This window comes from Rhodococcus sp. IEGM 1241 (assembly GCF_033142365.1).
Taxonomy (GTDB): domain Bacteria; phylum Actinomycetota; class Actinomycetes; order Mycobacteriales; family Mycobacteriaceae; genus Rhodococcus_F; species Rhodococcus_F erythropolis.
Window position 1 is genome coordinate 339,276 of record NZ_JAWLSE010000005.1, and the last position, 115,343, is coordinate 454,618.

Here is a 115,343-nt window from a genome sequence, read left to right on the forward strand (position 1 = left end):
AATGTAAATCCCCTTCGGCTCCTTACTAAGGGGTTTGTATTGACTCCCAAGTGTGAAATTGTCGGCTTGTTACCCCGGGGCGGGCATGCGCCTGACGGCGATCCCCGGCCCGGTGTGAAATCAGATCCGTGAAATCAGATCAGAGCTGCGAGGCAGCGTCCGTATCGAGGAACCAACGCGTCGCCACCAAACCGGTGGCCCCGGCGGACGGCCAGTCCTCGGACGAAGCACCTCCGACAGCTTTGGCAACGGCCTCGGCCTTTGCAGCACCCGAGACGAGCAGCCAGACCTCTTTGGCACGCCGAACAGCAGGCAACGTCAGGGTGATCCGTACCGGTGGCGGCTTGGGGGAGTCCGTCACCGCGACAACGAAACGAGCTTCCTCGCGAACGGCGTCGGTGTGCGGGAACAACGAGTTGACGTGTCCTTCTCCACCCATGCCGAGCAGGTGCACGTCGAACGTCGGAACCTGATTGCCGTGTGCTTGAGCGCCCAGCAGTTGTTCGTACGCCGTCGCCGCCCCGTGCGGATCACCGTCGTAGATACCGTCGGAGGCGGCCATCGCATGCACCCTGTCGGGATCGACCGGCACGTGATCGAGAAGCGCCTCACGAGCCTGGACTTCGTTCCGCTCGGGATCGCCGGACGGCAGGAACCGCTCGTCGCCCCAGTACAGATCGATCTGCGACCAGTCGATGTCGCCGGGAGCGTCACGCAACTTCTCGAGAAGTGCGATCCCGGTTCCGCCACCCGTCAGCACGATGGATGCGAACCCGCGAGCCTTCTGGGCATCAACGATTGTCGTGACCAGGCGTGCGGCAGCGGCATCGACCAGTTGGCCGGCGTCGGAAAACTTCTCTACGACAACATCACTCATAGGTCACCTTCTCCAATCCAACCAGCGCTTCTTCGTAGATCTCGTCCGGATCGAGCCGACGCAATTCCTCGGCGAGGCAATCGCGCGTCTCTCGACGACCGAGCGAGACCAGCGAGTCGGGCTGACCGGTGCGGATCAGGGTTGCGGTCGTACCCTCCTGTGGGCGGCTGATGGAGATGCTGCGAGTCTCCAGCTTCAGCTCGACGGTGAGCTCACCCGTACGTCGGATGACCGGACCGTCGATCTTGGCTGCCAACCAACCGGCGAGAATATCTAGTGCCGGTTCGGTTTTGAGACCGGAGACCACCGCTGAGGTGATCTTCTCGTGCGGCGGCTGATCGAGAGCCGACGCGAGCAGTGCGCGCCAGTAGGTGACGCGACTCCAGGCGAGATCGGTGTCACCGGCGGTGTACGACGCGAGTCGTCCCTTGATGGTGGCAGTCGGATCCGGGGCACCGGTGGCGTCGGTGATGCGACGGATCGCAAGCTTTCCGACGGGGTCCTTCGCCGGAATCTCAGGTGCCTCGAGGGGCCACCACGCGACTACCGGTGTGTCGGGGAGCAGGAACGGGATGACGACGCTGCTCTCGTGGTCCGCCAGGGGACCGTAGAGGCGCAGCACCACGACCTCAGAGGCGCCGGCATCCCCACCGACGCGGATCTGAGCATCGAGCCGAGGCTCGCTCTGCTCGTCGCCACGCAGAAGCACGATGACGCGGCAGGGGTGCTCACGGCTTGCTTCGTTGGCGGCCTCGATTGCGGCCTCGGCGTTCCCGGTGTCCCTGGTGCAGACGACAAGCGTGAGCACACGTCCCAAGGTGACAGCGCCGCCGGTCTTACGTACCTCGACCAGTTTCTTGCTGACCTGGACCGTGGTGGTGGAGGGCAAATCGAGAATCACTAGGGTCGCCTCCATTCGCGTCCGGTGCGTTGCATCATTTCGTCCGCAGACGGTGGTCCCCACGTTCCAGCCTCGTAGGGTTCCGGCTTGCCGCCGGCTGCCCAGTGTTCGAGGACGGGATCGAGGATTTCCCAAGACAATTCGACTTCGGCATTGACGGGGAAGAGAGACGGCTCGCCGAGCAACACGTCGAGGATGAGTCGCTCGTACGCCTCCGGTGACGACTCGGTGAAAGCCTGACCGTACGAGAAGTCCATGTTGACGTCACGGACTTCCATGCTCGATCCGGGAACCTTCGAGCCGAACCGCATGGTGACGCCCTCGTCAGGCTGCACGCGGATCACGAGTGCGTTCTGGCCGAGATCTTCGGTCATGGTCTTGTCGAACGGCAGGTGTGGTGCGCGCTTGAAGACCACCGCGATCTCGGTGACGCGGCGGCCGAGACGCTTGCCCGTGCGCAGGTAGAACGGCACGCCCGCCCAGCGACGGGTGTCGACCTCGAGGGTGATGGCGGCAAAGGTCTCCGTCGTGGAGTCCGCTGCGAAGCCCTCTTCTTCGAGGAGTCCGACCACCGGCAACCCGCCCTGCCAACCACCTTCGTATTGTCCGCGGGCAGTGGTCTCGTCGAGTGGTTCGGCCAGACGCGTTGCCGAAAGAACCTTGATCTTCTCCGCCTGCAGATTGAGCGGTTCGAAGCTGATGGGTTCTTCCATCGCCGTGAACGCGAGCAATTGGAGCAGGTGGTTCTGGATCACGTCACGGGCCGCGCCGATGCCGTCGTAGTACCCGGCACGCCCACCGAGGCCGATGTCCTCGGCCATCGTGATCTGGACGTGGTCGACGTAGTGCGCGTTCCAGATCGGATCGAACAACTGGTTCGCGAAGCGCAGAGCCAGGATGTTCTGGACCGTTTCCTTGCCGAGGTAGTGGTCGATACGGAAGACCGTGTCCTCGGGGAACACCTTGTTGACGACGGCGTTCAGTTCGCGAGCGCTCTCGAGGTCGTGACCGAACGGCTTCTCGATGACAACTCGTCGCCACTGACCGTCCTCGGCCTGCGCGAGGCCCGACGCCGACAGTTGCTCGAGCACCTGAGGAAACGCGTTGGGCGGAATCGCAAGGTAGAACCCGTGATTGCCGCCGATACCACGTTCGTTGTCGAGGGTGGCCAACGTCTCGGACAGGTTCTGGAAGGCCTCGGCCTCGTCGAAACTGCCCTCCACGAACCGGATACCTTCGGCGAGCCTCTCCCAGACGTCCTGACGGAACTTCGTGCGAGCACCGTCCTTGACTGCTTCGAGGACGACGTTCGCGAAGTCCTCGTCCGTCCATTCACGCCGGGCGAACCCGACCAGAGCGAATCCGGGCGGCAACAGTCCACGGTTGGCGAGGTCGTAGATGGCTGGCATGAGCTTGCGCCTGGCGAGGTCGCCGGTAACACCGAAGATCACCAGGGCACAGGGCCCCGCAATGTGCGGAAGCCGTTTGTCGGTGCTGTCCCGAAGGGGATTCACCCAATCTGATGCCGCCGCGGAATCGCTCACAGGCTCAGCTCTTCTGGGTTGCTGCGCGAAGCTGCTCGGCAGTTGCGTCGAGCAACTCGTTCCAGGACACCTCGAACTTGTCGACGCCCTCGGTCTCGAGGACCTTGAACACGTCCGCAAGATCGATGCCGACAGCTGCGAGCTGATCGAAGACGACCTGCGAGTCCTGAGCGGTGCCCGAAATCGTGTCGCCCGTGATCTCACCGTGGTCGGCGAGAGCGTCGAGCGTCTTCTCCGGCATGGTGTTGACCGTGTTGGGCGCAACCAGCTCGGTGACGTAGAGCGTGTCCGGGTAATCCGGGTTCTTCACGCCGGTCGACGCCCACAGCGGGCGCTGAGCCTTGGCGCCATCGGCCAGGAGAGCCTGGAAGCGCGGCTGCACCTCGAAGATCTGCTGGTACGCGTTGTACGCCAGACGAGCGTTTGCGAGTGCAGCCTTGCCACGAAGCTCGAGAGCTTCCGGCGTGCCGATCGCCGTGAGGCGGTTGTCGATCTCGGAATCCACACGGGAGACGAAGAACGAGGCGACCGACTCGATGGACGAGATGTCGCGGCCGGCAGCCTTGGCGGTGTCCAGACCGTCGAGGTACGCGCCCATGACAGCTTCGTAGCGCTCGACCGAGAAGATCAAAGTGACGTTGACGCTGATGCCTTCACCGATCACCTTGGCGATGGCGGGGATACCGGCCAGCGTCGCGGGGATCTTGATGAGGACGTTCGGGCGGTCGACGATCTTGTGCAGCTCGATCGCCTGCGCGACAGTCGCGTCGGTGTCGTGCGCCAGACGAGGATCGACCTCGATGGACACGCGGCCGTCGACGCCGTTCGATGCCTCGAACTGCGGGGTTAGGATGTCGCACGCAGCGCGCACGTCGTCGGTGGTGACGGCCGTGATGGTGGCGTCGACATCGGCGCCGCGCTCGGCCAACTCGCGAACCTGAGCGTCGTAGTCGGAGCCCTTGGACAGTGCCGCCTGGAAGATCGACGGGTTGGTCGTGACACCCACGATCGACTTCGTGTCGATGAGGTTTTGCAGGTTGCCGGACTGGATGCGATCTCGCGAGAGGTCGTCAAGCCAGATGGAAACGCCTGCAGCGGAGAGCTTTTCGGTATTCACGTTCTGTGTCATCGAGATCATCCCTTCACAGATGCGAGGGAGCGCTGCGCGGCTTCGACAGTCGCGTCGGCGGTGATGCCGAACTCCCGGTACAAGGTCTTGTAATCGGCGGAAGCGCCGTAATGCTCGAGCGAGACGGCCTGGCCGGCGTCGCCGAGGATGCGCCACCACGGCATTGCGATACCGGCTTCGACGGACACGCGTGCGCGGACGGCGGGCGGAATGACCTCGTCGCGGTACGCCTGATCCTGCTCGAGGAACCAGTCGAGGCACGGCACGGAAACGACGCGGGTTGCGACGCCCTGAGCTTCGAGGGTCTCGCGAGCCTCGGTGGCCAGATGCAGTTCGGAACCGGTCGCAAGCAAGATGACCTCGGGCGAACCGTTGGCAGCGTCGACGAGGACGTAAGCGCCGCGCTTGACGCCTTCGGCAGCCTTCTCCTTGGTGCCTTCGAGAACCGGGATGTCCTGGCGGGTGAGCGCCAGAGCCGTCGGGCCCGTCTTGTTCTCGAGTGCTGCCTGCCATGCGAACGAGGTCTCGTTGGCGTCACCCGGGCGGACGACGGCGAGGTTCGGGATCGCACGAAGAGCAGCGAGGTGCTCGACCGGCTGGTGAGTCGGGCCGTCTTCGCCGAGACCGATCGAGTCGTGGGTCCAGACGTAGGTGACGGCAGTCTTCATCAGTGCAGCCAGGCGAACCGCCGGACGCATGTAGTCGGAGAAGACCATGAAGGTTCCGCCGTACGGGCGGGTCGGGCCGTGCAGCGCGATGCCATTGAGGATCGAGCCCATCGCGTGCTCACGGATACCGAAGTGAAGCGTGCGGCCGTAAGGCTGCGCAGTCCAGTCGCTCGTGGAGATGGAGAAGGGGCCGAACGAATCTGCGCCCTTGATGGTGGTGTTGTTGCTGCCGGCGAGGTCGGCGGAACCGCCCCACAGCTCGGGCAGGATCGGTCCGAGCGCGTTGAGAGCCGAACCGGAGGCCTTGCGAGTCGCAACGCCCTTGGCGTCGGCCTCGTAGGTCGGGAGAGCGTCGGCCCAGCCGGCAGGGAACTCACCGGCGAACAGGCGGTCGAAGAGTTCCTTGCGCTCGGACTCACGTGCGGCCCACGCGTCGAACTCGACCTGCCATGCCTTGTGTGCGTCGGCTCCGCGCGAGACGACCTCACGGGCGTGAGCCAGAGCGTCGGCGTCGACGTCGAAGGACTTGCTCGGATCGAACCCGAGGGCTTCCTTGACCGCGGCGACCTCGTCGGCACCGAGTGCGGAGCCGTGAACGTCGCCGGTGTTCATCTTCTTCGGCGCCGGGAAACCGATGATGGTGCGGAGCAAGATGATGGACGGACGATCGACGACGGCCTTGGCAGCGGCAACCGCGTCGAGGATGCCGGAGACGTTCTCGCCACCCTCGACGTGCTGAACGTGCCAGCCGTATGCCTCGTAGCGCTTTCCGACATCTTCGCCGAGAGCGATGGCGGTGTCGTGCTCGATGGAGATCTTGTTGTCGTCGTAGAAGACGATCAGGTTGCCCAGTTCCTGGACACCGGCGAGAGACGACGCCTCGGAGGTGACGCCTTCCTCGATGTCACCGTCGGACGCGATCACGTAGATGTGATGGTCGAAGGGAGAGGAGCCGACCGGGGTCTCCGGATCGAACAGCCCGCGCTCACGACGCGCAGCCATGGCCATGCCGACTGCGGACGCAAGGCCCTGGCCGAGCGGACCGGTGGTCATCTCGACGCCGACGGTGTGGCCGACCTCGGGGTGACCGGGGGTCAGTGCGCCCCATGTGCGGAGAGCTTCGAGGTCAGCAAGCTCGAGACCGTAGCCCGACAGGTAGAGCTGGGTGTACAGCGTCAAGGACGAATGGCCACAGGAAAGAACGAAGCGGTCACGGCCGACCCATTCTGCATCCGAAGGATCGTGGCGCATGATGCGCTGAAAGAGGGTGTATGCCAACGGCGCCAAGCTCATTGCAGTTCCGGGATGGCCGTTGCCGACCTTCTGAACCGCGTCGGCGGCGAGCACGCGGGCGGTATCGACAGCCTTGGTGTCCAGGTCGGTCCAGTCCGAGGGGTGGACGGGTTGCGTGAGGACGTGGATCTCGTCTGTGATCGACACTGGCAGATGTCTCCTGACATGGTGTACGTGGATTGCGAGGGTGGGGTGTCCCTCCACTGCGTAACCCAGCCTAATGGTCCTGGCTGTCCGGGTCGATTCGGTTCCTCAATGGCTGCGGTCTACCATCGTTCGTAGTAGAGGACAGTGTCAGCAGTGTGTCGTGAACAGTTAGTGCGGTAACGCGTGGTGCAAGGAGAGAACGTGCGGACAGGGCAACAGCCGAGCGGACATGGCTTCGGCAGCCCAGGTGCCGCCCCGCGGGCGACCAATACCGATACGGTGTGGGGTCGCGCAACGGGCAAGGTTCTGGCTTATATCGCGCTCACGAAGCCGCGAGTTATCGAATTGTTGTTGGTGGCAACCATTCCGGCAATGCTGCTGGCCGATCGCGGAACGGTCGACATCGTTCTGATCCTCAGCACCCTCTTCGGTGGCTGGATGGGCGCAGCGAGTGCGAACTCGCTCAACTGCGTCGTCGACGCCGACATCGACAAGGTCATGAAGCGCACCGCGAAGCGTCCGTTGGCCCGCGAGGCGGTGCCGACCCGTAACGCACTCGTCTTCGGACTTCTTCTCGGACTCGCGTCGTTCCTGTGGCTGTGGTGGCGAGCCAACCTCCTGGCCGGCATCCTCGTCGTGATCACGATCGCGTTCTACGTCCTCATCTACACGATGGTTCTCAAGCGTCGTACCTGGCAGAACGTCATCTGGGGTGGCGCAGCCGGATGTATGCCCGTCCTCGTAGGCTGGGCCGCTGTCACCGGGTCGCTGAGCTGGCAGCCCGTCGTGCTGTTCCTGATCATCTTCTTCTGGACGCCGCCGCACACCTGGGCGCTCGCGATGCGATACAAAGAGGATTACAAGGCGGCAGGTGTTCCCATGCTTCCGGTGATCGCCACCGAGGAGCACGTGACCAAGCAGATCCTGTTCTACAGCTGGGCGATGGTCGTCACGACGCTTGTCCTCGTCCCCGCGTCGGGCGTCATCTACGCCGCAATCACCATCGTCGCCGGTGCGTGGTTCCTGCTCATGGCTCATCAGCTGTACCGCAGCGTTCGCGGTGGTGCTCAGGTCAAGCCGCTGCGCCTGTTCCTGCAGTCGAACAACTATCTTGCGATCGTTTTCGTCGGCCTCGCTGTCGACTCGGTTCTCGGACTCCAGACGATCAGCGACATGCTCAGCTGATTCTGCTGTGCGCCTTTATTAACCGCGGGCGGTTAATAAAGGCGCACAGCACTTTGCTAGGGGATCAGAACGATCGACCCGGTCGTTGCTCTACCTTCCAGATCCCGATGGGCTGTTGCCGCATCGGCGAGGGGATACTCGGCGCCGACGCGAATATCGAGCTTCCCGGCCGCAATGGCGTCGAAGACATCGCCCGCCCGCCAGGTCAGTTCCTCACGAGTGCGAATGTGATGCGCGAGCGTCGGACGCGTCAGGAACAGCGAACCCGATGAATTGAGCCGCTGCGGATCGACGGGCGGAACCGGGCCACTGGCCGCACCGAACAATGCGACAGTGCCGCCAATACGGACGGAAGCCAGGCTCGAATCAAAAGTTGTCGCGCCGACGCCGTCGTATGCCGCCGCTACTCCTTCGCCGCCGGTCAACTCCCGGACTCGCGCTGCTATGTCCTCGTCGTACCGCAGGACCTCCGAGGCACCGGCGCCGCGCGAGAGTTCTTCCTTCGCATCCGACGACACAGTCGTGATGACCTTCGCCCCGAGGCTGACGGCCATCTGCGTCAGGATCAACCCGACGCCGCCCGCGCCTGCGTGCACGAGCACGGTGTCGCCGCTCTGGATCGGATACGTCGACTTCGCGAGGTAGTGCGCCGTCATCCCCTGCAGGAGCGCCGACGCTGCGGCCGATGCCGGGACACCGTCGGGCACCTTCACCGCGACTGCGGCGGGAACAGCCACCTTCTCGGCGTAGCTGCCCGTGGCGGCCGCCCACGCGACACGGTCACCAACGGCGAATTCGGTGACGTCGGAACCGACAGCTTCGACGACGCCGCTGCCTTCGTCGCCGGGAATATAGGGGAGCAGGCGCTTGTACTGGCCCATTCGGAAATACGTGTCGATGAAATTGATGCCGATCGCTTCGGTTCTGACGAGTAGATCGCCTGGGCCGGGTGTCGCTTCGGGTTGTTCGGTCAGAGTCAGAACCTCTGGTCCGCCGGTCTCGGTCACGTAGATGGCTCGCATGGTTTCTGTTCTACACCCGGGACGGCCGACGCTCAGTCCATGCCTGGTGTCGCTTCCGGGCTACCGACCAGTATTGTCGAGTCATGAGCACCGATACCGAGAAGTCGGACGCCACCCCGTCCGCGCCGGAACTGCCGAAGTCCACGGTGAACGCCATCACCAAGTTCGTCGCCGAGCACGGCGGCACCGCCAGCGCCGTCATTCAGCCGGTCGGCCTGGCCGGCGTTCGCATCACTCTCGTGGGTGCCGACGGCATCCTCGGTGATCAGGTCGTCGAGGACCTCGCCACGGCCAATGCCGTCGTTGCGTCCTTCGACACCGTCACCGTTGCCGAGTGGGAGCGTGAGCTGACGAGCATCGTCACCCCCCAGGAAGGCCACTTCAAGAAGATGGCCGGTTGGGTCGCCAACCAGACTCGGTTCCCGAAAGCACGCAACGAAGCCTGAAATGACGTGTGGGGCGTAGGAACACTTCTTGGTGTTCCTACGCCCCACACGTGTCTTGAAGCGTCAGAGGGCCGGTATCGGCGAATCGGTCGGCGTGTACTGGCGGGTCTTACCCGCAGCCCAAACTGCTGCGGTCGCAGCCGTGCACAGTCCCGCACCGGCGACGTGCATGATCACCAGAACTTCCGGCACATCGGTGAAGTACTGCACGACCCCGATGAGCGCTTGGGCGAGGATCAGTCCGAGCAGGACTTTCAGACGGATCTTCACGGCCGCAGATGTCCCGACCGCATATAGACCGAATGTCAGACCCACGACCAGCGCGAGATATCCGACCAGCAGCTGTGAGTGCAGATGAACAAGCGTCACGATCTCGACCTCCAGGCGCGGAACCGTGCGGTCCAGGCCCTTGTCGCCCGCGTGGGGACCCGCACCCGTCACGAGAGTTCCGGCGACCAATACGCCGGCGAGCGCGACACCTGACAGCGCGGTAAGCCAGCGCAGCGGCTTTGGCATCACGACCAGAGTTGTTGCCTCGTCGGGTTCCGCGATCTTCGCGTACATCACCGTGGCAACCCAGACCATCAGCATCGACGCAACCAAGTGAATGGCGACCGTCCACCACAGGAGACCTGTGAGGACGGTGATACCGCCGATCACTGCCTGAACGACAGTGCCGAGCGGCATCATCCAGGCGTAGACAAGCACCTCTTTGCGGCGGCGAGCGCGAGTCACCGCGAGCACGATTGCGGCAGCGACGATGACGACCAGGAACGTGAGTAGGCGGTTGCCGAACTCGACGGCTTGGTGAATCACCGCGACCTGTCCGTGGCCGACCGGGACGAAGCTACCGGGGAAGCACTGCGGCCACGTCGGGCAACCGAGTCCCGAGTCCGTCACGCGAACCACCGCGCCGGTGACAGCGATGCCGCCCTGCGTCAGGATCACGATGAACGCGATGATTTTCTGCGTTTTCAGCGAGGGGAGAGGTAGTCGATCCACCAAGCGTAAAAATCCGGCATACACACGATTCACCACGCCAACGATCGTAGTTCCCCATCAACTACACAGTGTCGTTGGGGCCAGCTCGCTCCGCGCCTGCCCCGCGTCGTTGGGGGCAGGCGTTGAAGCAGGCGCGAAGCGAGCTGCCCCGCGTCGTCGGGACCAGCTCGCGTCAGTTCGCGCGAACGCGCACGATTCCTGAGATCGTTCCCTGGAAGTACTCGCCCGACTCGGTGATGAGTGCCGACATCTGCAGGGTGTCGTTGAGGATCGTCGACGGCAGGGGAGTCGAACCGATCTGTGACCCGTCCTTCGAGTCGATCACCGCGAACGAGTACCCGTCGAGCGGAGAGGTGCTCGGATTACCGTCCCGCGTGACGGTGTAGATCGAGCCGTCCGCCGTCGAGAGGTGCGGTACCGCGGAGCTACGAATCGTGTTGTCCCACACGACATGGCAGCCGACCGGATCGATGTCGACCCGGGTCATTCCGCCGTTGAAGGGTGCCGTGGCGGGGACCGCTGGACCGGCACCTTCAGGAGTCGTGGGGTACGGGTATCCGTAAGTGCCGGCCACGTAGACCGAATGACCGATGCCGACGGGGGAGTTCTCGCTGCCACTCGGTGAGCCGTCCTTGCTGGCCGCGGACAACACCGGCTGCGTGCACACCTCGGCGCCCGTGTCAGCGCGATAGACGTGCAAGCTCACTGTCGGGTGGGCGTTGTCGACGATGGTCAAGAAATCGCTGCCCGTCGACGGGCCGAAGTATGTCGGAGTCGATCCGGTTCCCCAGCTGAGCTGACCCGGATTGCGGGCCGGCCCTCGGTCGTACGGCTGACGCCAGTCGATGACGACTTCGTCGCCACTTCGCTTCAGTTGGTAGAGCGCGTGGGTCGTTGCGACGGCAGTGCCCGTCGGGGAGGTGGAGATGCTGTTCTGCACCTGCTCACCCTCGGGGAGCGCAATGCTGTGCGCGATTCGATCCGTGCCGACGTACCCGACGGTGCCGTGCCCGGTGGCGAACCAGACATTGCCGTCCCAATCCGGGGCGAGGCCGGTGACGTTGTCGTCGGCGGCAACCGCACCACTGAGATCGATGACATCCGCGAGTTCCAGCCGCCAACTGCCGTCCGGATTCTGCGCATGGGAAATGCGGACCAGTTGACGGTTTCCGTCGACGGCTACGAGACGGTTCTCGTTGTCGAGGTAGGCGTAGACGCCGCCGAGGAGGCTGCCCTTCGCGAGCGGCAGTTGCGCGACCGACCGTCCCAAGGGTGTGGCGTCGGCCTTCGGATCGATCAAATGGATGGTCGGGATCTGGCCGATCATCGTCGTGCAGAGCGAGACGATCATGCCGTCGGAACCCTGGAGGACCGTCGGGCAGGCGGCCATCATCGGGAAAGCTGTCACCTCGTGTGGGCCGGTTCCTGGACCAGGCAGCGGCGTGACGTCGGACGAGCCCGCGTCACCGTGCATGGTGGAAGTACCGACGGGACCGAGGTGCGGATTTGCAGGTGCGAGTGGACCGGACACCGAAGGGGTCGCCGTTGCGGGTCCGGCACACAACATCACTGTTGCGGCCACACAGCCGACGATCTGAGCTGTCCGTCGTGTACTCACGTGAACTTGAACCACCTTGCTGCGCAGACTCCGGCCACTGCGGCCCAGACGAGAAGTACGAGAATCGAGAACCAGTCCATCGAGGTGTCGAGGGCCGCTTCGAGTGCGTGTGCCAGGGCGCCGGACGGAACAATGCGCACCAGCGTGTGAACAGCGGTCGGGAGTTCACCGCTGGCGAAGACCACACTGCCGATGCCCACCATGATGAACCACAGGACGTTGGCGAGCGCGAGAACGATTTCTGCTCGCAATGTACCGCCGAGCAGGAGGCCAAGCGCTGCAAATGTGACAGTACCGATGGCAATGACCACTGCGCCGAGTACAAGTTCGACGAACGACGGACGCCACCCCAACGCCAAACCGATAGCGCCGAGCAACAGCGACTGCAGCGCCACGACGATGATGACGGCAGCGCTCTTGCCTGCGATGATTCCCCACCGCGGTAGAGGCGTTGCACCGAGTCGTTTGAGCGCGCCGTATCGGCGATCGAATCCGACGGCGATGGCCTGTCCGGTGAACGCCGTCGACATCACGGCAACCATCATGACACCAGGGAGCACGGTATCCACCCGAGAATCGCCCAAATCGCCGATCGGAAGTAGACACAGTCCGATGAGCAGGGTGATCGGGATGAACATGGTGAGCAGCAATTGCTCACCGTTGCGGAGCAGAAGAGTCAGCTCCAGTTTGGTCTGCGCCGCCAGCATCTTGGCCGCCGAATTGGGGCGGGGATCCGGCGAGAAGGTGCCTGGCTCGAAGCGGTTCTCGGCGAGCCGTCGGTCTCTGGCCACGCTGATGGGACTGCTCTGGCCGTTCGACGCTGTTTCGTTCATGACTTTGATCTCCGTCATCCCCTCAGTTCCCGGCCCGTCAATTCGAGGAAGACGTCTTCCAGACTCCGTTGATCGACGCGAATGTCGTTGATCAGCACGTCCTGATCGGCACACCACGTCGCAACTGTTGCCACGGTTGCCGGATCGATTGCACCTTCGACGACGTAGGTGCCTGGGTTGGATTCCTCGATGCGGAACCCGGCGAGTGAACCGGCCAGCGAATCGAGGCTCAAACCGGGAACCGTCGTCAGACGGAGTTGTCCTTCGGCGCCCTTGCTGGTGACCTCGGCCGGCGTTCCCGATGCGACGATCTTGCCGTGGTCGATGATGACCAGTTCGTCGGCGAGTGCTTCGGCCTCGTCCATGAGGTGTGTGGTGAGCAGGACGCTCACGCCGTCGCGTCGCAGAGCGTCGATGAGTTCCCACACGAGCAGGCGCGCCTGAGCGTCGAGCCCAGCGGTGGGTTCGTCCAGAAATACCAATTCGGGGCGGCCGACCAGCGCGCACGCCAGGGACAGTCGTTGCTGCTGGCCTCCGGAGAGACGTCGGTACGGGGTCTTGCGCGCATCGGTGAGGCCCAGTTTGGAAAGGAGCCAGGCGGGATCGAGCGGGTCGGCCGAGTATGCGGCCACGAGGTCGAGCATTTCTCCGGCCTTGGACCCGGGGTACGCGCCGCCGCCCTGCAGCATGACGCCGATTCGTGAGCGGACTTCACCGGAGTCGGCGATGGGATCGAGACCGAGCACTCGAACCGTGCCGGCATCGGGGGTGACAAACCCTTCGCACATCTCGACGGTGGTTGTCTTACCGGCTCCGTTGGGGCCGAGCAGGGCAACGACCTGGGCCGTCTCGACAGTGAGATCGATACCGTCGACGGCTCGAACACCGTCGAAGGACTTGACGACACCCTGGATCTGTACCGCCGGCGTCGACGATCTGGAGGCTCTCGAGGTCACGGGGAATCAGCGTAAGCCCCCGCCGAGTTGTCTTCGTCTACCGGTCCGCCTTTCGTGATCTCCGCTACTGGCTTGTCGCTACGCCAGGGGAGTGAATTGCGGGTGAAGACGATGAGCGTTCCGGCGGTGAGGATGGTCGCGATGACGGCCTGCACGATCATGAACGGAAGGTATTCGGCGCCGTTGGACATCAACATGACGCTGACGATCGAGGTGAAGACGACGGCAGGGATGCGGAAAATCGGTGCGGTCGCCCACGCGGCCAACGGAAGGATCGCCCACAGCAGGTACCACGGCTGAACGACGGGGAACAGGAGAACGATCGCTCCGAGTGCGATGCCGAGTCCACCGACCGGGTGTATGCGGCCCATGTACACCGAGATCATCATCCGTGCGGTGATGAGAATGGCAACCAGGTACGCGATGGGCCGGGTGATCGTGAGGATCGCCGTCGTGTGATCGCCGAGTCCGAGTAGTACACCGGCCAATCCCGTGCCGACGCCCAGAAGCGTCGGGATGGACATCCAACTCCGGACCGCCGTGGCGGTGTCGAGGGTGTTGATCCAACCCATACCGAGCCCACTGGCCACGCTGATGACAAACGTGACGACAGCGGCAACGACGCCCAGGAGAATCGCGGCTCCCGCCAGGGCTTTCCAGGTTCCACCCCAACGCCGAGCCAAGGCCATGCCGACGAATCCCAGCGCAAGCAAGGACGGAATCTTGACCGTCGACGACAACGCGATCAATCCAGATCCCGCAACGAGATAGAACAGCGCTCGCCCACGGATCGGCCCGGACCCTTCGACTGCGCGGAGGGCGATCTCGATTCCGGCGAGCATCAACCCGAGCATGAGCGCTTCGTTGTGGATGCCGGCCACCAAGTGGAAGAGCAACAGCGGGTTCGCGGCACCGAGCCAGAGCGAACTGACGGCAGAGACACCGCATCGCTTTGCCAGTCGAGGTATCGCCCACACGATGAGCGCGACGCCGGCCAATGCGAGCAAGCGGTGCAAGAAGATTCCGGCCACGATGTTGTCGCCGGTCAGTGAGCTGATCCCGCGTCCCAGCCACAGGAAGAACGGTCCGTACGGAGCCGGGGTGTCGCGCCAGATCGTCGGAACCGTGCGGGTGAGAACGTGGTCGACGCCCAGTGCCGCCTTGGGGCCGATGGCGTACGGATCGAGTCCACGGGCCGCGATTTCGCTTTGTGCCAGATACGAGTAGACGTCGCGGCTGAACATCGGCGGTGCGACCGAGAGCGGCAGGATCCACAGCAGGAGTGTGCGGTCCAACTGGGAACGGGTCATGCGCCGCGGTGCGCCGGAACGGCTGCGTATGTCCCCGACTGCAAATCGGCCCATCATCAGCCAGGCGAGAACGACGAGCACGGTTCCGGTCATCGTCATGGTGAGTGAGACCGTCGGCATACGTCCGGGAAGGCTGAGGACTCGAAGTCCTGCGGTCGGATTCTGCAGGACGGGTTGTGCGCCGGCGCCGAGCGCTCCGACTGCCATCAAGACCGCGCCGGTCGCGCCGAATCGGCGGATCCCTCGCAGTTGTGCGGTTTCCTTCGCGTTCAGGCCCGGGCGCTCGTCCTCGTCGCCGTGCAGCACCGCGGCCATACTCTGCCGGGGAGCGGATCCGAAAGGTCGAACGCCGATTGTGGAAAGCGCGAGTGCCTTGGGTTTTTCCAGCAGGATCGCGCGCGCCGATCGCGCGGTCGTCGTCTTCTCGGGGGTCTGCGGCACACCAGGCAGCGTAGCGGCTCCATCCAGCCGGACAGACAAGCACAAACAACGTACGTTGTCCGGATATTCCCGAATGTAATGCAGGTTGCCCTTAGTAGACCTGCGAAAAGAATTCCGTCACACTTGTGTTGTGAAAAGAAATGCGTCAGACCCACGAAGCAAGGAAGTTGCAGGTCAGCCCACTGTAGCGACCTCGCCGAGTGCTGCCGCAAATCCGGTTACGGTGAGCGTCGAAGGTCAGACGCGGGCGGCAGTGGTCAAGCTGCTACTCGAAGAAGGCCCCATTACCGCCTCCGAAATCGGCACACGCCTCGGTTTGAGTGCCGCAGGTGTCCGACGTCACTTGGATGCGTTGATCGAGTCGGGCGAAGCCCGTACCGCTTCGGCGTCGTCGCTGCGTCAGCGTGGACGAGGTCGTCCCGCCAAGCAGTTCCAGATCACCGCGACCGGTCGCGGCCGCCTCGGCCACACCTACGACGATCTGGCGGGAGCCGCGATGCGGCAACTCCGTGAAATCGGCGGAGACGCGGCAATCGAGGAGTTCGCCAAGCGTCGGGTCCAGGCGATCGTCGGAGACGTCGAACCGGCTGATCCGACAGATGTCGACAACGTCGAGGCGACAGCGGACGCAATCGCCGAAGCCTTCAACGCGGTGGGGTTCGCAGCGTCGACCCGGCCGGTCGGCAACGGCGTGCAGATCTGCCAACACCATTGCCCGGTTTCCCATGTGGCAGAAGAGTTTCCGGAACTGTGCGAGGCAGAGCAGCAAGCATTCCGGCAATTGCTCGGGACTCATGTTCAGCGTCTGGCGACCATCGCCAACGGTGACTGCGCCTGCACGACGCACGTGCCCCTCGTGTCCACCGGGAGTAGATGACCGGACCACAGTGTTCTACAGAGCGTTGCCACCGTGCAGCGTTCGAATAGAGATTTTTCAGCTAGTTCTTCAAAGTCAGAACTGCTCGACCACAGCGACCAGCCCTCGCTGAACCCGAGCAGCCGTCAAGAAACAAGACTCCGGAAGGAGCTCGCATGACCGTCACATCAGACCAGGCGACTACCACTGCGGCAGCAGGCACCGAGCCGCTCACGCAGGAAGAGACCATCGCGTCCCTCGGTCATTACGGCTACGGCTGGTCCGATTCCGACGAAGCCGGAGCCAGCGCGCAGCGCGGGTTGTCCGAGGCTGTCGTGCGGGACATCTCCGCCAAGAAGAGCGAGCCCGAGTGGATGCTCGACATCCGCCTCAAGGCGCTGCGCACCTTCGACAAGAAGCCGATGCCGAACTGGGGCAGCGACCTCGAAGGTATTCACTTCGACAACATCAAGTACTTCGTCCGGTCCAGCGAGAAGCAGGCCGAGTCGTGGGAAGACCTGCCCGAGGACATCAAGAACACGTACGACAAGCTCGGCATCCCCGAGGCGGAGAAGCAGCGCCTCGTTGCCGGCGTCGCAGCTCAGTACGAGTCCGAGGTCGTCTACCACTCGATCCGTGAGGACCTCGAGGAGCAGGGCGTCATCTTCCTCGACACGGACACCGGTCTCAAGCAGCACCCGGAGCTGTTCAAGGAGTACTTCGGATCGGTCATCCCGGCCGGCGACAACAAGTTCTCCGCGCTGAACACCGCCGTGTGGTCCGGTGGCTCGTTCATCTACGTTCCGCCGGGAGTCCACGTGGACATCCCGTTGCAGGCGTACTTCCGCATCAACACCGAGAACATGGGTCAGTTCGAGCGCACCCTGATCATCGTCGACGAAGATGCCTCCGTGCACTACGTCGAGGGTTGCACCGCGCCGATCTACAAGTCCGATTCACTGCACTCAGCCGTCGTCGAGATCATCGTGAAGAAGGGCGGCCACTGCCGCTACACGACCATCCAGAACTGGTCCAACAACGTCTACAACCTGGTGACCAAGCGCACCAAGGTCGAGGCAGGCGGATCCATGGAGTGGGTCGACGGCAACATCGGCTCCAAGGTCACCATGAAGTACCCGGCCGTGTGGCTGATGGGCGAGTACGCCCGCGGTGAGGTTCTCTCCGTTGCGTTCTCCGGCGAGGGCCAGCACCAGGACACCGGCGCCAAGATGCTCCACCTCGCGCCGCACACGTCCTCGACCATCATCAGCAAGTCTGTCGCCCGTGGTGGTGGACGTGCGTCGTACCGCGGTCTGGTGCAGGTCAACAAGGGTGCCCACGGCTCCAAGTCGACCGTCAAGTGTGACGCTCTGCTGGTCGACCAGATCAGCCGAAGCGACACCTACCCGTACGTCGACATCCGCGAGGACGACGTCACCATGGGTCACGAGGCCACCGTCTCCAAGGTCAGTGACGATCAGCTCTTCTACCTGATGAGCCGCGGACTGACCGAGGACGAGGCGATGGCCACCATCGTGCGTGGATTCGTCGAGCCCATCGCGAAGGAACTCCCGATGGAGTACGCGCTCGAGCTCAACCGCCTTATCGAACTTCAGATGGAAGGGGCTGTGGGTTAGTGACCACGCCAGAGACCGGAGTCATCGGAGCTGTTGCCGGGGAGAACCCGACCGCTCCTGTAAAGGGTGCAGCCACAGGCTCACCTATCACGAACAAGGGCGAGCAGTTCTCCTCGTTCGACGTCAATGCATTCGAGGTTCCCGGCGGACGTGACGAGATCTGGCGGTTCACCCCGCTGCGTCGTCTCCGGGGACTGCATGACGGCAGCGCCGTCGCCAACGGACAGGTCACCGTCGAGGTCGACGGGGGAAGCGACATCACCGTCGAGACCGTCGGCCGTGACGACGCGCGTCTGGGCAAAGCCGGCGTTCCCGCTGATCGCATTGCAGCGCAGGCGTATTCGAGCTTCGAGACTGCAACGGTCATCTCGGTGGGCGCCGAGGTCGAGGTCGAGAAGCCAGTCGTGGTCACCATGACCGGCCCCGGAGTCGACAACGTCGCCTACGGACACACCCAGATTCACCTGGCACAGTTCGCCAAGGCGACGTTCGTGATCGACCAGCGCGGCAGCGGAACCTTCGCGGAGAACATCGAATTCGTTCTCGGTGACAGTTCGCAGCTGACCGTGGTGGCCATCCAGGACTGGGCGGACGACGCAGTTCACGTGACGTCACACCACGCTCGCCTGAACCGCGACGCAGTGCTTCGATACACCTCGATCAGCCTGGGCGGCGACCTGGTTCGCCTGTCCGCCACCGTCAAGTACGACGGACCGGGCGGCGACGCCGAACTGCTCGGCCTGTACTTCGCCGACGCCGGCCAGCATCTGGAACAGCGTCTGCTGGTCGATCATTCGCAGCCCAACTGCAAGTCCAACGTGGTCTACAAGGGTGCGCTTCAGGGCGATCCCGGATCCGGCAAGCCCGACGCGCACACCGTGTGGATCGGCGACGTTCTCATCCGCGCCGCAGCGGAGGGCACCGACACGTTCGAGCTCAACCGCAACCTGGTGCTGACCGACGGCGCCCGCGCCGACTCGGTTCCGAACCTCGAAATCGAGACCGGTGAGATCGTCGGAGCCGGCCACGCAAGTGCAACGGGACGTTTCGACGACGAGCAGCTGTTCTACCTGCGTGCTCGTGGTATCCCGGAGGATCAGGCTCGTCGTCTGGTCGTACGTGGGTTCTTCCACGAAATCATCAACAAGATCGCTGTTCCCGAGGTGCGCGATCGCCTCGAAGCCGCAGTCGAAGCCGAACTCGCAGCCGTCGGCTCCTGACCGCCCCGCCTGCGACACCACCCCGTCGCTACGCTCGCCCGCCTCATCTTGAAGGAATTTCATGTCTACCAGTGACAACACCACCACCTCGGTCCTCGAGGTTCGTGACCTGCACGTCGAGGTCGCCAACTCCGATGCCAACGCCGAGCCCATCCAGATCCTCAAGGGCGTCGACCTGACGGTCCGCTCGGGGGAGACCCACGCGATCATGGGCCCCAACGGCTCCGGCAAGTCGACTCTGTCATACGCCATCGCCGGTCACCCCAAGTACCAGGTCACGTCCGGCTCCATCACCCTCAACGGTGAAGACGTCCTCGCAATGAGCGTCGACGAGCGTGCACGTGCCGGGCTCTTCCTGGCAATGCAGTACCCCGTCGAGGTTCCCGGCGTTTCCATGTCCAACTTCCTGCGCACCGCCGCCACGGCCGTGCGAGGCGAGGCTCCCAAGCTGCGCCACTGGGTCAAGGAAGTCAAGGAAGCCCTCAGCGAGCTCGAGATCGATCCCTCGTTCATCGAGCGCTCGGTCAACGAAGGCTTCTCCGGTGGCGAGAAGAAGCGCCACGAGATCCTGCAGTTGGGCATGCTCAAGCCGAAGATCGCGATCCTCGACGAGACCGACTCCGGCCTCGACGTCGACGCTCTGCGCACCGTCTCCGAAGGCGTCAACCGCTACAAGGAGCGCGAGAACGGCGGCGTTCTGCTGATCACGCACTACACGCGCATTCTGCGCTACATCAACCCCGACTTCGTTCACGTGTTCGTCGGTGGCCGCATCGTCGAGTCGGGTGGACCGGAGCTGGCCGACGAGCTCGAGACCAACGGCTACGTTCGTTTCACCGCGGACACCGCAGCTACCCAGGGAGCGTAATCACGATGACCACCTCGGTGCGCGAGCTCGACGTCACAGCGGTTCGGGCCGACTTCCCGATCCTGGCGCGAACCGTGCGCGACGGAAAACCTTTGGTGTACTTGGATTCCGGCGCTACCTCGCAGCGTCCGGTCCAGGTTCTCGATGCCGAACGGGACTTCCTGACCACGTGTAACGCGGCAGTACACCGGGGTGCTCATCAGCTCGCAGAAGAGGCGACAGACGCGTACGAGAATGCTCGCGCCACCATCGCTTCTTTCGTGGGCGCGGATTCGGACGAGTTGGTGTTCACCAAGAACGCCACCGAGGCTCTCAATCTGGTGACCTACGTTCTCGGTGACGATCGCTTCGACCGCCACGTCGGTCCTGGCGACGAAATCGTCATCACCGAACTCGAACACCACGCCAACCTCGTTCCCTGGCAGGAACTTGCGCGCCGCACCGGTGCGACGCTCAAGTGGTACGGCGTCACCGACGACGGCCGGATCGATCTCGATTCGCTGGAGCTGACAGACGCGGTGAAGGTCGTTTCGTTCACCCACCAGTCCAACGTGACCGGCGCGATCGCGCCCGTCGAGGAATTGGTGCGACGAGCACGCGCCGTCGGTGCACTCGTCGTGCTCGACGCGTGCCAGTCGGTGCCTCACATGGCCGTCGACTTCCACGAACTGGGAGTGGACTACGCGGCGTTCTCGGGCCACAAGATGCTCGGCCCTTCGGGGGTCGGAGTTCTCTACGGCCGTCGTGAACTGCTGGCAGCGATGCCTCCGTTCATCACCGGCGGGTCGATGATCGAGACGGTCACCATGGAGGTCAGCACCTACGCGCCGCCGCCTCAGCGTTTCGAAGCCGGCGTACCGATGACCTCACAGGTGGTCGGACTGGGCGCTGCCGTGGATTACCTGAACACCTTCGGGATGGACGCCGTCGCCGCGCACGAGCACGTGTTGGTGGAGGCTGCTCTCGAAAAGTTGTCGGCGATCGAAGGTCTGCGCATCATCGGACCGCAGACGTCCGAGAACCGCGGCGGAGCGATTTCCTTTGTCGTGGACGGTATTCACGCCCACGACCTCGGACAGATCCTCGACGACGAGGGCGTCGCGATCCGCGTCGGACACCATTGCGCGTGGCCGCTGCATCGTAAGTTCGGTGTCGCTGCGACGGCCCGTGCGTCGTTTGCGCTCTACAACACCACCGCGGAAATCGATGTTCTCGTTGCAGCGATCAAGCGTGCGCAGGAATTTTTCGGTGTCGCAGGGGAGTTGAACTGAATCATGCGCATGGAGCAGATGTATCAGGAAGTGATCCTCGATCACTACAAACATCCGCACGGCCGCGGACTCCGTGAGCCGTTCGGCGCCGAGGTGCACCACGTCAACCCGACGTGTGGCGACGAGGTGACGTTGCGCGTCCAGATCTCCGAGGACGGAACGGTCTCCGACGTCTCGTACGACGGGCAGGGTTGTTCGATCAGCCAGGCGTCGACGTCGGTGCTGAACGACCTCGTCATCGGGATGCAGGTCACCGACGCATTGAAGACGGTGACGGCGTTCAACGAGATGGTGAGCAGTCGGGGCACCGTCGAGGGGGACGAGGACGTTCTCGGCGACGGCATCGCGTTCGTCGGTGTCTCGAAGTATCCGGCACGCGTGAAGTGCGCCTTGCTCGGATGGATGGCATTCAAGGATGCTGTAGTCCAGATTGTCGACGGCAGTGCTGTGACGACGGCGGACAGCAGCAGTGAATTGGTCGACACGACTGAAGGACAGGGATCATGACCGAGACACAACCAGTGCAGGACGCCGAGGTCGGCGCTCCGGTGAATCCGAATCCCGATTCCACTGCGGAATTCGGTGGCGCACAGGGCAGTGGCACTGTCCCGTCGCCTGAGCGACTCGACGAACTCGAAGAAGCGATGCGCGACGTCGTCGACCCCGAACTGGGAATCAACGTCGTCGATCTCGGCTTGGTCTACGGACTCTTCGAAGACGACGGTGTCGTCACGATCGACATGACTTTGACGTCGGCGGCGTGCCCGTTGACCGACGTGATCGAGGACCAGGCGCGCGGCGCACTTGTGCGTAGCGATCTGTGTACCGACATGAAGATCAACTGGGTGTGGTTGCCGCCGTGGGGACCGGACAAGATCACCGAAGACGGACGCGAGCAACTGCGCGCACTCGGCTTCACGGTCTGACAAGCAGCCTCGCTGCACGATCAACTGAATACATTTCACCGGAGCGTCGGTGCCCGTTCGTCGGGTACCGGCGCTTCGGTTTGTTATATAGGGCCGTTTTAGCCATGATATTCAGGACAATAGTCCCAAATGGTTGTTTGATGAATATTTGCTGGAAGCTGACTGATCGGTAACATCGCAGCTGATTGTCACGATGTGATCTCCGGCGGGCGATTTGCCAGTTTCCACCCGAGCTTTCCAATGTATTCGTCTCATTTCGAAGTGCCCCGATCAGTTCGAAGCGTCCAGCGGACGCATATACCTGTTTGCATCATGATCAAGTTGTAAGAGGGAGATTCGTGTGGATGGCAGTCCCGACCGAGGAATCGTTTCCGCAGCTCGTCCGGACGACGAACTCACCTTCCCTCTTTCTGCCGCGCAACTTTCCCTGCTTGTCGCACAACAGCTTCGACCCGAGATTCCCGTCAGCATCGCTCAGTACGTCGACGTGGACGGCCCGCTCGACATCGAGCTGCTGACCGCTGCCAGTAAACAGACCGGCCGTGAGATCGGCTCCGGATACCTGCGCCTGGTCGAGGTGGACGGGGTTGCGCGTCAGTGGCTCGATCTCGACATGGACGACTCCCTCGACGTGGTCGACCTGCGCGCCGAATCCGATCCGGAATCGGCGGCGCGAGAATGGATGCGCAAAGAGCACACTGCTGCCATCGATCCGTTCACCGATCGCCTGGTCAGGCTGGCAGTCCTGGTGCTTCGCGACGACCATTACTACTGGTACAGCCGTATTCATCATGTGGCGCTCGACGGTTTCGGCGCGATGTCGATGATGAACCGCACAGCCGAGATCTACACCGCCGCGGTGCGGGATCTGCCAGTTCCCCCAGCGGTAACTGCCCCCCTCCAATCGTTGGTGAAGGCAGAGGCCGACTATCTGGGCTCTTCCCGGTGGGAACGCGATCGCGACTACTGGAACACCAAGATGGCCGACAAGCCGGGCGGAACCTCGCTCGCGTCCTCGACTGCTCCGTCGCAGGCGTGGTCACGCCTACGGTCGGCGACGGTACCTACGGAACTGCGAAGCTCCCTCGAACGGCTTGCCGTCGCTCACGACGTGACTACGTCGTCAGTGGTGATCGGTGCACTGGCGGCTTACCTCGCCCGGGCCACCGGGACCCGCGACGTGGTCCTCAGCCTGCCGGTCTCGGGGCGGACGACAAAAGCTGCTCGCAGGTCCGGCGGAATGATGTCGAACGTCGTCCCGATACGTGCGAGTGTCGATCCGCACTTCGCGGTGGGAGACTTGCTGCACGAGGTGAAGATCGAACTCACCGGCGCACTGCGTCATCAGAAGTACCGCCACGAGGACCTACGACGCGACCTCAACGCCGGTGATCACAGCATCGCCGACGGACGCGGCTTCCACGGGCCGTTGATCAACCTCATGCTGTTCCACTCGGGAATCACTCTCGGGGACGCGCACGGCGAACTGAACGTGATCTCGACCGGGCCGATCGAAGACCTCTCGGTCAACGTCTATCAGACTTCCGCAGCCGAAGAGATCCAGATCGACTTCGCCGCGAACCCAGACCTCTACACCAACGAGGACATCACGCGTCACCACCGACGTTTCCTCGAATTCCTCGAATTGTTCTGCGCTGCGGAATCGGGAACTCGATTGATGGACATCGACCCGGACGCCGCGGGGAAGTGGATCGCCGAAGTTCAACACGCCCGCAACGTCGAGTACTGGTCTTCGACATTGTCGAACCCCGCCGAGGATCTGGGTTTGCCGGTCGTCGCCGGATCCGGTCGGACGTCCACGCCCCTCGAGATCGAGGCAGACCTCTGCCGCCGCCTCGAGACGATGGCGACGACGATGAACACGAGTCTGTTCGTGCTTTTCCAGTCTGCGATGGCCGGACTGCTGCGCCGCGTCGGTTCGGCTGACGAGGTGTCGATCGGCGTCTCGGTCCGCGGGTACGGCGCCTCGAACCCGGACGATTTCGTCTCGATGTTCGCCAACCAGTTGGTGCTTCGCTCGACGGTGTCGAACACCATGACGCTCAACGACCTGGTCGGTGCGGTGGACACCGTCGCAATCGAAGCTTTCGAACACGCAGACATTCTTCTGTCTTCGGTGACCGCCGCACTCGGTGACGGCCGCTGGGTGGAGACGGGCCCGTTGTTCCGGGCGATGGTCTGCTTCGAGGAGCCGCTGGATGCTCACCCGAGATTTCCGGGGCTCATGGTCGGTGCGCCTATCGGATCGGATCTGGCCACCGTGCCGGAACTGTTTGTCTCCCTGGCGATTCCGACTGGTGAGCATGCCGATTTCGATCAGCCGATCTCCGGTGTTCTGGATTGGCTCGGCACGAAGGAGCAAGCCGAGGACCTCGCCGACCGTTATCTACGAATCTTGACCGCGATGGTCGGTGCTCCGCACTCGGCGCTCGGCTCAGTGGATCTGCTCCGCCCGGACGCGCGCCAGGCGCTGGTGCCGCCCGTTCTCCCGATTACCCCGGTCCGAACGCTCTCCGACATCCTTTCCGATCGCATTCGGGCGACCCCGGAAGCGATCGCCGTTGTCGCAGGTAGCGAGCGCGTGTCGTACCGCGAACTCGATCGACGATCGAATCAGTTGGCGCGCAAGCTCGTCGAGCATGGCGTGCAATCCGAGTCGTTGGTCGGAATCATGCTGCCGAAATCCGTGGACATGATCGTTGCCGCTGTCGCGGTAGTGAAGGCCGGCGGCGGATACCTCCCACTCGATCGTGCGCACCCCGCCGAGCGTTTGGCATACGTGGTCGAGGATGCGCAACCGGTGTGCGTCATCTCCGATTCCACTTTCCCGAACTCCGCCTTCCCGAATTCTGACGTGGTGGTCGTCGGGGTCGACTCCGACGAGTACTCCGGTGAGGGTCTGGAAACCGATGAGTGCCCGCGCGGGCACGGAGTCGACAATCTGGCATACGTGATCTACACCTCGGGGTCGACGGGCCGACCCAAGGGCGTCTCGGTTACTCACGCCACCGTGGTGCGATTGTTCGAGAACACGCAGGTCGAATTCGGATTCGACGGCAACGACGTGTGGACGATGTTCCACTCGTTCGCCTTCGACTTCTCGGTGTGGGAAATGTGGGGCGCGCTGCTCCACGGTGGAACGCTGGTTCTGGTCGATCACGAAGTCTCACGCGACCCCGATGCCTTCCGCGCGCTCGTCGCTGCAGAAGGCGTCACCGTGCTCAATCAGACGCCCTCGGCCTTCTACCAGTACATCGAAGCCGACCTTCGGGCCGATTCGGCGACCCGGCTCCGGTACGTGATCTTCGGTGGCGAAGCCTTGGATCTTCGTCGCCTCGGGCGCTGGTATGACAATCACGCGGGCTACGACGATCGCACGGAATCCGGGCCCGCACTCGTCAACATGTACGGCATCACCGAGACGACGGTGCATGTCACCCATCTCGAAATCGACCGGGCGAGCGCGAGTGCGGTTACCGGCAGCCGGATCGGTGACGCGATCGACGGACTTCGTGTGTACCTGCTCGACGAGCATCTCTCCCCGGTCCCGGTGGGGATTGCGGGGGAGATCTATGTCGCCGGCGGTCAACTCGCCCGTGGCTATCTGGGCCGACCAGACCTCACCGCGGGCCGGTTCGTTGCCGATCCGTTCAATGCCGGCGGACGACGGTTGTACCGGTCCGGTGACCGCGCACGATGGATTGCGCCTGGACAACTCGAGTACCTCGGACGCGGCGACGCGCAGGTCAAGATCCGCGGATTCCGGATCGAACTCGGCGAAATCGACTCCGTCATCCTCGGCGCGCCGGGAATCGACGACGCCGTGACCGTCGTGGCTCCGACGCCGGCTGGCGGCGCTCTCGTGACCTATGTGACCGCTTCGGACGCCGTGGACGCCGAAGCCCTTCGCGCGCACGCCGCCGAAGCCCTCCCGACCTACATGGTTCCCGATGCCTTCATGGTCATCGATTCGATTCCGTTGACCACCAACGGAAAACTCGACCGGCGTGCGCTGCCGTCGCCGATCCTCGCCTCCACCAAGGTCTTCCGGCCCCCGACGACCACGACCGAGGGCAAGGTAGCCGCGGTTCTGGCTGACATCCTGGGTAGTGGACCGCTCGGGCTCGACGATAATTTCTTTCATTTGGGCGGAAACTCGCTGGTAGCGACGACGGCTGTGGCGCGCTTGACCGAAGCCACCGGAGTTCGTATGCCGCTGCGTGCGCTCTTCGACCATCCCACGGTGTCCGGGATCGCGGCGACGATCGAGCGTGCCGCCCAGACCCCGGACGCCGACGGTATCCAGGTCGTGGCCCGGCCGGCGGTACTGCCTCTTGCTCCCGCGCAGCAGCGACTGTGGTTCCTGAACCGCGTCGCACCGGAATCAGGTGCATACAACATTCCGTTGGCGGTGTCGTTGCGCGGCGACGTCGATCCCGACGCACTGAGCGCCGCGATTGTGGACGTCGTGACACGTCACGAATCACTACGCACCGTGTTTCCTCAAATCGGGGACAACGCAACGCAGAAGGTTCTGGGCCTGGGCGAGGGTATCGCGGGGCTCGAGTCGATCGAAGTGGAACGCGAGAATCTCGAAAGAGTGATCTTCGAATTCTCCTCGGCGGGTTTCGATCTGGTCCGCGAACGCCCGGTCCGATACCTGCTGATCACTGTCGCCGACGATGAGGAAGGCGATGACAAGGACGGCGATGACGAGCAAGCAGTTCTCGTCGTAGTTCTGCACCACATGGTGGCCGACGGCTGGTCGCTCGCGCCGTTGGCTGCTGATCTCACCGGCGCTTACGCCGCCCGCGTCGGCGGCAACAGCCCGCAGTGGGCACCCCTTCCGGTGCAGTACGCCGACTACACGCTCTGGCACCGAGAACACCTAGGCGACGTGGCATCCACCGATTCGCTTGCCCACTCACAGATCGCGTTCTGGAAGCAGCAGCTGGCGGGAGCGCCCGAGCAACTCCACCTGCCGACGGACCGTCCGCGCCCACTCGACCCGACCATGCGCGGGGCCGGAGTCGACATCAGAATTGGCGCTTCCACTCATCAGAAGCTCGTTGTACTTGCCGGCGATCACGACGCCACGCCGTTCATCGCCCTGCACGCGTGCTTCGCCCTGCTTCTGGCCAGGTACAGCGGCACGGACGACATCGTCATCGGAACACCGGTGGCAGGACGAGGGGACAGATCTCTCGATCTGCTCGTCGGCATGTTCGTCAACACTCTGGCCTTGCGGACCGTCGTCGATCGGGACGCGACGTTCGCCGCACACCTGTCGCAGGTCAGGGCCGTCGACGTGGATGCCTTCGACAATGCGGACGTGCCTTTCGACGTCGTCGTGGACGCGCTCGAACTCGACCGCTCGCCTGCGCACCATCCGGTCTTTCAAGCTGCCATCACCTCTCGGATAACCACCGCTCACACAGCCGAACTGGCCGGGGTGTCGATGACGGCGCGGGCAGTCGAGACGGGGCTGACCAAGTTCGACCTCGAGCTCACCGTCACCGAACGTCACGAGTCCGGGACCGCAGCTGGAATCGATGCCACGTTCACCTATTCCACCGACCTGTTCGACAACGCGACCGTCGAAGCCTTGGCGCGAAACTTCGTGACCCTCGTGGAATCGGCAGTGTCGGAACCGACTGCACCGGTTGGTGACCTTCGTGTACTCGGATCCCGGGAGAGTGCCGCGATATTGCCGCGGCGCGGCGTGGCTTCGGTGGGCGAATCGACGCTGGCGCAGATCCTCGGGGCTACCGCGAGGACGTATCCCGACGCGATCGCCCTCGAAGACTCCGAGCGCTCACTCTCGTACGGGGAGCTGGAGCGTCGATCGAATCGGATCGCTCGATACCTCATGGACCTGGGCGTCGGCCCCGAGACACCGGTCGCACTGGCCGTCGCCCGATCGGTCGACTCCGTGCTCGCAGTCTGGTCGGTCACAAAAGCCGGCGGCGTTTTCGTCCCGGTCGATCCCCGTTATCCCGCAGATCGAGTTGCGCACATGCTCGAGGATTCGGGTGTGCGGATCGGAATTCGGTCCGCCGAGGTTGCGGCCGGTCCGGCAACCGGCGGGAACGTCGCAGTCTGGATCGACCTCGGCGACGCGGACACGGTTGCAGAATGTGCCGCCTACTCCGACGCTGCCATCGACGACGCTGCCATCGACGACGCTGCCATCGGCGACGCGGACAGAACAGCGTCGATCACTGCGGCGTCGGCTGCGTACGTCATCTACACCTCCGGCTCGACCGGAGTGCCGAAGGGCACCGTCGTCACTCACGCAGGTTTGGCCAATCTTGCTCGCGAACAACAGGATCGGTACCGGATCACCGCCGGGTCGCGGACTCTGCATTTTGCGTCACCGAGCTTCGACGGCGCCGTACTCGAGCTACTGCTCGCCGGTTCGACCGGCGCGACGATGGTGATCGCCCCTCCCGACATCTACGGAGGGGAGGCGTTGAGCGAGTTCCTCCGAAGCCGCGAGGTCACTCATGCCTTCATCACTCCGGCTGCTCTGGCGACCGTCGATCCGGCGGGCGTGACGGCGCTGGAATGCGTAGTCGTCGGCGGCGACGTGTGCACCCCGGAATTGGTCTCGAGCTGGGGCAACGGGCGCAGACTGCACAACGGATACGGTCCGACCGAAACCACTGTCATGGTTGCCATCAGTGACCCACTCTCACCGGGCGATCCGATCACCATCGGCGGTCCCATCCGCGGAATCGACGCCGTGGTGCTCGACGCTCGGCTGCAACCGGTCCCGATCGGCGGCGTCGGCGAGCTGTACATCGGTGGGCCAGGGCTTGCACGTGGTTACCACCTTCGTCCCGCGCTGACGTCGGATCGTTTTGTCGCGCATCCGTACTCGACGTCCGGTGCCCGGATGTACCGAACCGGTGACCTGGTCCGCTGGACCAAGGACCTGACCCTTCGCTACGTGGGCCGCAGCGATCATCAGCTCAAGATCCGCGGGTTCCGCATCGAACTCGGCGAGATCGACGCTGCTCTGATGGATTCCCCTCTCGTTCACTTCGCCACGACGATTCCCGTCGAATCCGCCGCAGGCACCACTCTGGCGTCGTACGTGTTGCTCAGCGGCGACGCTGATATCGAGTCGCTCTTTGCGGCACTCGCCGACACGCTGCCGCGGTACATGATTCCGTCGTCGATCACCCCGATCGACGCGATTCCGTTGACTCCGGTCGGCAAACTCGATCGGAGAGCATTGCCGACGCCGATACCGCGCGAAGTCCTCGGTACGGGTCGTGAACCCGAGGCCGGGCTCGAACGCACCGTCGCCGACGTGTTCGCTTCACTGCTCGACGTACCCGAGGTCCGGGCCGGAGACAGTTTCTTCGATCTCGGGGGCAACTCGCTCGTCGCGACGCAGGTGTCCGCGCGGTTGAGCGCAGCGACGGGACTCGCTGTGGACGTGCGCTCGATCTTCGAAGCGCCGACCGTCGAAGCGCTCGCTGCACGTCTGGCGGCGAGCGCCGAAGAATCAGACGATCGACCTGCTCTGAGCGCCGGTGCTCGCCCGGACCGACTACCGCTCTCCGCTGCGCAACAGCGGCTGTGGTTCGTCAATCGCTTCGACCCGCAGTCCGCGGTCTACAACATTCCGTTCGCGATCCGGATCACCGGAGACATCCACGGCGATGCACTCGAGGAGGCGCTTGCGGACGTCATTGCACGCCATGAGGTGCTTCGAACGATCTACGTCGACAGCGCCGACGGCCCGAGCCAGGTCATCCGAGCAATTTCCGACGTGCAGTTCTCCGTCGAGCGCTATTGCGGATCCGAAGGTATCGAATCCGCGACGACGGAGTTCGCGGCGCGTGGGTTCGATCTCGGTTCGGATCTGCCGATTCGGGCCATGCTGGTGCGCGAGGACACTTTCGCTCACGTACTGGTCGTCGTCATCCATCACATCGCCTTCGACGGCTGGTCCCTGACTCCCTTCGCGACAGATTTCGTCGCGGCGTACTCCGCACGCGTCGTCGGAGACGCCCCGGTTTTCATACCGCTCGACGTGCAGTACGCCGACTACGCGGTGTGGCAGCAAGACTCGCTCTGGCAGATCGACGACCAGAAGTCTCTGGTTGCCCGCGAGCTGACCTTCTGGACCGCTGCCATGGCTGGTGCCCCGGACGAGGTACTGCTACCGGTGGATCGCCCACGCGGATCTGTCACCACGACCGCCGTCGGATCGGTGCCGATCGTCATCGACGCGGCGACCGGGGAGCGGCTCGCCGCCTTGGCAAGGCGCAGTGGCACGACGCAATTCATGGTCGTACACGCGATCTTGACGGTTGTTTTGGCGCGTCTCGGTGCTACCGACGACGTGGTGGTCGGTACTCCGGTGGCAGGCCGCGGCCGACCCGAACTGGATTCCCTGATCGGGATGTTCGTCAATTCGCTACCGCTTCGCACACCGGTCGATCACCGAGCGTCGTTCACCTCCCTGCTCGAGGTCGTCCGTGAACGCGACCTTGCCGCCTTCGCGCACCCCGAGTTGCCATTCGAGGTGCTGGTCGACGCCCTCGATCTCGACCGGTCAACTACGCGACACCCGCTGTTTCAGGTCATGCTGTCGTACCACCAGAATGTGGTCTCGCCGCAGGTAACCGTCCACGACGCCCATCTCGAGGCGCAAGCGCTCGAACCGTCCGTCGCTAAGTTCGACCTCGAGTTCACCCTGCTGGCAGGCGATTCCGAGAACGCGGAGATCACCGGGTCGCTCAGGTTTGCCGAGGCGCTCTTCGACATTTCCACCGCGGAAACGATCGCCGCACGTGTGCAGTCGGTGGCCCGCGCCGTCGCCGCAGACCCGGACACCGCGATCGACGACATGAAATTCCTCAGCACCCTCGAGCGTGCGTCGCTGATGCCGGTACGAGGTCCGGCGTGGACCAGTTCGCGCACCTTGGCCGAAATATTGACGCGGACCGCCAACCGTTCAGGCGATTCGGTGGCCCTTCGATCTGGTGGCACCACCGTGCTCTACCGAGATCTCTTCGCCCGTGCATCGGCGCTTGCCCGCCGTTTGACCACGGAAGGTATCGGCGCCGAAGACATTGTGGCGATAGCGATTCCGCGTTCGATCGACTCGATCGTCGCGTTGTGGGGCGTTTCCTTGACCGGCGCCGCGTTCGTTCCGGTCGATCCGCGATACCCAGCCGATCGCATTCTGCACATGCTCACCGACTCCGGAGCCACTCGCGGAGTGACAACGGAAGCGGTGATCGAATCACTGCCCCGTCCGGTTCCGTGGATGACGATGGACGACATCCACGGCGACGGTGTCTGGCAGCCGGTTCCTGCCGCGCCGATCCGAATCGACAACCTCGCCTACATCATCTACACCTCCGGATCGACGGGAAAGCCCAAGGGTGTCAGCGTCACTCACCGTGGCCTGAGCGCATTGGCCGCCGAGCAGACGGCGCGCTACGGCATCTCGGCGCAGTCGAGGACGCTGCACTTCTCCTCACCGAGCTTCGACGCATCCATCCTCGAACTGCTGCTCGCCGTCGGTGAGGGCGCGACGATGGTGATCGCATCTCCCGATGTGTACGGCGGCGAGGACCTCGCAAAACTGATCACCGATCACCAGGTGAGCCACGCGTTCATCACGCCGGCAGCGCTGGCCTCGGTCGATCCCACCGGGCTGGACGTCTTGCAGTCGATCGTTGTCGGCGGCGAGGCCTGTTCACCCGAACTGGTCCGCAAGTGGGCACCGGGTCGCCGGTTGTTCAACGGTTACGGGCCGACGGAAACCACGGTCATGGTGTGCATCAGCGATGCCCTGACGGTGGGGGAGACCGTGACCATCGGTGGGCCCGTCCGGGGCGTGTCCGCGGTAATTCTCGACGGCTCGGCTCAGCCGGTACCCGTCGGGGTCACCGGTGAGCTCTACATCGCCGGCCTCGGACTTGCCCGCGGCTACCTCGACCAACCCGCGTTGACGGCGACGCGATTCGTGGCAGCGCCGTTCGGCCCGGCCGGCGCCCGCATGTACCGGACCGGCGACCTGGTTCGGTGGACGCCGCTCGAGACGATCGAATACGTCGGACGCTCTGATCACCAAGTGAAAGTACGCGGATTCCGCATCGAACTGGGCGAGATCGACTCCGTCCTCAGCGATTACCCCGGCGTCGAGTTCGCGGTCACCGTGGGCATCGACGCAGCTTCCGGTGAGACGATGTTGGCGTCGTACGTCGTGCTCGGCTCCGATGCGGTCGAGATGGACGAATTGCTGATCCATGCGCGCCGCTCACTGCCCGCCTTCATGGTGCCGTCGGCGATCACCCCGATCGAGCACGTTCCGCTGACCCCCGTCGGGAAACTCGACCGATCGGCGCTGCCGGCGCCGACGCTGCGTTCGTCCGAGCGGAGTGTCGAGCCGCTGACCACCGCGACCGAACTCCAGGTTGCCGGCGTCGTGGCGGAACTGCTGGGTATCGAACAGATCAGTGCGTCGGACAGTTTCTTCGAACTCGGTGGCAACTCACTGCTCGCCACCAGACTTGCCCAGCGACTGGGCGAATCGTTGGGCAGGCAGGTACCTGTCCGAATGCTGTTCGAGCACCCCGAAATTCGGGAACTTGCCACCGTGCTCGACACATCCGCCGGGGCGAAGGCGCTACCACCGATCACCGCCGTCGACCGCCCCGAGCAAATTCCGCTGTCCTACGCGCAGGCCCGCATCTGGTTCCTCAACCAGATGGATCCCGGCTCACCCGCGTACAACGTCCCTGCCGCGATCTCCCTCGACGGTGCACTCGACGTCCCAGCCCTCGAAGCTGCGGTCCTCGACGTGATCGAAAGGCACGAAATCCTGCGCACGGTGTTCCCCGACTCCGACACCGGCCCACACCAGGTGATCCAGGATGCATTCACCTCGCTGGAGTACGCAAATGCGGACACCCGTGAACCGGCAGAGCTCGCCAGGGAATTCGCGTCGCGTGGATTCGACATCACGACCCAATCTCCCGTTCGCGCGCTCCTGCTCGAGTCGACGCCGCAGCACCACACACTTGTCATCGTGATCCACCACATCGCGGCGGACGGATGGTCGATCGCGCCGTTGATGAAGGACGTGCTCACCGCCTACGTCGCGAGAAGTTCGGGACGCGCTCCCGAGTTCACCCCGCTCGAGGTGCACTACGCGGACTTCGCCATCTGGCAGCGGGAAGCGCTGGGCTCTGTGAACGAATCCGAGAGCGTGCTCGGGGCACAGGCGTCGTACTGGCGGGAGACGTTGCGGGGAGCACCTGAGCTGATCGACCTTCCGAGCGATCGAGCGCGCCCGCTCACCCAGTCGTTGAGCGGCGGCCACACCGCGGTCTCGCTTCCGGCGCACACCCGGATCGCGGTCGAGGCGGTCGCCGGCTCGAATGCGGCGACGCCGTTCATGGTGTTGCACGCTGCCTATGCCGTGCTGCTGTCCAGGCTGAGTCGAAGCACGGACATCGTGATCGGATCTCCGGTCGCCGGGCGAGGACACCGAGTTCTCGACGACCTCGTGGGAATGTTCGTGGGCACGGTCGGACTGCGCACGACGGTCGATCCCGGGTCGACGTTCGTCGACGTTCTGCGTACTGTCCGCTCCGTCGATCTCGACGCCTTCGCCCACGCGGACATTCCGTTCGAGCAGGTCGTGGACGTTGTGGCGCCGACCCGGACCACCGACCGTCATCCGGTGTTCCAGACGATGATCTCGTTCCACGGCGCCCACCCAACGACGTGGGACCTGCCTGGACTTGCCGTTCGTGCCCACGAGATCACACCGGACATCGCCAAGTACGACCTGCAGTTCACCGTTGTCGAACAGACCGCGGAGGAAGGCGGCGGCTACGAGGCCTCCCTCACCTACGCGAAGGACCTCTTCGACACCGATACGGTGGAGTCGTTTGCGGTGATGCTGGAAACGATCGTCGAGACACTGTCTGCCCAGCCCTCCGCCGTCGTCGGTGACGTGGATCTTGCGGGACGTGGCCTGCGTGCGTTGCCCGGACGTCCGGCCGGCGATGCTTTGACCTTGCCGGAGTTGCTGCTTCGCGGCGCGGCCGATCCGCACGCTCCGGCAATCGTCGACGTCGCCGCTTCCGTCACGCTCACGTACGGCGAACTCGACCGACGCTCCGACGCAATGGCGTTTGCGTTGATCGCTCGCGGAATAGCGCCGGAAATGATTGTGGCACTGGCGCTTCCAAGGTCGGCCGACTATGTGATCGCGCTCTGGGCTGTAGCGAAAGCCGGCGGAGTGTTTCTTCCCGTGGACCCGGCGTACCCCGCCGAGCGGATCGAGCACATGCTCACCGACAGTGGGGCGGTACTCGGTATCACCAGGGGCGAGTATGCGGCCGGCCTTCCGGGCGTCACGTCGTGGATCGAGTTGGATGCGATCGAATTCACCACCGAAATCGAGGCAGTCCATTCCGAGACACTGCCGGACGCGCCACTCGAGTTCGACAACCCGGCCTACTTGATCTACACCTCGGGCTCGACAGGAAAACCCAAGGGCGTGTTGGTCACTCACGCGGGACTGGCAGCGTTTGCCGACGAACAGCGGGAGCGTTTCGGCGTCACCGCGCACTCTCGCGCTCTGAGCTTCGCCTCGACGAGCTTCGACGCGTCGGTTCTCGAGCTCCTTCTGGCTTTCTGCGCCGGCGCAACGATGGTGATAGCGCCTCCGACAGTTCTCGGCGGTGTCGAATTGCACGAACTGCTCGACGAGCAGACGATCACCCATGCTTTCGTGACTCCAGCCGCCTTGGCGACTGTCGATCCCGCCGGGCTCGACCATCTCGAAGCCGTCGTCGTCGGCGGCGACGCCTGTTCCGCCGACCTCGTATCTCGGTGGGCACCGGGGCGCCGAATGTTCAACGCGTACGGCCCGACCGAGGCCACCGTCGCAGTCACCATCAGTGATTCGCTGGTCGCGGGGGAGCCCGTGACGATCGGCGGCCCGATCCGCGGCGTGGACGCGATGATTCTCGATTCCCGACTGCACTCGGTTCCCGGCCAGGTCGTCGGTGAGCTCTACGTCAGCGGCGACGGTCTCGCCCGCGGGTACCTCGGCAACCCCGCACTCACAGCCGCGCGCTTCGTCGCCGACCCGCATGGACCCGAAGGCGCTCGGATGTACCGCACCGGGGATCTTGTGCGCGAAGATCGCTCAGGGGCACTGATCTACCTCGGACGCGCAGACCACCAGGTCAAGATCCGAGGGTTCCGAATCGAACTCGGAGAAATCGACGCGGTGCTGGCAGCGGAAGCGTCCGTGCATTCGGCTGTCAGCGTCGTCGTCGGGGAGGGCGTCGACGCTCGGATCGTCGCGTACGTCGTCCCTGCACATGCGGACTTCGACGCCGCCGCGCTACGCCGTCACACAGGCACCTCCCTACCGGCGCACATGATCCCGTCCGCTGTTGTCGTGATCGACGCAGTCCCGACCACACCGGCGGGCAAGCTCGATCGCAGCGCTCTGCCTGCTCCCAACTGGGAGTCGCCGAGTGGACGCAGTCCGGAAGGCGGCGACGAGATCGCGATCTGCGCTGCTTTCGCGGAGGTACTCGATCTGGCCGACGTAGACACGTACGCCGATTCGAGTTTCTTCGAACTCGGCGGCAACTCACTCATGGCAACGCGTTTGGTCGCTGCCATCAAAGAACGCACCAGCATGACCGTCCCCGTCGCGTGGATATTCTCCGACCCGACTCCGGAGGCATTGGCGCGCAGACTCTTCGAACTCGAGGCAACAGTTGTGACAAGTGACGCGGATACCTCCGCACTTGCGGTAGTCCTGCCACTACGTCCGGAAGGCCGCGCCGAGCCACTGTTCTGCATCCATCCGGCCATCGGATTGGCCTGGTGCTACGGAGCGCTCGATCGCTACGTCGATTCCAGCCGGCCGCTCTACGGCCTGCAGTCGCCGGTCCTGACGGACTCCGAATTTCGGGCGGAGCTGATCGAGGACTTCGCGGCGCGGTACGTCGAGGAAATTCGCGGAGTTCAGCCGCACGGTCCGTATCACCTGCTGGGGTGGTCGATCGGCGGATTGATCGCTCACGCGGCGGCGGTGCAGTTGCAAGCCGCGGGTGAGAGCGTCGCCGACCTGATTCTGCTCGACAGCTTCGTTCTCGAAGACCCGACGATGGCGGGCGCGCAGCCTTCTCTCGCCGAAGTGATCGGCGGGTTGGGGATCTCGGTCCCGGACACCGGCGAGCGTGATCTGACACCCGAGGACGCCGAAGCACTCTTGCGCGAAGCCATCGGCGATCACCCCTTGGTCTCGAGCGATCGGATCGAGCGACTGTTCGAGGAATACTCCGCAGGCGCCGAACTGGCTCACCGATACCGCCCGGGCAAGTTCGTGGGCGATCTGCTGTTCTTCTCGGCACACGCCGACACCTTCGACCCGCTGCGAACCGCGTCGGCGTGGCGACCGTTCGTGTCCGGGGTCATCATCGACCGTCCGGTGCCCACGTCACACGCCGAAATGTTCACCGAGGCAGGTCTGGAGGCGATCGGGCCCGTGATCAACCTGGCGGTCGGAACGGGTCGTCACGCGGCCCCGGACGTCGACGCCGAGTTGGACGCTCTGATCGAGATCCAAGACGTGCGCGGCTGACTTCAGGCTCGTTTCTTCCTCGGCGTCGTCGACTTCGACGAGCCGGCCTTGGAGGCGTTCGACTTCGCTTCGTCCACACTGCGCTGCAGTGCGGCAACGAGGTCGACCACCTCTGCATCGGTGCCCTCTTGGTCGACCTCGGCGGCGGGGATGACCTTCTTGCCGCCGTTCTCGATCATCTCGTCGAGCAACTGCCGCAGTTGGAGCTGGTAGTCGTCGGTGAACTCGGTCGGATCGAAATCGCCCGCCATGCTCTCGACGAGCGTCTGCGCCATCTTCAGTTCCTTGGCCTTCGGCTTCTCCACGTCGTCGAGTGAAGGGAACTCTGCTGCGCGAACTTCGTCGGGCCACAGCAACGTCTGGATCACGAGGACGCCGTCGCGAGCGCGCATCGCGGCCAGGCGCGTCTTCTGTCGCAGAGTGAAATGCACCAGTGCCGTTCGATCACTCTCGGTGAGCACAGTCGAAAGCAGGACGTACGCCTTCGGCGACGCCGAATCGGGTTCGAGGAAGTAACTCTTCTCGAACAAGATCGGATCGATCTGATCGTTCGGCACGAATTCCAGCACCGGAATCTCGTGCTTCTCCGCGGCCGGGAGTTTGTTGAAGTCCTCGTCGCTCAAGATGACGCGCGATCCGTCTTCCGAGTCGTACGCCTTGTCGATGTCCGCGAACTGAACCGTGTTTCCGCACTCGGAACACACACGGTTGTACTTGATGCGGCCACCGTCTTTTGCATGGACCTGGTGAAATCGGATGTCGTGGTCCTCGGTCGCCGAGTACACCTTGACCGGAACGTTGACCAGACCGAAGGCTATCGAGCCTTTCCAAATCGAGCGCATGCCTCCCATGATGGTCGCCCCCAGCCGATTGCGCGAGGCAAACGCTCACGGTTGATCCCGAACCGTTGCGTCCGGGTGGGCCGGTTCGAGGCGCGGCGAGCGGGTATCCGCTCCGAGAATCCGACTCGCACACCTGGGGGCATACTCCGATGAGTATCCGAACCTACCGTCGACGCGTAGCAGCAGCGCTGGCAATTTCACTGGTTCCACTGCTGTTTGCGCCTTGGCCCGCGAACGCAGATCCGGCACGCACCGTAACTATCAGCGTCCACTCCGATGCGATGGGCCGCGACATTCCACTCGAGGTGATCCTCCCCGCCGACACGAGCGCCCCACGGCCCACGTTGTATCTGCTCAACGGCGCCGGTGGTGGCGAGGACAGTGCAACGTGGGAAGGACGGACCGATGTCCTGGACTTCTTCGCCGACAAGAACGTCAACGTCGTGACGCCGCTGGAAGGAGCGTTCAGCTACTACACCGACTGGCAGAAGGACGATCCCGTACTCGGACGCAACAAGTGGCAGACGTTCCTCACTCGCGAACTGCCGCCAGTCATCGATGCGCAGTTCGGTACCAACGGGGTCAACTCCATCGCGGCGATCTCGATGACCGCGACCTCGGTACTCAATCTCGCGATCGCAGCCCCAGGGCTGTATCGGAGTGTCGGGGCCTACAGCGGGTGCGCGGAGACTTCCACCCAGCCGGGTCAGGACTACGTGCGACTGGTGGTCGGTGCGCGGGGTGGCGCTGATCCGACAAACATGTGGGGACCGTTCGACGGTCCGGGATGGCGCGAGAACGATCCCGTCGTGAACGCGGAGAAGTTGCGGGGGACCGAACTGTACGTCTCCACCGGATCCGGGCTGCCAGGTCCGCACGACAACCTTCAGGCGCCCGATGTGAACGGAAACCCCGGAGCACTCCTGAATCAGATCATCGTCGGCGGCATCATCGAATCCGCGGTCAACGGGTGCACACACGGATTGGCGGACCGACTGAACGCACTGGGCATCCCCGCGACCTTCGACTTCAAGCCGAGCGGAACCCACTCGTGGGGTTACTGGCAGGACGACCTCCACAATTCGTGGCCGATGATCGCCAGCTCGATGGCAGCGCAGTAGTCGGTGCGGATCTAGTCACCGGAGAAACGGCGCGCGCATCAACGTCTTTCTCACGTGCCACGGTGACGATCGGAACAGTGTTGCCATCACTTTCGCCGTCGCGGCCGCGTCCCGCCGATCGGAAAGGTATGACCGCTGAGCCTCGACCGGTAGATCGAAGAACTTGTCGAAGAATGTGGTGACTTCGCCCGAGTCGAGGGTGAGAAGTGCGTTCAGACCAACGCGGCGGAGAGCGGATACCGCCTTGGCCGAGCGAGGCCAGAGTGCCGCGTTCGGATCCTCACCGTCGGCGATTGCTTTCGCGACAGTGTCGGCCTCGGCGAGTGAGGAGGCAACGCTGTATCCGGTTCCCGGATGCATCAGACCGCCTCGCCCGCCGAACCGGAGGACACCGTCCGGGGACGAGTCTTTCGGGCCTTCGACCGCAAAACGGACTCGCTCGACCGGCGCGTCGTCGGGGACTTCGCAGCCCCGATTGTGAAGTCGGGTACGCAGACGTGTTTCGAGTTCGCGCAACCCCAACGCCGGCCGGCCGACGAGGCAGGTCTCCTCGAGGAGGACTCGCTCGTCGTCGAGCGGGACCGCGTAGAGAAACGAGGGAGTGTCGGCGTCGGAGGTGCCGTTGTCTGTTCGCCAGTCCATGAACCAGGCCTCGCTGCCGCCCAGAATCGGATCGGCCAGAGCTCGGTCCACGATCATTCCGAAGGCCGTCTGCTGCGCGGTTGTCACTGCCAGATCGGTGCCTCGGGCGTCGACGACGACGGATCCCGTCAGCTGCGATCCGTCCACGCACACGACGGTGGTGGTGGACAGTGTTTGAGCGCGTAAGCCTCTGAACTGTATGGATGTGTCGGAGAGAAATGATTGCAGTAAAGATGTATTCAATACGCAATAGATGCGATCAAGCGTTTTCTGCCCGCTGGTCCACACGCTCGGGCGTTCGATCCGGCTCGCGATCACCTCGCCCGGCAGCCACGACGGCAACTCGTCTGCCCACGCCGAGTACGTCGGCGTCCACACCCGATGAGGATGCGGATCGACAACGACAACAGTGAGTTGCCGGGCGATACAGCGCGTCGCGAGTGCCCGCCCCGCCGGCCCTCCGCCCACGATCACCACGTCGGCGGAGGAGTCGAGTGTGCTCATGATCGGCGCACTACATCGATCCCGTTGCGAGCAGACCGCCGTCGACCCGGACCGTTTCGCCGGTGATCCATGCCGCCGCGTCGGAGACGAGGAAGCCGACCAAGCCGGCAACGTCCTCGGGGGTGCCGAGCCGCTTCATCGGGTAGCCCGCCGACGCCTTGTCCTCGCCGGCAGCGACCAGTGCTGCCGCGAACTGCGTCTTGACGATCCCGGGAGCTACGGCATTGACACGAATCTTCGGTCCCAGTTGCCAGGCCAGTTCTTCCGTCAACCGGATGAGCGCAGCCTTCGACGCGCCGTACGCCGCGATGACGCCCGTCGACCGGATCCCGGCCACACTTGCCAGGTTCACGACGGCTCCACCGTGTTCGCCCATCCACGCCCGATGTGCTTGTTGGACGTAACCGAGGGCGGCAACCACGTTCACGTCGAAGATCTTGCGCACGGCGTCGAGGTCCGCCTCCATGAGCGACCCGAAGACGGGATTGATTCCGGTGTTGTTGACCAGAATGTCGAGCGAACCGAACTCGGCGACGGCGCGGTCGACGGCACCGGAGCGGGCCTCGGCATCGGCAGCGTTGCCCGCGAATGCGACGACCTTGCGGCCGTGCCCCAGATCGGACAGTTCGGATGCAGCGGCCTCGAGGGGCTCCGGCTTGCGGGCTGTGATCAAGACGTCGGCGCCGCGAGCGAGGAGTTCGGCGGCGACAGCTTTGCCGATTCCGCGACTTGCGCCGGTGACGATGGCGGCGCGGCCTTCGAGGTCGCGAGGACGGGTGCTGTTTTCGCTAGTCATGTCCCGAACGTTAGCGGACTCACACGCTCCTGGTCGGAACGACCGTCAGGTCACGGTAAAATCGATAGTTCTTGTGTCTGTAGTCAGGCATTGTTTACCCGTATTCGTCGTTTTTCCTGAGGAGTTTGCTTGATTACCGCCACTGACCTCGAAGTTCGTGCCGGTGTCCGCACCCTTCTCACAGCTCCCGGGCCTTCGCTGCGCATCCAGCCGGGCGACCGGATCGGACTCGTCGGACGTAACGGTGCCGGAAAGACGACCACTCTGCGCATCCTCGCCGGTGAAGGTGAGGCATATGCGGGAAGCGTCGTACGCACCGGTGAACTCGGATACCTCCCGCAGGACCCCAAAGAGGGCGACCTGAGCATCCTCGCCAAGGACCGGGTTCTCTCTGCCCGCGGCCTCGACACGATGCTCCGCGAGATGGAGAAGCAGCAGATCCTGATGGGCGAGGTGCTCGATCAGGAATCTCAGGACCGCGCGGTCAAGAAGTACGGCCAGCTCGAGGATCGATTCTCGGCCCTCGGCGGCTACGAAGCCGAGAGCGAAGCCGCACGTATCACCAGCAGCCTCGGCCTCGAAGACCGTATTCTCGGGCAGCCGCTCAGCACGCTGTCCGGCGGTCAGCGTCGTCGTGTCGAATTGGCGCGAATCCTCTTTGCCGCCTCCGACGGCAGCGGTGCCCGCTCGGACACCACTCTGCTGCTCGACGAGCCCACCAACCACCTCGACGCCGACTCCATCACCTGGCTGCGTGGATTCCTCCAGAACCACGAGGGCGGACTGGTGGTCATCAGTCACGACGTCGACCTGCTCAACGACGTCGTCAACCGAGTGTGGTTCCTCGATGCCGTCCGCGGTGAGGCCGACGTCTACAACATGAACTGGAAGAAGTACCTCGACGCTCGTGCCACTGACGAGCAGCGTCGTCGCCGCGAGCGCGCGAACGCCGAGAAGAAGGCCGGTGCGCTGCGGATTCAGGCTGCGAAGATGGGTGCCAAGGCAACCAAGGCCGTCGCGGCTCAGAACATGGCCAAGCGAGCCGACAAGTTGATGGCGAACCTCGATGCAGAACGTGTCTCGGACAAGGTTGCGCGGATTCGTTTCCCCGAGCCCGCCGCTTGTGGCAAGACTCCGCTGATGGGCAAGAACCTCACCAAGGTGTACGGCTCGCTCGAGATCTTCACCGGTGTCGATCTCGCGATCGATCGTGGGTCTCGTGTGGTTATCCTCGGACTCAACGGTGCAGGTAAGACCACACTGCTCCGCATCCTCGCGGGCGCGGAGAAGGCGGACGCGGGTGAGCTGATCGCCGGTCACGGACTCAAGGTCGGCTACTTCGCTCAGGAGCACGACACCCTCGACGACGACGCGTCCGTGTGGGAGAACATCCGCCACGCTGCGCCGGATACAGGGGAGCAGGAACTGCGTTCTCTGCTCGGTGCCTTCATGTTCACCGGCCCACAGCTCGAACAGCCGGCCGGAACGCTCTCGGGTGGTGAAAAGACGCGTCTGGCTCTGGCCGGTCTGGTGTCGTCCGCTGCCAACGTTCTGCTTCTCGACGAGCCCACCAACAACCTGGACCCGATCTCACGCGAGCAGGTGCTCGACGCGCTCCGCAGCTACACCGGTGCCGTCGTCCTGGTCACCCACGATCCGGGCGCTGCCGAGGCACTCAACCCCGAGCGAGTCATCCTCCTGCCCGACGGCAACGAGGACCACTGGTCGCAGGAATACCTCGAGCTGATCCAGCTCGCCTAACCCCCTGTGAGTGGTTAGGGAGTCCCCGCACTCCTCAACCACTCACAGGGGCGAAGCCCCTCAATCTCGCCGCCGCACCGATTCCTCGACCAGATCGAGAACCGCTGACAGGTTGTCGACGCCGTGGCCGGAGGCGATTCTCGCGACCAGGCCGTCCATCACCAGATCCAGATACCCGATCAGAATCTCGGTGGGAACATCGTCACGGAGCCGCCCGGCCGATTTCTGCCTGGCGAGGCGCGCACTGGTCGCTTCCGTCAGTTCTACGGAGCGCTGTGACCACTTCTCGCGGAAGTCGGCGTCGTTGCGCAGTCGACGCGCTATCTCCAGTCGCGTTCCCAGCCAATCGAATTGATCGGGCTGCGCGAGCATGTCCCGCATGACCTGGACAAGGCCCTCTTCGGCGACGACATCTGCCATCCGGCTCGCATCCTCGCTTGCGAGAGCGAGGAACAGGCCGTCCTTGTCCTTGAAGTGATGAAAGATCGCTCCTCGGGACAAACCGGTGACTTCTTCGAGACGGCGAACTGTGGCGCCGTCGTAGCCGTATTCCGCAAAGCAGCGGCGGGCGCCGTCAAGGATCTGACTGCGCCGTGCCGCGAGATGGTCTTCACTGACCTTGGGCACGTTGTTGTCCTCGTCTCGCGCTTTCTTTGTGCTCTGAACGCACGTGGCGGACTCAGCACCTCGCTGAGTCCGCCACGTGGGTTAGAGCAGGGCTCGGTTGACTAGCCCCGGATCATGTTGCGAAGCACGTACTGCAGGATGCCACCGTTGCGGTAGTAATCCGCTTCGCCGGGGGTATCGATGCGTACGACTGCGTCGAACACGACCTTCTCGCCGTTCTCGCGCGTCGCCGTGACCTTCATGGTCTTCGGGGTGACGCCCTCGTTGAGCTTCTCGACGCCTTCGATGTCGAAGGTCTCGGTGCCGTCGAGCTTGAGCGAACCTGCGGACTCGCCGACCGGGAACTGCAGCGGGACAACGCCCATGCCGATGAGGTTGGAGCGGTGGATGCGCTCGAACGACTCGGTGATGACGGCCTTGACGCCGAGCAGGCTGGTGCCCTTGGCTGCCCAGTCACGCGAGGATCCGGAGCCGTACTCCTTGCCGCCCAGGACGACCAGCGGGATGCCGGCTGCCTGGTAGTTCTGCGACGCGTCGTAGATGAATGCCTGCGGTGCGCCTTCCTGCGTGAAGTCGCGGGTGTAACCACCGGAGACGTCGTCGAGGAGCTGGTTGCGCAGACGGATGTTCGCGAACGTTCCGCGAATCATGACCTCGTGGTTACCGCGACGCGAGCCGAGCGAGTTGTAATCCGCACGCTCGACGCCGTGGGAGTCGAGGTACTGCGCAGCGGGGGTACCGACCTTGATCGGACCTGCCGGGCTGATGTGGTCGGTGGTGACCGAGTCGCCGAGCAGTGCGAGGACGCGAGCGCCCTTGATGTCCTTGACCGGAGCCGGATCCATCGTCATGCCGTCGAAGTAAGGTGGCTTCCGCACGTAGGTGGAGTTCACGTCCCACTCGAAGGTGTCACCCTTCGGGGTTTCGAGGTTCTGCCAGCGGCTGTCGCCCGCAAAGATGGTTGCGTACGACTTGCGGAACATGTCCTGGTCGATCGAGGACTTGATCGTCTCTTCGATTTCCTGCGTGGACGGCCAGATGTCCTTGAGGTAGACGGGGTTTCCGTCGGTGTCGTTACCGAGCGAATCGGTCTCGAAGTCGAAGTCCATGGTTCCGGCGAGGCCGTATGCAATCACGAGCGGCGGGGAAGCCAGGTAGTTCATCTTGACGTCGGGGGAGATACGTCCCTCGAAGTTACGGTTACCCGAGAGCACCGCGGTGACCGAGAGGTCGTTGTCGTTGATGGCCTTCGAGACTGCCTCGGGCAGGGGTCCGGTGTTACCGATGCACGTGGTGCAGCCGTAACCGCCGAGGTAGTAACCGAGCTTCTCGAGGTACGGCCACAGGCCGGCCTTCTCGTAGTAATCGGTGACGACCTGCGAACCGGGAGCCATGTTGGTCTTGACCCACGGCTTGGTGGCGAGGCCCTTTTCGACGGCGTTGCGTGCGAGCAGTGCAGCACCGAGCATGACCGACGGGTTGGACGTGTTGGTGCAGGAGGTGATACCTGCAACAACGACGGCGCCGTGGTCGAGAACGAACTCACCGGCGTCGGACTTGACGACGACCGGCTTGCTCGGACGGCCTTCTGCACCGTTGGCAGCAGAGAGAACGTCGACCGCTCCGTCGTCGGCAAACGACAGAACCGCGGGATCGGAAGCCGGGAAGGACTCTTCGACGGCCTCGTCGAGCTGGGTGTGCTCGGTCGGGTAGTTCTCTTCCACGTAGTTGTGGATGTCCTTGCGGAACGCAGTCTTGGACTCCGACAACAGGATTCGGTCCTGCGGGCGCTTCGGGCCGGCGATCGAGGGAACAACGGTTCCCAGATCCAGCTCGATGTACTCCGAGAAGACGGGTTCCTTGTCAGGGTTGTGCCACAGGCCCTGTTCCTTGGCGTACGCCTCGACGAGAGCGAGCTGCTCGTCGCTGCGGCCGGTGAGGCGCAGGTACTCGATGGTCTCGGCGTCGATCGGGAAGATCGCTGCGGTGGAACCGAATTCGGGGCTCATGTTGCCCAGCGTTGCGCGGTTCGCGAGCGGAACCTCGGCAACACCGTTGCCGTAGAACTCGACGAACTTGCCGACGACGCCGTGCTTACGGAGCATCTCGGTGGCGGTGAGCACGACGTCGGTTGCGGTGACGCCGGGCTTGATCTCACCGGAGAGCTTGAAGCCGACAACGCGGGGGATCAGCATGGAGACGGGCTGGCCGAGCATTGCTGCCTCGGCCTCGATGCCGCCGACGCCCCAGCCGAGCACGCCGAGGCCGTTGACCATCGTGGTGTGCGAGTCGGTGCCGACACAGGTGTCGGGGTATGCCTGTCCGTTACGGGACATGACGGTGGGCGCCAGGTATTCGATGTTGACCTGGTGAACGATGCCCATTCCCGGGGGGACGACCTTGAAGTCGTCGAATGCGCCCTGGCCCCAACGGAGGAACTGGTAACGCTCGCCGTTGCGCTCGTATTCGAGGTCGACGTTGCGCTCGAGTGCGTCGGCCTGGCCGAAGACGTCGAGGATGACCGAGTGGTCGATGACCATGTCGGCGGGGGAGAGCGGGTTGACCTTGTTCGGGTCGCCGCCGAGGGTGGTGACGGCCTCACGCATGGTGGCGAGGTCGACGATGCAAGGAACGCCGGTGAAGTCCTGCATGATCACGCGGGCAGGCGTGAACTGGATTTCGATGCTCGGCTCGGCTGAGGGATCCCAGCTCGCGATTGCGCGGATGTGATCCGCGGTGATGTTGGCACCGTCTTCGGTGCGGAGAAGGTTCTCGGCGAGAACCTTCAAGGAATAGGGCAATTTCTCGGTGCCGGGGACGGCCGAGAGGCGGAAGATCTCGTAAGAGTTCTCACCGACCTCGAGGGTTCCCTTGGCTCCGAATGAATCGATACTGGTGCTCACGTCTGCTCCACTCGTCTATGAGGGTCGCTACCGACGGGGCTGTGTCGGCAGCTGAAGCGAGGTACTTCGGCCGGGAAGACCCTCCGTAGCTCACGCCAATCGCACAGTTCGCGTGAGAACTGTCCGAACATCGGAGCTGCAGTAGAACCTGTCCTGACCGGTGGTACCTCTTGGTCCAAGTCTAACAGTACGCTTGTCCTGTGAGAATTCAGGGCAAGTTGACCGAAACAATCTTCATGCAGACTGCGGGCCTGCGCAACGCAGGCTTGGCTGGGTGACCACACCCACAGTTACCGCTCGGGCGGCACGCGCGGCGGTTGCGTGTGACGCCTGGTGGCAGTCGACCTGAAGTAGGCTGCATGCAGGCCCGTCGCGGGTCGGCCGCCGAAAAACGACCTCGGAAGAACTCCCCGCATCTCAGCGGTGGACGGAATCCGAACAGCACCCGGATGAGAGATGTCTGCTCCTACCAATCACGCTTTTGCGCCTGTGCACGTGAAGTCCCCGTTGCACGTCGCTGTTCCGTCGGATGTCGATCTCGACGACGTGCTCGCGGACCTTTCGACGGACGGCGTCTCCGCCCCGGAGTCCGATGTTGTGGGGCTGACTGCGGTGGTGACCGACGCCCGTGAACGTGGTGTCGACTTGAGCGTCGTGGTGGTCGACGCAAATCCGGGCCGGCCGTCCGATCTTCGCGACCTGGCCACGACGGTCGGCAAAACCGAAGGCGGCACGGTTCTCGTTCTGAGCCCAGACTGGATGGGTAGCTACAGCGACTCGATCAGTCGCGTGCAGCTCGAAACCGCGCAGGACCGATCTTTCGGAGAAAGCGCGAGCGTGACCGCGGACCGCTTCTCGCACGAGATCGTGGCGCCGGGTCCGCCGTGGACGCTTTACACGGTCCTTGTCATCGCACTGGTTGCGGTTATTGCCGGAATTACCTTTGCCGTCAAGTGGCGGCGAGAGCCGGAAAACGCGCAAACCAGACATGTCGCCTCGACTTCAGAAACGGCGACATCTTCCGACCACCGGGCCGATTCCGTCTGACCTTGGTCCTTTTGCGAGATTTTCAGTAACTCGTCGAAAACAGGTACTCACCGTTGTTTGCGGTGAGTACCTGCCCTTTTTGGTACCTGCATGCCATTCGACCAGCTCAAATACCGTTTGTGTTATTTGTGGCTAAAGTTTCCAAAGAACGCTTGAGTGTCGTACGGTACAACTGGCACTTTTTGGGGAAGAAGTGTCGCAGACAGGCTGATGTTGTTCGACGCGTACTTGTCGGTTGCCTTGTTCTCGAGGTGTCGACGGTGGCGTTCGTACGGCACGTCCAGGTCGACGAGCAGCTCTCGGGCTGTGGGCGACCGGTGCTTGGTCTGCGCATTCCCTCCCCGCACGGATCGGCGACCCAGCGGGCCGTGGCGTTACACGCGAGGGAGAGTTATTTGTGAGGCAAGTAACACGTGGCGGCGAGTCCCGTCGTGGTCCTTCCCGTAAGTCGATGCGCCTGGCGCAACTGGTCATCGGATTCGGCGTTGTCGGGTCCCTGATCGTCGGTACGCCCGCCATGTCCTCGGCCGTACCACCGCCGCCGCCGAATCCGAGTGACTCGGACATCGCTGCGGCCGATTCGCAGGTCTCGTCGAGCGTCGGCACCGTCAGCGCGCTCATCAATCAAGTCGCATCGGCCAACGAACAGTTGTCGGCACTCGACAACGAAGTTGCGATCAAGCGTGAAGACGTCAACAAGACGCTCGTGGATCTGCAGAACGCTCGCGGCGCCGCAGACACCGCAGCGCAGGCCGTCGGCGTCACCAAACAAGCTCTTAAGGACGCGTCGGCGCAGATCGAGGTCGCTCAGACGGACTTCGACAAGTACGCACGCTCGAGCTACGTCAAGGGCACCAACACCGCGTCCATCTCGTCGTTCCTCGACGCCAAGGGCCCGGGCGATGTCCTCGACCGCGCGCAGGTCCTCAAACTGCTCGCCAATACGCAGAGCGCAGTGCTTGACGGTCTCCAACGAGCACGTACCGAGCAGGCGAACAAGGACTCCGCGACCCGCCAGGCAAAGCAGCAGGCCGACGCCGCCGCCGAGGTCGCGGCACAACTGAAGGATCTGGCCGAGCAGGCGATTCAGATCGCGCGCAACGCTCTCGATCAGCAGGTTGCCAAGAAGGCCGCGATCGAAGCCGAGCGGAACTCCGCTCAGGCTCAGCTCGACGCCGCCCGCAATGCAGTCGCAGGTTTGCAGGGCCAACGCCAGGCGTATGCGACGTGGGACGAGCAGCGTCGCGCCGAGGAAGCTCATCAGAAGGCTCTCGAAGCTGCCGCCAAGGAAGCTGCCGCACAGGCTGCTGCCCGCGCAGCTGCCGACCAGGCCGCCAAGGATCGAGCTGCAGCACTGGCAGCGGCTCAGCGTCCGCACACCGCTGTGGAAGACCCGACTCCGACCGTCATCCCGGACGACGACGACACCTGGACTGACGAGGAAACCGGGACCGACGAGGAAACAGGCACGGACGAAGAGACCGGTACCGAAGAGGAAACGGTCACCACGCCCAAGCCCACCACCCCCAAGCCGACGACGCCGAAGCCCAGCACGCCGAAGCCTTCCGTTACCGGAAGCGCTGCAATCGAATCCGTCATCGACCGCGGAATGTCTCAGCTCGGCGTGCAGTACGCCTGGGGCGGAGGCGACGAAAACGGTCCGACGCGAGGCATCCGTGACGGCGGCGTCGCCGACAGTTACGGCGACTTCAACAAAGTCGGGTTCGACTGCTCGGGCTTGATGATCTACGCCTTCGCCGGCATCGGAATCTCGCTGCCGCACTACACCGGCTATCAGTACACCGCGGGCACGCAGGTTCCGTCTTCGGAGATGAAACGCGGCGACATGATCTTCTACGGCCCCAACGCCAGCCAGCACGTGGCGCTCTACCTCGGTAACGGGCAGATGCTCGAGGCACCACAATCCGGTTCGAGTGTCATGGTCTCCCCGGTTCGCTGGGGCGGAATGACGCCGTACGCCGTCCGACTGGTGTCCTGACCGTCAGAGGAAATGCCGCTGACACCCGCATTGTCAGGGAACTATCAAGTTCCCGACGTGGTGTTACGGCATCGAGCGCAACTACCTGGAATAGTTGACGGGGAACACGTTACTGTCGGTACTTTTCTAGGTGAAAGCGATGGATTCTTGGTGACCTCACGTGAAGATTCGGTCGGAACGGTCGACGTAAGCAAGGCGAGCGGAAGTGCGGACGGAGCAGCACCTTCCCTGGCAGCCGACGTTCAGACCTTGGAACGAGCGATCTACGAGGTCAAGCGAGTCATCGTCGGGCAGGACCGGCTTGTCGAGCGCATTCTCGTCGGACTTCTCGCCAAGGGGCACGTCCTCCTCGAAGGCGTACCCGGTGTCGCCAAGACGCTGGCCGTCGAGACTTTCGCGAAGGTCGTCGGCGGTTCGTTCTCCCGCGTCCAGTTCACCCCCGACCTGGTGCCAACCGACCTCATCGGCACGCGCATCTACCGTCAGGGCCGCGAGGAGTTCGACACCGAACTCGGACCCGTCGTCGCCAACTTCGTGTTGGCCGACGAGATCAACCGTGCCCCGGCCAAGGTGCAGTCCGCGCTCCTCGAGGTGATGGCAGAACGCCACGTCTCGATCGGTGGCAAGCGGTACCACATGCCCGATCCGTTCCTGGTGATGGCGACGCAGAACCCCATCGAGAACGAGGGTGTCTATCCGCTCCCCGAGGCGCAGCGCGACCGCTTCCTGTTCAAGATCCTCGTCGACTACCCGACTGTCGAGGAAGAGCGCGAAATCGTCTACCGGATGGGTGTGGCAGCCCCGGAGCCGCACCAGATCCTCGGTCCGGAGGAGTTGGTCAGGCTCCAACGCGTCGCCAGCAACGTCTTCGTCCACCACGCGCTCGTCGACTACGTGGTCAGGGTCATCGCCGCTACGCGTACGCCGCGTGAGGTCGGACTCGAGGACGTCGCGGGCTGGATCGCGTACGGCGCCTCACCCCGCGCGACGCTCGGCATCATCGCCGCGTCGCGGGCTCTCGCTCTCGTCCGCGGCCGCGACTACGTCGTGCCGCAGGACGTCATCGAGGTGATCCCGGACGTGTTGCGCCACCGCCTCGTTCTCTCCTACGACGCCATGGCCGACGAGGTGACTCCCGACGCCGTCATCGCCCGGGTGCTGCAGACCGTCGGACTGCCGCAGATCGCCGCGCGGCCGGTTCCCACCGTTCCCGGTCCGCCTCAGCAGGGCGCACCGCAGGCACCTCAGTTCAACGCACAGGGCACCGCGAATCCACAGGGCACAGTCAATCCACAGGGAAACGGCGCGCCGATCGCGACCGCTGAGACGATGAGTCGCCCGCAGTGACCGAAGGCCGCGACGGTGGCCAGGCGACACCCGCCGGATCCACCGGTTCTCCGCCGTCGTTCCGATCCGGCGAGCTCAGCGATCCCAAACTCACCGCTGCGCTGCGCACCCTCGAGCTGACGGTTCGTCGTCGCCTCGACGGTGTGCTGCACGGCGATCACCTCGGCCTGATTCCCGGCCCGGGTTCCGAACCGGGTGACGCCCGCGAGTATCAGCCGGGCGACGACGTGCGGCAGATGGATTGGTCCGTGACCGCGCGGACGACGCACCCACACGTGCGCCAGTCGGTCGCGGATCGTGAGCTCGAGACGTGGCTTGTCATCGACCTGTCTGCGAGTCTCGACTTCGGGACCGCCGGATGCGAGAAGCGCGACCTGGTTGTCGCCGCAGCCGCGGCGATCACTCACCTGACCAGCTCGGGCGGTAACCGCGTCGGCGCCATCATCTCGACGGGCGCTCAGACAACTCGAATTCCGGCCCGTGGTGGGCGCATTCACGCACAGGCGATGCTCCGCAAGATCGCGACGACTCCGCACGCTCCGGACGGGGTACGCGGTGATCTGGTCGGCGCGATCGAAGCGCTCAGACGCCCACAGCGTCGGCGCGGACTCGCGGTCGTCATCAGCGACTTCCTCGGGCCGATCGACTGGGAACGCTCGCTGCGCGCCATTTCGGGACGTCACGACGTGCTCGGCGTCGAGGTGGTAGATCCGCGCGACCTCGAACTTCCGGACGTCGGCGACGTGGTGCTCCACGATCCCGAGTCCGGCCGGACCAGAGAATTCACCACGACGCCGCAACTGCGCGCCGACTTCGCCAGAGTCGCCGCCGAGCACCGCGTCGAGGTCAGGCAAGCTCTACGTCGTTGCGGCGCACCGCTCATGTCCCTGCACACCGATCGGGACTGGATCGCCGACGTCGTGAGATTCATCTCGGCACGCCGACACAGTTATGGTGCCGGCGCCGGAACTGGGGGCGTTCGTTCGTGAGTCTTTCTCAATTCACCGCACCGTGGTGGCTGCTGTTCCTCGCTGTCATCGCCGCGTTGGTGGTCGGTTACGTACTCGTGCAGAAGCAGCGAGCCAAGCACACACTTCGGTTCACGAACTTCGCACTGTTGGAGAAGGTCGCGCCTTCGCGGCCCGGGCGGTGGCGTCATATTCCGGCGATTCTGATGGTCATCGCATTGGTGTTCTTCACCGTCGCCCTTGCCGGTCCGACGGCAGACAAGAAGGTCCCGCGAAACCGTGCCACGGTGATCCTCGTGATCGACGTGTCGCTGTCGATGCAGGCCACCGACGTCGAGCCGACGCGATTGGCAGCAGCGCAGGAAGCTGCGAAGTCGTTCGCCGACGGTCTGACTCCCGGCATCAACCTCGGGTTGGTCGCATTTGCCGGAACCGCTTCGGTTCTGGTGTCGCCCACCACGAATCGTGACGCGACGAAGGTCGCCATCGACAACCTCAAGCTCAGTGAGCGAACGGCGACGGGCGAAGCGATCTTCACCTCGTTGCAGTCGATCGACACGCTGTCGGCTGTTCTCGGCGGCAGCGATCAGGCGCCACCGGCGCGCATCGTGTTGCTGTCAGACGGTAAGCAGACCGTTCCCGAGAACTCGGACGATCCGCGGGGCGGATTCACCGCTGCCCGTCAGGCCAAGGACAAGGGTGTTCCGATCTCGACCATTTCCTTCGGAACGACATACGGGCGAGTCGAGATCGAAGGAGACCGAATCCCCGTCCCGGTCGACGATGCGTCACTGAAGGAGATCGCCAACCTGTCCGGCGGAAGTTTCTTCACGGCATCGAGCCTCGAAGAACTGCGCCAGGTGTACGACACGCTCGAAGAGCAGATCGGTTTCGAGACGACACGAGGCGATGCGAGTCGACCGTGGTTGGTCCTCGGCGTCGTGTTCGCGACCGCTGGTCTGACGATTGCCCTGGTACGCAGGCAGCGTCTGCCCTGATCGAGAGCAGTTCCGAATTGTCCAAATACCGCTGGTACGCGGCCCGCAGAGAATTGATAGGTTGATCGCCATGTCTACCCCTCCCACGACAGTGGTTTCCGAACGGACCGTCACCACACCGCGCTCGGTGCTCGTCACCGGCGGTAACCGCGGAATCGGCTTGGCCGTCGCTCAGCGGCTCGCCGCAGACGGCCACAAGGTAGCCGTCACGCACCGCGGTTCCGGTGTCCCCGAAGGGTTGTTCGGCGTCGTTTGCGACGTCACCGACACCGAGTCGATCGACCGTGCATTCAAAGAGGTCGAAGCGCACCAGGGGCCGGTCGAGGTCATCGTCGCCAATGCCGGCGTCACCGACGACACACTGATCATGCGAATGAGCGAAGAGCAGTTCACGAGCGTCGTCGACGCGAACCTCACCGGTACGTTCCGCCTCTCGAAGCGTGCGACCCGGTCGATGCTGCGCGCGCGTTTCGGACGCTTCATCTTCCTCGGTTCGGTGGTGGGTCTGGCGGGACAAGCCGGCCAGGTCAACTACGCCGCGTCCAAGGCAGGCATCGTCGGTATCGCTCGTTCCCTGACAAGGGAACTCGGCTCGCGTTCGATCACCGCCAACGTCGTCGCACCGGGTTTCATCGAGACCGACATGACGGCAGCACTGGGCGACGACGTGAAGGACAAGGCCACCGAGTTCATCCCGTTGCAGCGGACCGGAAAGCCGGAAGATGTTGCAGCAGTTGTCAGTTTCCTCGCCTCCGACGATTCGGCATACGTCTCGGGTGCAGTCATCCCCGTCGACGGCGGACTCGGCATGGGGCACTGACCCGCTTTTCGCACACACACCTTTCTCGTACGTCTGAAATCAGGAGGACATCTCATGGGCGGTTTGCTCGAGGGTAAGACCATTCTTGTCACCGGCATCATCACCGATTCGTCGATCGCGTTCCACGTGGCCAAGGTCGCGCAGGAGCAGGGCGCGAAGGTACTGATCACCGGATTCGATCGTCTGCGCCTCATCGATCGCATCGCCCAGCGCCTGCCGCAGCCCGTGCCGCCGGCAATCTCGCTCAACGTCCAGAGCTCGGAGGATCTCGCATCTCTCGCCGAGCGTGTGCGCGAGCTGGCTCCCGAGGGTATCGACGGCGTGGTCCACTCGATCGGCTTCGCTCCCCGCTCCTGCCTGGGAAGCCCGTTCATGGACGCGCCGTGGGAAGACGTGGCGGTCGCGCTAGAGGTGTCCGCATACTCGTACAGCGCACTGGCCAAGGCCTTGCTGCCAGTGCTCAACGACAACGCGTCCATCGTCGGAATGGACTTCGATCCGGCACGCGCAATGCCCTTCTACAACTGGATGGGTGTCTCCAAGGCAACCCTCGAGGCCGTCAACCGTTACGTGGCCAAAGAGGTCGGCGTCCGCGGCATCCGCTCGAACCTGGTGTCCTCCGGCCCGATCAAGACCCTGGCCGCCAAGGCCATTGCCGGCGACAGCACCGGTCCGGGCGCGGAGTTGGACAAGCTGAACACCGCATGGGACGGTGCTGCGCCCATCGGCTGGGACGTCGACGATCGCGAGCCGGTCGCCAAAACGGTCTGCACCGTTCTCTCGGATTGGTTGCCCGGCACGACCGCGTCGATCATCTACGTCGACGGCGGCTTCCACGCGATGGTCGGCTAGTAGCACCCCTTCTACTACACAGGTGAGTACCCGGGTGACCCCCGCCGAACGGCATCACGCAAGATTGAACTCATGACCGCAAGTATGGACATGCAGTTCGATGCTCTTCTCGTTTTGTCGTTCGGCGGTCCCGAAAAACCCGAAGACGTACGGCCGTTCCTCGAAAACGTCACGCGCGGTAGGGGAGTGCCACCGGAGCGGCTCGACGCCGTTGTCGAGCACTACATGCATTTCGGTGGAGTTTCGCCCATCAACGCGCTCAACCGAGACCTGATCGAACGGGTCGAAGGTGAGTTGGCAGCAGCCGGCGTGGACCTGCCCGTGTACTTCGGCAACCGCAACTGGCACCCGATGGTCGAAGACACCGTCGCCAAGATGCGCGAGGACGGTGTCCGCAATGCCGCCGTGTTCGCCACGTCGGCGTGGGGCGGTTACTCGGGATGTCGGCAGTACCACGAGGACATCGTCCGTGCCCGTGAAGCCGTCGGTGACGGCGCACCGACGCTGACAAAACTTCGCCAGTACTACGACCATCCGCTCGTCGTCGGCGCGTTCGCCGACGGTGTGCGCGCGGCCCGCGCAGAGTTGCCCGAAGCGACTCGCGATACCGCGCGCCTGGTGTTCACGGCGCATTCGGTCCCGAGTGCCGCAGACCGCAATGCAGGGCCGCCGGCAGAGGGCGGAAACCTCTACAGCCGACAGGTTGCCGAGGCTGCGAAGTTGGTTGCCGAGGCCGTCGGCGTCGAAGATTTTGATCTGGTGTGGCAGTCGCGATCAGGCCCGCCGCAGGTTCCGTGGCTCGACCCCGACATCTGTGATCACCTGGATACGCTGTCCGCCAAGGACGTTCGCGCCGTGATCGTGTGTCCTGTCGGTTTCGTCTCCGATCACCTCGAAGTGGTGTGGGACCTGGACACCGAGGCCAAGGACAAGGCGGCCGAACTCGGTATGGATTTCGTGCGCGCAGCGACACCCGGCCGCGATCAGCGTTTTGCGCAGCTGGTGCCCACGCTCGTTCGGGAACTGGCCGACGCCGAGCAGCCACTGCGACTGGGGGTCGAGCCGCTGCTCGGCTCGACCACCAACGGTCTCTCGTGTGCGGTGAACTGCTGCGCGGCCGTCCAGCGCCCCCGTTGACGGAAGCTTTCCGACGCTCAGGAGTTCGGCTGCTTCAGCTTTCCGCAGGGTCCCGGAACGGTGGACGTGCTGCGTGAGGTGAGGAGCGTCTCGACGATCTGTCGATCCTCGGGGCTCAGTGACGGGTCGATGTAGTTGAGCTTGGGCGCCCCCAGTTCGCGGACTCGCCCGGCGAGGGTCGCTACAAATGACACTCGTTCTTCGTCGTCGTCGTTGACGTCGTGGATCTGCAGCACTGACACCGGAAACTTGCGCAGCGTCACAGGCAGGAAGCGGGCGCCGAGCACATGGTCGACGTTGAATCCCGCCCACTGCCCCTGGTTGGCTTCCACGCATTCGGCGTCGGAGTGAATTGCGCTCTCGCCGATGTACTTACGGGCGGGGAGCATCTTCTTCGGTGCTAGTTCGGATGCACCTTGCTGCAGCACGGGAAAGTCGCCGTCCGAGTACAACCAGGGTTGGTTGGCCATCGAGATCAACCGGCCGGCGTCCAGATCCGGGAGATAGCGAGACTTGAGGAGAAACGCGACGCTGTCGACCGAGATGCCCAGCAGTTCGGCGGCCTTCTGTCGGCTCATCGCAAACGTCGGGGCATTCTTCGGGGCGATCTGGATCAAATTGACCATGCGAACTCCTGTAAGTGTTCAATGTTTGCGGGTTTGGTACAGCTGACATGACAATTCGCCGATTATCAACCTCTAGCTGATTTCCGGCTTGTAGATGAGTCGGTTGTCACCATCCGAGTTCACGCAACCGGGGATCTCCGATCCCGAAGTGGTGGCCGATTTCGTGGATCACGGTTCGGCGAACTTGCTCGATCACCTCGTCTTCGGTGCTGCAGATCGCACAGATGGCCCTGCGGTAGATCGTGATGCGGTCGGGGAGGACGCCGGCGTACGTGGTGGTTCTCTTGGTCAGTGGGATGCCCTGATACAACCCGAGCAACCCCGGTCGTCCCCCTTCGAGTTGTACGGTCACCGCGACGTTGGCCATCTCCGCTCCCAACTTCGGGGGCAGACTGTCGAGCGCCCGCTTGACCATGTCCTCGAACTGACTGTCGTCCACGTCGATCATCTGCCCATTGTGCGTGCGAGGGCGGGATCCGGGTGTGTCCATGTGGAAACAGTGCAGCTTACGGCTATGTTCATTGCGTGGCCGAAGACCTCTATCACCGTTACGAATTCACATTCATCGTTCAGATGCTGACAGTCTCGCAAGAGCAGGCGATCGAAGAGAGCTTGGGCGGAAAGGTCGAGGACCGGCGTGGACTGCAGTTGCTGACGCTCACCTCGGAAGGTATGCGAGCGGCGACGACGGCTATCACCGTGGTCGACCAGTTGGTGGCTGCAGGCGTGCGTCCCCAGCGGACACATCCCGATTTGGTGTCACGTCAGGACATTGCCGACCGTGCGGGAGTGACGAGGCAGGCTGTCGGACAATGGGTGCGAGGGGTCCGGCAGGCGGCCACTCCCTTCCCGATTCCGTACAACTCGGTCGCCGGGGGGATCTGGTTCTGGGGCGATGTCCTGGATTGGTTGCGCCGTCAGGGGTACAGCCAGGACACCGGTTTGCGCTACCCGACGCTGGACGAACATATTCGCATCGACCGCCATATCGCGATCAATCACAAGACTGCGGGTTGACCGATCAATCGGTTTGCCTGAAAATAGCTATTGAAACAAACCGACGGTAGGTATAAAGTCCCTAAATACCTCAATCAATCTATCGGTGCGCGGTCCTGCTCTGGGGGGAGTTCGGTCTGCGCTGCAGATACCCGAGCATGCGAGCAGGAATCCATGGTTTCGACCCCCGAAGTTAGACCGATGCCCAAATCGGCCGCACTCACGACTTCTGTGGCTATTTCCAGCGCTGGAGCAACGACGAAGCTACGCGAAGATGCAACGGGCAGGGGTCGTCTGCGAGCGGCGACGGCGGCGCTGTTCCGGCGCTCACGCCCACGCGCGGCTTCCGCGCCACCGTTGAGCGTGCTTCTTCTCGTCACCTCCGACAATGGTCTCTCGCAGCGGGCTGGTCTTGTTCTTCGCGAGGCGGGGCACCGAGTCCGCACCGCCGTCGTCGCCGACGCGGACGCAGCGCTGGCCGCGACGTCTGCGGGAGATTTTGATCTCATCATCTGCCCGTTTCTGAAAGCCTATGTACCGGAATCTATTTGGCAGCGGTGGACAACGATCATCATCCATCCCGGCCCGCCCGGTGATCGCGGACCGTCGTCGCTGGACTGGGCGATAACGGATGGCGAACCGATCTGGGGAGTGACCGCGTTGCAGGCCGCCGAGGAACTCGATGCCGGAGCGGTGTGGGCGTGGCGGACATTCGAACTCCAGAGCGGTGCAACCAAATCTTCGGTATACAACGAGGCGGTCACCGACGCGGCGATGGAGTGCATTACGGAGGTCGTCGAACATTTCCGTACTCCTGACTTCCAGGCGATCCCATCGGACCGAGTTGCGCGGCCCGTGGCATCGGCCCGATCGAGGCCCAGCATGAAACAGGCCGATCGCGTTTTCAGCTGGGAGGAAGACGCGTCGAGCATCGTCCGCGCCGTCAACGCCGCCGACGGGTTTCCCGGCGTCGCCGTTCAGTTGGGGCTCGACCGGGTCTACGTCTACGACGCTCACCCCGATACCCACGTCGATGCAGCGCCCGGCACCATTGTCGAGTACTTCCACCAGGCGATACGTGTCGCCACCGGTGCGGGCTCCGTATGGATCGGACATGCGCGGCTCGTCGGCGCCGGCAATGTCAAACTTCCGTCGACCGCGGTCGTACGTCCGGACGTGTTCGTTCCACAGGTCTGGGAGAGTCGTTACCCCGAGACCGACTATCACCGCGACGGCGAAATCGGATATCTCTCGTTCCGCTTCTACAACGGTGCGATGAGTACGAAGCAATGCGCCCGACTGGCCGCCAGGCTCCGCTGGGCGATCGCGCAGGACACCAAGATCCTTGTCCTGACGGGTGACTACGACAGATTCAGCAACGGTATCCACCTCAACGTCATCGAGGCCGCGTCTGATCAAGCCGGAGAAGCGTGGGCCAACATCAAAGCCATCAACGAGATCGCGAAAGCGATCGTCACCTGTACGGAACAGGTTGTGGTGGCGGCATTCACAGGCAACGCCGGTGCCGGCGGGGTCATGCTTCCGCTTGGAGCCGACGTAGTCGTGGCCAGGGACGGTGTGGTTCTCAATCCTCATTACGCCACGATGGGCCTGTTCGGCTCGGAACTGCACACGTACACACTTCCGGCTCGGGTCGGCGGCCAGCAGGCCCGCAGCCTGCTGGCCGAGTGCAGTGCGATCGGTATCCGTCGAGCCTTGGACATCGGACTTGTCGACGCGATCGGCCCCAGACGGCCGGATCTGTTCGAGGCGTGGTTGCACGAGGTCGCCACCGACTTGCTCGAAGGAGATCGGATGGAATCGATGCTGGAGCGCAAACGTCTTCGACTGGAACGTGATCCGGTGGAGCCCTACGAGGAGCGTGAGCTCGAAGAGATGAAGATCGACATGTTCGGTGACCGCAACGGGTTTGCCGAGAAACGCCGGAACTTCGTGCTCAAGCTCTGATCGACACGCTGTTCGCCGACGCGACACGGGCAGTGCGAACGACGTCCCACAGTCGTCGCAGCAGGTCGTCACGCCTCTGCGCAGTGGACACGCTCGGGGCCTGATTGGTCGAGACCGACGCAGCGACGGTAAGAATGGCTGCCACGTTGTCGGCGGTGTCGATCACCTGTAGATGCCGAGGTGACAGTGTCGACGGCCAGCGGTACCCGGCCTGGGCCTGCAGCGCTTCGGCGACCAGCGTACGAGCGTCGCCCCCAGGCATTCCGGTGGCTACGGCCGGAAGCCCGCCGAGCACCTCCGCTGCGTCCCGAACAGCCTGGCGCAGTTCGTATTCGGCTTCACGGAGTCCGATCGATTCGGCACTGCCCGCCACGGTGGGAATGGAGAAAACCGTCCACCGCAAGACGTCCGGACCTTCCTTCGACGGCACGAGGCCGACTCCCGGCTTCCCGACGGCGCCGATCTGTATCCCTTCACCCGTTGCGATCGCAGCGCGCGCGAACTCGGTGCCAGTGGGCAGGCCACGTACATCGCCGGCCGTAGGAAGAACCAGGCGGACTTCAGCAGCCTCCGAGCGGGCGATTCTCAACAGGGTGGACACACCCGAAGCCGTGACTCCCGGCCACTCGAGATCGTGACGGACCGCGGTTTCCGCATCGGCGGCGCCGATCAGGTGCATCGGCGCCCACGCGGCAAGGGCGTCGATGACGTCGTCCGGCGCAGCGTCGCCGGCGAGCCATGACGCTGCCCACACGGTGAGGGTTGCGCTGGGAGAACTCATGACCGTGAAGTTTAGTTCGGCGTGGCGACATGCGCGGCCCCGGCGTTGTGACCTAGCGTGATCCGGCGTGAGCGGTGGCAACGGATACGGTGACATTTTTGCGGGTCATACCCGCAAACAGAAGCGCGTGACGCCTGAAGTGGTGGCCGAACGTGATCTTGTCGTCGAGGATGCGGCGACAGGATTCTGCGGTGCGGTAGTCGGTTTCGAGCGCACGTACGACGGCGATTTCGTGCGACTCGAGGACGGGCGTTCCCGGACGCGGTTGTTCGCGATGCGCGAGGCGGCCTTCCTCATCGACGGCTCACCGGTCACCCTCGTTCGCCCGGCCCCCAAGCCCGCGTCCACCAAACCCGCACGATCGGCTTCGGGTTCGACCCGAGTCGAAGGCTTACGTGCACGCACGGCACTGCCCAGCCGGATCTGGGTGGAGGGAGTACACGATGCTGCCCTCGTCGAGCGGGTGTGGGGCCATGACCTTCGCGTCGAAGGTGTTGTCGTCGAACATCTCGAAGGGCTCGACAATCTGGGGGAGCGGCTTGCCGAATTCGGGCCGGGCCCCGGCCGCCGTGTCGGTGTCCTCGTCGACCACCTGGTCACCGGTTCCAAGGAAACCCAACTGACTCAGGGCCTCGGCCCGAACGTGTTGGTGACCGGACACCCGTACATCGACGTGTGGGAGGCCGTTCGTCCCAAATCTGTCGGAATCGCCTCCTGGCCGAAGATTCCACGCGGCGAGGATTGGAAGACGGGAATCTGCCGCGAACTGGGCTGGGGGACACCTCAGGAGGGCTGGCGGCGGGTCTACAACTCGGTCGAGAGCTTCCGCGATCTGGAAGCTCCCTTGATCGGTGCCGTCGAACAACTTGTCGATTTCGTTACCGAGCCGAACTGACGTAGCGGCGGCCTGGGTCACACATTCTGGTTAGATGGTGTTGTGGCTGCACTTATTTGGCTGATCGGAGCACTGGTGCTCGCCGGGGCCGAAGCGCTGGTGGGGGATTTCTTCCTGCTGATGCTCGCCGGTGGGGCGCTCGCTACTGCCGGTGTCAGTGCTGTCACCGACTTCCCGGTGTGGGTCGACGCCGTCATGTTCGGAGTGTTCTCCGCCGCCCTCGTCCTGGGTGTGCGACCGATCATGTTGCGTCGCTTCGGTAGTCCGCCACCGACCCCGACCGGAATTCAGGCACTCGAAGGTAAGCACGCTCTGGTTCTGGAAGAAGTGGGCGAGCATTCCGGGCAGGTCAAGTTGGACGGCGAGGTGTGGACTGCCAGGCCGTACGACACCACCGAGGTGTACCCGCCGGGCACCAAGGTGACGGTGATGGAAATCAACGGCGCAACAGCAGTCGTCTGGAGGGGACCTTAATGGCAGCACTCATAGTGCTCGGTGTGTTGGTGCTATTCGTGATCTTGGTGGTCGCGAAGTCGGTAGCACTGGTACCGCAGGCAGAAGCCGCGGTGATCGAGCGGCTCGGTAGGTATTCGAAGACGGTGTCCGGTCAGCTCACATTCTTGATCCCGTTCGCCGATCGTGTGCGCGCCAAGGTGGATCTTCGTGAGCGGGTGGTCTCCTTCCCACCGCAACCGGTGATCACCCAGGACAACCTGACACTGTCCATCGACACGGTGGTGTACTTCCAGGTCACCAATCCGCAAGCTGCGGTGTACGAGATCAGCAACTACATCGCTGCCGTCGAGCAGTTGACAACCACGACGCTGCGAAACGTCGTCGGCGGAATGACCCTCGAAGAGACTCTGACCTCGCGTGATTCCATCAATGGTCAGCTTCGTGGTGTCCTCGACGAGGCGACCGGCCGCTGGGGCCTGCGAGTGGCCCGCGTCGAGCTCAAGAGCATCGATCCTCCGCCCTCCATTCAGGAGTCGATGGAAAAGCAGATGAAGGCGGACCGCGAGAAGCGCGCGATGATTCTGACGGCTGAAGGCCACCGCGAATCCGCTATCAAGACAGCCGAGGGTGCCAAGCAGAGCCAGATTCTTTCCGCCGAGGGCAACAAGCAGGCCTCGATCCTCAACGCCGAGGGTGAGCGTCAGTCCCAGATTCTTCGGGCCCAAGGTGACCGCGCGGCCAAGTACTTGCAGGCCCAAGGCGAGGCCAAGGCCATCGAGAAGGTCTTTGCTGCTATCAAGTCCGGTAAGCCGACTCCGGAATTGCTTGCATACCAGTATCTTCAGACGTTGCCGCAGATGGCGCAAGGCGATGCGAACAAGGTGTGGCTCGTGCCGAGCGACTTCGGTGACGCACTGAAGGGATTTGCGAAAACGCTTGGCGCGCAGGGGCAGGACGGTGTCTTCCGTTACGAGCCGCCGGCCGCCGAAGAGAATCTTCCCAACCCTGAGGACGATTCAGCTGAGGTGGCGGAGTGGTTCGAAACGAAATCCGATCCGGCTATCGCAGAAGCAGTCCGTGCTGCTGAAGTTGCTGCACGTACTCCCGTCGAAGATCCGGCAGCTGCGGTCAGGCACCTCCGTGAAAGTGCGCCCGAGCAGCCCGGATTCGTAGATCCCGCGCTGCCGCAGCAGAGTGAAAATCCTTGGCCCGGTCAGCTACCGCTGCCGTCCGAACGCGAAGAATTCCAGCAGAAGTACCCGTACCAGGATCAGCCGCCGGAGGGCGGCCAGCGCCGGTAGGCGCCTCTCGTAGTAATCGGGACGGGCACTCGTCACCTACGTGATGAGTGCCCGTCCCGTTCCGCATACTGCGATCGCCCAGAGGACGCTGACGAAGGTTCCCATGATGAACTGCTCGGACGCGTGAGGTTCGCGAAGTTCCGGGTACCGTGCGAGCCCCTTGACTGCCAAGACGATCGCGATCCCCTCCGGCCAGGTTGCGAGAATCGACGCCGCCACCGCGAGCCGTTCGAGGATGCCGATCACACGTCCGCCGCGAAGAGGTCCGGCGTCCGGTGCCGGGCTCCCGTCCGGTTGGCGACGAGCGATCTTGAAGGTGGCAAGTACCAACGGTGCACCGGCCGTGGCGGCGGCAAGTACGCACAGAACAAGCGTCGCCCCGAGAGCGAAACCGGTGACCGGGGTCGTTCGGGTCGATGCCAGTGCGGCAACACCCAGTGCCGGAAGAGCCACCACGGACGACGCCCATTCGGGGACTTCCAGTCGACCACGACTGAGCGGTCCCAGTGCCGCTGCAACTGCTGGTGCCGCGGCGGCGACGGCGAGCGCGATCAACGCCAGAACGACCATGTATTCGAGCCCCCTGCTGTGTCGACGAGTTTGTACCGGTGCGAGCGTGAGCAGTCTAGGGCTGGAGTCTGACCAAAAGTCGTTCTGCGAGTCTGCGCCCCGCGAGTTCTGCGTGCCACCCGGCTGTCAGGAGTCGCTTGGACATGGCCTGTTTGGTGATTCCGAGGTGGGCCGCCGCGCTGACCTGAGTGAGTCCGCTGTCCATCAGAGCGATGGCTTCGCGTCCGTCCTTCGTCTGTCTCGTGACAATCGTTCCGAGCAAGGTGAACGCGGCATCGACATCGGCGGCGAGTTCGTCGCGTGAGCTGTCGGCCGGCGCCTGTTCGACGGCAATTCTGGCCGGAGCTCGCTTGGCTCGCTCGACGGCGATCCGAGCAGCTTCGAATGCCGGCCCGCGTCCGGCCCGGGTCTGCCGTGGGAGAGGCTGCTCGACGGGACCGATCCCGATCCCGACACTCCAGTGCTCGCGCCGAATCAGCTCGAGTGCGACGAGGACGAGTAGCGCCGGATCGTCGGTCACCGCTTGAATCTCGTCGCCCGCCGTGCGCTCGAACGGCCGCAGGAGCCTGCGATCGGCCATGTCGTCGATGATGTCCCCGACGCGGTCGACATCGCGTCGGCTACCTCGCTGATCCACTGTCAGTACGAACATTAGTCAATGCTAGATAGTTGACTGTCAATAGTCAATCGTTTTGGGTTGACTCAATCAAATCAACCTCTTGAGGTTGACCGTTGTCAACGATGGTTTCGCCCGGTGAAGGCTGACGGCGAGCGTCGAACACCAGACCGGCGATGCCGATCGCAATGCAGATCCCGGACAGAATCAGGAGACGAGGATCGGCTTCGCCGGAGAGCGCATCGCCCAGAACGACAATCCCAACAGTGCCGGGCAAGATGCCGACGACGGTGGCAAGGATGTAGGGCACGATCCGGATCGACGAAATGCCGCAGCAGTAGTTCACCACCGAGAAGGGGACAAACGCGATCAAGCGCAGAGAGCCGACGGCCAGCCACCCCCGCTTTTCGATCCGCTCGTCCACCCGCCGGATCGTCGGACTCGAAATCCGTTGCCACACGACGTCACGGCCGATGGCGCGGACCAGGTAGAGGGCCAGAACGGCGCTCACAGTCGTTGCCGCCACGGTAAGGGCGATGCCGGTCACCGAGCCGAAAAGAACCCCCGCACTGAGGGTGAAGACGGTGCGCGGGAACGGCGCGACGGTGACTATCGAATGAACCAGGAAGAACACGAGGGGAAACGCCGGGCCAACCGAGTCTGCCCACTCTCGCACCTGGGACACCGTGGGATGTGGGGCGAGGAGGGCTGCGAGGAACAAAGCGAGCACTACCAGGACTATTGCGATCAATCTTCGGTCCAGCAGGCGTCCCATCACAGGTCACAAGGCTACCTGTGAACGGTGAACCGGGCCGACTGCCGACCCGCAATCGTGAGTCGAACATCGCCACGGGGGCGGGAAAGCGACGTGCTCCAGGCGACAATGAAACGGTGCTGTGACGAAAACCACTAGGCTTTCGGAGTGGCCTTCACCTGTAGTCCCGGCCAGTGAAACGAACTCGCGGGTAACCCGTAAACATGCTGAACAATCGCTAGGTAAGGGCCGGTCACACGTGCACGAACGACCGAATCTGCACGTCGTCTGACCGGTCGGAAAGTGGCCGCGAACAGCCCTGTGAAGAACATGACGTGATCCTCACGATATCTGGGCTCAACCGCGGGTTAGCATCACAGAACTAACGAACAAATCCGATTATCGGTAAAGCGCTCACGCAAAAAATGAGAGGGAGCGGACACAGTGTCATTAGCTTCAGAAGCCGAGGCTGTCGAGCAGGCGTACGCGGAGTGGCAGCGCTCCGTAGCCGGTGTGCTCGCCAAGTCCCGCAGAGTCGATGCGGCAGAGCTGGGCCCCGAGCCACAGAAACTGCTCGAAACCGTCACCTACGACGGTGTCACTGTCGCACCGCTCTACAGCCCACGCGACGAGCGTCCCGAGCAGAGCTTGCCGGGCACGTTTCCGTACGTGCGTGGCGTCGACGCTCACCGTGATGTCAATGCCGGTTGGTTGGTTTCCGCTGCATTCGGAACCGCTTCGGCGGCCGAGACTAATCGCGCCATCCTGGACGCCCTCGAAAACGGAGTCAGCGCACTCTGGTTGAAGGTGGGCGCCGACGGCGTTCCGGTCACCGACCTCGCCGCTGCGCTCGAGGGCGTTCTTCTCGACCTCGCACCGCTCACGCTCGACGCAGACGCCGAGGTAAACGATGCAGCCCGCGCACTCTTCTCTCTCCTCGATGATCGCGGTGAAGCCGGCGACGGCGTCAGTGATCGCAGCAGTATCCGAGTTCACCTCGGTGCAGCGCCGCTGACCAGTTCGTTCTCCGGCGCAGCCGACGTCGAATTTGCAGGCGCCGTCGAGTTGGCCGCTCTCGCTGCAGCTCGCGCGGAAACCGTGCACGCGATCACCGTCGACGGCACGGCCTTCCACAACGCGGGTGCCGGCGACGCCGAGGAACTCGGAGCCGCGATTGCCGCCGGACTCGAATACCTCCGCGCACTCACCGCAGAGAGCGGTCTGACCATCGGTGCGGCGTTGTCGCAGTTGGCTTTCCGCTACTCGGCAACCGACGATCAGTTCCAGACCATCGCGAAGTTCCGCGCCGCACGTCTCGTGTGGGCCCGCATCGCTCAGGTCTGTGGAGCTTCCGACTTCGGTGGAGCGCCGCAGCACGCAGTCACTTCCGCCGCGATGATGGCTCAGCGTGATCCCTGGGTGAACATGCTGCGCACGACCCTCGCCGCATTCGGCGCCGGCGTCGGCGGAGCAGATGCAGTGACAGTTCTTCCGTTCGACGTCGCCCTGGCCGACGGCACCCTTGGTGTCAGCAAGTCCTTCTCCTCGCGCATCGCGCGCAACACGCAGTTGCTTCTCCTCGAGGAGTCGCACCTGGGCCGCGTGCTCGATCCGTCGGCGGGCTCCTGGTACGTCGAGGACCTGACGCAGCAGATCGCCGCCACCGCGTGGGAGTTCTTCCAGGAAATCGAAGCAGCCGGCGGATATCTGGCGGCACTCGAAGCGGGAATCGTCTCCGGTCGCATCGCTGCCACGAAGGCCAAGCGTGACTCCGACATCGCACACCGTAAGACCACGGTCACCGGTGTCAACGAGTTCCCGAACCTCGGCGAAACGCCGCTGTCCGCCGAAGCCGTCGAGCCCGGCCAGTCCGTCGCCCGCTACGCAGCTGCATTCGAAGCGCTTCGTGACCGTTCGGACGCGTTCCTCGCCGCCGGCGGCGCCCGTCCCACTGCGCTTCTCGCGCCGCTGGGCTCGGTTGCAGAACACAACGTGCGCACCACGTTTGCGTCCAACCTGCTCGCTTCGGGTGGTATCGACGCAGTCAACCCCGGCCCCCTCGAGGTAGGCGCAGAAGCCATCTCCGCAGCCGTCAAGGCTTCCGGTGCCACCGTCGCGGTGCTGTGCGGCACGGACAAGCGCTACGGCGAGAGCGCCGCAGCGGCCGTCGCCGAACTTCGCGCTGCCGGCATCACCAAGGTGCTGCTCGCAGGACCGGAAAAGGCAGTCGCCGACGCGACCGGCGATTCTCGCCCGGACGGATTCCTCACAGCCCGCATCGACGCAGTGTCGGCTCTGACCGAACTGCTCGACTTCATCGAGACGGGAAGCTCCAAGTGACGACACGAGAGGTCAAGCACGTGATCGGCAGTTTCGCCGAGGTCCCACTCGAGGACCCGCAGTCTCCGGCACCCACACCGCCGTCGGTCGAGCAGGCACAGGCGCTCATCGAAGAGGGCGCAAACGCCAACAACTACGCCGCCGAGCAGGTTGTCTGGTCCACCCCGGAAGGCATCGACGTCAAGCCGGTGTACACCGGTGCGGACCGCACGGCCGCCGCCGAGTCCGGTTACCCGCTCGACAGCTTCCCTGGCGCAGCGCCGTTCCTGCGTGGTCCGTACCCGACCATGTACGTGAACCAGCCGTGGACCATTCGCCAGTACGCCGGATTCTCCACTGCCGCGGAGTCGAATGCGTTCTATCGTCGTAACCTCGCGGCCGGTCAGAAGGGCCTCTCGGTTGCCTTCGACCTCGCTACACACCGCGGCTACGACTCCGATCATCCTCGCGTTGCGGGTGACGTCGGAATGGCCGGTGTCGCAATCGATTCCATCCTCGACATGCGTCAGCTCTTCGACGGAATCGACCTCTCGCAGGTGTCGGTCTCGATGACGATGAACGGCGCTGTGCTCCCGATTCTCGCGCTGTACGTCGCCGCGGCAGGCGAGCAAGGCGTCACCCCGGACAAGCTGGCCGGAACGATCCAGAACGACATCCTCAAAGAGTTCATGGTTCGTAACACCTACATCTATCCGCCCAAGCCCTCGATGCGGATCATCTCGGACATCTTCGCGTACTCCAGCGCGGAAATGCCGAAGTACAACTCCATCTCCATCTCGGGTTACCACATCCAGGAAGCCGGAGCGACGGCCGATCTGGAACTGGCGTACACCCTTGCGGACGGCGTCGAGTACATCCGCGCCGGCCTCGACGCCGGTATGGACATCGACAAGTTCGCACCGCGCCTGTCCTTCTTCTGGGCCATCGGCATGAACTTCTTCATGGAGGTCGCCAAGCTCCGCGCCGGACGCCTCCTGTGGGCCGAGCTTGTTGCGAAGTTCGATCCCAAGAGCGCGAAGTCGCTCTCGCTGCGTACCCACTCGCAGACCTCGGGCTGGTCTCTGACCGCGCAGGACGTCTTCAACAACGTTCCGCGTACCTGCGTCGAAGCCATGGCTGCCACCCAGGGCCACACTCAGTCGCTGCACACCAACGCACTCGACGAGGCCATCGCACTGCCGACGGACTTCTCCGCCCGCATCGCCCGTAACACCCAGTTGCTGCTGCAGCAGGAATCCGGCACCGTGCGTCCCATCGACCCGTGGGGCGGCTCGTACTACGTCGAGTGGCTCACCAACGAACTCGCCAACCGGGCTCGTAAGCACATCGAAGAGGTCGAGGAAGCCGGCGGAATGGCTCAGGCCATCAACGAAGGCATCCCGAAGCTGCGCATCGAGGAAGCTGCCGCCCGCACCCAGGCACGCATCGACTCCGGTCGGCAGCCGCTCGTCGGCGTCAACAAGTACGTTCCCGACGAGGTCGACACCATCGAAGTTCTCAAGGTCGAGAACTCCAAGGTCCGCAAGGAACAGCTCGAGAAGCTGGTTCGCCTTCGCGCAGAACGTGATCCGGAAGCCGTCGAGGCCGCACTCGCGAACCTCACCCGCGCTGCCGCATCCACCGAAGGCGGCATGGAGAACAACCTCCTCGCCCTCGCTGTTGTCGCCGCCCGTGCGATGGCTACCGTCGGCGAGATTTCCGACGCCCTCGAAAAGGTGTACGGACGCCACCAGGCCGAGATCCGCACCATCAGTGGTGTGTACCGCGACGAGGCAGGAACGGTGAGCAACATCAGCAAGGCGATGGAACTGGTCGAGAAGTTCGCCGAGGACGAGGGACGTCGTCCCCGCATCCTCGTCGCGAAGATGGGCCAGGACGGTCACGACCGTGGCCAGAAGGTCATCTCCACGGCCTTCGCGGACATCGGATTCGACGTCGACGTCGGACCCCTGTTCCAGACTCCCGAAGAGGTCGCCAATCAGGCGGCCGACAACGACGTCCACGTAGTCGGTGTGTCGTCGTTGGCAGCCGGTCACCTCACCTTGGTGCCGGCGCTGCGGGAGGCTCTGGCTGCGGCCGGTCGTCCCGACATCATGATCGTCGTCGGCGGCGTCATTCCGCCCGGTGACTTCGACGAACTCTACGAGGCCGGCGCTGCTGCCATCTTCCCGCCCGGAACCGTCATCGCCGACGCTGCCAGCGGATTGTTGGAGAAGCTCTCCGCCCAACTGGGTCACGACCACAGCTGAGAAGGGGGTCACTGAAGATGGCACGTCAGCCCATCGACATTGATTCCCTCGCCGAGGCGGTACGCGGAAATCAGCGTGCCGGCCTCGCTCGGGCGATCACCCTCGTCGAGTCCACTCGCGACGACCACCGGGCACTTGCGCAGCAGCTTCTACTGAAGTTGCTGCCCGAGGCCGGGGGAGCGCACCGGATCGGCATCACCGGCGTTCCCGGCGTCGGCAAGTCGACCTTCATCGACGCGCTCGGAATGTACTTGCTGGGCAAGGGGCATCGGGTTGCGGTGTTGGCGGTCGATCCGTCGTCCACCCGCACCGGCGGCTCGATTCTCGGCGACAAGACACGCATGGCTCGGCTCACCGTCGAACCGAATGCGTACATCCGGCCGTCACCGACGTCCGGCACGCTCGGTGGTGTTGCCAAGGCAACCCGCGAGACCATCGTGCTTCTCGAAGCTGCCGGTTTCGACGTCATCCTGGTGGAGACGGTGGGTGTCGGCCAGTCCGAAGTCACTGTTGCCAACATGGTGGACTGCTTTACGTTCCTGACCCTCGCTCGTACCGGTGATCAGCTCCAGGGCATCAAGAAGGGTGTCCTCGAGCTCGCAGATCTGGTGGCGGTCAACAAGGCCGATGGCAAGCATGAGCGCGAGGCAAAGGGTGCTGCCCGCGAATTGGCGGGAGCGCTTCGCCTGATCTACCCGCACGACGCCATCTGGAAGCCGCCCGTCATCACGATGAGCGGCCTCGAGGGTGTCGGGCTGGACGAGTTCTGGGGAACTGTCACCAAGCACCGTGAGGTGCTCACCGAAGCAGGACAGTTCGAGGAGAAGCGTCGCAAGCAACAGGTCGATTGGACCTGGACGATGGTCAACGATCAGCTGCTACGCAGGCTCTCGAGCAACGATCGGGTGCGTGCGATCCGGGCCGACGTCGAGCAGAGCGTGCGTGACGGTTCGCTGACAGCAGCGTTGGCGGCGGGGCGAATTCTCGACGCGTTCGACGGAAGCAACTAGGGCGAAAAAACAAAATCCCGGGTATCCGAGCGCGGATACCCGGGATTTCTTCTGTGACGAGTTATCGTTCGCGTTTGACCGCAGGCTCGGTGAGTTCGTTCTCGACAGCGAGTTCGACTCCCGTGAAATCGCCTTCTGCCTCGGCCGGGGTGAGCGTGGACCGCTTCCACGCGTAGAACAGCAGCGCTGCCCACGCGCCGAGAATGGCCAGGTAGCCGGCCACTGTGACGGCCCCGGTGATGTCGAAGGATTTGAACAGCTTCTGTGCGTTGGTCAACACGATGACGCCGCCCACCGCCGTTCCGAGCAAGGTGGCAGGTACGCGGCTGACCAGCCACGCCGCGAACGGGGCAGCGATGACACCGCCGAGCGCGAGACCGGCGACAACGAGGAGGTTTCCCGCCGACTCACGACCCAATCCGACAAGGAATCCCAACGACGCGGCTGACGCGACCAGAAACTCCGAGGCGCTGACCGAGCCGATCACGGTGCGCGGCGCGGTCTTGCCACGCGAGAGCAGCGTGCTGGTGGTGATCGGACCCCAACCACCACCGCCGGATGCATCGATGAAACCACCGAACAGGCCGAGTGGGGACAGGAAACGTGCAGTGTGCGGGGTGGTGCGAGCGTCCGCGACGGCCGGTGGGCGGACCGAGAAGCGAAGTGCCACATAGATACCGATGGCCAGCAGGATCGTCGCCGTGATGGGGACTGCCGCTTCGGTGGACAGACCCGATAGCACGGTTGCGCCGATGAATGCACCGACTGCGCCGGGCACACCGAGCTTGGCGACGAGCTTCCAGTCGATGTTCTTGAACTTCCAATGCGACACACCCGAAGCGAGGGTGGTGCCGACCTCGGCCAGGTGAACAGCGGCGCTGGCCTGAGCCGGACCGAGGCCACCGATCATCAACAGAGTGGTTGCGGTGACACCGAAGGCCATACCGAGGGCGCCGTCGACGAGCTGGGCGCCGACGCCGACAAGGGTGAACAAAAGAAGGTTGAACATGAGAAGACAGACTCCGAGCGAAGAAGCGACAAAGTCAGGGGTGCAGGCAGCGAGAATCGCCGCTCAGCAACACGCCTGATCGAAGCATGCGCTACGACGAGTGGGCCAGAACGCCATCAATCCGAGCGCAAATGCCGGGGAGGCATCGTGGCTGGAAATCTGCACGTCAGGTCCTTTGTTCTCGTTCGTTGGTGTTCTGTCCATGCGAGCATAGCCGGTGCCCGGCTCGGTCAACCCACGACGCGGGCGTAATTTCCCACTCGGTGGACAAGTCGATCGAAGAATTCCGCCGGATCGGTGCCGACCGCGATATCCGCGTTGGGCTCACGCTTCCAGTGCCCGACCCAGTCCGCGACCGTCGTTCCGATCAGCAGTGGACTCTCGGTTTCGACATCTACCGTTGCCGGCTTCAGTGTCGCCAAGCTCGGATCGAGCGCGACGGCAGCAGCAAAGGGATCATGCATGTGAGCAAGAAAGCCCTGGTCGTATTCACGATGGAATTCCATGTAGAACCGGATCGCGTCGGACATATGCCTGATCACGCTGTTGGACGCGGAACTGCGGACGTCGGGGCCGTCGTCAGGCGAGATGATCTCTTCCGGAGTGCTCCCGGCAGCTTCGGCGAGCCGACGCACATGTTCGGGGAACATCTCGATGGATTCGGTGACGTTGAGGCCGCAGATGATCGGGCGCCGGTGCGCGGGTACGACGGAGAACGCGTCGAACACCTCCTTGGCGGCGTGCGGATCCACCGAGACGTTCCACTCCGCGGTCGGCGTCGTGTTGCCCGGATAGTTGAACGACCCACCCATCACGACCAGTCGCTTCAGCAGAGACGGCAGATCGGGTTCACGTCTGATCGCCAGCGCAAGGTTGGTGAGCGGCCCCGTCACCAATCCGGTGAGTTGTCCGGGGTACTCACGCACGAGATCCACCCAGAGGTCGGTGGCCGTTCTGACCGAGCGCTTGCGACCCGAATCGGGGAGGACGGCATGGCCGATCCCTTGCGGACCGTGAGTCTCCTCGGTGGTGCGCAACGGGATGACCAGTGGCTCGCGGGCGCCGAGTGCAACCTCGATGTCCGGGGCGCCGCAGAGCGCAAGCCAGTTCAAGTTGTTGGCCGCGACCTGTTCCACCGGAACGTTGCCGGCGGTGCTCGCAATCCCCAGAATCTCGGCTTCGGGGCTGGCAAGGAGATAGAGAAGCGCCAACGAGTCGTCGATGCCGGTGTCGACGTCGACGATGAGCTTGTGCGTATCACTCATCGGTGGCCACCAGGATCGTCGGTGAATGCAGGACAGGGAAGTTGACCGACCGAGCGATGAAGCACTTCGTGTGTGCGGGGCCGTGAAGCTCCTCGGCCTTCTCGACCATCGACGCCTCCGCGACCAATACCGTCGGATTCAACGTCACTTCGATGAACTGGCCGCCGCCATCGGATTCCTCGATCATGCTGCCGACCGGCTGATCGCTGTAGTCGAGAACGACGACCCCAGCGGCAGCTGCCAGACCGAGGTACCAAAGCATGTGGCATTGGGCGAGGGAGGCAACGAGCAGTTCCTCGGGGTTCCATCGCTGCGCGTCACCGCGGAACGAGGGATCGGAGCTGCCGAGAAGTTCCGGCTTTCCGACCGCGGATATTGCATGATTGCGCGAATATCCCTGCGTGCTGGACGTTCCGGTTCCCAGATCGCCCGTCCACTGAAGGTCGAGTGTGTAGGTATGTGACTTCACAGGTCCATCTTGCCCTGAATGTGCCGGTCCCTCAGTGTGCCCACTCCGCGCGATCCGATCCCCACGGATGGGCTGGTTCGGGGTAGTCCTCGAACTCTGCCAGCGCGGGTCGTGCGGTGGTCACGTCGGCATGGTTGACAACAACATTCAGGCCGGGAGCGGTCGGTAGACCGGGATGGACGGTTCGGCCGGGTGCGTCGAGAAGACGGGCGCCGGTGCTGGCCAATGACACGTCGACATCGCGGCCACGGCCGTCCTGCGAGCGCAGCATCAACGCGTCGAGGATCCCAGCTGCCAAGAAGTATCCGGTGGAGTGGTCGAGGGCCTGCGCTGGAAGTGCGCCCGGTTTCTCGTCGCCCTCGAGGAACGAGATACCGGATGCGGCCTGCACGATGCTGTCGAAGCCGCGGCGATTCGCCCACGGACCTTCCCATCCCCATGCGCTGACGCGCCCGTGAATCAGGTGGGCGGGAAGATCCTGCCCGATGAGTGCTTCGAGTGCGCCCGGACGGTAGCCGGTGACCAGTACGTCTGCGGTGTCGAGGAGTTCGCGGAATGCTGCCGCTTCCGCCGAGGACTTCAGGTCGAGAAGCGCCGACCGCTTGCCCTGGCCACTGTCGAGGTGCTGCCATCCGATCTCGGGGATCGCCGGAGGGTCGATCCGCAGAACGTCAGCGCCGACCAGCGCGAGGGCACGGGTCGCGACCGGGCCGGCGATGACGCGGGTCAGGTCGAGAACACGTGGGCGCGTCGGATGCGTGCGAGGTTTTCCCTCGTCGCGTACTCGGATGGATACCAGAGGCTCAGACCTCGCAGCTGCGCACTGCTCACTCAGGCGCCACTCGGTCTCGGTACGAACACGGACCGCGATGGCGCCGATCTCGGCGGCCTGCTGCTCGATCTCGATGGCGCTGAGTTCGGATATCCGTTGCGCCACTGCATCTTTAGGTGATCCATGGTCGAGCTCGAGGATGGCGAGCAGGCGGTCGCGATGGTGTGGATAGTTGCCGTGCGTGCGGACCCAACCGTCGCGGGCGGCAAAGAACCCGGAGTATTCGGAGAATCCGTTGATCGGTTCGCCGCCGATCCGGAACAGTCGATCGCTCGAGAAGGACGCGGCGATGCGCTCGGGATCGAGGGTCCAGTGTCCGTCGCCCGGGCCGGTTGACCGATGAATTGCCGAGGCGAAGGCCGCGACTGAGCCTGCAGCGAGGTCGAACACCGGCAAGTGCGCCGCAAGGAAGCCCGCCGAGTCCGGGCATTCGATGTGGCCGCGTCGGTCGTCGGTGTGCACCCCGACGTCACGTTGGTATTCGTCGAGATAGAACCCGTACCCGTGATCCATAAGGCGCCTTTCGGCAGTTCAGTGGCCGAGAAGCTCCCGGCACTTCTCTGCCAGCGTATCGCGGAGCGGCGCAGCACGATCCGCCAACTGTTGTTGCTGACGCACGTATTCGGCGCGGCCCGCGGGAGTTTCGATACGAATGGGGGAGTACCCGTACTCGGCGAGGTCGTATGGGCTCGCGCGCATGTCGAGTTCACGGGCCAGGAGCGCGTGTTCGAAGCACCGCATCACCAGATCGGAATCCACGAGTGGCAACAACTTGAAGCTCCACTTGTACAGATCCATACCGGCGTGCAGGCAGCCCGGCTGTTCGTGATCGATCTGAGTTTCGCGTGCAAGCGGGAGCGAGTTCTTGGGGGCCGCGTCCGGTGTGAAGAACCGGAACGCGTCGTAGTGCGTGCATTTGAGTGGCAGGGATTCGACGACCGCGTCGGTACCGGCGAACCCGAGCCGCAGCGGCACTGACTGGTGACGGATCGCGTCCTCGCCGCCGCGATAGACCATCGCCCATTCGTGGAGGCCGAAACAGCCCAGCACAGCGGGCCGCGCAGACGTCTGATTCAACAGATTCCACACGAATTCGACTGTGTGACGCCGACGCTCCAGCACGGCGGCCTCGACCGTCGCGGTACCCGATTCGTCGACGCGGTAGCCGGAGAAGGCTGCGTATTCGCCGGCGTTCTCGAGTGCGACTCCGTACCCGGGGTGCCAGCGGCGCAGTTGCGCGGGCTTGAAGTTGTAGTACGTGAAGAGGAAGTCGTGCACCGGGTGAGAGATACCGGCGCTACGACGCGCTCGGTGCGGCTCGACGAGCTTTTCCACCTCCTCGAGGTGAAGTGCCCGCCGAGCCGTCCACTCGCTCTGCGCGAGTGCGAGTGAATGCACCGAACGTGTCATCGATCAGCTGTTTCTTTGTCCGGGAACAGCATCCGTGCCGCGGTGCGTGCCGTCGCGAACCGTTCCGACGTACTCCTCGAGCAGATCCTCGAGCGCGACGATACCGATCACGACTCCGTCGGCGTCCGTGACTGCTCCGAGGTGCGAGCTGGCCCGACGAAGGCCGGCCAACGCTTCGGCCAGCGGCGTGCTGAGCGGAACGATGGGCAACGGGCGGATATCCGATGTCGGAACGACGGTGTCCGGCCCGGCAGCTTCGTCGAGCACCTCGTCGAGCACATCCTTGAGGTGCACGTACCCGGCCAGCGATCCATCGCTCGCTCGGACCGGGTAACGCGAGTATCCGGTCTCGATGACCGCACGCTCGATCTCACCCAGTGTTGTTCCCGACGGCGTGAGGGGAATGGTCCGCACCTTGTCGAGAGTGATCAGGACCTCGGAGACGGTGCGATCTGTCGATTCGAGTGCCTGCTTCAACCGCCGGTGTTCTTCGGCGTCGATCAGACCCTCGGATCGCGATTCACCGATCATCGCGGACAACTCCACCGCCGAGACAGTGACGTCGAGTTCGTCCTTGGGCTCGACGCGCAGGAGCTTGAGCACTCCGTTGGCGCACAAGTTGTAGAACGCGATGATCGGCCGAGCGATCTTGATGAACGCCAGATGCACGGGAACGAGCAGCATGGCCGTCTTCTCGGGGCCCGCCAACGCGATGTTCTTGGGCACCATTTCGCCGAGGAGGATATGCAGCACGACGACCAGCGAGAGCGCGATCGCAAACGAAATCGGGTGCAGCAATCCGTCGGGAAGGCCGACGGCTTCCATCGGCACCTCGAGGAGATGCGCAATGGCGGGCTCGGCGACCTTACCGAGGAGGATCGAGCAGATCGTGATGCCCAGCTGAGCTGCCGCAAGCATCAGCGAGAGGTTCTCACCGGCCTTGATGACCGTGAGTGCCCGCTTCTTACCCTGCGCGACAAGTGCCTCGAGGCGGTCGCGTCGTGCGGAGATCAGCGCGAACTCCGCACCGACGAAGAATGCGTTACCGGCGAGCAGCACGGCGGTGAGGAGTACACCGAAGAGGTTATTCATCGTCGGACTCCTTCGTGTCGTCGTCTGCGGATTCGGGTTCGACATGTGCCGGTACCGGCGTGATGGTCACTCGGTCGATACGACGGCCGTCCATACTGGTCACTCGGGCGATCCACTTGCCGCGGGAATCACCGGACGAGTCGACGTCGGGCAATTCCACTTCGTCACCCTCGTCGGGGATTCGGCCCAGTTCGGTGAGCACCAGACCGCCGAGCGTGTCGTAGTCGCCTTCGGGCGCGGTGTATCCGGTTGCCGAGGTGACCTCGTCGATGCGCAGGAGACCGGAGCATGACCAGCCGTCGCCGACGCGCTGTACGTCGAGTTCGGGTTCGTCGTGTTCGTCGCGCACATCACCGACGATTTCCTCGATGAGGTCTTCCATCGTGACGATGCCGGCTGTTCCGCCGTATTCGTCGACGACAAGCGCGACCTGCATGCCGTCGGAGCGGATCCGCTCCATGACGGTGTCTCCGTCCAGGCTCGACGGCACGACGGGAACACGTTGAGCCAGACTGTCGACGCGCGTCGTGCGCCTGCGCTCGGCCGGAACGGTGAACGCGTGTTTGATGTGTACGACGCCGACTGTGTCGTCGAGATCGCCGCGAACGACGGGGAAGCGCGAGTAGCCAGTTCGCGACGCCGTCACGATCAGGTCTGCGACGGTGTCCGAGAGTTCCAGCGATTCGATCTTCACTCGCGGAGTCATCAGCTCTTCTGCGGTGCGGTCACCGAACTGCAGCGAACGGTCGACGAGCATCGCCGTGCCCTTGTCGATGGACCCGCGCTGCGCGGACGTCCGCACGAGGGACCCGAGTTCCTGCGGTGATCGCGCCGAGCGCAATTCTTCCGCGGGTTCGATGCCCAGGCGTCGCACGATCCAGTTGGCGGTTCCGTTGAGGCCGTTGATGGCCCACCGGAAGATCAGCGAGAAGCCCGCTTGCAGGCCCGCAGTCGCGCGGGCGGTGGGCATCGGCTTGGAGATTGCGAGGTTCTTCGGTACGAGCTCACCGAAGATCATGGAGAACGAGGTCGCAATCACGAGCGCCAGGATCAAAGACGTTGTCGAGGCAGCGGATTCGCTGAGCCCGACGGCCTTCGTGACCGGTGTGATGAACCGTGCCAGAACGGGCTCGGCCAGGTAACCGGTGATCAGGGTTGTGATCGTGATGCCCAGCTGAGCACCGGAGAGCTGGAACGAGAGAGTCTTGTGCGCGTGTTGAACCTGCCGCGAGCGTCGGTCGCCGCCACGAGCAGCTTCGTCGACGGTGCTGCGTTCGAGCGCGGTCAGTGAGAATTCGGCCGCCACGAAGAGGGCGGTGCCTGCAGTCAGCGCGATGAAGCCGACCAGGCTGAGAATGGTGAAAACGATGTCCATGTGTCATCGCCACCTGAGGTGTGCACGGGGGCCGCCGGGTTTGTCTCCCGGCTCGCTAGAGGAGCCCTCCGAACCAGCGGAATCAGACGATTCCTCGGATAAAACGACGGGTGTAGCGCCGGGTAAGTGTGTGGGTGCCTCGGGCACCGGGTTCCTCTCGTCGGAGCCGAGTATTTCTCGGCTGTAGCGGGCTCGGTCGGGTCGCCGATGGGCACCCGACCGAGTTTTGTTTCCTGTTTACGGATCCAATGATACCGGCGGGTGCCCGGGAGTAGGGACCCGAGCACCCGCCGACTGTCATAAAACGTGGTTCACCAACCAGACGGAAGCGGCCGTCCTTCGGCGAATCCGGCGGCGGACTGCACTCCCAGAACTGCCTTCTCGTGCAGCTCCTCGAGTGAGCGCGCACCCGCGTACGTGCAGGTACTGCGTACGCCGGAACAGATCTGATCGATCAGGTCCTCGACTCCGGGACGCTCGGGATCGAGACGCATCCGCGAACTGGAGATGCCTTCCTCGAACAATCCCTTACGGGCGCGATCGAAAGCCGTTTCGGTGGCGGTGCGAGCGGCAACAGCGCGCTTGGAGGCCATACCGAAGCTCTCCTTGTACGCATTGCCCGCCTGATCGACTTTGAGATCGCCGGGGGACTCGTACGTGCCGGCGAACCACGAGCCGATCATGACGTTCGACGCGCCCGCCGCGAGGGCGAGTGCAACGTCGCGAGGGTGGCGAACGCCGCCGTCGGCCCAGACGTGCTTGCCGAGCTCACGTGCTGCTGCAGCACATTCCGCGACGGCCGAGAACTGCGGGCGTCCGACGCCGGTCATCATGCGAGTCGTGCACATGGCTCCGGGCCCGACGCCGACCTTGACGATGTCCGCGCCTGCGGCGATCAGATCGCGGGTTCCCTGTGCGGACACCACGTTGCCTGCAACCAACGGGACGCCGAGGTCGAGCGCCTTGAGGGTGGTGAGCGCATCGATCATTCTCTGCTGGTGACCGTGAGCCGTGTCCACGACGATCACGTCGGCACCGGCGTCGACGAGTGCCTTGGCCTTGGCGCCCACGTCGCCGTTCACACCGACCGCAGCAGCGACCCGGAGTGCGCCGCGATCGTCGACTGCGGGGTCGTAGATGCCGGCACGAATCGCGCCGGTGCGAGTGAGGACGCCGGCGAGGGTTCCGTCCTCGTTGACGATGACGGCCAACGGATCGTGCTTGGTTTCGAGCAGTTCGAAGACCTCACGCGGTGTGGCGGTGACCGGGGCGGTGACGAAGTCGGTGATCGCGACGGTACGTAGGCGAGTGAACCGATCGACATCCGCGCAGGCAGCCTCGGTGACGACACCGAGAGGCTTGCCGTCCTCGACCACTACGACTGCGCCGTGTGCACGCTTGGGTAGCAGCGCCAGCGCATCGGAGACGGCGTCGTCCGGACTCAGCGTGACCGGCGTATCAGCGACGAGGTGGCGGCTCTTGACGAACGCCACGGTCTCGGCGACAGCGTCAGTGGGGACGTCCTGCGGAATGATGACCAGTCCGCCGCGGCGGGCGACAGTCTCCGCCATGCGGCGGCCGGCGACTGCGGTCATATTGGCGACGACGACGGGAATGGTCGTTCCGGATCCGTCGGAAGAATTGAGATCGACGTCGAACCGAGAGGTGACCTCGGTCCGGTTAGGGACGAGGAAGACGTCGTCGTAGGTCAGGTCGTATGGGGGGCGTTGCCCTTCGAGGAACTGCACGTTTCACGAGCCTACCGTCGATTCCGCCGTAGCGCCCTCGGTATCGCGCGCTTGTGAGCGGGAGAGGGCGATCGTGGTCATGATCATGACGGCGACGGCGCACCCGATGAGAGCAATTCCGGGACCGTCGACGCGGAGGCGTTCGTCGAGAACCGTCATCCCCAGGAAGATGGCCGCGATCGGCTCGCCGATCGTCAGGGCGGGTAGCGACGCCGACAGGGGCCCGACCTGGAATGCGCGCTGTTGGAGGTAGACCCCGATTGCGCCCGAGGCGATCAGCGCCCACGTCTGCCATGCCGAAATCACCCCGACGACGCCGTGTCCGAGTAGGTCGGTGACGTACTTGGTGAATGCGACGGCCACGCCGTAGAAGATTCCGGCCGCAGAGCCGAGAAGCAGAGCGCGCCAGCCACCGTCGAGTTTGGACAAGCCGCCGATAGTTGCGACCACGGCCACTGCGACCGTGATCGTCAGTGGCACAGCCCAATCCGACCACGGAGCGTTGCTGTCTCCCTCGGTGGGATCGCCGACGACGAGGAAGATCGCCAAGGAAATCGCGAGCATGATCGCCAATGACCACGCAGAACGGGTGATGCGAATTCCAGAGAACCTGGCCGAAAGTGGCAGCGCGAACAGCAGCGAGGTCACGATCAGCGGCTGCACCACCAACACCGAACCCAACGACAGTGCAACGGCCTGCATGACGTAACCGCCGCCGTCACCGATCAGCCCGGCCCACCACCGAGGACTGCGAATCAACGACGCCACCAACGCCTCGCCCTCCGGAACCGCAGACGCGGCGCGCTGCTGAGCGACGGAGGCACACGCGAAGAGAAGCGCGGCGACGAGTGCGCAGAGAACAGAGATCAGTGGAAGATCGCCCATTCCCTCAGTGTGCGCGCTTGCCCGCCCGATTTCCGGCAGACGGCTTTCCTGCGCCGGGTGCGCCGCGACGCGGGGTCAAGCCCTTGGACGCCAGACGCTCCGAACGGGTCGGGACCGGAGTGCCGTCCGCACGGATCTTCTTCACACTCTTCGGATCGGTGACGCGCCGCGAGGAAGCCGCGCGCTTGTCGCCGTCCTTCTTCATCCGGCCTCCGGCAGCGGTCCGGCCTGCAGTGTCGTGTTCCTGACGGCCGCGCTTGGCGGTGTGCTTGACGGCGACCGTCGTATCGGGAGCTTCGACCGGTATTCCCGTCGGCTCCATCGCGCCGGTGATGCGCGTGAGCTCCAGATCGTCAGGACGAACCCGCACGCCGTGAACCTTGATACCTGCCTGCTTGGTCAACTTCTCGACCGAATCACGTTCTTCGTCGGTGACGATGGTGACGACGACGCCTGATTCCCCGGCGCGTGCCGTCCGGCCGGCCCGGTGCAGGTAGTCCTTCGCCTCCGCCGGGGGATCGACGTGAACGACCAGCGTCACGTCGTCGACATGGATTCCGCGCGCGGCGACATCGGTGGCGACCAGGACCGGTGTCGTCCCGTCGGAGAACGACGCGAGGGTCTTGGTCCGGTTGTTCTGCGTCTTGCCGCCGTGCAGGGCGCCGGCCGAGACACCGATCAAATGCAGTTGCTGCGCAAGACGATCCACTCCGTGCTTGGTCTTGACGAACATGATGGTCCGTCCCGCCCGTGAAGCGATATGTGCGACAACGGATCTCTTGTCGTCGCGGTCGACGAAGAGCAGGTGATGCTCCATGGTCGAGACCGTGGCAACCGGGGGAGCAGTCGAGTGCGACGCCGGATTGCGCAGGTAACCCGCGACCAGATCGTCGACCTTGCCGTCGAGTGTTGCCGAGAAGAGAAGGCGCTGACCGTCTTTCGGTGTCGTGTCGAGAATCTTCGCAACCTCGTCGATGAAACCCATGTCTGCCATGTGGTCGGCTTCGTCGATGGTCGTGATCACGACGTCGTCGAGAATCACCGACTTCTGCTCGAGTAGGTCGAGTAGGCGCCCTGGGGTCGCGATCAGGAGATCGACGCCGCGGGCAAGGATGTCGGCCTGACGCTTGATCGGAACGCCACCGACCGCATTTGCCACACGCAAACCGATCTCGGTAGCAGCGTCGTCGAGTGCCTTGTGGATCTGGATCGCCAGCTCACGGGTGGGAGCGAGCACCAAACCGCGCGGACGATTCCGCTTGCTCGCCCCGCCCTTGAGGCGCACCAGCATCGGAAGCCCGAAGGCCAGAGTCTTTCCGGAACCCGTCGCGCCGCGCCCGAGGACATCGCGGCCGGCAAGGACATCGGGGATGGTTGCCGACTGAATGGGGAAGGGGGCATCGATGCCGCTTCGGCGCAACGCGTGCACCATCACGGCGGGGATTCCGAGGTCGACGAACGAACGCCCTTCGGTCGAGGTGGGCGAGTCGATCGTCGATTCCTGCATTTGTCCAGGCTACCGGGTATCGGTAGACGCAGATGACCGCATCTACCGATACCCGCTGTGAATCAGGCCTCGATTTCGCTGCGGTCACCGCTCCACAGTGTGTGGAACTTGCCCGGCTTGTCGATGCGCTCGTAGGTGTGCGCGCCGAAGAAGTCGCGCTGCCCCTGAGTCAGGGCGGCCGGCAGACGCTCCGCGCGGAGACCGTCGTAGTACGAGAGCGAAGACGCGAACGCCGGTACCGGAATGCCGAGCATCGTCGCGGTGGCGACCACACGGCGCCAGCTGTCGATGCCTGCCTCGATGGCCTCGCGGAAGTACGGCGCCAGAATCAAGCTCGGCAGGCTCGGATCCGCGTCGAACGCGTCCTTGATGCGGTTGAGGAACTGCGCACGGATGATGCAGCCACCGCGCCAGATCGTCGCCAGGTCGGCAGGCTTGAGGTTCCAGTCGTACTCGGCGCTGCCGGCAGCGATCTGATCGAAGCCCTGCGCGTACGCCACGATCTTCGACGCGTACAGCGCGGCCTGGATGTCGGCGGCGAACTGCTCGGCGTCAGCAGGCTTGTCGCCGAGAGAGCCGGCGGCCAGACCCTGCGCCTGAGCTGCGGCGCGCTGATTGCGGCTACCGGACAGTGCGCGAGCGAAAACGGCCTCGGCGATACCGGTGACCGGCACGCCCAGATCCAGAGCGGACTTGACCGTCCAGCGGCCCGTGCCCTTCTGCTCGGCAGCGTCGACGATGACGTCGACCAACGGCTTGCCCGTCTCGGCGTCGACCTGGCGGAGCACCTCGGCGGTGATCTCGATCAAGTAGGACTCGAGCGTGCCCTTGTTCCACTCGGTGAAGACGTCTGCGACCTGACCGGCGTCGTAACCGAGTGCGTCGCGGAAGAGGTTGTACGCCTCGCCGATGAGCTGCATGTCGGCGTACTCGATGCCGTTGTGCACCATCTTGACGAAGTGACCGCTGCCGTCGGGGCCGATGTGCGTGCAGCACGGGGTGCCGTCGACGTGAGCGGAGATGGACTCGAGAAGCGGGCCGAGAGCCTCGTAGGACTCCTTCGGGCCGCCGGGCATGATCGACGGACCGTTGAGTGCGCCTTCTTCGCCACCGGAGATACCAGCGCCGACGAAGTGCAGACCGCGGGCGCGGATCGCTGCTTCACGACGGATCGTGTCGGTGTAGAGCGAGTTGCCACCGTCGATGATGATGTCGCCGGGCTCCATGGCGTTCGCGAGCTCTTCGATCACGGCGTCGGTCGGGGCACCGGCCTTGACCATGATCAGGACGCGTCGCGGCTTCTGCAGTGCGGCAACAAACTCCTCGACGGTCTCGGTGCGCACGAAATCGCCCTCGGAACCATGCTCGGCGATCAGGGCATCGGTCTTCGCGATGCTGCGGTTGTGCAGGGCAACGGTGTGACCGTGGCGGGCGAAATTGCGGGCAATATTCGAACCCATGACGGCCAGGCCGGTGACGCCGATCTGAGCTCGGGGTGATTCGGTGCTAGTGGTTGACATACTTACAGCTTTCCCTCTCGGTCCGCGGCTGTGAAATCCTGCGCTGTGCGCAGCCGAAAACGGTGCGGCCGCGACGCGCGTGAACATCAGACCGTGCATACAAAACACGGATGCAGATCACTTTAATTGCAGTGACCTGCATCCGTCTCGATACAGCTTCCGGCACAGCCGGAAGGTTCTCAGTGTTCAGTTGTCGAGCCGCAGCTCAGCGCAGGTATTACCGCTGTTCGCGCTTCGGGCCGTCGAATCCGTCATAGCTACGACGGTCGGTGCGGCTGCGGAAGCCGCCACCGCTGGTCGAGGCTGCACGGTTGTCGCCGCCGTCGCGGTTGCCCTGGTATCCACCGGAAGAGCGGTTGCCCTGATATCCGGTCGAGGGGCGGCTGTCGCGATCGCCGTACGAGCGGTTGTTGTCGCGGTTGCCCTGGTATCCACCACCGGAAGAGCGGTTGCCCTGGTAACCACCGCGGCTCTCGCCGTCACGGCTTCCCTGGTATCCGCCCGAAGAGCGGTTTCCCTGGTAACCCGTCGACGGGCGGCTGTCGCGGTCTCCGTAGGACGGACGGCTGTCACGGTTGCCCTGGTAACCACCGCTGGAGCGATCACCCTGGTATCCACCGGAAGAGCGGTTGCCCTGGTAACCACCGCGGCTCTCGCCGTCACGGCTTCCCTGGTAGCCACCCGAAGAGCGGTTTCCCTGGTATCCGGTCGAGGGGCGGCTGTCGCGGTTGCCCTGGTAACCACCGCTGGAGCGATCACCCTGGTATCCGCCGCGGCTCTCGCCGTCACGGTTGCCCTGGTAGCCACCCGAAGAGCGGTTGCCCTGGTAGCCGCCACGGCTTCCGCCACGATCACCGAAGGAACGCTCGCCACGAGAAGAGCTCTCGCGCAAGGGTTCTCCGGTCGGCTTCTTGGCGCCGGTGATGCGAGCAAGTTCAGCAGAACCCGGGGTGACGGCAACGGCTGCGGCATTGACGCCGGCCATTCCGGTCAGACGCTTGAACTGACGCTTCTGGTTGGGCAGCACGATGGCGACAACGGTGCCCTTCTCGCCGGCGCGAGCGGTACGACCAGCGCGGTGCAGGTAGTCCTTGTGGTCGGCCGGGGGATCGACGTGAACGACGAGGTCGATGCCGTCGACGTGGATACCGCGCGCTGCAACGTCCGTTGCGACGAGGACCGGGGTGCGGCCGTTCTTGAAACGCTCGAGGACGCGGGTGCGCTGGTTCTGTGCCTTGCCGCCGTGAAGCGACTCGGCAGCGATGCCGACGGCGCGGAGGCGATCGGTGATTCCCTCGCAACCGAGCTTGGTGCGGGCGAACATGATGGTGCGTCCGTCGCGGGCACCGATCTCGGCGAGGACGGAATCCTTCTGCCCACGATCGACGAGGAGGACGTAGTGCTCCATCGTGTCGACGCTCGCGCGGCCGTCTTCGGTGGAGTGGGTGACATGGTTGGCCAGGAACTGACGAACCAGCGACTGGACCTCACGGTCGAGGGTTGCCGAGAACAACAGACGCTGTCCGTCTGCGGGGGTCTCGCCGAGGATCGAGCGAACCTCGGGCAGGAAGCCCATGTCCGCCATCTGATCGGCTTCGTCGAGTGCGGTGATTTCCACCGAGTCGAGGATGCAGGTGCCCTGACGCAGGTGATCGCCCAGGCGACCCGGCGTTGCGACGAGGACGTCTACGCCGCGGCGAAGCTGATCGACCTGCTTGGCGAACGGCGTTCCACCGACAGCGGGACGAACCGTGAGTCCGAGTGCGCCGGCGTAGGAGTTGAGGGAGTCGACCACCTGGAAAGCAAGCTCACGGGTGGGGACGAGCACGAGTGCGCGGGGACGCTTGGCGGCCGGGCGATCTTCGTGGCGTGAGAGGCGGGTCAGCATCGGCAGGCCGAAGGCGAGGGTCTTACCCGATCCGGTCTGTGCGCGGCCGAGAACGTTGGTTCCGGCGAGCGCGTCCGGGATGGACTGCGCCTGGATGGGGGACGGGACGGTGATGGAGTTGCGCGCCAATGCGGCAACAAGCTGCTCGGGCAGGCCGATCTCGGCGAAGGTGATACCCGGCTCGGTGGCGACTGCTTCTTCGGCAGCGGGGGTGTTGACGGTGGGGTCTTCGATGTTCTCGGAAGACGACATTTGGACAGCGTTGGTCACGCGGAAACCTCTCCGGACTACGGGCACGTCGCGGAGCGGAAGAAGCCATGCTGAAATACACGACACAGTTCGCAAAGGGACGAGCCAGGGCACATGTCACCTGGCAATCCGAACGCATACTGCGGGGAATTGGGCTGTGTGCCGTTATATGTTGACGGACCACGATGGTGGCCGTGGTCCACTCTACGCCACCGGGGACACCGAAGTCAGGTGGCCCCGCCTGTGACCTGCACTACTACACGGGGTTGCGCAGGTCAAGACTCAGTATGCGTTGAAAAGCAGTCGAAGTTCGGTGAGCCAGGGCACAGCCACCGCAACCGTGGGAACCACGAGAATCGCGACCGCCCCGAGATACGCAAAAACTGCGATGCGGGGATCTGCATCGTCGGCCGAGAGGCGCTGCACTCGGATGAGCGTCGACGGGCCGCCCGCTGCCATCGCTCCGCGGGGTGCCGTCGATCCGGCACACGCGACAAGTGCCCGCGCGAGAGGGGTGGGACCGGTAGCCCGCACAGCTGAATCGTCGGCGAGCAACTCCACCAGCAGTTGTACCGATCCCAGAGCCGACTTACTACGGACGAAACGGGGGAACGCGTGGTTGACGGCCGTGAAAGCCTCGAGGACCAGATCGTGACGAGCTCGCAGGTGCGAACGCTCGTGCGTCAGGATTGCTTTGACCTCGGCATGATCGAGGTTCTGCAGAGTGCCTTGACTGAGTACCACGCGTTGGCGCAGACCTGGCAGGCAGTATGCGATCGGTTCGTCCACGTCCAGCACCCGCAGATCGGGTGTGCGTTCCACCGACGCGGGCATGGCGCAGTCGTCGAGAAGGTCCACCAACACGCGGTGACGTGCACGGCGACGTCGGGTTCTCACAGCGACCTGGATTATCGAGAAGATCAGCTTCGCGCCGATCAGAAGCGTCAGGGCAAAAACAACCACGTACAGAATCCACAGCGGGAGCCCGAGTGCATCGATTTCGGCGGTCGGGGCCGTCGTCGGCCTACCGTCAGCGCCGGGAACGAGCAGCTGGCTGGCAATGGCCAGGCCCGAGCTGAATGCCGACAGCACCGCAGCAATTGCGACGGCTTGCCACAGAACCAACGCCGCGCGTGGAGCGCGGTAAGGCCACGTGGAGCGGCTCAGGAGTGCGGGAACCGGACCGGCCAGCAACAAGGCAAGCAGTCCGAAAACCAGTGCAGTAGTGGCGTTCATGTCCTACACATCATGCACGACGAAATCAGTTCGGCCTAGAAATTCCGGGCTGCGCAGCCTTTTTCGCGGACTCGCGCACCTCGAGGGCAGCGAGCGCTTCGCGGAGAGCATCGGCTTCGTCAGCATTGACCTGTCCCACGAAGTGGACGAGTGCCGCAGCGCGACCGCCGGACTCCGGAGCCTGGGCCAGAGCGTCGACCATCAGGCTCGCGACCAGTTCTTCGCGCTTGTTGACGGGAAGATAGCGATGGGCGCGATCGTCACGCTGCTGAATCACCAGATGCTTCTTCGCCAGGCGCTGCAGAACGGTCATTACCGTCGTGTACGCCAATTCGCGATGTGTCGCGAGTGCTTCATGCACCTGTCGCACAGTTTGCGGTTCCGATGTGGACCACAAATGATCCATCACCGCGCGTTCGAGTTCACCTAGACCTGCCATTCTTCGATTCTACGGACTTCCACGACGAAATACGTACTACTGGTAGTAGTAACCGCCTCGGTGGGGGTGTGGTATTGGCCATAGTGATCTGCGTGACGGTTACGGTGGTGTGAGACGACCAAAGTCCCGACAATGACGATGCCCGATAATTGCAAGCCAACAGTCGATCCGCAGAAAGTAGCCGCACGTAGATGACGATCGACAGTTCGCCGGGCACCGAAGAATCGACATCACGGGCGCGGGTAGTCACGCAGAAAGCTGCCGGCATCATCCGTTTCGGCATTCGCGACGCACCCTTGACGGTCGTCCTACTTCTCACCATGTGGATACTGGGCGCCGTAACCGGCAGCATCGTTCACGGACCGTCCCGCGATCTCGAGCACACGATCGGTGCGGGAATGGGCTCGATCCAGCACGGACATGTCTGGATTCCACTGAGCTCCGCGCTGTGGGCAGGAAACCTGCTCGGGTACATCGGCGCGAGCGTGCTCCTGATTGCGGTCGCTGCACCCCTCGAACGGCGGATGGGAACGATCAAGCTGGCGATCGCCGGCGCAAGCACTCAAATCTTGGGAGTTCTGCTCGGGCTCGGCTGGGCATCCTTCGTGAAAGTGTTCGACTCCAATTGGGGGTTCCGCCTCCATGTCGGCTCCGCTGTCGGCGCGAGCGCGTGGATTGTCGGCGCCGCGATGGCCGCCAGCTCGAACATGGGGACATTGTGGCGTCGCCGCATCCGCGTCGGAACCCTGGCTTTGACCATCACCTTGGCCTTGTTCAGTGGTCAGCTGCAAGATGTCATCCGATTTTTTGCCGCTGTGGTGGGTTTGGTGATCGGACAGTGGATCGTCGGACGATCGGCTCGCGGTGAACGCATCGCCGGGACACAGCGAGAGGGCCGTGTCCTGGTCGCCATCGTCGTCGCGGCAAGTGCGATCGGCCCGATGATCGCCGCGCTGTCCCCACAGGCGGTTGGCCCACTCGCCGTACTCCGCGATCTCTTCCGTGGTGTTCCCTGGACCGTCGCAGAAGTACGTGAGCTGTGCGCCGAATCCGCGTCGGATCCGGACTGCCGACGCGGCCTCCTCGAGCTGAGACTCTCGGGGATCGGGCCGACTCTGCTCTCGTTGATGCCGTCGATTTTTGTGCTGGTGTTGAGCGATGGGCTCCGTCGTGGCCGCAGATTCGCCTGGATTGCGACTGTCTGTGCTCAGGTCGTCTTACTCGTCCTCTCGATCGGGAACTTCGTCATCAGGTTCGTCGACGCAGTCGACAGTGACAGCTTGTTCTACGGAATCAGCGATCCGAACGTGTATCGAACGCTGGTGCCGTTCCTGACACCGCTCTTCGTGCTGATCCTGCTGATCGCCACACGTCGATACTTCGACGTCGCGGCCCCGGCCAAGACGTATCGACGTCTCGGTGCTGCGATCGTGACCTTGCTCGCGGTCCTCGCCGTGATCTACGTCGGCGGCGGAATGCTCGCCAGGCACGGGTTCGACCGCGAGCCCACGGTCACGTTGCTGCTCGCGGACTTCCCACAGCGCCTTGTACCGCCGGTGTACCTGCAGTTGATCGACCCGCGCCTGCTTCCCGTGGACATCGAGTCGACGTTGCTCTTCGAGTGGACCGGCGTCGTGTTCTGGGGCGTTGCCGCCGTGTTGGTATTCGTGAGTTTCCTCAAGCCGGTCAAGACCGCCGATCCCAAAGCCGCCGAACGAGCGCGATCCATGTTGATCGCCGGTACCGGCAGCCCGTTGTCGTGGATGACGACGTGGAAGGGGAACACTTACTGGTTCAGCGCGGACGGTTCGAGTTACGTCGCGTATCGCGTCATCGCCGGCGTTGCTCTCACCACAGGTGATCCGGTCGGTCCTCCAGATCGCATGCGCGCGGCGATCGAGGGGTTCGCCGAGTTCGCGTCGTCGAACGGTTGGATTCCCTGCTTCTATTCCGTGACCGACGACGCCCGAACCATCACCGATTCGATGGGCTGGAGCGGTCTACAGGTCGCCGAGGAAACCGTGCTCGACCTGGGACAAGTCGCGTTCACAGGAAAGCGGTTCCAGGACGTGCGCACAGCACTGAACCGGGCGAAGAAGTCCGGTATCACCGCCGAGTGGCTTTCCTTCCCTCATGCACCTCTCGCGATCAAGGATCAGATGGTCGCGATCTCGGAGGAGTGGGTAGCGGACAAGGGGATGCCCGAGATGGGATTCACCCTCGGCGGACTCGACGAGGTCGACGACGAACAAGTGCGATGCCTGATCGCGGTCGACGAGGATCGCACCGTGCACGGTGTCACGTCGTGGCTACCGGTGTACCGCGACGGCAGAGTCGTCGGGTGGACACTCGACTTCATGAGGCGACGCTCCGAAGGGTTCCGTCCCGCGATGGAGTTCCTCATCGCTTCCGCTGCACTGAAATTGGAGGAGGAGGGCGTCGAGTTCCTCAGTCTGTCCGGTGCACCGCTGGCAACAATCGCCGGTGACTCCGAGAGGAATGCGAACGAACCGGAGGCCACGACTTTCTCGGCGATGATGGACAGCGTGCTCGACCTACTCGGTCGCACCCTTGAACCGGTGTACGGATTTCGATCGCTGCTGGCCTTCAAATCGAAGTTCCAGCCGCGGTACGTGCCGATGCACATGACATTCGCCGATCCAGCCGCGTTGCCGAGCATCGGCAACGCGGTCGGACGGGCATACCTGCCGACCGTGACGATCGGTCAGGGATTCAAACTCGTTCGGACGATTCTGGGTCGCTGATTCGCGATCGTCACGCAGGCTTTGCCGGCCCGCCGACGGCGCCGAACACGTGCCGGGTTCCGATCGGAACGATCAGCGGCCGATCCGAGACGGGATCGTCGATGACCGCGGCTTCGAGACCGAACACCTCGAGCAGAAGTTCCGCGGAAATGATGTCCTTGGGGACACCAGAAGCGACGACGGCGCCGTCGCGCATCACGATCAGATGATCGCTGTATCTGACCGCGAGATTGAGGTCGTGCAGAACCATCACCACGGTGCGCCCCATTTCCTCGTGGAGTTGATCCACCAGGTCGAGGACTTCCATCGAGTGCGCGAGGTCCAGATAGGTAGTCGGTTCGTCGAGAAGCAGGATGTCGGTTCCCTGGGCGAGAGCCATCGAGATCCAGGCTCGCTGACGCTGACCGCCGGACAATTGATCGACGGGCCGATCGGCGAGATCCGAGACACCGGTCAGCTCGAGCGCTTCGGCGACCTCGCCCTCGTCGTCCGCGGACCACTGCCTGATCCACGACTGGTGCGGGTGGCGCCCACGTGAGACCAAATCGGCGACGGTGAGCCCTTCCGGCGCAACCGGAGTCTGGGGGAGCATTCCGAGCACCCGCGCGACTTCCTTGGTCTTCATCGAACTGATCGCCTTGCCGTCGAGGATGACCGATCCACCCTTTGGCTTGAGCAGACGACCGAGCGCGCGCAAGAGCGTCGACTTGCCGCAACCGTTGGGTCCGATGACCGTCGTGATCACGCCGGTGGGGATCTCGAGATCGAGTCCGTCGACGATGATGCGATCCCCGTACCCGAGCGTCAGATTCTGCGCGACGAGACGCGAAGGAGCATCGGTGGACTGGGCGATGGTGGTCATGCTGTGACCTTCCGATTGTTACGAACCAACAGGTAGAGCAGGAACGGGCCGCCCAGTGCGGAAGTCACGATTCCGACGGGGAGTTCCACAGGCAGAATTGTTCGAGCGATGACGTCGCTGCCTACCACCAGTACAGCACCGGTCAGCGCGGAAGCCACGATGGGCGGGCCGGCGGAGCGCACCAGACGCATGGCGACCTGTGGCGCAGCCAGGGCGACAAAGCCGACCGGACCTGCTGCTGCGGTCGCGATGGCGGCCAGTGCCACGGCGGAAAGCAACAACTTGGCCTGTGATGATTGCAAGCGAACACCGAGTGAGGTTGCGTTGTCGTCGCCCAACCGCAGCGCTCCCATGGTGAACGATGCGATCACCGCGTAGCCGCCGACTACTGCGACGGCGATTGCGACCGGCCACATCTGATTCCAGGTGGCACCGTTGAGTGAACCGTTGAGCCAGACCTGTGCGCGAGAAGCGTCGTTGATGTCCGCCGAGATGAGGAGCCATCCCGTCGCTGCCACCAGCATGGCGTTGATGCCGATACCGATCAGGATGAGGCGGAACCCCTCGACGCCCTTGCGCCACGCCAAGGCGTAGATCACCACTGCTGTCAGTAGGCCGCCGCAGAGTGCAGCCAACGGAATCCCCAGTGTGGCAAGCAGTCCCACGAACGAGCCACCCCCGCCGAGTACGATGAGTGCCACTGCGGCGGCACTCGATCCAGCCGTGATTCCGAGGATGTCGGGGCTGGCGAGGGCATTGCGCGCAATCGTCTGGGTGACCGCACCGGCAATGCCGAGTGCCATACCGATGAAGAGCGCGGTGAGCGACCGAGGAAGTCGAAGGTCGAAGACGATCAGGTTCTGTGTCTTGCTGCCATTGCCGAGCAGGACCGAAATGACATCGGGGATCGAGATCGGATAGTCGCCTCGCCCGATGTTGATGCAAAGCAGAAGGAACAGCGCAACTGCGAGGGCAATGCTCACCGACACCGCGAGTGGGCGGTAGACGAGCGAGAATCCACCGAGGCGGATCGACTTACGTGAGGGGACGGTCCGGGGGAGTACCCGGAGTTCCTGCTTGAGCGTCACAGACTTGCCAACTTCCTGCGGCGTACGAGAGCGATGAAGAACGGAGCGCCGAACAGGGCCAAGATGATGCCGACCTGCAACTCACCAGGGCGCACGACCACGCGGCCGATGATGTCCGCGGTGATCAACATGACCGCGCCGAGTAAGCCCGCGTACGGGACCAGCCAGCGGTAGTCGGGTCCGGTGATGGCCCGGGCCACGTGAGGGACCACCAAACCGATGAACGCGATCGGACCACATGCCGCGGTGGCGGCGCCGGTCAGCAGGGTGATCGCGACGATGCCGAGTGTGCGACTGAACGCGATGTTAGTTCCCAGTGCTTTTGCGACGTCTTCACCCAGGCTGAGGACGTTGAGCCCCGGCGTACTTGCCAAGGCGATGACCAATCCGAGTATCAGGAACGGCAGGACCTGCCAGAGGACATCGAACCCGCGACCGGACACCGACCCGACAACCCAGAAACGGTAGGCGTCCAGGCTCGTCTGGTCGAGGATTATCACGGCGTTGGTCATGGCTTGCAGGAAGAATGCGACGGCCGCGCCCGCTAGAGCCAGACTCAGAGGACTTGCGCCGCCGTTTCCGATGGAAGACAAGCCGAAAACGACGATGCTGGCGACGAAGGATCCTGCGAACGCGAACCAGAGGTATTGACTCGGTGCCGTAAAGCCGAAGAGGTAGATCGCCATGACCACGAAGAACGCCGCGCCTGCGTTGAGGCCGAGTAGACCGGCATCCGCCAACGGGTTGCGCGTGTGTCCCTGAATCAAGGCACCGGCGATACCGAGTGCAATTCCGACAACAAGACCCAAAATCGTTCGTGGGGCGCGCAACGTCCGCACGATGATGTCCGTTTGAGTTCCGTCCGAATTGAAGAGCGCGTGGAAGATCTCGGCGAACGTCAGTGGACGAGCACCCACTGCGATACTCGCGAGCATCACAAGCGCGAGCAGCACGGTGAGGACCGCGAGTCCGATCAGGCGGCGCCGGCGAGTTGCACCGACGCTGTTGTCGCGTGCGAGTTCTTCGAAGCCCTCGTCGCGGGCCGTGCTTTCTCGGACCACCTCGATGCCGCTTCGGTCGAACGGTCTGCGCAGAGCCCGGCGGACACCGATGGGCTGTTTGGTGGTCGCGTCACGCGTGACCAGGCCAACCCATCCCTTCCCCGAGGTCCGACCGGTTGCCCCCTCACGGAATCCGAGGTTCCACACAAGGAGACCGACGGCGATGGCTATTGCTGTCCCGCCGAAGACTGCTCGATCGGCCTCGCCGCCACCGTTGTCGTCACGGAGCGACTGGACGATGTACCAGCCGACGATCAACGGAAGTAGGAACACCGCCGCGTCGAAAAGTCCAGCCAGGACACGCATTCGGACAGGAGCGGGGCCGCGCGGCACGATGCGCCGTCCGTACGTCTCGCTGGGTCCTCGGGGATGTCCGTTCCCGAGAGATTTGATCATCGTCACTGGCGGTTCGAGCTCCTGGTCTTGGTGCGCAGGGAATTCGCATCTTAGGTTACGGAACCCTATGCGGGTGCGCTTCCTGCGGGGGACGTTCCTGTGAATATGCGGTGCCCAGCGTCACAGTTCTTTACTCTTGAATTATGGTGAGGCTAACCTACATTAAGAACCACAAGACAACTTCGGCCGATTGGAGTGCACGGTGACCATCACCTTGACCACCCAGCATGCGGATGTTCGTGAATTCGAACTCCGGTCGAACGCATTGAGCCGCACCAGCGTTCGCCTACGAGCACTCAACCCTGACTATCCGCGCGTCTACGCGGTTGCCGCCATGGCGGGCGAAGGTAAACGGCGTTGGTGGCAACTGAGCGAGGGCCTGTGCGGGGATCGGGTGCATCAGATGTTCGCCCGTTCACTTCAAGATCTCGACAGCGCCGAAGCTGCGGCGATCCAGGTTGCAACGTCACTTATTCATGCCGTGGTCGGGAGGGTGGCCGCGTCGATCGTCTCCGAGGGGTCCGCATGGGACCCGGGGCTCGAGAACCTGTTCATCCACATGGACAGCGACGGCGGGATCGACTGGGCCGGCGTGGTCGACGAAACGCTGCGCGTTGCGCCCAACGGACGGGAGTCCGGCAGTGACGGTGTCGTCGACATGCCATGTGAAGAAGCGCTCCTTGTCTGGACCGCGCACCGTTGCCTGACTTCACTCCGAGCGATCTATGACGCCGTCGCCAGGTGTGCGCCCGTCGACCAGTTCAGATTCTGGGGCCTGGTAGGGGAGTCGATCCTGGGTGCAGCGGCCTACGTCCCCATCTTGGCCGGTGAGGGCGAATCGGCCGCTCAGCGTCGAGGGCAGGGACTGCTGGACGCCTTTGTGGCCGCCGGGCTGCCGGTTCGTGCGCGCCGCAAGGTCTCGCTACGCCCTCGTTGGAACCAGTTCGACGAAGGGCTTGCTAAATTAGGTCAGCCTTGCCTATGATTGTGGAAGACCTCGCAGAGAGCTACACGACGCGAGAGTGACGAAACTGCCGGACCGCGCCGGAGTCCTGAGGGCTGCAGAGACTCCCGGTCCTTCCCACGGCGGGTTTCCCATCGAATGATGGGAAACCCGCCGGTTCTTTTTCCAGACCTGATTCCAAGCTCGAGTTACCTCTCGTGTAATCAGGTAGGGAGTGGCAGCCACACCGGCGCCAGAGAATCACAGATGGAGATGGCATGGTCGACACTGCTGAGACCGCAGAGATGATGAAACGGCTCGGGACGGGCTTCGACGCCACCATCGGCCTGGAATACACCGAACTGAGCCCAGACCGCGTGAGGGCGCAATGGACGGTCAAGCCCACGCTGCACCAGCCCGCCGGGATACAACACGGGGGTGTGTACTGCTCGGTGGTGGAGTCTCTCGCCAGCGTCGGCGGCACCGTGTGGCTGGGCGAGCGAGGACACGTAGTCGGAGTCAACAACAACACCGACTTCCTGCGCGCAACGCGGGAGGGCACTCTCACCGCTGAAGCCACCCCGATTCATCGCGGACGCACCCAGCAACTCTGGGAAGTTCGCATCACCGACGAGGACGGCCGACTCGTTTCCAAGGGACAGGTTCGCCTCGCGAACATCACCGAGGTGGCGAAGATCGGAAACTGACCACGCGGCAGTCGATCAAATAACGAAGGGCGGCTGTGGAGTTGAACTCCACAGCCGCCCTGCGTTATTCGCCCAGGTACTGATCGATCAGCCGGCGGCCTTCTGCTGCTTGCCGGCAGCCTTCTTGGCGTCGCCATTCGAAGTGCTGCCGGACTCCGTCGCTTCCTTGTTCTTCTTCTCCAACTCGCCCATCGCGTTTCGCGCGAAGACCTGCTGCTCGGTGGACGCCATCTGAGCACGGCCACGCCCGAAGAACGTCACTGCCCACGACAAGAGCGTCGAGGCGCGTGAACGGAATCCGACGAGGTACAGGAGGTGAATTGCCAACCAGGCAACCCACCCGATGAAGCCGCTGATCTCGAGCTTGCCCACCTTGGCTACCGCGCTGAAGCGCGAGATCGTCGCCATACTGCCCTTGTCGAAGTACTTGAACGGAACTCGTTCCGACGGGGACTTTCCATCCAGTGACGCTTTGATCTGCTTGGCCGCGTACTTGCCGCCCTGCATGGCGACCTGAGCCAGTCCGGGAAGCTTGTCGAGCGACATCATGTCGCCGATGACAAAGACGTTGGGGTGTCCGGGAAGCGACAGGTCAGGATTGACCATCACTCGGCCGGCGCGGTCGGTTTCTCCGCCGCTTTGCTCTGCAAGCTGCTTGCCGAGGGGGCTGGCCTGCACGCCGGCGGACCAGACCTTGCACTGCGACTCGATGCGGCGAAGAGTGCCGTCCTTTTCCTTGATGATCAGACCGTCGTTGTCGACGTCGGTGACCATTGCGTCGAGCTGGATCTCGACGCCGAGCTTCTCGAGCGTCTCGGCAGCCTTGCGGCTGAGCTTCCCGCCGTACACGGGCAACACGGCAGGGGCGCCGTCGAGGAGCACGACGCGCGCTTCACGAGGATCGATCTTGCGGAAGGCGCCGTCCAGCGTTCGACGGGAAAGCTCGGCGATCTGCCCGGCCAATTCCACCCCGGTGGGGCCGGCGCCGACCACGACGAAGGTGAGCAAGCGCGCGCGCTCGGCGGGATCGTCCGACAGTTCGGCCTGTTCGAAGGCCCCGAGGATTCGTCCGCGCAGTTCGAGGGCGTCGTCGATCGTTTTCATTCCGGGGGCGAACTCCGCGAACTGATCGTTGCCGAAGTACGACTGACCGGCACCTGCTGCCACGATCAGACTGTCGAACGGCGTAACCGTGACGCGTTCGAGCAGACGCGAGGTCACGGTCTGATTCTCGAGATCAATGGTCTCGACCTCACCGAGCAACACCTGGGCGTTCTTCTGCTTGCGCAGCACCAGTCTCGTGGCGGGAGCGATGTCACCGACCGAGAGGATGCCGGTCGCAACCTGATAGAGGAGCGGCTGAAACAGATGGTGGGTTGTACGCGCGATCATCGTGATGTCGGCATCGGCTTTTTTGAGAGCCTGAGTGCCGAACAATCCTCCGAAGCCGGAACCGATCACCACTACGCGGTGGCGGTGCGGTTCAACCGACTGGATGCTCATTCCGTACTCCTCGAGTTCTAGGCGACAGTCCTACGGTAGTCCCACCGCGGCCGAGCTTCTCTGCGAGCAGTCCGACGCGCGCCGGTGTGTCCGAATCGATCAAGCAGCCTCCGGCGGCGATCACCCCGAGACGCGTGTGATCGTCGCGCCGGGGGTGTTCACCACTTTGTCGAGGTGTCAGCTACTGGCGGACCGACAAAATGAACAGTGCGATGCACCCGCCGACGAAAACCAGGATCGACAGAGCCACCGAGGCATACCCGACACCCACTCCAATTGCTGCCCAGTCCATGTGCCCAACCTCTCTTACGGTGCGATCCGGGATTCAGATCACATCTGCCTGAAGACATCACACCCTATTTGTCCCCACTTCCGAAACCCGGCACGCCCAACCATTGACATGCAAGCAAATGCTTGCATATCGTGAAGTTGTGAACGACCGGATGAATGCAGCCTTCAAAGCACTTGCCGATCCCACGCGAAGACTTCTGCTGGACCGCCTGTTCGTAGCCAACGGGCAGTCGCTCGGTGAGCTGTGCGAGAGCCTCGAGATGAGTCGCCAAGCTGTCACGCAACACCTCACGGCGCTCGAGGATGCAAATCTGATCAGCACGGTACGGCAGGGGAGAACGAAACTTCACTATCTCAATCCCGTTGCGCTCGAGGAGATTCGAGAGCGATGGATCAACAAGTTCGAGGTACCGCGCCTGCATGCGCTCAGTGCCGTCAAAAAACTCGCGGAGGAAGCCATGACCGACAAGCCCAGTTTTGTATATGTCACCTACATCGCCAGTACGGCCGAGAACGTCTGGAAAGCACTCACGGACGCGGGGGCCACTGCAGAGTATTGGGGACACAGCAACGTCTCCGACTGGCAGCCGGGATCGACGTGGGAGCACCGCCGGATCGACGGTTCGAACATCGCGGATGTAGTCGGCACCGTAGTCGAAAGCAGCCCACCGTCGAGGTTGGTCACCACCTGGGCTGATCCGAACGGTGAACCGGGCGTCGATATCTCGCGGGTGAGTTTCGACATCGAAGCCTTCGGCGCGATCGTGCGATTGACCGTCAAGCACACCGATTTAGCGGACGAATCGGCTCGCATGGAGGTAGCGGGCGGATGGTCGGCGGTGCTGTCGAATCTGAAGTCCTACCTCGAGACCGGAAATACTCTTCCGGTGGCGCCGTGGGAGATGCCGGTTGGTTGACGGTTGTCGACCGGGACAAACGAGTCCCCTGAACAGGAGGAGATCGCCGTACTTCTGTCCGAACAGTCGGCGCAGTCCGGACTCAAATTCGCATACCCGTCAAATATCGGCGCGTTCAGTCTGTAAAGTTGCCGGAAGGATGCTAGCGTTTTGCCCGACATCGAGTGAGGACGACCTCGTCTCGGACGCATGGGAGAAACGCTATGGGCGGCGACGCTTTTCAGAATGTTCCGGTTGATCGACGCAAGTTCGTCAAGACAGTTCTAGCGGCCTCGGCGGTAACTGTTCCGGTCGTGACGTCGATCAGCCTCGGTGGTGCGGCACCGGCCTTCGCGGCCGGTGACACGCCGAACCTCTCCGGAGCTCCTACTCGAGGCCAGCAGAATCCGAATCAACCAGGAGGCGAGCAACCAGGCGGGAATCAGCCCGGTGGTAATACTCCAGGAGGGAACCAGCCGGGCGGAAACGAGCCGGGCAACCCCGGATCGTCGGGAAGTTCGGGATCGTCGGGAAGTTCGGGTAGTTCCGGGAGTTCGGGATCGTCTGGAAGTTCCACAGGTTCCGGATCAACCGGTAGCTCGTCAGGTTCGGGTGGAACGACGACCGCCAAGCCCACCGGGCCGACGGAGCCGACAGAGCCGACCGTCCCAACTGTCCCAACTGTGCCGACCACTCGCACCGAGCCGACGTTCCCAACCAGCCCGACCAAGCCGACAGATCCCACGGAACCTGCATAACCGACGTAATCGATACAACGCCACGGGTTCCCAGGGAGCACACCGATGCCCGAGTTCGACGACGCCCTGCACCGCGCTCTGAAGAGGCTTCAGAGCGCGGTGCCAGTAAAGGTGAAAGAAACTCCGCCGCACGGAGAATCTGCCGACCTCACCATTGCAATCGCGACCTACGACGATTTCGACGGCGCATACTTCACGATCCACTCGATCCTGGTCCATCATCGCGAGATTCTGGACAGAGTCGAATTCGTCTTGTTGGACAACAACCCCGAGGGGTTGCCGGCGCCGATGCTCGAATCGTTTGCCGGTTACATCGATCGGTTCCGCTACATCCCGTTCACCGACGTTCGATCGACTGCGGTGCGGGACGTCCTGTTCCGCAAGGCCACCGGAAAGTATGTCCTGGTCCTCGACTCCCACGTGATCCTGGCACCGGGATCGTTGTCGGCGTTGCTGGCGTATTTCGATGCAAATCCGGAAACTGACGATCTGATCCAGGGACCGATGCTCTCCCAGGATTCCTCGCACATCGCGGCCACCCACATGGACCCCAAGTGGCGCAACGGAATGTTCGGCTCCTGGGGAGTTGATCCGCGAGCGAAGCAACACCCGGACGTGCCTTTCGAGATCATCATGCAGGGCCTCGGCTCATTTGCCTGCAGGCGTGAGGCATGGCCGGGATTGAACTCGCACTTCACCGGATTCGGCGGTGAGGAGGGATACATCCACGAGAAGTTCCGGATCAACGGCGGAAAGGTCGTCTGCCTTCCGACATTTGGTTGGCACCATCGATTCGAGCGCCCGGCGGGTGTCCCGTATCGAATAAATTGGGAAGATCGCGTTCACAATTACCTGCTCGGTTGGAGTGAGGTCGGATGGGATCTCGACTCACTCCATCGTCAGTTCTCCAGGTACCTCGGTGATTCGTATCCCGAGATTCGTCGCCGTGCCGAACTGAGCGTCCAGCGACCCGAGTTGGTCTTCGGCGGGGTGATCGTTCTCAGCGACGACGGCCGAGTAGCTCCGTGGCGTTCATGCCTGGCGGAGGCCGAGTCGATCGAACTGACCGTTCACCGTGCCATTCCGGCGGAGGACGCCGGTCCGGATGGGTGGAGGACGGCCTCAGCGTTCGTCGCCGGACTCGACAAGGCGATTCTGCTGGGCTGGAAGTCGGTGGTCTTCCTGGACGAGGCTCGCGTGATCGAACCCGCGGTTATGTACAAGCTGCGGAACATAACAGACGACCTCCCCGCCGAAGCCGATGCGGCCGTCATCCACGCACACGGCGAAGACCTGGTCGGGGCTGCACTGATTGTTCGCGCCGCGGCATACCGAACCTTGCGAGACGAACTCTCTCGGGGCATGGACGGACCCGTGCGGTCCGACTTTTCACTGGCGACCTATCTGCTCGAGCGGGGCGCAGTCGACGTTGTGCTCGATCGCCCACTGTCGCCTGCCCGAGTAGGGGGAGAACCCACCCCGGCTGTCGAGGATTCGAAGTCGGACCTCGGTGTTGTCGTCGTGAATCTTGACCTCGATATCGACAGATGGAAGGCGTCCTGGCATCGATTCATTCGCTTACCGCGCGTAACAGCGGTGGAGAGAGAATCAGCTTTCGAGGACGTGATGAATCAGGAAGCGGCCTTTGCCGTCTCGTGGCGTCGCGCGGTTTCTCGGGCGACCGAGAAGAGCTGGGATTCGGTCCTCATTGCAGCTGACGACGTGAGTTTGCTGGATGCGGCTGCGTCGATCCTGGACCACGCACGTGAAGACCTCGATCACCGCGATTGGGATGTCGTCCAACTCGGACACGACGCGAAATCGGCCGACGGAGCGCTGATCGACGGTTCGGCGCTCTTGCGCACCAGTCCGGAGAACCGTGGAGTTCACGCCGTCCTCGTTCATTCGCGCGCCTTCGAACGAATTCTGGACGCGATTGCGGATCCGGAGGTAGACCCCGAAGCATTCGAAAAATGGGCGGGCCACTACCAAACTTTGGGCAACTACCTGGTGGATGCGAACGCCGGGGGAGCGCTCACGTGTCTGACGCTCGCACCCGGCATCGCCTCCACACGCAGCCTGATTCGTTCGGGCGCAATCGAATCCGAATACTCACGACGCTTCTCGCTCTGACACCACCCCAAACGCAAATAGCTCAACACGAATATCGGACTGGTTGGAACAAGGAGATATCTTGACGGAACTACTCGAAGACGCGAGGCCTCAGCGCTCACAGACGGTGGAGAGCAATGATCTCACCGACGGTGTCGTGCTGTACGACAGTTCCAGCGAGGTTGCCCATCACCTCAACCCCATCGCGACTTTGGTGTGGGAACTGTGTGACGGCCGGACCGTCAGTGACATCGTCCAGGCGGTGTCGGAGGTACTCGAGATCCCTGACCATGACGCGGAGTCGGTGGTCAGCGAGACCTATGGACAGCTGAGCGCCTCGCGTCTGCTGGTGTGAGAATCCCGTGACAGGCAGCCACGTACCACAATTCCGAACGCACTACCTATGGGTTGATGCGATCGTGCGCGGCCCTGCCATACCCGAACTCGGTGTCATCGAGCATCGAATTGCCAGCCCCTGGCCTGCGGACCACAACATCGAAGTTCGGATTCAGCGGAATCGATCGACGTTCGGTCGCTGGGACGCCACCATCGACTCGACCATCGGAGGCAGAAAGGAACCGCTGATCGGTCTCGACGGACTCCACCTCGCGGAGAACGTTTACCGCACTGTGCACCGGGATGTCATGACGGCCGCAGATACCGAACTGTGGACACGCCTGCATGCCGCTCTGGTCGACTGCAACGGTGTGAGAGTGGCGATCGCCGGGCACTCCGGGGCGGGTAAAACCACCTTGGCGCTTGCCCTTGCCTTACGGGGTGCACAACTGCGAGCTGACGAAGGGGTCTTCATTCGCGGTACCGAAGCTGTGGGCTTGCCGCGCCGGGTTCACCTGAAAGCCGGTACGTTCGACGTTCTCCCGGACATCAAGGCGCACGATTCGCTGTATCTCCCGTATACCCCTTCGGTGTGGGCACTGGACCCGTCGACATTGCCCGCTACTCCCAACGTCGATTCGGCGGTTCGCGGAATCGATCTGGTGCTGATTCTCGATAAATGGGACGGGGGTCCTACTCGTGTCGCGCCGATGCCCGCACCCCAGGCGATACAGTCGCTGGCCGAGCAATCCGCTCTGTGGTCCGACAATCACGGACTGACCCTGAGAAACATCGCTGCCCTGCTCTCGAATGCCCCGTGCTACAGAATGATCCGGCACCACGGCGACACCGGCGCCGACACCGTGGAGGAACTGGTGGCGTCATGCGTGACACCCGGTACCTGATTTCGATGTTGGAAGCCGAGCACGGGGCCGACGTCATCCGTTCGTGTTCGCAGCAAGATTGGCCGCGAGTCATCGACGCCGCTGCCAGGCACAAGGTGCTGCCGCTGCTGGCCGCCCGCGCAGTCGATGCCGGCTTCGCATCGGTCCTGCCGGCGAGTTTCGCCGATATGCTGTCGGATTCCGCAGCTAGCGCGTCGAGTCCGGAATTGACGCTGAGCCTTGTCCATCACCGAAACGCACTTCGTATCGCGGACCTCGATGCGCAGCGCGTAGAACTGCAAGAGTTGTTACACAGCAGCGGATTTCCGACTGTCGCACTGAAAGGTGCTGCCCTTCTCGAGCGAAGAATCTGGCCGAACCCGGCGGCACGACGGATGACGGACATCGACCTCTTGGTCGTAGATCCCGCACACGCCGTTCCAGCCAACGACGCGATCATCGACTTCGGCTATCGAATGGTTCGCCCGGACGAGGTGGCAGGGGATTCCATCGATCACGACGATCATCAGGAACCAGCGCTCCTTCGCGACGACCGTCACGGCTCCGTCGAAATCCATTCACACTTGCTTCCGCGGTTCGCCCGTCACGCGTTGACCCGCGAGTCCGCGGTCCGAGGACTCAGCGCGGAGACCGAAGGATCCAGACTTGCCCTTGCCGATGTCACGCTTCATGTCATCGCTCACGCGCGGCTTGCCGATCGCGCCTTGATTCGCGCTGATCTGGCGTTGAACAGCGTCTTCGACGTGGGGTACCTGTTCGACTCCGAGCCGTCACTCCCGGCGATGCTCGCGCGACGCCGATTGCCGCGCGATGTCCGTCGCGCGGTGAACGTCCACTGGGCTGCGGTGGAATCGATCTTCGGAGTGAATACCGGGGTGACGACTACGTCGGCGCGTTGGTGGTGGCAATGCACGCTGTGGTTGGCCGATCGCCCACGTCTGCACTCGCTCTACCGCGATCTGGTCATGGTGCCGCTCTTTCTCGACCGTGATCGGCTTTCCATCCGGGACGGGCGCGACCTACGTGGATGGGACTTGGCACGCTCACGCGTATCCCACTTCGTCCGTCGTGCGAGGGCTGCCGTCGAAGATGCCGGGGGAGCAGCGTGAAAGTACTGATCACCGGCGGAGCGGGATTCATCGGAAGCACCGTGGCGTCGAAGTGCGTCGACGCCGGGATCGATGTCGTGATTCTCGACAACCTGCTGACCGGCCGTGCCGAATTTGCGCACAGATTCCCGTTCTACTGCGGCGACATCGCGGACGAGAAACTGCTCGACAGGATATTCGCAGATCATCCCGATATCGTTGCCACAGTTCACTGTGCGGCCTTGATCGTGGTCGGAGATTCCGTGAGTAGCCCGGCGCGGTACTACGAGAACAACGTATCCAAGTCACTGACACTGGTATCGAGTGTCCTTCGGAACGGCTGTGAGCGCTTCTTGTTCAGTTCCTCTGCTGCGGTGTACGCGCCGAGCGACGGTGGGTGTGTCGACGAACATTGGCGGATCGCACCGCAGAGTCCCTACGCGCACAGCAAGGCTCAGTTCGAAACGATGCTTGACGACATCGTGGCGGCCACAGGATTATCGGCAATATCTCTACGCTACTTCAACCCTGTCGGGGCAGATCCGGAATTGCGAAGCGGACCAGCGTCGGCGCGCCCGACCCACGCACTCGGAAAGCTGTTCGAATCATATTCGACAGGAACGCCTTTCAGGGTTACGGGGACGGATTGGCCGACGCGCGACGGATCGGGAGTGCGTGACTACGTTCATGTCTGGGACCTTGCAGACGCTCATGTTCGAGCACTCGAAAGGTTCGACCGGGTCACCGCTGATTCATCACGCATGACTGTGGTCAACTTGGGCAGCGGGCGGGGGACGACGGTGTGGGAATTGGTACACACATTCGAGAACGTGCTCGGCGAAGACGTCGACGTGGTCGCTGCCGACCGACGCACCGGTGACACTGCCGGTGCCTATGCGTCGAACGATCGTGCGTTACGACTACTCGGGTGGGTTCCGACGTTCACCCTGGAACAGGGGATCGAGGACACTGCACGGTGGCTGGCCGTACGGGCGCACCGGCTGAATTCTGCGCCGCTGAGCGTCAGCTTGGTGGCTCGCCCTCGACGGTGATGTTGTTGCTTCGTAGCCAGAATGTGGCGTCCGGATCCCACCCGGCGAGCACGGTGGCCCCCGAGTTGGCCGACAACGGGATCGCGATGCCTGGCGTGGTCAGATAGGCCATCAAGGTCAAGTGGATGGCGTCGTAATCTGCGGCGACCGAAACCCAGTCCGGAATGAACCAGTCACGGTATTCACCGGTCGTGTCGTACCAAACGAAGCGACGTGAAGCGGGCACTGGCAGGGGATAGGTATCGACCAGATTCGCCCAGTCCTGCGGACCGGTGATCTCGTAGATGCGGGGCGCGCCGTAGATCCTTACCGGCTGCACCCGCGCCTCGTTCGAGGAGCTGTCTTCTTCGAGAAACACCCCGAGGGCCCCGATACCGTCGCGGGCCCTGGTTGTTTCGGTTGTGCCGTTGGCAAAAGGGGTAGACCACCATTCGCCTCCGATGTTACGGTCCGGATCTTCGATCTGGTATTCCAGAAACCGGCGTTCGGTATCGAGTGCCTCATCGCGCCACTGTTCGAGGCCGTCCTTCGTGGGGTAAATCCGCAGGGGTAGGCCCGACCAGCCGTAAATGGGGTTTCGCTTTTCAACCAGATTCTGGTTCAGGCGGTCGATCGGCTCGGTCCACCAGGCGGCGTGTGGCGAGTCGAGTAGTGCTCCGGCAATCGGTCGCAGCGCCGCTGCGACATCCGGCCGGACGAAGATCAGGTCTTCTTCGTCCGGCGGCTCCCAGTAGCGTGCGCAATCTACGGCATACGCAAGACAGTGCAGAATCTCGAGTTCGGACATCTCGGCGATTGCCCGGATATCAACAGCGCCGAGAACTTCGAGCGCATGTTCCGGCGATTGAGGCCAGTGTCCACCGGAGTTGCTTGCGCTGGCGCGGCACGCGTGCCCGACGTTCGCACAGAAGCGACGGCCACGTGGTGAACCGAGGACGAGTGCAACGGAATCCATGTGGGTAAAGCTAGCGGTCAGGCTGACGGGGGACGTTCGAATACCCGTTACTTGACATAATGTAGATTATCGGCAAATTGTCGACCTGGCGATATCGGCTCATGATCCGTTTCCTGCGTCGTCGATCCGTAGATGTATCTGTCGACCATTCGCGTGCTTCCGCCCTGGACCGCTGGACGCATTGTGTGAGCTGATCATCTTGGCATGCCCGTCGTCGGACAATCAATCGTCGATCGCCGTCCGACACCGAGCAACCCTGCCGCTCAGGTGTCCAGGCCGCGCGGCAGGCCGCCTGACGCGGGTTGATGTTGATGGATGAGTCTCGCCCACTCCCAGCCACCCCGCCCTAATTCGTCACTGTGACGTATTGGGGACGACAGGCTGCCGAGCGGGTGCAGTTCCATTGTCATCGCCACGGACTACTATCGCCGCATGTGTTTTATTTCGACCGGCCGCTTCGAATGATCAGTGGCCGCGATGAGTGACACACCCAAGGCCGTGCACCGCTGGCTTGCAGTGCCAGACCAGTTCGACCGATTCACGCGATTCTTGCGCGACAACGGAATTCTGATGCCGACTCGGATAGGCATCGGCATATTGGTTTTCCTCCTGGGAGTCACGATTCTGCTGAAGCGACTGGGCACCCATTCGGCACAGACCATCGGATTTCCGTTGGACGTCGTCATCGCAGTGCTCGTGATGATCGGCGGAACAGCGCTGCCGTTCACTGCGACGACCCGGGAACGGTCGTACCTTTTTGTCATCGCGGGCGACCTCGCTGTTGCGGTGATCGTGCTGGCGGAGACCAATCCGGATCAAAGGCTGCTGGGGTGCCTCGTCTTCGGACTCGTCGGCTCGTACATAGCGTTCTTTCACAATCTTCGAGCGCAGCTGTGGCACCTGCTGTTTTCCGGGGCGGTCATCGTTATCGCCAGCATTGGCGTGTTCACCGATGTACCTTCCGGCCTCTCAGACGTCCTGGGACGCATTGCCTTTGCCATCCCTGTCATCACCGTCATACCGGTGGTCACGCAGATTGCTCTGGCGCTCCTGAGCAACGACGCTCAAAGCTCCGAACTCGATCCGTTGACGGACCTGCTGAATCGGCGCGGACTCTCACGGCGGACTTCCGAACTCCTGCAAGCGAAATCCAGCCTCGACCAGTCCTTGCTGGTGGTGGTGATCGACATCGACAATTTCAAACACTTCAACGACACCTACGGTCACGACGTCGGCGACCGCGTCATCCTGCGCACGGCGTATCGACTCCACGACTGGGCCAGATCGGACGCAGCGATCGCTCGTATCGGCGGTGACGAGTTCGTCGTCGTTCAGATCATGCCGTTGCCGTACGTCGGCGACTTGCTCGCACGGATCGCCCCCATCATGAACTCCCCTACGGGCGAACCACTCTCGACGACAAGCATCGGCATAGCCATACACAACGGCGGCTGGCCAGACGTGCAAGCAGCAGAAAGCGGCGTTCACGATCTACATCGCCTAGCCGATTCGGCGATGTACGAAAGCAAGAGGATGGGTGGAAATCACGTCCACTCCATCGTTCTCACCGATCAACAGGCGCAACAGTCAGGCGGTCGGTCAGTCGTCTGATTCTTCGATCAGATGCATCGCGGCTTCCTCCGCCGACGCTGCGCCGCCGTCGATTCCGACGTCTCCGGCAATGAGTTCGCTTTCCTCGTCCTCGTATCGGCCCTCGTCTTCGGCAACGAGACGCCCGACGCGGCGATTTCCGACTTCGTCACCGTTCGGGAATTCTTCTTCCCGTTCGAATTCGTCGGCATCTGCCGGATCCTTCAGGGGATCTCCCAGTGACGCGTACGGATCCGGTTCTTCCTCGGCCAGGCGCTCGTCGAGGGTCTCCCCCGCCGATTCTTCACTGCCGGTCAACCCGTGGGCGTCCAGGCCCAATGGGCGTTCCGGTGGTGAGATTCCCTCGTCGAGAATGTCGTCCACGCCTCGATCGATCAGGGTGTCTTCGGGTTGAAGCTGGTCGTCGGGATCGAGACTGTAATCGCCATTGCCGGCCGCGCCGGTGTCATCCGTGTCGCTCATACGATCAACGATGCCACGGGCACACCGAGTTGGCCATGTGCCGCGCCTGCTCGATACATCACTCGGGAGACATTCAGCACGAACGCGGGGCCGGCACTCCGTCGAACCGGTCCTGCAGGTACTCGAACGCGGTGGGCAGACCGAGGACCGCAGTGGTGAGGTGGTCCGGGCTGGGGAACAGCTGAGATTGAACCGTGGCTCCGGCGGCGCAGTACCGAGAAATCGTGTTGACCACCGAATCGATGGGGATAAGGACGTCGTCGGGGGTGTGCCATTCGAATACCGGGGCAGTCGGCACACCCGGGTAGAGTTCGACGCTGTTGTCGTCCATAACCTTTCGCACTTCGGGGCTGGACAACAGGGAAGTCGACGTCGACACCTGGGAAGCGCTGCGTCCTGCGCCAACTCTCAGGATGTCGTTGGTGCACGCGTTGGTGAGTTCGGTCCGCATCGACCGACCGAGGTCGTTGAGTTGATTACTCAGCGGAAGAAGATCGGGGTACTCGCGTTCGAGGCCCATTGCTGCGGCGAACGCGAGGCCGAAGGCCGGGTGCGGATCCTGTCCGAGGCCGTTGGCCATCTTGGACAGATTCATCGGAACGCCGCCCTCGGCTACACCGACGAGGTTGACCTCGGGTGCGTAGCTCGGGGCCAGTGCGGCCGCCCACGCGGTGGCCATGCCGCCGCCGGAGTAACCGGCAATACCGACTGGGCTGGCGCCACTACGCAATTCGGGGATTTTCTGAACGGCGCGGATACCGTCGAGCGTGATCTGTCCGCCCAGGCGCGCGGCGCCGTAGGCGCTGTTGGGTCCGAGATGGTCAGGAAGGGCAATGGTCCATCCACGTTGAAGCGCGACGTTGAGGATGGGCGCTTCACGGATGACGGTGTTGGGATCCGATGCGTAAAGCGCGCGAGATGGCGCACATCCCGTTCCGAGTGCGTTGACGATGTGCTGATAGGAGAGCAACGGGCCGTCTTGCGCTTGATTCGGCGGGACCAGGATCGTGCTGACCGCGGCGATCGGCTTGTTCTCGGAGTTCGTGGACCGATAGCTGACCTGCCAGATCGCGACACCAGGGAAAGTCATCAGGTCAGGGGCCCGGCGCACGGAGATCGGCGTGCCGGCGGTCCCCTCGGCCGCTGCTTGCGAATAGAACGGGTCCGGGTCCGGTGCCGGATATGCGGGATCTGCTTGTGCAGTCCACCCGGAGAGAAGTGCGGCAGTCAGTGCAGCAGCAGTCAGCATCGATCCGGTAAACACGCGTCTGGTTCGCAGTTTCAACGTTTTCCCCTCGTCCGGACCCACCCGGGGTCCATCACCCTGTGTGTTTCACTCATACCCATGTCGAACCTGGTTCAGACACCCCACTGAGCGATAACTTCCCGCAATCGTACAGCTATGCTTGCCGCCGGACCCGGTTCGATCATCTGGTTGTGTTCACAATCGACTTCGGTGACTCGAATGTCGCCTTGCACAAACCTTCGCCATTCGGCCACGTCGTGTCCGTTCTCCGTAGATCTTCCGGCTACGAAGAAGTCGATGGCTCCAAGGTGGACAGGCGGTTGGTGCCGATTCGTCAATTCGACGGAGTGGGAGTAACCGCGACTCATCCGCGCTAGATGCTCCGCTTCGATTCCGATTCCGGCGCCCAGGGTCTGCTCCAGCAATTCCGCCGCTTCTTCGAAGGTTTCGACGGTCTCGGATCCCGCCGGCATCGCGAGCCCGGCCAGTAGCTCGGAGACCGAGAGTTCTGCGGGCTGATCGGAATCCGACGACGGATAGCTGTCGAGGATCGACAACGTCACGTCACGTCCGCTCCGAGTGAGACTGTGCGCCACGGCGTGTGCGATGACGCCGCCGAGCGACCAGCCGGCCAGATGGATCGGGCCGGTCGATGCCACGGCTGCAATGCGATTCGCGTAGTCGTCGGCGAGTTCGGTCAGCGAGTCGAAGCTGGGTCCTCCGCTCAGGGACGGTAGCTGAAGACCGTAGACGGGTTGATCCAGCTCGAGGTGCTTGACGAATTCTGCATAACCCCAGGACAATCCGATACCCGGATGGACGAAGAACAGTGGTGCTCGATCGGATCCGGCGCGCAGCGTGATCATCGGGGCGAGCAGATCCGAAGAATCGTCCGGAGTGTGTGCGTCCATTCCGTCGGCCGCCCGGGCGACACCGGCAGGTGTCGGATCCAGGAAAAGCGATTGCAACGGCACTCGCATCCCGAGGCGCTTCTCGAGTTCGATGGTTATTCGAGTGGCGACGATCGACGTTCCTCCCAGTTCGAAGAAGTCGTCGTCGACGCCGATGTGCTCGTGACCGAGCACGGTCTCGAAGATGTCGACGACCGTTCGTTCGGTGTCGTTGGTCGGCGGCGCGTACGGGACTGTACGACGCTCGAAGCTCGGCGTCGGCAGTGCTTTACGGTCCAGCTTGCCGACCGGTGTCACCGGAATTCGGTCGACGACGACAATCGCGCCGGGAACCATGTGCGCAGGCAGGCGAGAAGACAGGTGGCGGCGAAGCTCCCAGTCGTCGACGGTCTGTCCTTCCACAGGCTGGATGTAGGAGGCGATCATCGTCTCCCCCGACGGCGCTTCGTGCCCAAGTGTTGCGGCGAAGTAGACGGATGGGTGTGCCATCAGGACTGAGTCGATTTCGCCGAGCTCGATGCGGAATCCGCGGACCTTGATCTGGAAGTCGCTGCGGCCGAGGTATTCGAGTGTGCTGTCGGAGCGCCAGCGCACCAGGTCGCCTGTGCGGTACATCCGCTGGCCGGGTTCGCCGAACGGATCGGCGACAAATCGGTCGGCGGTGAGGTCGGGACGATTGTGGTACCCGCGGGCGAGTCCGGGGCCGGTCACGTACAGCTCCCCGATGACTCCCACTGGCACGGGCTTGAGGTGCCCGTCGAGGACCAGGCCGGCAAAGCCGATGGCCGGTCGGCCGATGTTGATGTCCTTGCCCGGCCGCATGGGTTCACTGACGCTGGCCTGGATGGTGGATTCGGTAGGTCCGTATCCGTTGAACATGCGGCGGTCTCGGCCCCAGATGTCCACGAGTTCGGGTGGGCAGGCTTCGCCACCGACTGCGAGCACGCGGAGTTCTGGCAGCGCGGAGCTTTCGATGGAGCTGAGCGCGGTCGGCGTGATGAACGCGTGTGAGACGTGTTCGTCGGCAAAGATTTCGGCCAACTCGGATCCGCCGAAGACCGTGGGTGGGATGACGACCAGGCAGGCTCCGCTGCCGAACGCCATCATGAGTTCGAAGACCGAGGCGTCGAAGCTCGGTGATGCCAAGTGAGAGATACGCGAATAGGGCTGGACGTTGAATCTCTGATGTTCCTCGGCGTTGAGGTTGGACAAACCGAGGTGGGTGACGATGACGCCCTTCGGCTTCCCGGTTGAACCCGAGGTGTAGATCAGGTACGCGGGATGCCCGTGATGCAAGGGGATCGTGCGGTCGAGGTCGGTGATCGCGGCGGCGCTCTGGCCGTCGATCTCGTCGACGGTCTGCGCTTCATCGAGGACCATCCACTCGACCGTGTTGGGAAGTTGACTGCGGTGAGCGTCGTCGGTGATGCCGAGTACGGCCCGCGAATCGTCGAGCATGTGGTTGATGCGATCGTCTGGATAGTTCGGGTCGACCGGCAAGAATGCTGCTCCGGTTTTCGTGACCGCCCAGATGGCGACGATCTCCGCCGTGGACCGCGGCAGACCCAGCGCCACAAAATCTTCGGGTCCGACACCGCGCCGGCACAACGCTCGAGCCAGCTTCGTCGATTCCTCGTCGAGCTCGCGGTAGGTCATCGACCCCTCGCGACTCGAGAGAGCTGGAGCATCCGGGTTCGAGGCGACTGCCTCGGCGAGGATCTCCGGCCACACCTGCACGCGAGTCGCTGCTGCACCGGATGCCGGCACCAGGGCTGCTGTTTCGTCGGCGGCGAGGATGCCGATGTCGGCGATACGTGTTGCGGGTTCGCGTCCGACAGTGTCGAGGATCAGACGCAGGCGGTCGGCAAAGCGCCGAATGGTGGCGGGTTCGAAGAGATCGGTTGCGAAGTCGAACGCAGCGGACATCCCGGCCGGGGCGCCGGACTCGTCGAACTTCTCGTCGACGATCAGTTCGAGATCTTCCTTCGCGTATTCGGTTTCCACGGTGAGGCCTTCGATATCGAGGCCGGGCAAGTGGAAATGCGCTGGCTCGTTGTTCTGAAGTTCGAGGGCGACCTGGAACAACGGTGAGTACGACGTGGATCGGGTCGGATTGATGACGTCCACGAGCCGTTCGAATGGCAGATCCGAGTTCTGGAATGCGGCCAGATCGATTTCCCGGATGTGTTCCACCAGTTCGGCAAACGTGATGTCGGGGTCGACGCCGGTGCGCAGGACCAACGTGTTGACGAACATTCCGACGAGATGGTCGAGCGCTGCCTGACCGCGGCCGGCGATCGGTGTGCCGATGGTGACCTCTTCGGCGCCGGACAGCTTCGACATCAGCACGGCCAGTGCGCCGTGCAGAGCCATGAACATCGTCACTCCGTTTGCCCTGGTGAGGTCCGCGAGGGCGCGGTGGGTGTTGGCGTCGATGTCGAAGGTGAATCGGTCGCCGTGGAAGGTCTGTTGCACGGGCCGCGGGTGGTCGGTGGGCAGTGCGATGACGTCGTCGAGGCCGGCGAGTTGCTCACTCCAGTAGCGTAATTGGCGACTGATGACGGATTCCGGATCGTCTTCCGATCCGAGGACGCGGTGCTGCCACAACGTGAAGTCCGCGTACTGCACTTCGAGTGGCGCCCAGGTGGGTTCGGTTCCTGCCGTGCGCGCCAGGTAGGCCGTCATCACGTCGCGTGCGAGCGGCGCCATCGACGAACCGTCGGCGCAGATGTGATGGACCACGACAAACAGAATGTGAACGGGTTCGTCGGTGTCGAGGCGGAAGAGCGCGACGCGCAGCGGCAGGTCCACCGACACGTCGAAACCGGTCGTGGCGAGTCGTTGCATGCGCTCTGCGAGTTCGTGCTCTCCCAACGTCATTTCACGGACCGGCGGTACGGCCTCGTCGGCGGTGAGCACTTTCTGAATCGGATCGCCGCCGACGGCGGGGAACACCGTCCGCAGGGTTTCGTGCCGCTCGACGACGTCGGCGATCGCCTGTTGCATGGCGGTGACGTCGAGGTCACCGGTGAGGCGAACAGCTAGTGGGATGTTGTACGCGGCTGAGCGTGTGTCGAACTGGTTCAGGAACCACATGCGCTTCTGCGCCAACGAGAGCGGCACGTTACCGTCGCGCTCCATGGGAGTGAGCGGCACAGTGCCGACGGCAGTGACAGCGTCGGAAAGCCGTTCGGCGAGCTGAGCTGTCGTCGGTGCCTCGAAGAGCACGCGCACCCCGACGTCGATGTTCAGTGCGGAGTTGAGCCGCGAGACCACGCGAGTGGCGATCAGCGAGTTGCCGCCGAGTTCGAAGAAGTTGTCGTCGACGCCTACCTGCTCGACGCCGAGTACATCGATGAAGGCGTCGGCGATCCGACGCTCGAGGCTGGTGCCGGGAGCCCGGAATTCCACGCCGGTTCCGGTGAACTCCGGGGTCGGCAACGCTTTTCGATCGAGCTTGCCGACCGCGGTGCGCGGTAGCTCGTCGACGATCATGATACTGGCCGGAACCATGTGCGAGGGAACACGTCCGGCGAGGTGCGCGGTGATCTCTGCGCCGGTCAGCGTCGACCCTTCCTCGACGGTGAGGTAAGACGCGAGAACGGTTGCGCCAGCCGGTCCGTCGACGCCGAGTGTCACGCAGTTCGTGACACTTGCCATTGCAGTGATCTGGGCGTCCACCTCACCGAGTTCGATACGGAATCCGCGAATCTTGACCTGGAAGTCGCTGCGCCCGACGTACTCGATGGTGTGATCGCTTCGCCAGGAGGCGATGTCACCGGTGCGGTACATCCGGTCGCCTGGCTTGCCGAAGGGGTCGGCGACAAATCGCTCGCTGGTCAAGCCGGGACGCCGGTGGTATCCGCGAGCCAGGCCGATGCCGGCGATGTACAGCTCACCGGGAGCTCCGACGGGCACCGGTTGCAGCCGCGAATCGAGGATCATCTCGTGCACACCGCGGATCGGGCCACCGATCGTGATGGGTGCACCCACTGTCATGGGTTCGCTGATGTCTGCCATGACGGTTGTCTCGGTGGGGCCGTAGGCATTGACGAATTCCCGCCCGGGTGCCCACAGACCGACGAGATGTGGTGGCAGGGCCTCTCCCCCGACGACGACGTGCCGGAATTCGTCCAGGCCGGCCGGATCGACGGTGGCGAGTGCCGCCGTGGTGACGAACGCGTGAGTGACGTGTTCGCGGCGGATCAGACTTGCCAGTTCGGCGCCGCCGTAGATGTCGGTCGGGACGATCACCATGGTTGCTCCGACACCGAATGCCTGCAGGTACTCGAAGATGGCACCGTCGAAGCTGGGGGTGGCGAAGTGCAGGGTCCGAGAGTGGTGATCGGCGTGGAATCGACGTTGCTGATCGAGTGCGAAGCTGTCGAGTCCGGTGTGGGTGACGACAACTCCCTTGGGTCGGCCGGTGGATCCCGAGGTGTAGACCACGTAGGCGGCGTTGTCCATGACCACCGGTGCAAGCCGTTCGTCCTGGGCGATCGGCAGCGTGCAGCTTGTGGCGACGTCGTCGTCGAATGCTTCCTCTCCGAGCACCAACCAGGACACTATGGGTGGCAATGTGTCGATGGCGTCGACGACGGTCAACCCGAACAACACCTCGGAGTCGCTGAGCATGTGTTCGATTCGGTCGGCCGGATAGGTGGGGTCGACGGGGACGAACGCTGCGCCGGTCTTGGCCACTGCCCACACCGCGAGTACTGATTCGACGGACCTTTCGATGCCAATGGCGACCGACGTCTCGGGCCCGGCGCCGCGGCGGATCATGGCTCTGGCCAACTGGTTCGAGCGTCGGTCCAGTTCGATGTAGGTCATGGAACGGCTGCCTGCCGAGAGCGCGATGCGGTCGGGATATGTGGCGGAGACGTCGGCGAGTATTTCCGGGAGCGTACGAGCGGAGCGACCCGGGGATCCGAAGACCGGCGCAAGATCACGGCTCTCGAACTCCGTGAGAACCTGCAGGCGGGCCAGCGGCTGATCCGGCGCCGACGCCAGCTGCTCGAGGACGATGCCCACGCGCTCGGTGATCTTCGCGACTTCGCGGGCGGAGAAGTGCGTCGGCAAGTACTCCATCTTCAGGTTCAGCGTGTCACTTTCCGACGCGACAACGGCAATCGGATAGTGCGCCGAGTCGCGTCCGTCGATGCCGAGGACGTGCATTCCCGCGATGTCGGTTTCGGCGGTCAGGGCTGCCTCGTCGACGGGATACGACTCGAATACCGTCAGGGTGTCGAATGAACCGGCGGCGCCCACTGCTCCCGCGATGTCCGACAGTCCGATGTGGTGGTGGTCGAGTAGTGACGCTTGCTCGGATTGGACGCGAATGGCCAGTTCCGCGAGGGTTTCTCGGGCGTCGAGGCGGATTCGCACGGGCACTGTGTTGATGAACAAGCCGACAATCGATTCCACACCGGACACCTGTGGTGGGCGTCCGGAAACGGTTCCACCGAAGACGACGTCGTCGCGGCCGAGGAGTTCGGCGAGCACGATTCCCCAGGCCACTTGGACCAGGGTCGCCATGGTCAATCCGCGGCTTCGCGCGAACGCCCGAAGGGTCTCGGCTCGTTCGGTCGGCAGCGAGTACGAGTGAATGTCACTGGCAACGGTTTCGGCGGCGGTGCTCGCTTGCGAGAGTTGGGTGGATGAGTCCACTCCTCGTAGCGCTTCCTGCCAGGCTCGCAGAGAAGAGTCGGGGTGCTGCTTCGAGATCCAGGTGAGGTAATCGCGATACGACTGAACTCTGGGCAGAATCTCAGGGTCGCCGTCGGTTGCGTAGAGAGTGAGCAGGTCGCGAAGTAACAGCGGGGTTGACCAGCCGTCGAGCAGGATGTGGTGGTTCGTCACGACGAAGCGTGCTGTGTCCGGTCCGAATCGTACGAGCATGAACCGGATCAGGGGTGCTGTTTCCATATCGAAACGCTGAGCGCGATCACGCTCGAGCAGCTGAGCGAACGCGACTTCACTGTCCTCGGTCCCGGACAGGTCGATCTCGGCCCAGCCGATCTCGACACCGGAACGGATTACCTGCAGCGCCCGCCCTCCCGGCGCGGAGGCAAATCCCGCGCGCAAGCTCGGATGACGATCAACCAAGGCCTGCGCGGCGCGACGCAGGCGCGGTGCCTCCACCCGACCCCCGAGCTCGAGGGTCAGTTGCACCATGTACGGATCGATTTCCGTTTCGTCGAACTGGGCGTGGAAGAGCATGCCCGACTGCAGCGGTGACAGTGACCAGATATCGGTCAGGTCGGGGAACCTACGCTCGAGCTGTTCGATGCTCTGCTGATCCGCGGTGACGAGATCGAGATCGGTGGGCGTGAGCTCGCGCTCGGAGTGTTCGTCCACGTATTCACTCAACGAGCCGAGTGCTCGGGACCAGAGTTCCGCCAGTTCCGTGACTTCGTCCTCGCTGAGGATGCCGCGGGGGAAGGACCACGTAGCGCGCAGAATCGGACCGTGCGCGGTGTCGGTGGTGACGGCATTGATGTCGAGCACCGACGCGGCGGCAAGATCTCCGCTGTGCGCTTCGTCGAGCGTCACTTCCGAGATCGGCAGCCACGGCACCTCGCCGTGCTCGGGGTCCGAGCCGGCAAAACGTCCGAGGTAGTTGAACGAGATCTGAGGTGTGGGCAACTCCTGTAGTTCGTCGTTTCGGTCGAGGTACTTGAGCATCCCGAACCCGATGCCGTTGTCCGGCAGACCGAGCAGC

Annotated in this window: 83 protein-coding genes (1 of these 83 only partly in view); 38 read left to right on the forward strand and 45 right to left on the reverse strand. The window is 63.5% G+C overall.

Features of this window, described 5'->3' with window-relative positions; genetic code table 11:
* Positions 1–139: 139 nt before the first annotated feature.
* From pgl to tkt, 5 genes are read right to left on the reverse strand one after another with little or no spacing between them, the layout of a single operon-like run.
* Positions 140–877: a 6-phosphogluconolactonase gene (pgl, locus tag R4P70_RS22980; RefSeq protein WP_029255340.1), complete on the reverse strand. Its 738-nt coding sequence runs from the start codon at positions 875–877 to the stop codon at positions 140–142.
* On the reverse strand, positions 870–1,778 hold the full coding sequence (gene opcA / locus R4P70_RS22985) for a glucose-6-phosphate dehydrogenase assembly protein OpcA (protein ID WP_317831956.1): 909 nt from the start codon (positions 1,776–1,778) through the stop codon (positions 870–872). Before opcA ends, pgl begins: the two co-directional genes overlap by 8 nt.
* Positions 1,778–3,322: a glucose-6-phosphate dehydrogenase gene (zwf, locus tag R4P70_RS22990; protein WP_020907722.1), complete on the reverse strand. Its 1,545-nt coding sequence runs from the start codon at positions 3,320–3,322 to the stop codon at positions 1,778–1,780. The genes opcA and zwf overlap by 1 nt, the downstream gene beginning before the upstream one ends.
* 4 nt (positions 3,323–3,326) lie before the next feature.
* Positions 3,327–4,451, reverse strand: coding sequence for a transaldolase (tal, locus tag R4P70_RS22995; RefSeq protein WP_279163866.1), 1,125 nt, complete (start codon positions 4,449–4,451; stop codon positions 3,327–3,329).
* A 5-nt stretch (positions 4,452–4,456) separates the two neighbouring features.
* Positions 4,457–6,559, reverse strand: a complete 2,103-nt coding sequence (tkt, locus tag R4P70_RS23000; RefSeq protein ID WP_047888340.1) for a transketolase — start codon at positions 6,557–6,559, stop codon at positions 4,457–4,459.
* A gap of 201 nt (positions 6,560–6,760) precedes the next feature.
* Here tkt and R4P70_RS23005 point away from each other — a divergent pair, with 201 nt between their 5' ends.
* Positions 6,761–7,744: a heme o synthase gene (locus R4P70_RS23005; RefSeq protein WP_003944994.1), complete on the forward strand. Its 984-nt coding sequence runs from the start codon at positions 6,761–6,763 to the stop codon at positions 7,742–7,744.
* 56 nt (positions 7,745–7,800) lie between these two features.
* On the opposite strand, the gene R4P70_RS23010 is transcribed toward R4P70_RS23005, so the two are convergent.
* Positions 7,801–8,766, reverse strand: coding sequence for a quinone oxidoreductase (locus tag R4P70_RS23010; RefSeq protein ID WP_317831962.1), 966 nt, complete (start codon positions 8,764–8,766; stop codon positions 7,801–7,803).
* Between the two features lie 83 nt (positions 8,767–8,849).
* On the opposite strand from R4P70_RS23010, the gene R4P70_RS23015 reads away from it, so the two are divergent.
* On the forward strand, positions 8,850–9,212 hold the full coding sequence (locus R4P70_RS23015; protein ID WP_020969598.1) for a hypothetical protein: 363 nt from the start codon (positions 8,850–8,852) through the stop codon (positions 9,210–9,212).
* Between the two features lie 63 nt (positions 9,213–9,275).
* Here R4P70_RS23015 and R4P70_RS23020 read toward each other — a convergent pair whose 3' ends face one another.
* The 5 genes from R4P70_RS23020 to mptB all read right to left on the reverse strand — a co-directional run bounded on the left by R4P70_RS23020 (position 9,276) and on the right by mptB (position 15,372).
* A complete protein-coding gene (locus R4P70_RS23020; protein WP_019748407.1) occupies positions 9,276–10,250 on the reverse strand; it encodes a COX15/CtaA family protein in 975 nt (324 codons plus the stop codon).
* Positions 10,251–10,386: 136 nt separating this feature from the next.
* A complete protein-coding gene (locus R4P70_RS23025) occupies positions 10,387–11,781 on the reverse strand; it encodes a hypothetical protein (protein ID WP_223257842.1) in 1,395 nt (464 codons plus the stop codon).
* A 47-nt stretch (positions 11,782–11,828) separates the two neighbouring features.
* Positions 11,829–12,665 (reverse strand): ABC transporter permease, encoded by an 837-nt coding sequence (locus R4P70_RS23030; protein ID WP_370333988.1) that lies wholly within the window; start codon positions 12,663–12,665, stop codon positions 11,829–11,831.
* Positions 12,666–12,679: 14 nt separating this feature from the next.
* A complete protein-coding gene (locus tag R4P70_RS23035) occupies positions 12,680–13,621 on the reverse strand; it encodes an ABC transporter ATP-binding protein (RefSeq protein WP_007727917.1) in 942 nt (313 codons plus the stop codon).
* On the reverse strand, positions 13,618–15,372 hold the full coding sequence (gene mptB, locus R4P70_RS23040) for a polyprenol phosphomannose-dependent alpha 1,6 mannosyltransferase MptB (protein WP_080945664.1): 1,755 nt from the start codon (positions 15,370–15,372) through the stop codon (positions 13,618–13,620). Before mptB ends, R4P70_RS23035 begins: the two co-directional genes overlap by 4 nt.
* A gap of 130 nt (positions 15,373–15,502) precedes the next feature.
* On the opposite strand from mptB, the gene R4P70_RS23045 reads away from it, so the two are divergent.
* The 8 genes from R4P70_RS23045 to R4P70_RS23080 all read left to right on the forward strand — a co-directional run bounded on the left by R4P70_RS23045 (position 15,503) and on the right by R4P70_RS23080 (position 36,821).
* Positions 15,503–16,249 (forward strand): helix-turn-helix transcriptional regulator, encoded by a 747-nt coding sequence (locus tag R4P70_RS23045; RefSeq protein ID WP_269750909.1) that lies wholly within the window; start codon positions 15,503–15,505, stop codon positions 16,247–16,249.
* Between the two features lie 155 nt (positions 16,250–16,404).
* Complete coding sequence (sufB, locus tag R4P70_RS23050) at positions 16,405–17,865, forward strand: Fe-S cluster assembly protein SufB (RefSeq protein ID WP_003944799.1); 1,461 nt, start codon at positions 16,405–16,407, stop codon at positions 17,863–17,865.
* Positions 17,865–19,085: a Fe-S cluster assembly protein SufD gene (gene sufD / locus R4P70_RS23055; protein ID WP_020907733.1), complete on the forward strand. Its 1,221-nt coding sequence runs from the start codon at positions 17,865–17,867 to the stop codon at positions 19,083–19,085. Before sufB ends, sufD begins: the two co-directional genes overlap by 1 nt.
* A gap of 61 nt (positions 19,086–19,146) precedes the next feature.
* Positions 19,147–19,953, forward strand: a complete 807-nt coding sequence (gene sufC, locus R4P70_RS23060; RefSeq protein WP_003944795.1) for a Fe-S cluster assembly ATPase SufC — start codon at positions 19,147–19,149, stop codon at positions 19,951–19,953.
* A 5-nt stretch (positions 19,954–19,958) separates the two neighbouring features.
* The gene (locus tag R4P70_RS23065; protein ID WP_003944865.1) at positions 19,959–21,224 is read left to right on the forward strand and encodes a cysteine desulfurase; all 1,266 of its coding nucleotides are present in this window, start codon (positions 19,959–19,961) and stop codon (positions 21,222–21,224) included.
* 3 nt (positions 21,225–21,227) lie between these two features.
* Positions 21,228–21,731 carry a Fe-S cluster assembly sulfur transfer protein SufU gene (gene sufU, locus R4P70_RS23070; RefSeq protein ID WP_003944894.1) on the forward strand — a complete coding sequence of 168 codons (504 nt, stop codon included), beginning with the start codon at positions 21,228–21,230 and terminating at the stop codon, positions 21,729–21,731.
* Positions 21,728–22,150: a metal-sulfur cluster assembly factor gene (locus R4P70_RS23075; RefSeq protein ID WP_003944963.1), complete on the forward strand. Its 423-nt coding sequence runs from the start codon at positions 21,728–21,730 to the stop codon at positions 22,148–22,150. Before sufU ends, R4P70_RS23075 begins: the two co-directional genes overlap by 4 nt.
* A gap of 340 nt (positions 22,151–22,490) precedes the next feature.
* Entirely contained in the window at positions 22,491–36,821 is a 14,331-nt protein-coding gene (locus tag R4P70_RS23080) for a non-ribosomal peptide synthetase (RefSeq protein ID WP_317831969.1), read from the forward strand.
* A 2-nt stretch (positions 36,822–36,823) separates the two neighbouring features.
* Here R4P70_RS23080 and R4P70_RS23085 read toward each other — a convergent pair whose 3' ends face one another.
* The gene (locus R4P70_RS23085; protein WP_020907736.1) at positions 36,824–37,672 is read right to left on the reverse strand and encodes a Ku protein; all 849 of its coding nucleotides are present in this window, start codon (positions 37,670–37,672) and stop codon (positions 36,824–36,826) included.
* Positions 37,673–37,812: 140 nt separating this feature from the next.
* On the opposite strand from R4P70_RS23085, the gene R4P70_RS23090 reads away from it, so the two are divergent.
* Positions 37,813–38,784 carry an alpha/beta hydrolase family protein gene (locus R4P70_RS23090; protein WP_317831971.1) on the forward strand — a complete coding sequence of 324 codons (972 nt, stop codon included), beginning with the start codon at positions 37,813–37,815 and terminating at the stop codon, positions 38,782–38,784.
* Between the two features lie 15 nt (positions 38,785–38,799).
* Here R4P70_RS23090 and R4P70_RS23095 read toward each other — a convergent pair whose 3' ends face one another.
* Positions 38,800–39,930, reverse strand: a complete 1,131-nt coding sequence (locus R4P70_RS23095; protein WP_317831973.1) for a lycopene cyclase family protein — start codon at positions 39,928–39,930, stop codon at positions 38,800–38,802.
* A gap of 10 nt (positions 39,931–39,940) precedes the next feature.
* Positions 39,941–40,726: an SDR family oxidoreductase gene (locus tag R4P70_RS23100; protein ID WP_317831975.1), complete on the reverse strand. Its 786-nt coding sequence runs from the start codon at positions 40,724–40,726 to the stop codon at positions 39,941–39,943.
* Between the two features lie 129 nt (positions 40,727–40,855).
* On the opposite strand from R4P70_RS23100, the gene R4P70_RS23105 reads away from it, so the two are divergent.
* Positions 40,856–42,487: an ABC-F family ATP-binding cassette domain-containing protein gene (locus R4P70_RS23105; RefSeq protein WP_020907739.1), complete on the forward strand. Its 1,632-nt coding sequence runs from the start codon at positions 40,856–40,858 to the stop codon at positions 42,485–42,487.
* A 60-nt stretch (positions 42,488–42,547) separates the two neighbouring features.
* Here the strand turns inward: R4P70_RS23105 and R4P70_RS23110 are convergent, their stop codons facing one another.
* Both R4P70_RS23110 and acnA read right to left on the reverse strand, forming a co-directional pair.
* Complete coding sequence (locus tag R4P70_RS23110) at positions 42,548–43,114, reverse strand: TetR/AcrR family transcriptional regulator (RefSeq protein ID WP_003944970.1); 567 nt, start codon at positions 43,112–43,114, stop codon at positions 42,548–42,550.
* A 101-nt stretch (positions 43,115–43,215) separates the two neighbouring features.
* The gene (gene acnA / locus R4P70_RS23115; protein ID WP_019748421.1) at positions 43,216–46,017 is read right to left on the reverse strand and encodes an aconitate hydratase AcnA; all 2,802 of its coding nucleotides are present in this window, start codon (positions 46,015–46,017) and stop codon (positions 43,216–43,218) included.
* A 456-nt stretch (positions 46,018–46,473) separates the two neighbouring features.
* Between acnA and R4P70_RS23120 the strand changes: the two genes are divergently transcribed.
* From R4P70_RS23120 to R4P70_RS23155, 8 genes are all read left to right on the forward strand, one after another.
* The gene (locus R4P70_RS23120; protein ID WP_019748422.1) at positions 46,474–47,064 is read left to right on the forward strand and encodes a DUF6676 family protein; all 591 of its coding nucleotides are present in this window, start codon (positions 46,474–46,476) and stop codon (positions 47,062–47,064) included.
* A gap of 451 nt (positions 47,065–47,515) precedes the next feature.
* Positions 47,516–49,063 carry an NlpC/P60 family protein gene (locus tag R4P70_RS23125; protein WP_029255350.1) on the forward strand — a complete coding sequence of 516 codons (1,548 nt, stop codon included), beginning with the start codon at positions 47,516–47,518 and terminating at the stop codon, positions 49,061–49,063.
* A gap of 150 nt (positions 49,064–49,213) precedes the next feature.
* Positions 49,214–50,410: an AAA family ATPase gene (locus tag R4P70_RS23130; protein ID WP_019748425.1), complete on the forward strand. Its 1,197-nt coding sequence runs from the start codon at positions 49,214–49,216 to the stop codon at positions 50,408–50,410.
* Complete coding sequence (locus R4P70_RS23135; protein ID WP_003944991.1) at positions 50,407–51,399, forward strand: DUF58 domain-containing protein; 993 nt, start codon at positions 50,407–50,409, stop codon at positions 51,397–51,399. The genes R4P70_RS23130 and R4P70_RS23135 overlap by 4 nt, the downstream gene beginning before the upstream one ends.
* A complete protein-coding gene (locus R4P70_RS23140) occupies positions 51,396–52,376 on the forward strand; it encodes a VWA domain-containing protein (RefSeq protein ID WP_003944878.1) in 981 nt (326 codons plus the stop codon). Before R4P70_RS23135 ends, R4P70_RS23140 begins: the two co-directional genes overlap by 4 nt.
* A gap of 70 nt (positions 52,377–52,446) precedes the next feature.
* Complete coding sequence (gene fabG1 / locus R4P70_RS23145) at positions 52,447–53,196, forward strand: 3-oxoacyl-ACP reductase FabG1 (RefSeq protein WP_007727875.1); 750 nt, start codon at positions 52,447–52,449, stop codon at positions 53,194–53,196.
* A 54-nt stretch (positions 53,197–53,250) separates the two neighbouring features.
* Complete coding sequence (inhA, locus tag R4P70_RS23150; RefSeq protein ID WP_003944803.1) at positions 53,251–54,048, forward strand: NADH-dependent enoyl-ACP reductase InhA; 798 nt, start codon at positions 53,251–53,253, stop codon at positions 54,046–54,048.
* An 84-nt stretch (positions 54,049–54,132) separates the two neighbouring features.
* Positions 54,133–55,185 carry a ferrochelatase gene (locus R4P70_RS23155; protein WP_021344248.1) on the forward strand — a complete coding sequence of 351 codons (1,053 nt, stop codon included), beginning with the start codon at positions 54,133–54,135 and terminating at the stop codon, positions 55,183–55,185.
* A 17-nt stretch (positions 55,186–55,202) separates the two neighbouring features.
* On the opposite strand, the gene R4P70_RS23160 is transcribed toward R4P70_RS23155, so the two are convergent.
* Both R4P70_RS23160 and R4P70_RS23165 read right to left on the reverse strand, forming a co-directional pair.
* Positions 55,203–55,811: a hypothetical protein gene (locus tag R4P70_RS23160; RefSeq protein WP_020907744.1), complete on the reverse strand. Its 609-nt coding sequence runs from the start codon at positions 55,809–55,811 to the stop codon at positions 55,203–55,205.
* A gap of 106 nt (positions 55,812–55,917) precedes the next feature.
* Positions 55,918–56,259: a metallopeptidase family protein gene (locus R4P70_RS23165; RefSeq protein WP_003944783.1), complete on the reverse strand. Its 342-nt coding sequence runs from the start codon at positions 56,257–56,259 to the stop codon at positions 55,918–55,920.
* Between the two features lie 77 nt (positions 56,260–56,336).
* Between R4P70_RS23165 and R4P70_RS23170 the strand changes: the two genes are divergently transcribed.
* Together R4P70_RS23170 and R4P70_RS23175 are read left to right on the forward strand one after the other, a co-directional pair.
* A complete protein-coding gene (locus R4P70_RS23170; RefSeq protein ID WP_019748429.1) occupies positions 56,337–56,828 on the forward strand; it encodes a hypothetical protein in 492 nt (163 codons plus the stop codon).
* A gap of 180 nt (positions 56,829–57,008) precedes the next feature.
* Positions 57,009–58,775 (forward strand): enoyl-CoA hydratase-related protein, encoded by a 1,767-nt coding sequence (locus R4P70_RS23175; RefSeq protein WP_317831980.1) that lies wholly within the window; start codon positions 57,009–57,011, stop codon positions 58,773–58,775.
* Here R4P70_RS23175 and R4P70_RS23180 read toward each other — a convergent pair.
* Positions 58,765–59,556 carry a hypothetical protein gene (locus R4P70_RS23180; RefSeq protein ID WP_042951890.1) on the reverse strand — a complete coding sequence of 264 codons (792 nt, stop codon included), beginning with the start codon at positions 59,554–59,556 and terminating at the stop codon, positions 58,765–58,767. The genes R4P70_RS23175 and R4P70_RS23180 overlap by 11 nt on opposite strands.
* A 67-nt stretch (positions 59,557–59,623) precedes the next feature.
* On the opposite strand from R4P70_RS23180, the gene R4P70_RS23185 reads away from it, so the two are divergent.
* From R4P70_RS23185 to R4P70_RS23195, 3 genes are read left to right on the forward strand one after another with little or no spacing between them, the layout of a single operon-like run.
* Positions 59,624–60,451: a DUF3097 domain-containing protein gene (locus R4P70_RS23185; RefSeq protein WP_317831982.1), complete on the forward strand. Its 828-nt coding sequence runs from the start codon at positions 59,624–59,626 to the stop codon at positions 60,449–60,451.
* 42 nt (positions 60,452–60,493) lie between these two features.
* On the forward strand, positions 60,494–60,925 hold the full coding sequence (locus R4P70_RS23190) for an NfeD family protein (protein ID WP_003944877.1): 432 nt from the start codon (positions 60,494–60,496) through the stop codon (positions 60,923–60,925).
* Entirely contained in the window at positions 60,925–62,208 is a 1,284-nt protein-coding gene (locus R4P70_RS23195) for an SPFH domain-containing protein (RefSeq protein ID WP_003944935.1), read from the forward strand. The genes R4P70_RS23190 and R4P70_RS23195 overlap by 1 nt, the downstream gene beginning before the upstream one ends.
* Before the next feature lie 36 nt (positions 62,209–62,244).
* Here R4P70_RS23195 and R4P70_RS23200 read toward each other — a convergent pair whose 3' ends face one another.
* From R4P70_RS23200 to R4P70_RS23210, 3 genes are read right to left on the reverse strand one after another with little or no spacing between them, the layout of a single operon-like run.
* Positions 62,245–62,778, reverse strand: coding sequence for a hypothetical protein (locus R4P70_RS23200; protein WP_003944797.1), 534 nt, complete (start codon positions 62,776–62,778; stop codon positions 62,245–62,247).
* A gap of 55 nt (positions 62,779–62,833) precedes the next feature.
* Positions 62,834–63,430 carry a hypothetical protein gene (locus tag R4P70_RS23205; protein ID WP_003944858.1) on the reverse strand — a complete coding sequence of 199 codons (597 nt, stop codon included), beginning with the start codon at positions 63,428–63,430 and terminating at the stop codon, positions 62,834–62,836.
* Between the two features lie 31 nt (positions 63,431–63,461).
* The gene (locus tag R4P70_RS23210) at positions 63,462–64,169 is read right to left on the reverse strand and encodes a TVP38/TMEM64 family protein (protein WP_007727829.1); all 708 of its coding nucleotides are present in this window, start codon (positions 64,167–64,169) and stop codon (positions 63,462–63,464) included.
* Positions 64,170–64,592: 423 nt separating this feature from the next.
* On the opposite strand from R4P70_RS23210, the gene mutA reads away from it, so the two are divergent.
* Genes mutA through meaB form a run of 3 tightly spaced genes read left to right on the forward strand, consistent with a single transcriptional unit; the run spans position 64,593 to position 69,747 of the window.
* The gene (gene mutA, locus R4P70_RS23215; protein WP_317831984.1) at positions 64,593–66,488 is read left to right on the forward strand and encodes a methylmalonyl-CoA mutase small subunit; all 1,896 of its coding nucleotides are present in this window, start codon (positions 64,593–64,595) and stop codon (positions 66,486–66,488) included.
* Positions 66,485–68,737, forward strand: coding sequence for a methylmalonyl-CoA mutase (gene scpA, locus R4P70_RS23220; protein WP_019748436.1), 2,253 nt, complete (start codon positions 66,485–66,487; stop codon positions 68,735–68,737). The genes mutA and scpA overlap by 4 nt, the downstream gene beginning before the upstream one ends.
* 17 nt (positions 68,738–68,754) lie before the next feature.
* Complete coding sequence (gene meaB / locus R4P70_RS23225) at positions 68,755–69,747, forward strand: methylmalonyl Co-A mutase-associated GTPase MeaB (RefSeq protein ID WP_003945003.1); 993 nt, start codon at positions 68,755–68,757, stop codon at positions 69,745–69,747.
* Positions 69,748–69,808: 61 nt separating this feature from the next.
* On the opposite strand, the gene R4P70_RS23230 is transcribed toward meaB, so the two are convergent.
* The 14 genes from R4P70_RS23230 to R4P70_RS23295 all read right to left on the reverse strand — a co-directional run bounded on the left by R4P70_RS23230 (position 69,809) and on the right by R4P70_RS23295 (position 86,671).
* On the reverse strand, positions 69,809–70,756 hold the full coding sequence (locus R4P70_RS23230; RefSeq protein ID WP_019748438.1) for a sulfite exporter TauE/SafE family protein: 948 nt from the start codon (positions 70,754–70,756) through the stop codon (positions 69,809–69,811).
* Between the two features lie 230 nt (positions 70,757–70,986).
* Entirely contained in the window at positions 70,987–72,021 is a 1,035-nt protein-coding gene (locus R4P70_RS23235; RefSeq protein WP_070386026.1) for a nucleoside hydrolase, read from the reverse strand.
* Positions 72,014–72,490 (reverse strand): OsmC family protein, encoded by a 477-nt coding sequence (locus R4P70_RS23240; protein ID WP_019748441.1) that lies wholly within the window; start codon positions 72,488–72,490, stop codon positions 72,014–72,016. The genes R4P70_RS23235 and R4P70_RS23240 overlap by 8 nt, the downstream gene beginning before the upstream one ends.
* Before the next feature lie 31 nt (positions 72,491–72,521).
* Complete coding sequence (locus R4P70_RS23245; protein ID WP_317831990.1) at positions 72,522–73,835, reverse strand: CoA transferase; 1,314 nt, start codon at positions 73,833–73,835, stop codon at positions 72,522–72,524.
* An 18-nt stretch (positions 73,836–73,853) separates the two neighbouring features.
* Positions 73,854–74,732: a hypothetical protein gene (locus tag R4P70_RS23250; RefSeq protein ID WP_019748443.1), complete on the reverse strand. Its 879-nt coding sequence runs from the start codon at positions 74,730–74,732 to the stop codon at positions 73,854–73,856.
* Between the two features lie 3 nt (positions 74,733–74,735).
* Complete coding sequence (locus R4P70_RS23255) at positions 74,736–75,824, reverse strand: hemolysin family protein (protein WP_060938562.1); 1,089 nt, start codon at positions 75,822–75,824, stop codon at positions 74,736–74,738.
* On the reverse strand, positions 75,817–77,199 hold the full coding sequence (locus R4P70_RS23260; RefSeq protein WP_019748444.1) for a hemolysin family protein: 1,383 nt from the start codon (positions 77,197–77,199) through the stop codon (positions 75,817–75,819). Before R4P70_RS23260 ends, R4P70_RS23255 begins: the two co-directional genes overlap by 8 nt.
* A 311-nt stretch (positions 77,200–77,510) precedes the next feature.
* Positions 77,511–78,947 carry a GuaB1 family IMP dehydrogenase-related protein gene (locus tag R4P70_RS23265; RefSeq protein ID WP_020907756.1) on the reverse strand — a complete coding sequence of 479 codons (1,437 nt, stop codon included), beginning with the start codon at positions 78,945–78,947 and terminating at the stop codon, positions 77,511–77,513.
* A gap of 3 nt (positions 78,948–78,950) precedes the next feature.
* The gene (locus R4P70_RS23270; protein ID WP_020907757.1) at positions 78,951–79,832 is read right to left on the reverse strand and encodes a DMT family transporter; all 882 of its coding nucleotides are present in this window, start codon (positions 79,830–79,832) and stop codon (positions 78,951–78,953) included.
* A gap of 4 nt (positions 79,833–79,836) precedes the next feature.
* Entirely contained in the window at positions 79,837–81,339 is a 1,503-nt protein-coding gene (locus tag R4P70_RS23275; RefSeq protein ID WP_003944962.1) for a DEAD/DEAH box helicase, read from the reverse strand.
* A gap of 62 nt (positions 81,340–81,401) precedes the next feature.
* Positions 81,402–82,859, reverse strand: coding sequence for an NADP-dependent phosphogluconate dehydrogenase (gndA, locus tag R4P70_RS23280; protein ID WP_007730904.1), 1,458 nt, complete (start codon positions 82,857–82,859; stop codon positions 81,402–81,404).
* 217 nt (positions 82,860–83,076) lie between these two features.
* Positions 83,077–85,017 (reverse strand): DEAD/DEAH box helicase, encoded by a 1,941-nt coding sequence (locus R4P70_RS23285; RefSeq protein ID WP_317831995.1) that lies wholly within the window; start codon positions 85,015–85,017, stop codon positions 83,077–83,079.
* A gap of 261 nt (positions 85,018–85,278) precedes the next feature.
* A complete protein-coding gene (locus R4P70_RS23290) occupies positions 85,279–86,232 on the reverse strand; it encodes a M56 family metallopeptidase (RefSeq protein ID WP_003944922.1) in 954 nt (317 codons plus the stop codon).
* A gap of 25 nt (positions 86,233–86,257) precedes the next feature.
* Complete coding sequence (locus tag R4P70_RS23295) at positions 86,258–86,671, reverse strand: BlaI/MecI/CopY family transcriptional regulator (protein ID WP_003944876.1); 414 nt, start codon at positions 86,669–86,671, stop codon at positions 86,258–86,260.
* A 191-nt stretch (positions 86,672–86,862) separates the two neighbouring features.
* Here R4P70_RS23295 and R4P70_RS23300 point away from each other — a divergent pair, with 191 nt between their 5' ends.
* Entirely contained in the window at positions 86,863–89,436 is a 2,574-nt protein-coding gene (locus tag R4P70_RS23300) for a bifunctional lysylphosphatidylglycerol flippase/synthetase MprF (protein WP_256064519.1), read from the forward strand.
* Positions 89,437–89,446: 10 nt separating this feature from the next.
* On the opposite strand, the gene R4P70_RS23305 is transcribed toward R4P70_RS23300, so the two are convergent.
* The 3 genes from R4P70_RS23305 to R4P70_RS23315 are packed head-to-tail and all read right to left on the reverse strand — an operon-like array spanning position 89,447 to position 92,843.
* On the reverse strand, positions 89,447–90,298 hold the full coding sequence (locus R4P70_RS23305; protein ID WP_020907760.1) for an ABC transporter ATP-binding protein: 852 nt from the start codon (positions 90,296–90,298) through the stop codon (positions 89,447–89,449).
* On the reverse strand, positions 90,295–91,386 hold the full coding sequence (locus R4P70_RS23310) for a FecCD family ABC transporter permease (protein WP_019748452.1): 1,092 nt from the start codon (positions 91,384–91,386) through the stop codon (positions 90,295–90,297). The genes R4P70_RS23305 and R4P70_RS23310 overlap by 4 nt, the downstream gene beginning before the upstream one ends.
* Entirely contained in the window at positions 91,383–92,843 is a 1,461-nt protein-coding gene (locus R4P70_RS23315) for a FecCD family ABC transporter permease (RefSeq protein WP_019748453.1), read from the reverse strand. The genes R4P70_RS23310 and R4P70_RS23315 overlap by 4 nt, the downstream gene beginning before the upstream one ends.
* A 202-nt stretch (positions 92,844–93,045) precedes the next feature.
* Between R4P70_RS23315 and R4P70_RS23320 the strand changes: the two genes are divergently transcribed.
* Entirely contained in the window at positions 93,046–93,828 is a 783-nt protein-coding gene (locus R4P70_RS23320; protein ID WP_020907762.1) for a hypothetical protein, read from the forward strand.
* A 236-nt stretch (positions 93,829–94,064) separates the two neighbouring features.
* Entirely contained in the window at positions 94,065–94,493 is a 429-nt protein-coding gene (locus tag R4P70_RS23325; RefSeq protein ID WP_317832001.1) for a PaaI family thioesterase, read from the forward strand.
* Positions 94,494–94,580: 87 nt separating this feature from the next.
* Here the strand turns inward: R4P70_RS23325 and R4P70_RS23330 are convergent, their stop codons facing one another.
* Positions 94,581–95,996, reverse strand: a complete 1,416-nt coding sequence (locus R4P70_RS23330; protein ID WP_317832003.1) for an NAD(P)/FAD-dependent oxidoreductase — start codon at positions 95,994–95,996, stop codon at positions 94,581–94,583.
* 410 nt (positions 95,997–96,406) lie between these two features.
* On the opposite strand from R4P70_RS23330, the gene R4P70_RS23335 reads away from it, so the two are divergent.
* The gene (locus R4P70_RS23335; RefSeq protein ID WP_021333468.1) at positions 96,407–97,204 is read left to right on the forward strand and encodes an ArsR/SmtB family transcription factor; all 798 of its coding nucleotides are present in this window, start codon (positions 96,407–96,409) and stop codon (positions 97,202–97,204) included.
* 421 nt (positions 97,205–97,625) lie between these two features.
* Here R4P70_RS23335 and R4P70_RS23340 read toward each other — a convergent pair whose 3' ends face one another.
* On the reverse strand, positions 97,626–97,928 hold the full coding sequence (locus R4P70_RS23340; protein ID WP_029255360.1) for a hypothetical protein: 303 nt from the start codon (positions 97,926–97,928) through the stop codon (positions 97,626–97,628).
* A 58-nt stretch (positions 97,929–97,986) separates the two neighbouring features.
* On the opposite strand from R4P70_RS23340, the gene R4P70_RS23345 reads away from it, so the two are divergent.
* The 5 genes from R4P70_RS23345 (at position 97,987) to galE (ending at position 103,434) form a co-directional block, all read left to right on the forward strand.
* Positions 97,987–100,074 carry a glycosyltransferase gene (locus R4P70_RS23345; RefSeq protein WP_317832006.1) on the forward strand — a complete coding sequence of 696 codons (2,088 nt, stop codon included), beginning with the start codon at positions 97,987–97,989 and terminating at the stop codon, positions 100,072–100,074.
* A gap of 61 nt (positions 100,075–100,135) precedes the next feature.
* The gene (locus R4P70_RS23350; protein WP_133728061.1) at positions 100,136–100,408 is read left to right on the forward strand and encodes a PqqD family protein; all 273 of its coding nucleotides are present in this window, start codon (positions 100,136–100,138) and stop codon (positions 100,406–100,408) included.
* A gap of 64 nt (positions 100,409–100,472) precedes the next feature.
* Positions 100,473–101,294, forward strand: coding sequence for a hypothetical protein (locus R4P70_RS23355; RefSeq protein WP_029255362.1), 822 nt, complete (start codon positions 100,473–100,475; stop codon positions 101,292–101,294).
* Positions 101,273–102,403 carry a nucleotidyltransferase family protein gene (locus R4P70_RS23360; RefSeq protein WP_317832010.1) on the forward strand — a complete coding sequence of 377 codons (1,131 nt, stop codon included), beginning with the start codon at positions 101,273–101,275 and terminating at the stop codon, positions 102,401–102,403. Before R4P70_RS23355 ends, R4P70_RS23360 begins: the two co-directional genes overlap by 22 nt.
* Complete coding sequence (gene galE / locus R4P70_RS23365; protein ID WP_019748465.1) at positions 102,400–103,434, forward strand: UDP-glucose 4-epimerase GalE; 1,035 nt, start codon at positions 102,400–102,402, stop codon at positions 103,432–103,434. The genes R4P70_RS23360 and galE overlap by 4 nt, the downstream gene beginning before the upstream one ends.
* On the opposite strand, the gene R4P70_RS23370 is transcribed toward galE, so the two are convergent.
* Positions 103,406–104,389 (reverse strand): hypothetical protein, encoded by a 984-nt coding sequence (locus R4P70_RS23370; RefSeq protein ID WP_019748466.1) that lies wholly within the window; start codon positions 104,387–104,389, stop codon positions 103,406–103,408. The genes galE and R4P70_RS23370 overlap by 29 nt on opposite strands.
* Positions 104,390–104,866: 477 nt before the next feature.
* Between R4P70_RS23370 and R4P70_RS23375 the strand changes: the two genes are divergently transcribed.
* A complete protein-coding gene (locus tag R4P70_RS23375) occupies positions 104,867–106,000 on the forward strand; it encodes a GGDEF domain-containing protein (protein ID WP_317832013.1) in 1,134 nt (377 codons plus the stop codon).
* On the opposite strand, the gene R4P70_RS23380 is transcribed toward R4P70_RS23375, so the two are convergent.
* The 3 genes from R4P70_RS23380 to R4P70_RS23390 all read right to left on the reverse strand — a co-directional run.
* Positions 105,989–106,462: a DUF5709 domain-containing protein gene (locus R4P70_RS23380; protein WP_019748468.1), complete on the reverse strand. Its 474-nt coding sequence runs from the start codon at positions 106,460–106,462 to the stop codon at positions 105,989–105,991. The genes R4P70_RS23375 and R4P70_RS23380 overlap by 12 nt on opposite strands.
* 73 nt (positions 106,463–106,535) lie before the next feature.
* Positions 106,536–107,711 carry a lipase family protein gene (locus tag R4P70_RS23385; protein ID WP_317832146.1) on the reverse strand — a complete coding sequence of 392 codons (1,176 nt, stop codon included), beginning with the start codon at positions 107,709–107,711 and terminating at the stop codon, positions 106,536–106,538.
* 110 nt (positions 107,712–107,821) lie between these two features.
* On the reverse strand, positions 107,822–115,343 hold the 3' end of the coding sequence (locus tag R4P70_RS23390; protein ID WP_317832016.1) for a non-ribosomal peptide synthase/polyketide synthase. Its footprint extends 19,055 nt past the window's final position; 7,522 of the gene's 26,577 nt are visible here — the last part of the coding sequence; its start codon lies off the right edge, out of view; it ends in the stop codon at positions 107,822–107,824.

What these genes read in the sequence shown, in the direction of transcription:
- R4P70_RS23275 (WP_003944962.1), bottom strand. Translation starts at nt 81,339, where the DNA reads ATGCAGGAATCGACGATCGACTCGCCCACCTCGACCGAAGGGCGTTCG.
- R4P70_RS23270 (WP_020907757.1), bottom strand. Translation starts at nt 79,832, where the DNA reads ATGGGCGATCTTCCACTGATCTCTGTTCTCTGCGCACTCGTCGCCGCG.
- R4P70_RS23095 (WP_317831973.1), bottom strand. Translation starts at nt 39,930, where the DNA reads ATGAGCACACTCGACTCCTCCGCCGACGTGGTGATCGTGGGCGGAGGG.
- R4P70_RS23335 (WP_021333468.1), top strand. Translation starts at nt 96,407, where the DNA reads ATGCTTGCATATCGTGAAGTTGTGAACGACCGGATGAATGCAGCCTTC.
- R4P70_RS23330 (WP_317832003.1), bottom strand. Translation starts at nt 95,996, where the DNA reads ATGAGCATCCAGTCGGTTGAACCGCACCGCCACCGCGTAGTGGTGATC.
- R4P70_RS23360 (WP_317832010.1), top strand. Translation starts at nt 101,273, where the DNA reads ATGCGTGACACCCGGTACCTGATTTCGATGTTGGAAGCCGAGCACGGG.
- R4P70_RS23295 (WP_003944876.1), bottom strand. Translation starts at nt 86,671, where the DNA reads ATGGCAGGTCTAGGTGAACTCGAACGCGCGGTGATGGATCATTTGTGG.
- R4P70_RS23085 (WP_020907736.1), bottom strand. Translation starts at nt 37,672, where the DNA reads ATGGGAGGCATGCGCTCGATTTGGAAAGGCTCGATAGCCTTCGGTCTG.
- meaB (WP_003945003.1), top strand. Translation starts at nt 68,755, where the DNA reads ATGGCACGTCAGCCCATCGACATTGATTCCCTCGCCGAGGCGGTACGC.
- R4P70_RS23235 (WP_070386026.1), bottom strand. Translation starts at nt 72,021, where the DNA reads ATGAGTGATACGCACAAGCTCATCGTCGACGTCGACACCGGCATCGAC.
- R4P70_RS23155 (WP_021344248.1), top strand. Translation starts at nt 54,133, where the DNA reads ATGGACATGCAGTTCGATGCTCTTCTCGTTTTGTCGTTCGGCGGTCCC.
- R4P70_RS23325 (WP_317832001.1), top strand. Translation starts at nt 94,065, where the DNA reads ATGGTCGACACTGCTGAGACCGCAGAGATGATGAAACGGCTCGGGACG.
- R4P70_RS23290 (WP_003944922.1), bottom strand. Translation starts at nt 86,232, where the DNA reads ATGAACGCCACTACTGCACTGGTTTTCGGACTGCTTGCCTTGTTGCTG.
- R4P70_RS23205 (WP_003944858.1), bottom strand. Translation starts at nt 63,430, where the DNA reads ATGTTCGTACTGACAGTGGATCAGCGAGGTAGCCGACGCGATGTCGAC.
- R4P70_RS23370 (WP_019748466.1), bottom strand. Translation starts at nt 104,389, where the DNA reads ATGGATTCCGTTGCACTCGTCCTCGGTTCACCACGTGGCCGTCGCTTC.
- R4P70_RS23120 (WP_019748422.1), top strand. Translation starts at nt 46,474, where the DNA reads ATGTCTGCTCCTACCAATCACGCTTTTGCGCCTGTGCACGTGAAGTCC.
- R4P70_RS23385 (WP_317832146.1), bottom strand. Translation starts at nt 107,711, where the DNA reads ATGCTGACTGCTGCTGCACTGACTGCCGCACTTCTCTCCGGGTGGACT.
- R4P70_RS23300 (WP_256064519.1), top strand. Translation starts at nt 86,863, where the DNA reads ATGACGATCGACAGTTCGCCGGGCACCGAAGAATCGACATCACGGGCG.
- R4P70_RS23100 (WP_317831975.1), bottom strand. Translation starts at nt 40,726, where the DNA reads ATGACTAGCGAAAACAGCACCCGTCCTCGCGACCTCGAAGGCCGCGCC.
- R4P70_RS23195 (WP_003944935.1), top strand. Translation starts at nt 60,925, where the DNA reads ATGGCAGCACTCATAGTGCTCGGTGTGTTGGTGCTATTCGTGATCTTG.
- R4P70_RS23210 (WP_007727829.1), bottom strand. Translation starts at nt 64,169, where the DNA reads ATGGGACGCCTGCTGGACCGAAGATTGATCGCAATAGTCCTGGTAGTG.
- R4P70_RS23030 (WP_370333988.1), bottom strand. Translation starts at nt 12,665, where the DNA reads ATGAACGAAACAGCGTCGAACGGCCAGAGCAGTCCCATCAGCGTGGCC.
- R4P70_RS23010 (WP_317831962.1), bottom strand. Translation starts at nt 8,766, where the DNA reads ATGCGAGCCATCTACGTGACCGAGACCGGCGGACCAGAGGTTCTGACT.
- R4P70_RS23260 (WP_019748444.1), bottom strand. Translation starts at nt 77,199, where the DNA reads ATGGACATCGTTTTCACCATTCTCAGCCTGGTCGGCTTCATCGCGCTG.
- fabG1 (WP_007727875.1), top strand. Translation starts at nt 52,447, where the DNA reads ATGTCTACCCCTCCCACGACAGTGGTTTCCGAACGGACCGTCACCACA.
- R4P70_RS23180 (WP_042951890.1), bottom strand. Translation starts at nt 59,556, where the DNA reads ATGAGTTCTCCCAGCGCAACCCTCACCGTGTGGGCAGCGTCATGGCTC.
- R4P70_RS23065 (WP_003944865.1), top strand. Translation starts at nt 19,959, where the DNA reads ATGACCACCTCGGTGCGCGAGCTCGACGTCACAGCGGTTCGGGCCGAC.
- R4P70_RS23375 (WP_317832013.1), top strand. Translation starts at nt 104,867, where the DNA reads ATGAGTGACACACCCAAGGCCGTGCACCGCTGGCTTGCAGTGCCAGAC.
- R4P70_RS23090 (WP_317831971.1), top strand. Translation starts at nt 37,813, where the DNA reads ATGAGTATCCGAACCTACCGTCGACGCGTAGCAGCAGCGCTGGCAATT.
- R4P70_RS23245 (WP_317831990.1), bottom strand. Translation starts at nt 73,835, where the DNA reads ATGGATCACGGGTACGGGTTCTATCTCGACGAATACCAACGTGACGTC.
- R4P70_RS23160 (WP_020907744.1), bottom strand. Translation starts at nt 55,811, where the DNA reads ATGGTCAATTTGATCCAGATCGCCCCGAAGAATGCCCCGACGTTTGCG.
- R4P70_RS23305 (WP_020907760.1), bottom strand. Translation starts at nt 90,298, where the DNA reads ATGACCACCATCGCCCAGTCCACCGATGCTCCTTCGCGTCTCGTCGCG.
- R4P70_RS23380 (WP_019748468.1), bottom strand. Translation starts at nt 106,462, where the DNA reads ATGAGCGACACGGATGACACCGGCGCGGCCGGCAATGGCGATTACAGT.
- sufU (WP_003944894.1), top strand. Translation starts at nt 21,228, where the DNA reads ATGCGCATGGAGCAGATGTATCAGGAAGTGATCCTCGATCACTACAAA.
- R4P70_RS23230 (WP_019748438.1), bottom strand. Translation starts at nt 70,756, where the DNA reads ATGTTCAACCTTCTTTTGTTCACCCTTGTCGGCGTCGGCGCCCAGCTC.
- R4P70_RS23345 (WP_317832006.1), top strand. Translation starts at nt 97,987, where the DNA reads ATGCCCGAGTTCGACGACGCCCTGCACCGCGCTCTGAAGAGGCTTCAG.
- R4P70_RS23075 (WP_003944963.1), top strand. Translation starts at nt 21,728, where the DNA reads ATGACCGAGACACAACCAGTGCAGGACGCCGAGGTCGGCGCTCCGGTG.
- tal (WP_279163866.1), bottom strand. Translation starts at nt 4,451, where the DNA reads ATGACACAGAACGTGAATACCGAAAAGCTCTCCGCTGCAGGCGTTTCC.
- R4P70_RS23250 (WP_019748443.1), bottom strand. Translation starts at nt 74,732, where the DNA reads ATGACACGTTCGGTGCATTCACTCGCACTCGCGCAGAGCGAGTGGACG.
- R4P70_RS23015 (WP_020969598.1), top strand. Translation starts at nt 8,850, where the DNA reads ATGAGCACCGATACCGAGAAGTCGGACGCCACCCCGTCCGCGCCGGAA.
- sufC (WP_003944795.1), top strand. Translation starts at nt 19,147, where the DNA reads ATGTCTACCAGTGACAACACCACCACCTCGGTCCTCGAGGTTCGTGAC.
- R4P70_RS23165 (WP_003944783.1), bottom strand. Translation starts at nt 56,259, where the DNA reads ATGATCGACGTGGACGACAGTCAGTTCGAGGACATGGTCAAGCGGGCG.
- R4P70_RS23200 (WP_003944797.1), bottom strand. Translation starts at nt 62,778, where the DNA reads ATGGTCGTTCTGGCGTTGATCGCGCTCGCCGTCGCCGCCGCGGCACCA.
- R4P70_RS23315 (WP_019748453.1), bottom strand. Translation starts at nt 92,843, where the DNA reads ATGATCAAATCTCTCGGGAACGGACATCCCCGAGGACCCAGCGAGACG.
- pgl (WP_029255340.1), bottom strand. Translation starts at nt 877, where the DNA reads ATGAGTGATGTTGTCGTAGAGAAGTTTTCCGACGCCGGCCAACTGGTC.
- R4P70_RS23175 (WP_317831980.1), top strand. Translation starts at nt 57,009, where the DNA reads ATGCCCAAATCGGCCGCACTCACGACTTCTGTGGCTATTTCCAGCGCT.
- inhA (WP_003944803.1), top strand. Translation starts at nt 53,251, where the DNA reads ATGGGCGGTTTGCTCGAGGGTAAGACCATTCTTGTCACCGGCATCATC.
- R4P70_RS23025 (WP_223257842.1), bottom strand. Translation starts at nt 11,781, where the DNA reads ATGTTGTGTGCCGGACCCGCAACGGCGACCCCTTCGGTGTCCGGTCCA.
- R4P70_RS23255 (WP_060938562.1), bottom strand. Translation starts at nt 75,824, where the DNA reads ATGAATAACCTCTTCGGTGTACTCCTCACCGCCGTGCTGCTCGCCGGT.
- sufB (WP_003944799.1), top strand. Translation starts at nt 16,405, where the DNA reads ATGACCGTCACATCAGACCAGGCGACTACCACTGCGGCAGCAGGCACC.
- gndA (WP_007730904.1), bottom strand. Translation starts at nt 82,859, where the DNA reads ATGTCAACCACTAGCACCGAATCACCCCGAGCTCAGATCGGCGTCACC.
- R4P70_RS23125 (WP_029255350.1), top strand. Translation starts at nt 47,516, where the DNA reads ATGCGCCTGGCGCAACTGGTCATCGGATTCGGCGTTGTCGGGTCCCTG.